The 113,205-nt window shown below is 60.8% G+C and carries 109 protein-coding genes (2 of these 109 cut by a window edge); 72 read left to right on the top strand and 37 right to left on the bottom strand.

Going from position 1 to position 113,205, the window contains the following annotated elements; genetic code table 11:
* From J2W17_RS11810 to J2W17_RS11795, 4 genes are all read right to left on the bottom strand, one after another.
* On the bottom strand, positions 1-150 hold the 5' end (the start) of the coding sequence (locus J2W17_RS11810) for a TonB-dependent receptor plug domain-containing protein (RefSeq protein ID WP_307333770.1). The gene continues 2,325 nt to the left of window position 1, outside the view; 150 of the gene's 2,475 nt are visible here — the first part of the coding sequence; its start codon is at positions 148-150; the stop codon falls past the left edge of the window.
* Between the two features lie 194 nt (positions 151-344).
* Entirely contained in the window at positions 345-1,214 is an 870-nt protein-coding gene (locus J2W17_RS11805) for a TauD/TfdA dioxygenase family protein (protein WP_307333767.1), read from the bottom strand.
* A 101-nt stretch (positions 1,215-1,315) separates the two neighbouring features.
* Positions 1,316-2,899 carry a rhodanese-related sulfurtransferase gene (locus J2W17_RS11800; RefSeq protein WP_307333765.1) on the bottom strand — a complete coding sequence of 528 codons (1,584 nt, stop codon included), beginning with the start codon at positions 2,897-2,899 and terminating at the stop codon, positions 1,316-1,318.
* The gene (locus J2W17_RS11795; protein ID WP_307333763.1) at positions 2,896-3,504 is read right to left on the bottom strand and encodes a cysteine dioxygenase family protein; all 609 of its coding nucleotides are present in this window, start codon (positions 3,502-3,504) and stop codon (positions 2,896-2,898) included. The genes J2W17_RS11800 and J2W17_RS11795 overlap by 4 nt, the downstream gene beginning before the upstream one ends.
* A gap of 231 nt (positions 3,505-3,735) precedes the next feature.
* Between J2W17_RS11795 and J2W17_RS11790 the strand changes: the two genes are divergently transcribed.
* Together J2W17_RS11790 and J2W17_RS11785 are read left to right on the top strand one after the other, a co-directional pair.
* Complete coding sequence (locus tag J2W17_RS11790) at positions 3,736-4,641, top strand: LysR family transcriptional regulator (protein ID WP_307333761.1); 906 nt, start codon at positions 3,736-3,738, stop codon at positions 4,639-4,641.
* A gap of 122 nt (positions 4,642-4,763) precedes the next feature.
* The gene (locus tag J2W17_RS11785; protein ID WP_307333759.1) at positions 4,764-5,558 is read left to right on the top strand and encodes a class II aldolase/adducin family protein; all 795 of its coding nucleotides are present in this window, start codon (positions 4,764-4,766) and stop codon (positions 5,556-5,558) included.
* 285 nt (positions 5,559-5,843) lie between these two features.
* Here J2W17_RS11785 and J2W17_RS11780 read toward each other — a convergent pair whose 3' ends face one another.
* Positions 5,844-6,932: an LLM class flavin-dependent oxidoreductase gene (locus J2W17_RS11780; protein ID WP_307333758.1), complete on the bottom strand. Its 1,089-nt coding sequence runs from the start codon at positions 6,930-6,932 to the stop codon at positions 5,844-5,846.
* 381 nt (positions 6,933-7,313) lie between these two features.
* Here J2W17_RS11780 and J2W17_RS11775 point away from each other — a divergent pair, with 381 nt between their 5' ends.
* The 4 genes from J2W17_RS11775 to J2W17_RS11760 all read left to right on the top strand — a co-directional run bounded on the left by J2W17_RS11775 (position 7,314) and on the right by J2W17_RS11760 (position 10,853).
* A complete protein-coding gene (locus J2W17_RS11775) occupies positions 7,314-8,195 on the top strand; it encodes an ABC transporter permease (protein WP_307333756.1) in 882 nt (293 codons plus the stop codon).
* Between the two features lies 1 nt (position 8,196).
* A complete protein-coding gene (locus J2W17_RS11770; RefSeq protein WP_307333754.1) occupies positions 8,197-8,997 on the top strand; it encodes an ABC transporter ATP-binding protein in 801 nt (266 codons plus the stop codon).
* A 37-nt stretch (positions 8,998-9,034) separates the two neighbouring features.
* Entirely contained in the window at positions 9,035-10,045 is a 1,011-nt protein-coding gene (locus J2W17_RS11765; protein ID WP_307333752.1) for an ABC transporter substrate-binding protein, read from the top strand.
* 304 nt (positions 10,046-10,349) lie between these two features.
* Positions 10,350-10,853, top strand: coding sequence for a hypothetical protein (locus J2W17_RS11760; RefSeq protein ID WP_307333750.1), 504 nt, complete (start codon positions 10,350-10,352; stop codon positions 10,851-10,853).
* Between the two features lie 174 nt (positions 10,854-11,027).
* On the opposite strand, the gene J2W17_RS11755 is transcribed toward J2W17_RS11760, so the two are convergent.
* Together J2W17_RS11755 and J2W17_RS11750 are read right to left on the bottom strand one after the other, a co-directional pair.
* Positions 11,028-11,624, bottom strand: coding sequence for a helix-turn-helix domain-containing protein (locus J2W17_RS11755; protein ID WP_373459976.1), 597 nt, complete (start codon positions 11,622-11,624; stop codon positions 11,028-11,030).
* Positions 11,625-11,671: 47 nt separating this feature from the next.
* Positions 11,672-11,830, bottom strand: coding sequence for a hypothetical protein (locus J2W17_RS11750; RefSeq protein ID WP_307333748.1), 159 nt, complete (start codon positions 11,828-11,830; stop codon positions 11,672-11,674).
* 379 nt (positions 11,831-12,209) lie between these two features.
* On the opposite strand from J2W17_RS11750, the gene J2W17_RS11745 reads away from it, so the two are divergent.
* From J2W17_RS11745 to J2W17_RS11735, 3 genes are all read left to right on the top strand, one after another.
* Complete coding sequence (locus J2W17_RS11745) at positions 12,210-14,273, top strand: ATP-binding cassette domain-containing protein (protein ID WP_373459979.1); 2,064 nt, start codon at positions 12,210-12,212, stop codon at positions 14,271-14,273.
* Between the two features lie 69 nt (positions 14,274-14,342).
* Positions 14,343-15,338 carry an ABC transporter substrate-binding protein gene (locus tag J2W17_RS11740; RefSeq protein WP_307334081.1) on the top strand — a complete coding sequence of 332 codons (996 nt, stop codon included), beginning with the start codon at positions 14,343-14,345 and terminating at the stop codon, positions 15,336-15,338.
* On the top strand, positions 15,335-16,255 hold the full coding sequence (locus J2W17_RS11735; protein ID WP_307333746.1) for a homocysteine S-methyltransferase family protein: 921 nt from the start codon (positions 15,335-15,337) through the stop codon (positions 16,253-16,255). The genes J2W17_RS11740 and J2W17_RS11735 overlap by 4 nt, the downstream gene beginning before the upstream one ends.
* Positions 16,256-16,341: 86 nt before the next feature.
* Here J2W17_RS11735 and J2W17_RS11730 read toward each other — a convergent pair whose 3' ends face one another.
* Positions 16,342-17,202, bottom strand: a complete 861-nt coding sequence (locus tag J2W17_RS11730) for a LysR substrate-binding domain-containing protein (protein WP_307333744.1) — start codon at positions 17,200-17,202, stop codon at positions 16,342-16,344.
* A 252-nt stretch (positions 17,203-17,454) separates the two neighbouring features.
* On the opposite strand from J2W17_RS11730, the gene J2W17_RS11725 reads away from it, so the two are divergent.
* The 35 genes from J2W17_RS11725 (at position 17,455) to J2W17_RS11555 (ending at position 59,516) form a co-directional block, all read left to right on the top strand.
* Entirely contained in the window at positions 17,455-18,297 is an 843-nt protein-coding gene (locus J2W17_RS11725; protein ID WP_307333742.1) for a transporter substrate-binding domain-containing protein, read from the top strand.
* 11 nt (positions 18,298-18,308) lie between these two features.
* Positions 18,309-19,043, top strand: a complete 735-nt coding sequence (locus tag J2W17_RS11720) for an amino acid ABC transporter permease (RefSeq protein WP_307333740.1) — start codon at positions 18,309-18,311, stop codon at positions 19,041-19,043.
* Complete coding sequence (locus tag J2W17_RS11715) at positions 19,033-19,821, top strand: amino acid ABC transporter permease (protein WP_307333738.1); 789 nt, start codon at positions 19,033-19,035, stop codon at positions 19,819-19,821. Before J2W17_RS11720 ends, J2W17_RS11715 begins: the two co-directional genes overlap by 11 nt.
* Complete coding sequence (locus tag J2W17_RS11710) at positions 19,808-20,644, top strand: amino acid ABC transporter ATP-binding protein (protein ID WP_307333736.1); 837 nt, start codon at positions 19,808-19,810, stop codon at positions 20,642-20,644. The genes J2W17_RS11715 and J2W17_RS11710 overlap by 14 nt, the downstream gene beginning before the upstream one ends.
* Positions 20,645-20,661: 17 nt before the next feature.
* The gene (locus tag J2W17_RS11705; protein ID WP_307333734.1) at positions 20,662-21,258 is read left to right on the top strand and encodes a cysteine dioxygenase family protein; all 597 of its coding nucleotides are present in this window, start codon (positions 20,662-20,664) and stop codon (positions 21,256-21,258) included.
* Positions 21,259-21,503: 245 nt separating this feature from the next.
* Entirely contained in the window at positions 21,504-24,278 is a 2,775-nt protein-coding gene (metC, locus tag J2W17_RS11700) for a cystathionine beta-lyase (RefSeq protein ID WP_307333732.1), read from the top strand.
* 115 nt (positions 24,279-24,393) lie between these two features.
* Positions 24,394-25,218 (top strand): energy transducer TonB, encoded by an 825-nt coding sequence (locus J2W17_RS11695; protein WP_307333730.1) that lies wholly within the window; start codon positions 24,394-24,396, stop codon positions 25,216-25,218.
* Between the two features lie 86 nt (positions 25,219-25,304).
* Positions 25,305-26,027, top strand: coding sequence for a MotA/TolQ/ExbB proton channel family protein (locus J2W17_RS11690; protein WP_307333728.1), 723 nt, complete (start codon positions 25,305-25,307; stop codon positions 26,025-26,027).
* Between the two features lies 1 nt (position 26,028).
* Positions 26,029-26,430 (top strand): ExbD/TolR family protein, encoded by a 402-nt coding sequence (locus J2W17_RS11685; protein WP_150762773.1) that lies wholly within the window; start codon positions 26,029-26,031, stop codon positions 26,428-26,430.
* A 331-nt stretch (positions 26,431-26,761) separates the two neighbouring features.
* Complete coding sequence (tssB, locus tag J2W17_RS11680; protein ID WP_307333725.1) at positions 26,762-27,265, top strand: type VI secretion system contractile sheath small subunit; 504 nt, start codon at positions 26,762-26,764, stop codon at positions 27,263-27,265.
* A gap of 34 nt (positions 27,266-27,299) precedes the next feature.
* Positions 27,300-28,850 (top strand): type VI secretion system contractile sheath large subunit, encoded by a 1,551-nt coding sequence (gene tssC, locus J2W17_RS11675; protein ID WP_307333722.1) that lies wholly within the window; start codon positions 27,300-27,302, stop codon positions 28,848-28,850.
* A 12-nt stretch (positions 28,851-28,862) separates the two neighbouring features.
* Positions 28,863-30,218: a type VI secretion system baseplate subunit TssK gene (gene tssK, locus J2W17_RS11670; protein WP_307333720.1), complete on the top strand. Its 1,356-nt coding sequence runs from the start codon at positions 28,863-28,865 to the stop codon at positions 30,216-30,218.
* Entirely contained in the window at positions 30,215-30,898 is a 684-nt protein-coding gene (tssL, locus tag J2W17_RS11665) for a type VI secretion system protein TssL, short form (protein WP_307333718.1), read from the top strand. Before tssK ends, tssL begins: the two co-directional genes overlap by 4 nt.
* 1 nt (position 30,899) lies before the next feature.
* Entirely contained in the window at positions 30,900-32,699 is a 1,800-nt protein-coding gene (locus J2W17_RS11660; protein WP_307333716.1) for an OmpA family protein, read from the top strand.
* Entirely contained in the window at positions 32,665-33,147 is a 483-nt protein-coding gene (locus J2W17_RS11655; protein WP_307333714.1) for an Hcp family type VI secretion system effector, read from the top strand. The genes J2W17_RS11660 and J2W17_RS11655 overlap by 35 nt, the downstream gene beginning before the upstream one ends.
* A 158-nt stretch (positions 33,148-33,305) precedes the next feature.
* A complete protein-coding gene (tssH, locus tag J2W17_RS11650) occupies positions 33,306-35,972 on the top strand; it encodes a type VI secretion system ATPase TssH (RefSeq protein ID WP_307333712.1) in 2,667 nt (888 codons plus the stop codon).
* Between the two features lie 2 nt (positions 35,973-35,974).
* Positions 35,975-38,710: a type VI secretion system Vgr family protein gene (locus tag J2W17_RS11645; RefSeq protein ID WP_307333710.1), complete on the top strand. Its 2,736-nt coding sequence runs from the start codon at positions 35,975-35,977 to the stop codon at positions 38,708-38,710.
* Positions 38,711-38,715: 5 nt separating this feature from the next.
* The gene (locus J2W17_RS11640) at positions 38,716-39,489 is read left to right on the top strand and encodes a hypothetical protein (protein WP_307333708.1); all 774 of its coding nucleotides are present in this window, start codon (positions 38,716-38,718) and stop codon (positions 39,487-39,489) included.
* Positions 39,474-39,875: a DUF7079 family protein gene (locus tag J2W17_RS11635; protein WP_307333706.1), complete on the top strand. Its 402-nt coding sequence runs from the start codon at positions 39,474-39,476 to the stop codon at positions 39,873-39,875. The genes J2W17_RS11640 and J2W17_RS11635 overlap by 16 nt, the downstream gene beginning before the upstream one ends.
* Positions 39,872-40,294 (top strand): hypothetical protein, encoded by a 423-nt coding sequence (locus J2W17_RS11630; protein ID WP_307333704.1) that lies wholly within the window; start codon positions 39,872-39,874, stop codon positions 40,292-40,294. Before J2W17_RS11635 ends, J2W17_RS11630 begins: the two co-directional genes overlap by 4 nt.
* A 44-nt stretch (positions 40,295-40,338) precedes the next feature.
* A complete protein-coding gene (locus tag J2W17_RS11625) occupies positions 40,339-42,384 on the top strand; it encodes a lipase family protein (RefSeq protein ID WP_307333703.1) in 2,046 nt (681 codons plus the stop codon).
* Positions 42,385-42,412: 28 nt separating this feature from the next.
* Positions 42,413-43,186, top strand: a complete 774-nt coding sequence (locus J2W17_RS11620) for a hypothetical protein (protein ID WP_307333700.1) — start codon at positions 42,413-42,415, stop codon at positions 43,184-43,186.
* A complete protein-coding gene (locus J2W17_RS11615; protein ID WP_307333698.1) occupies positions 43,183-43,956 on the top strand; it encodes a hypothetical protein in 774 nt (257 codons plus the stop codon). The genes J2W17_RS11620 and J2W17_RS11615 overlap by 4 nt, the downstream gene beginning before the upstream one ends.
* Positions 43,957-44,121: 165 nt before the next feature.
* Positions 44,122-44,388: a PAAR domain-containing protein gene (locus tag J2W17_RS11610; protein ID WP_307333696.1), complete on the top strand. Its 267-nt coding sequence runs from the start codon at positions 44,122-44,124 to the stop codon at positions 44,386-44,388.
* Positions 44,389-44,391: 3 nt separating this feature from the next.
* Positions 44,392-45,555 (top strand): hypothetical protein, encoded by a 1,164-nt coding sequence (locus J2W17_RS11605; RefSeq protein WP_307333694.1) that lies wholly within the window; start codon positions 44,392-44,394, stop codon positions 45,553-45,555.
* Positions 45,552-48,911 (top strand): ImcF-related family protein, encoded by a 3,360-nt coding sequence (locus J2W17_RS11600; protein ID WP_307333692.1) that lies wholly within the window; start codon positions 45,552-45,554, stop codon positions 48,909-48,911. Before J2W17_RS11605 ends, J2W17_RS11600 begins: the two co-directional genes overlap by 4 nt.
* The gene (gene tssA / locus J2W17_RS11595; protein WP_307333690.1) at positions 48,908-50,494 is read left to right on the top strand and encodes a type VI secretion system protein TssA; all 1,587 of its coding nucleotides are present in this window, start codon (positions 48,908-48,910) and stop codon (positions 50,492-50,494) included. Before J2W17_RS11600 ends, tssA begins: the two co-directional genes overlap by 4 nt.
* A gap of 23 nt (positions 50,495-50,517) precedes the next feature.
* Complete coding sequence (tssF, locus tag J2W17_RS11590) at positions 50,518-52,287, top strand: type VI secretion system baseplate subunit TssF (protein ID WP_307333688.1); 1,770 nt, start codon at positions 50,518-50,520, stop codon at positions 52,285-52,287.
* Positions 52,251-53,348 carry a type VI secretion system baseplate subunit TssG gene (gene tssG / locus J2W17_RS11585; RefSeq protein ID WP_307333685.1) on the top strand — a complete coding sequence of 366 codons (1,098 nt, stop codon included), beginning with the start codon at positions 52,251-52,253 and terminating at the stop codon, positions 53,346-53,348. Before tssF ends, tssG begins: the two co-directional genes overlap by 37 nt.
* Positions 53,329-53,865, top strand: coding sequence for a type VI secretion system lipoprotein TssJ (gene tssJ / locus J2W17_RS11580; RefSeq protein WP_307333683.1), 537 nt, complete (start codon positions 53,329-53,331; stop codon positions 53,863-53,865). Before tssG ends, tssJ begins: the two co-directional genes overlap by 20 nt.
* Before the next feature lie 4 nt (positions 53,866-53,869).
* Complete coding sequence (tssE, locus tag J2W17_RS11575) at positions 53,870-54,316, top strand: type VI secretion system baseplate subunit TssE (RefSeq protein ID WP_307333681.1); 447 nt, start codon at positions 53,870-53,872, stop codon at positions 54,314-54,316.
* Between the two features lie 15 nt (positions 54,317-54,331).
* The gene (locus tag J2W17_RS11570) at positions 54,332-55,450 is read left to right on the top strand and encodes an OmpA family protein (protein ID WP_307333679.1); all 1,119 of its coding nucleotides are present in this window, start codon (positions 54,332-54,334) and stop codon (positions 55,448-55,450) included.
* 113 nt (positions 55,451-55,563) lie between these two features.
* Positions 55,564-56,238 carry a phosphoribosyltransferase gene (locus J2W17_RS11565; RefSeq protein WP_307333677.1) on the top strand — a complete coding sequence of 225 codons (675 nt, stop codon included), beginning with the start codon at positions 55,564-55,566 and terminating at the stop codon, positions 56,236-56,238.
* A gap of 445 nt (positions 56,239-56,683) precedes the next feature.
* Positions 56,684-58,087: an MFS transporter gene (locus J2W17_RS11560; protein WP_307333675.1), complete on the top strand. Its 1,404-nt coding sequence runs from the start codon at positions 56,684-56,686 to the stop codon at positions 58,085-58,087.
* A 400-nt stretch (positions 58,088-58,487) separates the two neighbouring features.
* Positions 58,488-59,516, top strand: coding sequence for an AraC family transcriptional regulator (locus J2W17_RS11555; protein WP_307333673.1), 1,029 nt, complete (start codon positions 58,488-58,490; stop codon positions 59,514-59,516).
* Positions 59,517-59,603: 87 nt separating this feature from the next.
* Here J2W17_RS11555 and J2W17_RS11550 read toward each other — a convergent pair whose 3' ends face one another.
* From J2W17_RS11550 to J2W17_RS11540, 3 genes are all read right to left on the bottom strand, one after another.
* Entirely contained in the window at positions 59,604-60,527 is a 924-nt protein-coding gene (locus tag J2W17_RS11550; RefSeq protein WP_307333671.1) for a transporter, read from the bottom strand.
* 106 nt (positions 60,528-60,633) lie between these two features.
* Entirely contained in the window at positions 60,634-61,818 is a 1,185-nt protein-coding gene (locus tag J2W17_RS11545) for a serine hydrolase domain-containing protein (RefSeq protein ID WP_307333669.1), read from the bottom strand.
* A gap of 214 nt (positions 61,819-62,032) precedes the next feature.
* Entirely contained in the window at positions 62,033-63,379 is a 1,347-nt protein-coding gene (locus J2W17_RS11540; protein ID WP_307333667.1) for a 2-hydroxycarboxylate transporter family protein, read from the bottom strand.
* Between the two features lie 132 nt (positions 63,380-63,511).
* Here J2W17_RS11540 and J2W17_RS11535 point away from each other — a divergent pair, with 132 nt between their 5' ends.
* The gene (locus J2W17_RS11535) at positions 63,512-64,429 is read left to right on the top strand and encodes a LysR substrate-binding domain-containing protein (protein WP_307333665.1); all 918 of its coding nucleotides are present in this window, start codon (positions 63,512-63,514) and stop codon (positions 64,427-64,429) included.
* A 153-nt stretch (positions 64,430-64,582) separates the two neighbouring features.
* On the opposite strand, the gene leuD is transcribed toward J2W17_RS11535, so the two are convergent.
* The 3 genes from leuD to J2W17_RS11515 form a co-directional block, all read right to left on the bottom strand.
* Positions 64,583-65,191 (bottom strand): 3-isopropylmalate dehydratase small subunit, encoded by a 609-nt coding sequence (gene leuD / locus J2W17_RS11525; protein WP_307333663.1) that lies wholly within the window; start codon positions 65,189-65,191, stop codon positions 64,583-64,585.
* Between the two features lie 3 nt (positions 65,192-65,194).
* Positions 65,195-66,616: a 3-isopropylmalate dehydratase large subunit gene (leuC, locus tag J2W17_RS11520; RefSeq protein WP_307333661.1), complete on the bottom strand. Its 1,422-nt coding sequence runs from the start codon at positions 66,614-66,616 to the stop codon at positions 65,195-65,197.
* 291 nt (positions 66,617-66,907) lie between these two features.
* Positions 66,908-67,663 carry an SDR family oxidoreductase gene (locus J2W17_RS11515; RefSeq protein ID WP_307333659.1) on the bottom strand — a complete coding sequence of 252 codons (756 nt, stop codon included), beginning with the start codon at positions 67,661-67,663 and terminating at the stop codon, positions 66,908-66,910.
* A 204-nt stretch (positions 67,664-67,867) separates the two neighbouring features.
* On the opposite strand from J2W17_RS11515, the gene J2W17_RS11510 reads away from it, so the two are divergent.
* From J2W17_RS11510 to J2W17_RS11490, 5 genes are all read left to right on the top strand, one after another.
* A complete protein-coding gene (locus J2W17_RS11510; RefSeq protein WP_307333657.1) occupies positions 67,868-68,437 on the top strand; it encodes a YceI family protein in 570 nt (189 codons plus the stop codon).
* A gap of 107 nt (positions 68,438-68,544) precedes the next feature.
* Positions 68,545-69,054 (top strand): sigma-70 family RNA polymerase sigma factor, encoded by a 510-nt coding sequence (locus tag J2W17_RS11505; protein ID WP_307333655.1) that lies wholly within the window; start codon positions 68,545-68,547, stop codon positions 69,052-69,054.
* A 3-nt stretch (positions 69,055-69,057) separates the two neighbouring features.
* The gene (locus tag J2W17_RS11500; protein ID WP_307333653.1) at positions 69,058-70,011 is read left to right on the top strand and encodes a FecR domain-containing protein; all 954 of its coding nucleotides are present in this window, start codon (positions 69,058-69,060) and stop codon (positions 70,009-70,011) included.
* 119 nt (positions 70,012-70,130) lie between these two features.
* The gene (locus tag J2W17_RS11495; RefSeq protein ID WP_373459975.1) at positions 70,131-72,620 is read left to right on the top strand and encodes a TonB-dependent siderophore receptor; all 2,490 of its coding nucleotides are present in this window, start codon (positions 70,131-70,133) and stop codon (positions 72,618-72,620) included.
* A gap of 550 nt (positions 72,621-73,170) precedes the next feature.
* Entirely contained in the window at positions 73,171-73,851 is a 681-nt protein-coding gene (locus J2W17_RS11490; RefSeq protein WP_307333651.1) for a GNAT family N-acetyltransferase, read from the top strand.
* A gap of 321 nt (positions 73,852-74,172) precedes the next feature.
* On the opposite strand, the gene J2W17_RS11485 is transcribed toward J2W17_RS11490, so the two are convergent.
* Complete coding sequence (locus tag J2W17_RS11485; protein WP_307333649.1) at positions 74,173-75,291, bottom strand: DmpA family aminopeptidase; 1,119 nt, start codon at positions 75,289-75,291, stop codon at positions 74,173-74,175.
* A 158-nt stretch (positions 75,292-75,449) separates the two neighbouring features.
* Positions 75,450-76,553, bottom strand: a complete 1,104-nt coding sequence (locus J2W17_RS11480) for an extracellular solute-binding protein (RefSeq protein WP_307333647.1) — start codon at positions 76,551-76,553, stop codon at positions 75,450-75,452.
* 111 nt (positions 76,554-76,664) lie between these two features.
* Here J2W17_RS11480 and J2W17_RS11475 point away from each other — a divergent pair, with 111 nt between their 5' ends.
* The gene (locus J2W17_RS11475; protein ID WP_307333645.1) at positions 76,665-77,438 is read left to right on the top strand and encodes a helix-turn-helix transcriptional regulator; all 774 of its coding nucleotides are present in this window, start codon (positions 76,665-76,667) and stop codon (positions 77,436-77,438) included.
* A gap of 141 nt (positions 77,439-77,579) precedes the next feature.
* Here the strand turns inward: J2W17_RS11475 and J2W17_RS11470 are convergent, their stop codons facing one another.
* Positions 77,580-78,521 carry a class I SAM-dependent methyltransferase gene (locus tag J2W17_RS11470; protein ID WP_307333642.1) on the bottom strand — a complete coding sequence of 314 codons (942 nt, stop codon included), beginning with the start codon at positions 78,519-78,521 and terminating at the stop codon, positions 77,580-77,582.
* A 255-nt stretch (positions 78,522-78,776) separates the two neighbouring features.
* On the opposite strand from J2W17_RS11470, the gene J2W17_RS11465 reads away from it, so the two are divergent.
* The 5 genes from J2W17_RS11465 to J2W17_RS11445 all read left to right on the top strand — a co-directional run bounded on the left by J2W17_RS11465 (position 78,777) and on the right by J2W17_RS11445 (position 81,894).
* Positions 78,777-79,385 carry a cytochrome b/b6 domain-containing protein gene (locus tag J2W17_RS11465; protein ID WP_307333640.1) on the top strand — a complete coding sequence of 203 codons (609 nt, stop codon included), beginning with the start codon at positions 78,777-78,779 and terminating at the stop codon, positions 79,383-79,385.
* On the top strand, positions 79,382-80,167 hold the full coding sequence (locus J2W17_RS11460; protein WP_307333638.1) for a molybdopterin-dependent oxidoreductase: 786 nt from the start codon (positions 79,382-79,384) through the stop codon (positions 80,165-80,167). Before J2W17_RS11465 ends, J2W17_RS11460 begins: the two co-directional genes overlap by 4 nt.
* 73 nt (positions 80,168-80,240) lie before the next feature.
* A complete protein-coding gene (locus J2W17_RS11455) occupies positions 80,241-80,522 on the top strand; it encodes a pentapeptide MXKDX repeat protein (protein WP_307333637.1) in 282 nt (93 codons plus the stop codon).
* Positions 80,523-80,680: 158 nt separating this feature from the next.
* Entirely contained in the window at positions 80,681-81,088 is a 408-nt protein-coding gene (locus tag J2W17_RS11450; RefSeq protein WP_307333634.1) for a response regulator, read from the top strand.
* A 137-nt stretch (positions 81,089-81,225) separates the two neighbouring features.
* Positions 81,226-81,894, top strand: coding sequence for an HAD-IA family hydrolase (locus J2W17_RS11445; RefSeq protein WP_307333632.1), 669 nt, complete (start codon positions 81,226-81,228; stop codon positions 81,892-81,894).
* A 41-nt stretch (positions 81,895-81,935) separates the two neighbouring features.
* Here J2W17_RS11445 and J2W17_RS11440 read toward each other — a convergent pair whose 3' ends face one another.
* Together J2W17_RS11440 and J2W17_RS11435 are read right to left on the bottom strand one after the other, a co-directional pair.
* Positions 81,936-82,595 (bottom strand): methyltransferase family protein, encoded by a 660-nt coding sequence (locus J2W17_RS11440; protein WP_307333630.1) that lies wholly within the window; start codon positions 82,593-82,595, stop codon positions 81,936-81,938.
* Between the two features lie 63 nt (positions 82,596-82,658).
* Positions 82,659-83,606, bottom strand: coding sequence for a GlxA family transcriptional regulator (locus J2W17_RS11435; RefSeq protein ID WP_307333628.1), 948 nt, complete (start codon positions 83,604-83,606; stop codon positions 82,659-82,661).
* A gap of 125 nt (positions 83,607-83,731) precedes the next feature.
* On the opposite strand from J2W17_RS11435, the gene J2W17_RS11430 reads away from it, so the two are divergent.
* Both J2W17_RS11430 and J2W17_RS11425 read left to right on the top strand, forming a co-directional pair.
* Positions 83,732-84,523 carry an SDR family NAD(P)-dependent oxidoreductase gene (locus tag J2W17_RS11430; protein WP_307333626.1) on the top strand — a complete coding sequence of 264 codons (792 nt, stop codon included), beginning with the start codon at positions 83,732-83,734 and terminating at the stop codon, positions 84,521-84,523.
* Positions 84,524-84,626: 103 nt separating this feature from the next.
* Positions 84,627-85,556, top strand: a complete 930-nt coding sequence (locus J2W17_RS11425) for a pyridoxal-phosphate dependent enzyme (protein WP_307333624.1) — start codon at positions 84,627-84,629, stop codon at positions 85,554-85,556.
* A gap of 82 nt (positions 85,557-85,638) precedes the next feature.
* Here the strand turns inward: J2W17_RS11425 and J2W17_RS11420 are convergent, their stop codons facing one another.
* Together J2W17_RS11420 and J2W17_RS11415 are read right to left on the bottom strand one after the other, a co-directional pair.
* A complete protein-coding gene (locus J2W17_RS11420) occupies positions 85,639-85,956 on the bottom strand; it encodes a DUF2388 domain-containing protein (RefSeq protein ID WP_307333622.1) in 318 nt (105 codons plus the stop codon).
* Positions 85,957-86,112: 156 nt separating this feature from the next.
* Positions 86,113-87,117: a GlxA family transcriptional regulator gene (locus J2W17_RS11415; RefSeq protein ID WP_307333620.1), complete on the bottom strand. Its 1,005-nt coding sequence runs from the start codon at positions 87,115-87,117 to the stop codon at positions 86,113-86,115.
* 314 nt (positions 87,118-87,431) lie between these two features.
* Between J2W17_RS11415 and J2W17_RS11410 the strand changes: the two genes are divergently transcribed.
* The 3 genes from J2W17_RS11410 to J2W17_RS11400 all read left to right on the top strand — a co-directional run bounded on the left by J2W17_RS11410 (position 87,432) and on the right by J2W17_RS11400 (position 90,007).
* The gene (locus tag J2W17_RS11410) at positions 87,432-88,370 is read left to right on the top strand and encodes a cyclase family protein (RefSeq protein WP_307333618.1); all 939 of its coding nucleotides are present in this window, start codon (positions 87,432-87,434) and stop codon (positions 88,368-88,370) included.
* 148 nt (positions 88,371-88,518) lie between these two features.
* Entirely contained in the window at positions 88,519-89,307 is a 789-nt protein-coding gene (locus J2W17_RS11405) for an SDR family oxidoreductase (protein ID WP_307333616.1), read from the top strand.
* A 103-nt stretch (positions 89,308-89,410) separates the two neighbouring features.
* Positions 89,411-90,007, top strand: a complete 597-nt coding sequence (locus J2W17_RS11400; RefSeq protein ID WP_307333614.1) for a DinB family protein — start codon at positions 89,411-89,413, stop codon at positions 90,005-90,007.
* Here the strand turns inward: J2W17_RS11400 and J2W17_RS11395 are convergent.
* The 4 genes from J2W17_RS11395 to J2W17_RS11380 form a co-directional block, all read right to left on the bottom strand.
* Positions 89,928-90,848 carry a LysR substrate-binding domain-containing protein gene (locus J2W17_RS11395; RefSeq protein WP_307333610.1) on the bottom strand — a complete coding sequence of 307 codons (921 nt, stop codon included), beginning with the start codon at positions 90,846-90,848 and terminating at the stop codon, positions 89,928-89,930. The genes J2W17_RS11400 and J2W17_RS11395 overlap by 80 nt on opposite strands.
* Before the next feature lie 186 nt (positions 90,849-91,034).
* Positions 91,035-91,760 carry a retron system putative HNH endonuclease gene (locus J2W17_RS11390; protein ID WP_307333608.1) on the bottom strand — a complete coding sequence of 242 codons (726 nt, stop codon included), beginning with the start codon at positions 91,758-91,760 and terminating at the stop codon, positions 91,035-91,037.
* The gene (locus J2W17_RS11385; RefSeq protein ID WP_307333606.1) at positions 91,757-93,133 is read right to left on the bottom strand and encodes an AAA family ATPase; all 1,377 of its coding nucleotides are present in this window, start codon (positions 93,131-93,133) and stop codon (positions 91,757-91,759) included. Before J2W17_RS11385 ends, J2W17_RS11390 begins: the two co-directional genes overlap by 4 nt.
* Positions 93,134-93,512: 379 nt before the next feature.
* On the bottom strand, positions 93,513-94,412 hold the full coding sequence (locus J2W17_RS11380) for a LysR substrate-binding domain-containing protein (RefSeq protein ID WP_307333604.1): 900 nt from the start codon (positions 94,410-94,412) through the stop codon (positions 93,513-93,515).
* 208 nt (positions 94,413-94,620) lie between these two features.
* Here J2W17_RS11380 and J2W17_RS11375 point away from each other — a divergent pair, with 208 nt between their 5' ends.
* The 3 genes from J2W17_RS11375 to J2W17_RS11365 are packed head-to-tail and all read left to right on the top strand — an operon-like array spanning position 94,621 to position 96,972.
* A complete protein-coding gene (locus J2W17_RS11375; RefSeq protein ID WP_307333602.1) occupies positions 94,621-95,688 on the top strand; it encodes an aldo/keto reductase in 1,068 nt (355 codons plus the stop codon).
* Between the two features lie 48 nt (positions 95,689-95,736).
* A complete protein-coding gene (locus J2W17_RS11370; protein WP_307333601.1) occupies positions 95,737-96,534 on the top strand; it encodes an SDR family NAD(P)-dependent oxidoreductase in 798 nt (265 codons plus the stop codon).
* Positions 96,535-96,561: 27 nt separating this feature from the next.
* Positions 96,562-96,972: an SRPBCC family protein gene (locus J2W17_RS11365; protein ID WP_307333599.1), complete on the top strand. Its 411-nt coding sequence runs from the start codon at positions 96,562-96,564 to the stop codon at positions 96,970-96,972.
* 135 nt (positions 96,973-97,107) lie between these two features.
* Here J2W17_RS11365 and J2W17_RS11360 read toward each other — a convergent pair whose 3' ends face one another.
* Together J2W17_RS11360 and J2W17_RS11355 are read right to left on the bottom strand one after the other, a co-directional pair.
* A complete protein-coding gene (locus J2W17_RS11360; RefSeq protein WP_307333596.1) occupies positions 97,108-98,502 on the bottom strand; it encodes a sensor histidine kinase in 1,395 nt (464 codons plus the stop codon).
* Entirely contained in the window at positions 98,480-99,163 is a 684-nt protein-coding gene (locus tag J2W17_RS11355) for a response regulator transcription factor (RefSeq protein ID WP_307333594.1), read from the bottom strand. Before J2W17_RS11355 ends, J2W17_RS11360 begins: the two co-directional genes overlap by 23 nt.
* Before the next feature lie 176 nt (positions 99,164-99,339).
* Here J2W17_RS11355 and J2W17_RS11350 point away from each other — a divergent pair, with 176 nt between their 5' ends.
* Both J2W17_RS11350 and J2W17_RS11345 read left to right on the top strand, forming a co-directional pair.
* Positions 99,340-99,648 carry a YdcA family protein gene (locus J2W17_RS11350; protein ID WP_307334077.1) on the top strand — a complete coding sequence of 103 codons (309 nt, stop codon included), beginning with the start codon at positions 99,340-99,342 and terminating at the stop codon, positions 99,646-99,648.
* Positions 99,649-99,827: 179 nt separating this feature from the next.
* Positions 99,828-100,763, top strand: a complete 936-nt coding sequence (locus tag J2W17_RS11345) for a hypothetical protein (protein ID WP_307333592.1) — start codon at positions 99,828-99,830, stop codon at positions 100,761-100,763.
* Positions 100,764-101,065: 302 nt separating this feature from the next.
* Here the strand turns inward: J2W17_RS11345 and J2W17_RS11340 are convergent, their stop codons facing one another.
* The gene (locus tag J2W17_RS11340) at positions 101,066-101,677 is read right to left on the bottom strand and encodes a glutathione S-transferase (protein WP_307333590.1); all 612 of its coding nucleotides are present in this window, start codon (positions 101,675-101,677) and stop codon (positions 101,066-101,068) included.
* 434 nt (positions 101,678-102,111) lie between these two features.
* Here J2W17_RS11340 and J2W17_RS11335 point away from each other — a divergent pair, with 434 nt between their 5' ends.
* The 3 genes from J2W17_RS11335 to J2W17_RS11325 all read left to right on the top strand — a co-directional run bounded on the left by J2W17_RS11335 (position 102,112) and on the right by J2W17_RS11325 (position 104,806).
* Complete coding sequence (locus J2W17_RS11335) at positions 102,112-102,516, top strand: TraR/DksA family transcriptional regulator (RefSeq protein ID WP_007907888.1); 405 nt, start codon at positions 102,112-102,114, stop codon at positions 102,514-102,516.
* A 248-nt stretch (positions 102,517-102,764) separates the two neighbouring features.
* A complete protein-coding gene (locus J2W17_RS11330; RefSeq protein ID WP_307333589.1) occupies positions 102,765-104,366 on the top strand; it encodes a methyl-accepting chemotaxis protein in 1,602 nt (533 codons plus the stop codon).
* A gap of 236 nt (positions 104,367-104,602) precedes the next feature.
* A complete protein-coding gene (locus J2W17_RS11325; RefSeq protein WP_307333587.1) occupies positions 104,603-104,806 on the top strand; it encodes a hypothetical protein in 204 nt (67 codons plus the stop codon).
* Between the two features lie 8 nt (positions 104,807-104,814).
* Here J2W17_RS11325 and J2W17_RS11320 read toward each other — a convergent pair whose 3' ends face one another.
* The 3 genes from J2W17_RS11320 to J2W17_RS11310 all read right to left on the bottom strand — a co-directional run bounded on the left by J2W17_RS11320 (position 104,815) and on the right by J2W17_RS11310 (position 105,823).
* Entirely contained in the window at positions 104,815-105,054 is a 240-nt protein-coding gene (locus tag J2W17_RS11320) for a DUF2789 domain-containing protein (RefSeq protein WP_307333585.1), read from the bottom strand.
* A gap of 130 nt (positions 105,055-105,184) precedes the next feature.
* Complete coding sequence (locus tag J2W17_RS11315; RefSeq protein WP_033057642.1) at positions 105,185-105,415, bottom strand: hypothetical protein; 231 nt, start codon at positions 105,413-105,415, stop codon at positions 105,185-105,187.
* Positions 105,416-105,574: 159 nt separating this feature from the next.
* Complete coding sequence (locus tag J2W17_RS11310; RefSeq protein WP_307334075.1) at positions 105,575-105,823, bottom strand: hypothetical protein; 249 nt, start codon at positions 105,821-105,823, stop codon at positions 105,575-105,577.
* 432 nt (positions 105,824-106,255) lie between these two features.
* Between J2W17_RS11310 and J2W17_RS11305 the strand changes: the two genes are divergently transcribed.
* The 3 genes from J2W17_RS11305 (at position 106,256) to J2W17_RS11295 (ending at position 108,379) form a co-directional block, all read left to right on the top strand.
* The gene (locus J2W17_RS11305) at positions 106,256-106,705 is read left to right on the top strand and encodes a hypothetical protein (protein WP_191626326.1); all 450 of its coding nucleotides are present in this window, start codon (positions 106,256-106,258) and stop codon (positions 106,703-106,705) included.
* A gap of 113 nt (positions 106,706-106,818) precedes the next feature.
* Entirely contained in the window at positions 106,819-107,835 is a 1,017-nt protein-coding gene (locus J2W17_RS11300) for an ABC transporter substrate-binding protein (RefSeq protein WP_307333583.1), read from the top strand.
* Positions 107,836-107,941: 106 nt separating this feature from the next.
* On the top strand, positions 107,942-108,379 hold the full coding sequence (locus J2W17_RS11295; protein ID WP_307333581.1) for a DUF3995 domain-containing protein: 438 nt from the start codon (positions 107,942-107,944) through the stop codon (positions 108,377-108,379).
* Positions 108,380-108,499: 120 nt separating this feature from the next.
* Here J2W17_RS11295 and J2W17_RS11290 read toward each other — a convergent pair whose 3' ends face one another.
* The 6 genes in view from J2W17_RS11290 to J2W17_RS11265 are tightly spaced (each overlapping or abutting the next) and all read right to left on the bottom strand, a layout consistent with a single transcriptional unit that may run on beyond the window.
* Entirely contained in the window at positions 108,500-108,868 is a 369-nt protein-coding gene (locus J2W17_RS11290) for a Na+/H+ antiporter subunit G (RefSeq protein WP_307333579.1), read from the bottom strand.
* Entirely contained in the window at positions 108,865-109,143 is a 279-nt protein-coding gene (locus J2W17_RS11285; protein WP_045060409.1) for a K+/H+ antiporter subunit F, read from the bottom strand. Before J2W17_RS11285 ends, J2W17_RS11290 begins: the two co-directional genes overlap by 4 nt.
* Complete coding sequence (locus J2W17_RS11280; RefSeq protein WP_307333576.1) at positions 109,140-109,628, bottom strand: Na+/H+ antiporter subunit E; 489 nt, start codon at positions 109,626-109,628, stop codon at positions 109,140-109,142. Before J2W17_RS11280 ends, J2W17_RS11285 begins: the two co-directional genes overlap by 4 nt.
* Entirely contained in the window at positions 109,625-111,310 is a 1,686-nt protein-coding gene (locus tag J2W17_RS11275) for a monovalent cation/H+ antiporter subunit D (protein WP_307333574.1), read from the bottom strand. Before J2W17_RS11275 ends, J2W17_RS11280 begins: the two co-directional genes overlap by 4 nt.
* Positions 111,307-111,651, bottom strand: coding sequence for a Na+/H+ antiporter subunit C (locus tag J2W17_RS11270; RefSeq protein ID WP_007986256.1), 345 nt, complete (start codon positions 111,649-111,651; stop codon positions 111,307-111,309). Before J2W17_RS11270 ends, J2W17_RS11275 begins: the two co-directional genes overlap by 4 nt.
* A protein-coding gene (locus J2W17_RS11265; protein ID WP_307333571.1) for a monovalent cation/H+ antiporter subunit A crosses the window boundary here: on the bottom strand, positions 111,651-113,205 show its 3' portion. Its footprint extends 1,364 nt past the window's final position; the window shows 1,555 of its 2,919 coding nt (coding positions 1,365-2,919); the start codon falls outside the window, past its right edge; its stop codon occupies positions 111,651-111,653. Before J2W17_RS11265 ends, J2W17_RS11270 begins: the two co-directional genes overlap by 1 nt.

Below are 113,205 nucleotides of genomic sequence, written 5' to 3'. Positions count from 1 at the left end.
CTGGCTACCGCGGTTGCCGGTCACCACCACCGTGCTCAATGTTTTGTCCGGTTGCGCGTTCTCTGCATGAGCCTGGAGGCTGGCGGCCAGCAGGCTGAAGGCGGCGGCCGCGTAATAATCGTATTTCACTCGGGGGCTGGATGAGCTCATGACGCGAATTCCTGAAAGATTGCACGCACAGGCGAACCCCTTCGCGAACGTTCGCGAACAGCAGGGGTTGGCGGGTAATGCTGTAGGAGCCGGCTTGCTGGCGAAAGCGGTGTGTCAGTAGATACATGTATTGACTGCCACGCCGTCTTCGCCAGCAAGCCGGCTCCTACAGGTTTGTGTGTTTGTTGAGCGGATCAGGCCGCGTTCGCGCGCCTTACCCGATGAGGAATGTCGTCATAGGCGATCAGCACCCGTTCCATGCGGCGCGGGTAACCGCCGTAGTTGTAGACCGGGTAGTGCAGGGTCGAACGGTTGTCCCAGAACGCCACCGAGTTTTCCTGCCACTTGAAGCGCACCTGATGTTCGGGCTTGTTGAATTCCAGCAGCAGTCGATCGATCAATTGCTTGCTCTTTTCCGGCGTCCAGCCGATCACCGAAGGGTTTTGCGAGAAGTTGATGAACAGGCCGTCCTCGCCGGTTTCCGGATGGGTGCGCACCAGCGGGTGGGCCAGGATCGGGTAGTCGTAGCCGACTTTGTCCAGCGACGACTTGAAGTCGTGGACCACGTGCAGGTCATCGATTTCTTCGCGCAACTCGTCTGGCAAGGCACGATAGACCGCGGCGGTATCGGCCCACAGGGTGTCGCCACCCACCGGGGGCAAGTCGACCGCGCGTAATATGGCGCCGAGGGTCGGCTGCAACAGCCAGCTGGTATCGGTGTGCCAACGGCCGCTGGTCCTCGGGCCGTACAGTTTGCGTTCGTCCTGGGCCTGGATCAGATGCGCTTGCGGTTGCGTCGGGTCGTTCTGTTGGGTAGTGGGATGAACATAGAGCTCACCGAATTCCCGAGCGAAGGCAATCTGCTGTTCGGTGCTGATGGCCTGGTCGCGGAAGAAAATCACTTTATGCTCGAGCAGCAATCCGCGCAGTTCGTCGCGCAGCGCCGGGGTCAGCGGCTGGCGCAGATCGATGCCGGCGATTTCCGCGCCGATGGTGGGTTCCAGGCGGGTGACCCGCAGTGTTTCGGTGGGGTGTGAAGGGGCGTGATGCAAGACAGCGGACATGTTGTAGATCCTCTCGGTTGTAGATTCAGCCTCCGCCTGGAGAGGGGTCGGATGTCGGGTGGGTTGCCCCCTGTGCCTGCACAGGCACAAGGGCGGGGTGGTTAAATCACGAAGAAGCCATGGGTACCATCGCGAGCAAGCTGGTCCACCAGCCCGTACTCCCAGTCCAGGTAGGCCTGCATGGCTTCGCGAGGGTTATCGGTCCCTTCATAAGGGCGGCGATAACGGTCGATGCGCGGCGACGCCAGGTGAGTCTCGCCTTCCTCCAGTGGCCGTTGTGCGGCGATCCAGCTGGCGGTGCCGCCCCGCAGGACAAACACCGCCTTGCCGGTCAGTGCCTCGACCTCGGCAACCGCCAGCCGTGCCAGCTGGCTGCTGCCGCAGGTCAGCACGTAGCGCTGCGCCGTCGGCACCTTGGCCAAGGCGTCGCGCAGTTGTCCACGCAATACCCACCAGGCGCCGGGGATATGGCGTTTGACGTAGTTGGCGCTGCTGGTGAAATCCAGCACCGCGGTGTCGCCGTGGATCAGCCAGTCGGCCAGGGTCTCGGGGCTGATTTGCTCAGCCTGTCGCGGCGTCGGGACCGGCGCCTGCCAGGCACCTTTTTCGCTGAAGTGTGCCGGCTGCAGGTCATCCAGTACATGGACCTCCCAGCCCAGTTGCGCGAGCCAGGACGCCGACATGTTGGCGCGCACGCCATCGTCGTCGACCAGTACCAGGCGCGCGCCACGTACGCTGGCGAAGTGGTCGGTTTCCTGCACCAGCTGGCCACCCGGTGTCGAGCGGGCCGAGGGCAGGTGCCCGGCTTCGAACTCTTCCGGGGTGCGCACATCGAACAGGTAGGTACTGCGCGTCGGCTCCTGTTGCCAGCGTTGCAGGTCAGCCAGGGTCGAGCGGCCCACCAGGGCCTTGTCGGCGACGCGGCGGGCATCGCCTGCAGCGATTTGTCGATGTTCCTCGCTGGTCGGGGCGAAGCGGCGCGACTGGCCGTGCTGCAGGGTCTGACCCGCCAGGGTCCAGCCGATGGTGCCGTTACGCAAGGCCGACACCGGGTTGGCGATGCCCGCATTGATCAGTGACTGGGTGCCGATGATGCTGCGGGTGCGCCCGGCACAGTTGACGATGATTCGTGTTGCCGGATCCGGTGCCAATTCCCTGGCACGCAGCACCAGTTCAGCCCCTGGTACGCTGATGCCGGTGGGAATGCTCATGGTCTGGTATTCGTCGAAACGCCGGGCGTCGAGCACGACCACGTCGGCCTCGCTGTCGAGCAGCGCCTGAACTTCTTCCGCCGCCAGGGACGGTGTGTGGCGTTGGCTTTCGACCAGTTCGCCAAAGGCCTTGCTCGGCACATTGACGTCGATGAACAGCTCGCCACCGGCGCGGCGCCAACCGTCGAGGCCACCTTCCAGCAGGCTGACATTGACGTAGCCAAGCGCCTGCAACCGCTGTGCGGCGATGCTCGCCAGGCCTTCACCATTGTCGTAGACGGTCACCTGGGTATCGCGCCGGGGAATCCGCGCGTACACCTCAAGTTCAAGCTTGGACAGTGGAATATTGGCGGCGAACAGCGGATGCGCTTCAGCGAAGGGCGCTTCTTCGCGCACATCCACCAATGCCAGTTCTTCACGGTTCAGCAGTGCCTGGCGAATCTCGGAGAAGGAGCGGGTCGGTGCAATGCTCATAGGGCTTGGCTCTCTTTGGACACATCCCAGATATTGGGGAGAAAGGCGTTGGAATAACCGGAGATAAACAATTTCTCTCCGCCGTCGGGCTGATACACCGCCCGGCGCACCGCCCCGATGTTGGCGCCGTAGACATGGATGCTGATCGAGACCTGATCGTCGAAGGCATTGCTGACTTGATGGATGTCGCCGATCTTGGGCGATACGGCCTCGACCTGGCCGGGCTGCAGCTGTATCTGCGGTCCTTCGGGCACCAGGCTGCCGTCAGGGTTGCGGGCGAACCCTTGCGAGTACTCCGAACCGCGCAACATGCCGATCAGGCCCCAGACCCGATGATCATGGATGGGCGTGCGTTGCCCCGGGCCCCAGACAAAACTGACGATGCTGAAGCGCTGGCGTGAATCGGCATGCAGCAAGAATTGTTGATAGCGCTCCGGGTCTGGCAGGGCAAAATCCTCGGGCAGCCAGTCGTCATGGCGGACCAGTTGCGCGAGCAGCTTGCCGCCGCGATGCAGCAGATCGCCCTCGCGGGGATTGCCGTCGATCAATTCCGCCAGGGCACCTATGAATGCTCTGAGTCTCTCCGGGTGTCGGGCCTTGGTCATGGCGATTTCCATTGTTCGTGCTGAAAGATGACACTTTGATTTAAGCATAATGTTTTAGAACAATATGCGATTGTTTAATGATTAGGTTATAGCTGAATGGAATTAAAAGTCCGATAACATGGCTTAAGGTACTGGGCCACAGTGAGGCGCAGTACGGTGGGCTATCCAGATCCCGACAATAGAACTATGCTTTTCAGACATCTTATTGACTGTTCTCTATGTGCGGGCCAAATGAAAATTGATGATATCGATGCCTTCGTCGAAGTGATTCGTTGCCAATCCATCAGCCATGCCGCCGAGTCGTTGCAACTGACCCAGCCGGCCATCACCCGGCGCGTGCAGAACTTTGAGCAGGCGTTGGGCGTGGAGTTGTTCGACCGCAATACCAAACCGCTCAAGCCCACGCTGATCGGTACCCGGGTGTATGAGCAGTGCCGTTTGATCCTGCGGGAAATGGATGCGCTGCGCGAACTGGTGGCCACCGACGCGCCGCCAACCGGGCTGTTGCGCCTGGGTGTTCCGCAAACCATCGGTGATGTGGTGCTGCTCGACGCGCTCAAGCATTTGCGCATCGAGTACCCCGATATGCGGGCCCAGGTGGCCACCGGTTGGGGCAGTCAACTGGTCGGCAAGATCGAGCGCGGAGAACTGGACGCGGCCGCGGCGTTGTTCCCGGCGGGCAAGATTTTCCCGGACAATATCGTCGGTGAGTCGATCGGCAAGATGGAGCTGGTGGTGGTCTGTGCCAAGGCGCAATTGCCCAAGCGTCCTTGCAAACTCGCCGAGGTTTACCAGAGTGGCTGGATTCTCAATCCTGATGGCTGCGGTTTCCGTGCCGGCTTGCAACGCAACCTGTCGGACCAGGGCCTGGCCCTGCGGGTCAACCTGGAAACCTTCGGGACTGAATTGCAGCTGGGTCTGGTGGCTGATGGCCTGGGACTTGGCTTGGTGCCGCGCCCGTTGCTGGAACGCAGCGCGCATTTCGATCAGCTGGCGGTGATGCCGCTCAAGGATTTCAAACCGGTGATGGATCTGTGGCTGATCTATCCGCATTTCCTCGGCAACCTGCAAGGGCCGGTCGATGCCTTTGGCAAACTGGTTGCCGGATCGCTGCAGAAGATCAAGCGTGCGGCGTGATGACGTGAGCTGATTATCATAAATAAAAATAATAATTAGCTTATATTAAAATGTGCTTTTTAATATTTTTTGCCGTGCCATAGGCTTGCTGGAGACCTTAAGGCCATCCAGGAAGTTTTGCCATGAGCAGCGTCAGTCCGTTATCCAGTGTCTCGAAAAATGTTCGCCAGCGCGTCAGCCCTGAAGAATGGGAAGTGCGTGTCAAACTGGCCGCCGCCTATCGGCTGGCGGCCTTGTTCAAGTGGACCGACCACATCTATACCCATTTCTCTGCACGGGTGCCGGGGCCGGACGAGCATTTCCTGATCAATGCCTTCGGGTTGTTGTTCGATGAAATCACCGCCTCCAACCTGGTCAAGGTGGACATCAACGGCACTATCGTGGACGACCCGACGGGGTTGGGCATCAACTACGCCGGCTACGTGATTCACAGCGCCATCCATGGAGCGCGTCCGGACCTGCAAGCGGTGTTGCATACCCATACCCGCGATGGCATCGCAGTGTCCGCCCAGCGTGACGGCCTGTTGCCGATCTCCCAGCACTCCATCGGTTTTTCCGGGCGGGTGGCCTACCACGGTTATGAAGGCGTGGCGCTGGACCTGGACGAGCGCGAACGCCTGGTGGCCGACCTGGGGGATAAAAGCGTGTTGATCCTGCGCAATCACGGGCTGTTGACCGCCGGCATCAGTGTCGAACACGCGTTCCAGCAGTTGCACGTGCTGGAGCGGGCTTGCACTATCCAGATCGCGGCGCAAGCCGGCGGCAATGCTGAATTGATCTTCCCGCCGGCCGAGGTGGTGGCCAAGGTCGAGAAGCAGGCCGAGGTATTCAAGAGCGGGGACGGGCCGGGGGTGGCGCGGCACTGGAATGCGCTGATCCGACAGTTGGAGCGCACCGATATCGAGTACAAGAACTGAGTCCAATGTAGGAGCTGGCTTGCCAGCGAAAGCGGTCTTTCAGTCAGCATCTATGTTGAATGTGCCGCCGCCTTCGCCGGCAAGCCGGCTCCTGCACGGGATCGCTGTCGTTCACCGATTGCGTGTTCACCGAAGATCCCCTGTAGGAGCTGGCTTGCCAGCGAAAGCGGTCTTTCAGTCAGCATCTATGTTGAAGGTGCCGCCGCCTTCGCGAGCAAGCTCGCTCCCACAGGGTCAGTGGTGGCCACAATCCTTGTGAACCCCCTCATCAAGTAGTCAGAGCTTTCAAGCCACTTTTTCCGTCGCCTGCCGTTCCCGCTCCGCCACCAACTGGCGGGTCAGCGGGATCAGGCGTTTGCCGTAGTCGATGGCATCGTCCAGCGGGTCGAAGCCGCGGATCAGGAAAGTGGTGATGCCCAGGTCGTAATAGTCGAGCAGGGCTTCGGCCACTTGTTCCGGGGTGCCCACCAGTGAGGTCGAGTTGCCTTGCGCGCCGAGCAAACCGGCGATCCCGGTCCACAGGCGCTTGTCCAGGCGCGAACCCTGGGCCGCTGCCGCCAGCAGGCGCCGGGAGCCTTCGTTCGGCGGTTCGCGGCGTACAAAACCATTCTGCCCGGCCAGGGCGGTAGCTTGTTGCAGGATGCTCTCTGCACGTTCCCAGGCCAGTTCTTCGGTGTCCGCCAGGATCGGGCGCAACGACAGGCTGAAGCGAATCTCGCGGCCATGCCTGGCCGCCTCGGCACGCACCTGCCTCACCACTTCGCGAACTTGCTCATAGGTTTCACCCCACAGCGCATAGACATCCGCATGCTTGCCCGCCACCTCGATGGCCGCTGTCGACGAGCCGCCGAAATACAACGGGATGTGTGGCTGTTGCGGCGACTTCACCGCCGAGTGCGCGCCTTCGACCTGGTAATAGGTGCCCGTATAGTCAAAAGGTTTGTCGCTGGTCCATTCCTGGCGCACCACGTCGAGGTATTCATCGGTGCGTGCATAGCGCTCGTCCTTGCCGATATGACTACCGTCAGCCCGCAATTCGCCATCATCGCCGCCGGTGATGATATGCACGGCAGTGCGTCCGCCATTGAATACGTCGAGCGTGGCGAACTGTCGCGCAGCCAGGGTCGGTGCGGCAAACCCGGGGCGGTGGGCAATGAGGAATTTCAGGTTCTTCGTCACGCTGGCCGCATGCGAGGCAATCAGCGTGCTGTCCGGACTGTTGGAATGGAAGGCCACCAGGGCGCGATCGAAACCGGCCTCGTCATGGGCGCGAGCGACTTTTTCCACGTACTCGGGTTGCAGGACGGGGCCGCTACGGGGGTGGATTTCCGAAGAGTGATGGCCGCCGATGTAACCGATGAATTCAATACTCATGCTGAGTTCCTTGTCGTTGACTGGACGAAATTCAAGCCTCCACCTGGCAGGGGTCGGTCTGGTGTGTCGAAAGTAGGCGCAGCAGGGCGGGCCTGTGAAATGCCGTTTTGTTCTAAGTTAATTATTAAATTAATGAATCTTGATAAATGTTAGATATCAGCAATGCGCATTTTAATCCGCGTCCCCGCCATAGTCCCGAAAGGAGGGGGCCTGCGCGTATTTATTATGCAAATAATTCATCTGGATAATTCATTATCTGATTTTTAATCATATTAGCTTATTCCTAAAAAGAATTTCACTGCGGTTTTTTATGCGAATAGCATGAATCCGCAGCTGACGCATGGCGCCTCCAGCCATGTTCTTGATAAGGAAGGAAGCCTGATGACTGAAAAGACCTTCGATACCCAGAGCGCCAGCTCGTTTTCCGTCGACAAGGCCGCGCGCCGTACAGATGATCTGTTGGGCGCGTCGAGATGGATCCCCAGCCGGATCCTTAACTGGCGCACCCCCGAAGTCCTGCTGCGTTTGCTCAGCCCTATCGCGCTGCTGCTGTTGTGGGAACTGGCCTCCCAGGCCGGGCTGATCCCGCAACGGGTCATCGCGGCGCCGTCGCAGATCGGCGGCACACTTTGGGCAATGATCGTTTCCGGGGAGCTGGGCACGCATTTGCTGGTGTCCCTGCAGCGCGCGTTGCTGGGCCTGAGTATTGGCGTCAGCGTCGGTGTCGTCGCCGCGCTGATCACCGGCCTGTCCAAGCGCGGCGAGGTGATCCTCGATTCGCCGATGCAAATGCTGCGCACCATTCCTTCCCTGGCACTGGTGCCATTGTTCATCCTCTGGTTCGGCATCGGCGAATTCACCAAGATCGCGCTGATCGTCACCGGTACCACCTTCCCGGTGTACCTGAACCTGTTCGCCGGGATTCGCAACATCGACCCGAAACTGATCGAGGCCGCCAACACCCTGGGCCTGAATCGTCGCGAGCTGATCTGGCATGTGATCCTTCCGGGCTCCTTGCCTTCGTTCTTTGTCGGCTTGCGTTACTCCCTGGGCATTTCCTGGCTGGCCCTGGTGTTCGTCGAACAAATCAACACCACCGCCGGCATCGGTTTCCTGGCCAGTGACGCCCGGGACTTCATGCGCACCGATGTAATCGTGATCTGCCTGCTGATCTATAGCGTCCTCGGTCTGTTGATCGACGGACTGATCCGCACGCTGGAGCGTTACGCCCTGGCCTGGCGCCCATCTTTTGTGAGGAACTGATATGTCGAGCATCGATCATCTGGACGCGGCAAAAGCCAGTCATTCAACGCCACCGGTCCAACTACGGAACGTGGTGCGCCAGTTCGGTCAACAGCGGGTCATCGACGGCCTGGACCTGGACATTGCACCGGGCGAATTCGTCGCGTTGCTCGGCGCCAGCGGTTCGGGCAAGACCACTCTGCTGCGCAGCCTGGCCGGCCTGGACAGCATCGACAGCGGTCAGCTGCGGGTGCCCAAGGCCCGGGCTGCGGTATTTCAGGAGCCCCGGTTGATGCCCTGGAAACGCGCCTGGAAGAACGTGATTCTCGGCTTGCACACCCCGGACGCCAAGGCTCGCGCGGTGCAGGCCCTGACCGAAGTGGGACTGGCCCATCGGCTGGAGGCCTACCCGGCCACGCTGTCCGGCGGCGAAGCACAACGGGTGGCATTGGCCCGTGGCCTGGTACGGGAGCCCAAGTTGCTGCTGCTCGATGAACCGTTCGCCGCGCTGGATGCGTTGACGCGAATTCGCATGCACCGGTTGATTATCGAGTTGTGGCGCAAACACACCCCGGCCGTGCTGCTGGTGACCCATGACGTCGACGAAGCGATCCTGCTGGCCGACCGGGTCATCGTGCTGGCCAACGGCAAGATCGCCGAACAGTTGACCATCGATCTGCCCCGAGCGAGGGACACCGGGCAGGAGGGTTTCCAGGCCATCCGTGCACGGCTGCTAAGCCTGTTGGGGGTTGAAGTGGAAGCCGTCGCGGTGACCCCGCGTCAGGCCACCAACAATTCAATCCGGCGGTTTGCCCATGGCTGATGCCGCTGCCAATCCATTGATACAGGGATGTTCTGTCATGCCGATCCGCGTCTGGAAATCCGCGATGCTGTTGCTGTCTGTCGTCGCGCTGTTGCTCGGCGGGTGCAGTGACGCCGTCGAGTCAGAATCCTCGTCCGTCGCCCAATCAGACCTGTCCGGCGTGACGCTGGTGCTCGGCGATCAAGCCAAGGGCCTGCGCACCGTGGTCGAGGCGGCGAATGCCCTGGAGGGCATCGACTACAAGGTCGAGTGGGCCAACTTCCAGGGCGCCGCGCCGTTGTTCGAAGCCTTGCGCGCTGGCGCCGTCGATCTGGCGCCGGCCGGTGACACCCCGGTGCTCGCTGCCGCTACCGGGGGCACGCCATTGCGTATCGTCGCCGTTCGGCGCAGTCAATCGAGGGGGATTGCGATCCTGGTCCCGGCCGATTCGGACATCCGCACCGTCGCCGACTTGAAAGGCCGCAATGTCGTGGTGTCCTCGGCTCGAGGCAGCATTTCCCAGTACCTGTTGATTCGTGCACTGGCCAATGCCGGGGTCGATGAGAAGGACGTCAAGGTCGGGTTCGTCCTGCCAACCGACGCCTTGTCCGCGTTCAATGCCGGCAAGATCGAAGCCTGGGCCACCTTCGGTATCTACCAGGCGTTCGCCGAGCAGCAGGGCGCGCGGGTGTTGATCAGCGGCGAGGGCATCAATACCGGGCTGACCTTTATCACCGCCTCGGACGAAATCCTGAACGATCCGCTAAAACGCAAGGCGCTCGGTGATGTGTTGCAGCGTTTCGCCAAGGCGTTCGAGTGGGCGCAGCAGAATCCGGACGAGTACGCCCGCGTATTCGCCAAGGTCAACGACATTCCCCTGGACGTCTCCCGGCGACTGCGCAGCTGGGGTGACGAGTCTTTGTTGCCTGTCGAGCAGCGGGATGTTCAGGCCTTGCAGCAGGTCGATGATCTGTTCGTGGAGAAGAAGATTTTTCCCCATCGCGTCGATGTGCAAACACTGACGGATGCCGAAGCGTTCTCGGTCGAGTCTTTGGTCTTTAACAGGTAAAACCTGCGCAGTAGAGGGTCGGGATGAAAATACCCGGCCCTGTTTAGATCAATTATTTCTTTCGGTTATTTATATAGACGTCGATTGCATATCCATAGCCGGGGAATGCCTGCTGCAGTTGGAAACGCGTCTGTCATCGAAGCCGAATGTTCGCGTCAGCGGACATGTTCGTTCCATTCACTCCGCTTAGGTCGCTCCAGCATTCAATCCAGCTGTTCGATCATCATCTTGTTGCGCCTGGATCATTGCTTAGAATCGGCCCCATCAGCTTTGTCCAACTCTCCACCCTTCAGGGAACAACACCATGATGAACGCAGCGCAGATGCAAATGCCGATGAACGCCAACATGCCAATGATGCCGATGATGGGCATGCCGATGATGATGGCGACCATGTCCTGCGAAATGATGGACGACGGCATGATGTGCAAGATGATGCCGGCCGCTGGCATGGACATGGCCATGTTCAAGAACAGCGCTGAAATGATGCAAATGATGATGAGCTGCGGCATGCCGATGATGATGCACTGCGGCAACATGAGCATGATGTGCATGTCCCAGGCGAGCATGACCATGCCGATGGCGAACATGATGATGCCGATGATCGGCATGCCGATGCCATCGATGAAGTGCGTGATGGAATGCACGCTGATGGCCGATTGCATGATGTGCAAGATCATGCCGATGGCTGGCATGAACATGGACATGATGAAAAATTGCTGCAGCCTGATGATGAAAATGATGAACGACTGCAGCATGCCGATGATGATGAGCTGCAACGGCATGCCGCTGATGTGCTGCACCTGCTGATCGTTATCGGCGGGAAAAAAACCGGCCGGGATTATCCCGGCCGGCTTGTTGCGTACTGCAGGAGCGAGCTTGCTCGCGATGGTCTCAAGGGTAATGCGTTCATACAGAACGGACGCGTTATCGTTAACGTCCATCGCGAGCAAGCTCGCTCCTACAGTCCAGTCCAGTCCAGTTTCAGTCCAGACGTTCCGGGTAAGTCACCACCAGGTACGCTACCGCTTCACTGTCGGCGGGGTTGCGGTAACGATGGGGCTGGTCGGCGTAGAACAGGATCGAGTCCCCCGTGGAGAGCAGATAGCGCTCGTCGTTGACGCTGATCTCCAGCACACCCTGAGCCACCACCAGGTTTTCCTGAACCCCCGGTCCGTGCCCTTCGGATCGGTCCTCGCCCAGAGGACTCAGGCGCAATTCGTAGAATTCCGACTGGCGCGCCACATCGAAAGGGAACAGGGCGCGGCTGACAAAAGCGCCGTTGGCACTGACCAGGCGTTTGCTCTGGCCGGCCGACAGCACCGCCACACCTTCGAATGCCCGGTGCTCTAGAAACGCCGCCACCGATACCTTCAAGCCCTTGGCAATTTTGCACAGCACCTTTATCGACGGCACGCTGCGCCCGGATTCGATCTGCGCCAGCATCGCCCGACTCACACCGCACTGGCGGGCGAGGGCATCGAGGGATAAATGCCGTTTGCCCCGCAGCCGTTGCAGGTTCTGCGCGACCCGCTCGCAGATCGGGTCTTCTTCCTGTGGCTCCAGGTTATTCAAATCCATTACCGGCTCATCGGTGCTCGCCAGAAAGCGCGAGGGTTGCTGCGCGTTCACGCGTGACGCGTCTCGGTCGTTTTGCTCGCTTGCACCCACTCAAAGGCCAGGCCTGCGTTGCGTGCATACATTTCCCACATGACCCGTGCCCGTTGCTGAGCCTGTTTGCGTTTGCGGTAGCTGGTGAAGTCAATGAGGTTGTCAGTCGGATTCATGGGCACTTCACTGTGTGAGGTATGACGGAATGAACTGAAGGGTACGTGGATATTTTTATAACGATAAATACTGTTTTTGTATTTATTAATTCTTTTTAGTTCTTTGTATCGTTGAGAAAAATACGCCGAGGCGCAGCAATCGGATCAGCTAAGCTAATTCCAAAAAAGTATTTATAGATGTTTTTTAAGATCGATTAGCTTTATGCCCGTAGCAGTGTCACGCCCTTGGCGTGGCGCTCGTTTTGCGTCAGGCATCCGGTGTGCGGTGATTGCCTGGCGCCCATTCGATTCTCTGACCTTGGGTGCGAGCGATGTGCCCGAGAGACGCTTGCCGGGAGCTTCCGTGACAATCATTCAAACCTCTTCGGTCACGCCATGGATCGAGTCTGCTCGGCCGCTGGTGGCCCCTGGTGCCGGCGCGGAAACCGAGGACGATGTCGTGCTTGAGTTGCTTGACATCACCAAGTCTTACGGGCGAAAAAAAGGCTCGACTGTGTTGCCGGCAGTGAGCAATGTCAGCCTGAAGGTGCGTCGGGGCGAGGTCCTGTGCCTGATGGGGACTTCCGGAAGCGGCAAGTCAACGTTGTTGCGCCATATCAACCGCCTGATCGAGCCCACCCGTGGCGAAGTCCTGATCGAAGGCCACGGGATCAGCGGGTTGAGCCGCAAAGCGTTGCGTGACTTGAGGTCGCGGCGCATCGGCATGGTGTTTCAGCATTTCGGCTTGCTGCCCCATCGCACGGTGCTGGACAACGTCGCGCTGCCGCTGGAGTTGCGCGGCGAACCGGAATCGACTCGTCATGCGGCGGCAGCCGTGCAGTTGCAGGCGGTAGGGTTGGAGGGCTGGGGCGAGCACTATCCCCATGAGCTGTCCGGTGGCATGCGCCAGCGTGTCGGTCTGGCGCGGGCTCTGGTCACCGAGCCGGACATCCTGCTGATGGATGAGCCTTTCAGTGCCCTGGATCCGACGATCCGGCGCGATCTGCAGAGTCATTTCCTGGCCTTGGCCCGTAAACGCGGGATCACGACCCTGCTGGTCACTCACGACCCGGCTGAAGCCCTGCGCCTGGCCGATCGCATCGCCGTCATGCGCCATGGGCGGCTGGTGCAGTTGGGCACCCCGGAGCAGTTGCTCGAGCATCCTGCCGATACAGAGGTGGCGGATTTTTTCCGAGACTACGGCGTGACGCCCTCTGCACCGCGCAGCGCAGGCGAGGTCCGCCTCCAGGCAGCACACACCGAACCGCGCGAGGTGCCGCACACGCCAGGCTTGCCCTGGTGGCAAGCGCTGTTGCTGGGGCCCGCGGCGCTGGCGGCCCGGGGCAAGGGCGCAGCGTTCTGGACCGCCTTCGCCGGTGAGCTCGCCGCCCTGGCGGTTTTCAGTCAGGGCATCGTCGACTCGTCGTGGCGGGTGGTGCTGGCCGCACTGGCCGTGTTCGCGGTCAGCCGCTTCGCTGTGCTCTCGCTGAGCAGCCAGCCCGTGCGGCGCGACACGTCGGGTTGGGCGCTGCCTTTGGCGGTGCTGCTGATCAGCCAGGCCTTGGTGATCTGGCGAGTCATTACACCTGACACCACGAACGCGTTGCTGCAGTTTCCGGCCAACCGCCAGGCGCTGCTAGTGGCGGCAGAGAGCATCGACCAGTTCATCGGCTGGTCGCAAGTGACGTTCGAGGGCGCATTTGTCGGGGTGATTGTCGCGGTGCGCACAGTCATCGAAGGCATCGAAAACCTGTTGGGCTGGTTGCCTTGGCCGGTGTCGGCGTTGGCGCTGGTGTTTCTGGCCTGGCGTTCGGCAGGCCTGGCGCTGACCCTGACCAGCAGCGCGGCACTTCTGTACATCGGCCTGTTCGGTTTCTGGGAACGCACCATAGCCACCTTGGCCCTGGTTGGGTCTTCGGTGCTGATCGCACTGGTGATCGGCGTGCCGACCGGTATTTTGCTGGCGAAGCGACCGCTGCTACGGCGCTTGATCACGCCTTTGCTGGATGTCATGCAGACCCTGCCCACCTTCGTATACCTGATCCCCGCCGTGGCGTTCTTCTCCGTCGGCAAGACGCCTGCCGTGATCGCGACAGTTATTTTCGCCCTCGCGCCGATGATCCGCCTGACGTCCCTGGGCATCCAGGAAGTGCCCAAGGATGCCATCGAGGCGGCGGTCGCGCACGGTGCCAGTCCCTGGCAGACCCTGATCAAGGTGCAATTGCCACTGGCTCGCCGCTCCCTGCTGCTGGGGATCAACCAGACCATCGTCATGAGCCTGTCGATGGTGGTCGTGGCCGCCCTGATCGGTGCCGGCGGCCTGGGCTATGACGTCATGACCGCGCTGCGCAACATCAAGGGCGGCGAGGGCATGCTGGCCGGCGCGGCGATCGTCCTGTGCGCGCTGATTCCGGATCGAATCATTCAATCGAGCTTGCGCAAGCAAGATCATCAACCTGGCTGAACAGAGAACCTTATCGTGAAGACCCATTTTTCGTGCACCTTGAGCGCAGCCGCGCTGCTGGCCTCCCTGATGCTTCCCGCCGCGGTAATGGCCAAGGACAAAATCGTCATTGGCGAGCAGAACTGGACAGGCGCTATCGCCATCCAGCACATCCTTGGCGAAGTGATCAAAACCCGTCTGGATGGTGATGTGTCGTATCTGGCAGGGGATGTCCCGGTGCTGCTCAGTGCCGCGGCGAAAGGCGATGGCTCAGTCGATGTGCTGACGGATATCTGGTTGCCGAATCAGTCGGCCGCCTGGGCCAGGTACGTGACGGGTGGCACCCGGTCATTGGTGGCGAACACCCACCCCTATGCCGGTGAGCAAGGCTTTTACATCCCGGGGTATCTGCAGGACAAATACGGCGTCAAATCCATCTACGACCTTAACAAGCCGGAAGTGGCCAAGCTCTTCGAGCCGCTGGGGGGTGGCAAGGCTCAGTTGCTGGTCGGGCCGGCGGGCTGGGAGTCGACCTACATCGGCCAGATCAAGGCCAAGGATTACGGATTCGCAGATAAATTCGAGGCGGTGTCGACCGAAGCCTCCGTCACTTACGCCAAATTGGCCGCGGCTTACAAGGCGCAGCGCGGTGTAGTGTTTTATGCCTATACCCCGGACTGGATCTTCTCGGCGTTTGACCTGCGTCGCCTGCAAGAGCCTGCGTTCGACGGTTATGCCCAGGACAACAAAAAAGATGACCCGCTGTACAAGGCCGATGGTTGCTGGAAATTCATCAGCCCAACGGTTGACCCCGACTGGTTGAACAAGAGCCGGATTACCTGCGCCTTCCCGGACGCCAAGGTCCATGTCCTGGCCTCGGCTGCCTTGCAGCAACGCGCGCCGAAAATTGCCGGGTTCCTGCGCAATGTCGCGATCGAACCGGCGCAGCTCAATGATCTGATTCTGAAGATCGAAAGGGAAAAACTGCCGGCTGACGTAGCCGCCAAGGCGTGGGTCAAGGCAAATGGCGCCACAGTCGATCAATGGCTCGCGGCCTCGGCACCGACAGTGAGTTCCAGCCAATGAGCCATCCTACCTTGCGTTTGCTCGATGGCGGCATGGGGCGTGAGTTGCAACGCATCGGCGCGCCTTTTCGCCAACCGGAATGGTCCGCGCTGGCGCTGATCGAGGCGCCGCAGTTCGTGCTTCAGGCTCATCGGGCGTTTATCGATGCCGGTGCCCGGATCATCTCTACCAACAGCTATGCGGTGGTGCCGTTTCATATAGGCGATGAGCGCTTTGCCGGGCAGGGGCACACGCTGGCCGAACGGGCGGGGCGCCTGGCTCGACAGGCTGCGGACGACAGTAACGAACCGGTCACGGTGGCCGGCTCGTTACCGCCAGCGCTCGGGTCCTATCGTCCGGACCTGTTCGATCATCAACGCTCTGTCGCTATCCATCGCACATTGATCGGCGGATTACACGAACACGTCGATGTCTGGTTGGCAGAAACCCAGAGCTCCACCGCTGAAGTTCGAGCAGTGGTCGAGGCGCTGGGCACGCAAGTCAAGCCACTGTGGGTGTCCTTCACGCTGCTCGATGAAGTCGGCGAACCACCGCGACTGCGTTCATCCGAGCCGGTCACCGATGCGGTACGCGTGGCGGTCGAGCTGGGGGCGAGGGCGGTACTGTTCAATTGCAGCCAGCCGGAAGTGATGGCAGCGGCGTTGACCGAGGCCCGAAGTGTCATCCAAAGTCTTGCTCAAACCATTGAGCTGGGGGTGTACGCCAATGCGTTTCCCGCTGTCAGTACCGAAGCCAAGGCGAATAGCACGCTGTTGGAGATTCGTCGCGATCTGGGGCCAGAGGCGTATTTGCACTGGTCGCGATCCTGGGTCGCGGCAGGGGCGAGTATTGTTGGCGGATGCTGCGGCATAGGGCCAGAACATATCGCGCAACTACACCGGCAGCTGGTGGCCGGGAGCACCCCGGTTTTTGCTTGAAAAACACACGCGCCACAGTGGGTACGCGCGAATCCATGCCCGCCTTGAGCACTGGTGCCGCGAACGCCTGTCGTTGTCGGACACCCTCAATGCCCGTGACTGCTCCTGATCAACTCATAGGCCCGGCGCACCACCGGATTGACGGTGTTGGGCCTGATCCACAGGTGATAGGTCACGTCCGGTAGACGTGGCAAGCCATCGTTTTCACCGAGCACGCGCATGTCCGGGCCGAGCATCTCCATGCTTCGCGGTGTGACACCGAGGCCTGCACGGGTGGCGGCCTTGATGCCGATCAGGTTCGACGCCAGGTACGCCTGGCGCCAGGGAATGTTGGCGCGCTCCAGGGCCTCGAGGGCATAGCGGCGATAGATGCTGGGCTCATCCACCAGAATCAGCGGCAAGGGTTCGCCGGGGGTGTGCAGGTACTGCGCCGAACAGATCCACCACACCGGAGAGGTGCGCAAGGCAAAGCCTTCCAGGCTGGGATCCTCGCGGGTGGAGATCACCATATCGACCTTGCCCCGGTGCAGGTCGTCCATCAGGAACGGGCTGCGGCCGACGTCGATCTCCAGGCGCAGGCGCGGTGCCGAGCGGGCGATGTGGCTGAGGATCGGCGGAAGGATAGTGTCGGCGATGTCATGGGGCGAGCCGATGCGCAACACGCCGCTCAAACTGCTTTCGCGCAGGGAGTTCAAGGCGTCGTCGTTGAGCGAGAGCATCTGCCGCGCATGACGCAGCAACTGCATGCCCGCTTCGGTGAGTTGTTTGTGCCGTCCGCGTTTTTCGAACAGGCTGACCCCGACCAGCTGTTCCAGGCGTTGCATGTGCTGGGTGACCGACGATTGCGTGCGATCCAGTTGCGCGCCGGCCTCGGCAAAACTGTGGTGATCTACCACAGCAATGAAAGTGCGCAGTAATTCGAGGTCAAGGGTTGGTGAGGTCGACATGGCCATTCCCGTCGTTGTTTTACATCAAGGCTACAAACATAAATATCACATTTCGTAATGTGTATTTAGAAATTATTTTCGCGGCTGATGAGCTGGCGCCAATAAATACGGGGTGTTATGAGCGAATCTGTCAATTTTGACACTGCAAGTTATAACGATATTAGATATTTGAATTTCCGTTACTTCGCCGCTGTACCTAGGATGCCCACACATCAGGTCGGGGTACGCCGACCATTCCATGAGGGGAAAACCATGTTGCTCGAGCGCTCGCCTGTTAAAAGATTGTTGCCTGTGATGCTGGGCGCCTTGATCTCGATGGTCGGCATGACCAGCGCCCAGGCTGATGCCACCCTGGACAAGATCCAGCAGCGCCATGTGCTGGTGGTCGGTGTGTTGTTGTCCGGAGGCCCGTTCGGCGGGATCGATCCGACCACCCGGAAACCCCGGGGCCTGAACGTCGACCTCGCCCAGGAGCTGGGACGGCAACTGGGTGCCGAGGTGCAACTGGTGCCGGTGTTGCCTGCCAACCGCGTGCAATTCCTGCAGCAGGGCAAAGTCGATTTGCTGATCGCCAACATGGAGTGGACCGCCGAACGCGGCGAGATCCTCGGCTTTGTGCCGACACCGTTTTACCGTGTCGGCGGTACCGCTGCGGTGTTGAAAGACAGCAAGCTCACCCGTTGGGAAGACCTCAAAGGCCAACCGGTCTGCACCTCCCAGGGCAGCAGCTACGTCAAGCCGCTCACTGAGCTGGGCGTCGAGATCAAGGCCTTCAAGAGCTCGTCGGAATCCTTGCTGGCGTTGCGTGGCAACAACTGCGTCGCGGCGGTGCATGACGCCACGCTGATCAACCCGTTGCTCGCCGACACCGCCGAATGGCAGGGTTATCGCGCGCTCAGCCCGGAACTCAACCCGGCTCCGTCGGTGATCTGGACCCGCCGTGGCGAAGGCGATACCCAGGCCAGGCTCGATCCCATCGTCAAGGAACTGCATCGCAGCGGCTGGCTGATCGAAGCCCAGACCCGCAACCGCATCACCCCCGCGTCGTCAGCCTTGGTGGAGCTGCAGAAACAGTTCCAGGCCAATGGCGCCTGACGGAGCGAGCCATGAGTCACTGGCTGGAGTTTTTTGTCCACTGGACGGCCGGGGTTGGCCTGAACTACGACTTTCTGCTCGACGCCTATCAACGCGGCAGCCTGGAGCAGGGCGCACTGACCACGGTGCTGCTGTGCCTGTTCACCATCGTCGGCAGTCTGCTGGCCGGTGTCGGCCTGGCGGCGATGTTGACCTCGGGCAATCCCTGGCTGGCGAAACCTGCACGGGTATTCATCGAAGTCACCCGCAATACGCCGACCCTGGTGCAGTTGTATTGCGCGTTCCTGGTGCTGAACATGCTGCTGACCCAGGCCGTCGGCGCGGCGAACCCGTTGACGCCGTTCGCCTGGGTGGTGATCGTGATCTCGCTGCACAAGGGCGCATTTCACGCAGAAGCCTTGCGTGCCGGGATCGAGGCGGTGCCGAGCGTGACGATGGAAGCCGCCAGTTCCCTGGCGTTCAGCAGCCGCCAGTTGTTATGGAATGTGCAACTGCCGCTGGCCGTGCGCTTCGCCCTGCCGTCGCTGATCAACAACCTGATCGACCTGGTGAAGATGACCGCCGTGGCCTCGGCCATTGCCGTGGGCGATATCACCTACGCGGCAATCATGATCTGGACCCAGAGCGACAACGTGCTGGAGCTGATGATTCTGATTCTGAGTTTTTTCGGTCTGCTGAGTTTTATTGTCAACTGTGTGGGGCGCTACCTTGAAGCGCGCCTGAGGATGCCCGGCTATGGCCATTGAATCGTCAGTCGGCGCACCGCTGGCCTGGCCCCGGCGGCATGTCGGCACGTTGTTGCTGTTGCTCTGCACCGTGCTCTGGCTGCTCTGGTTCGCCCCGCAAAGCCCGGTGTTGAAGGCCTTGCTGCAATGGTCGCCAGCGCTGGCCGCAGGCTTTGGCCAGAACATTCTGATCAGCCTGGTGGCCATCGCACTGGGTTCGTTCCTGGGGCTGTTGGTCGGCGCCCTGGCGCTGTCACCCCCGCGACTGCTGCGCCTTCCCGCGCGGATATGGGTGCAGGTGTTCCGTAACGCGCCGTGGCTGGTGCTGATCTATTTCACCACCTACGTGTTCCCGTTCGAGATCCAGGTCGGCAGCACCTATGTCCCGTTCCCTGACTGGCTCAAGGTCACCATCGGCCTGGCCCTGCCGGCCAGTGCCAACGTCGCGGAGATCTTCCGTGGCGCCATCGCCTCGATCCCCAGTACTCAATGGGAAGCGGCGCGTTCCCTGGCATTCTCCCGCGGGCAGATTTTCCGTTCGATCATCCTGCCGCAGTGCTTCAAGCGCATGTTGCCGCCGTGGATGAACCTCTATGCGGTGATCACCATGGGCACTGCGCTGGCGTCCCTGGTGGGTGTGCACGACGTGATCGACACCGCGCAGATCGCCAGCAACACCGTGAACCTGACCGGCTTCACCGTGGTGATTTACCTGAGTCTGCTGGTGCTGTTCTTTGCTTACTGCTACCCGATTTCCCGACTCACTCAACGCTTGGAGCGACGTTATGCCTTCTATTGAAACCGTCGCCGAGCCCCTGGTCAGCCTGCGCGACCTGCACCTGTCGTTCGGCACCAACCCGGTGCTCAAGGGCATCGACCTCGATGTGCACCGCGGCCAGGCCGTGTCGATCATCGGCCCGTCCGGCTCCGGCAAGTCGACCCTCCTGCGCTGCATCACCGGCCTTTTGCAGCCTCAACGCGGCAGCATTCGCGTCGGCGATACCGAGGTCCACACCCTGGCCCGGGAAGCCCAGCGCATCGAGTTGCGCAAGCGCGTGGGGTTTGTGTTCCAGCAGTACAACCTGTTCCCGCATCTGTCGGTGCTGGAGAACCTGGTGATTGCTCCGCGCAAGGTGCTGGGGCGCAACCGCATCGACGCCGAGAAAGACGCCCGGGCCTTGTTGGCCAAGGTGCGCATGGAGCACAAGGCCGATGCCTGGCCGGGGCAACTCTCCGGCGGTCAGCAACAACGGGTGGCGATTGCCCGGGCCCTGGCCATGCGTCCGGAATTGATTCTGTTTGACGAGGTGACTTCGGCCCTCGATCCGGAAACCGTCGGCGAGGTGTTGACGGTGATTCGCGAGTTGACCGAGGAGGGCATGACCTGCGTGCTGGTCACCCACGAAATGCGGTTCGCCGAAGAGGTCAGCGACATCGTCTACTTCACCGAGAACGGCGTGATAGTCGAGTACGGCAGCGCCGCGCAGATCTTCCAGCACCCGACCAGCGAGCGGACCCGCGAGTTTCTGCGCCACGCCCTGGGCGATCCGGGGCGCCGCCCGCCTCTCGCCAATGATCCGTATCTGTTGACCAACCTGAGCCGCTACAGCCTGTCCGTCTGATACCAAGGAGCCTGTTCATGAGTACTGTTAACCGTGCCGCTGTCATCGAGGATTTCCTGAAGAAAATCCGCGTTATCCATCATCGGGGCGTCGACCGCGCCGCGCTGGCAGAGATCGTTGTCTTGCTCGAAGCCCTGGCCGAGCGCCGCGATCTGTTCAATTTCGATCAGTTCCCGGCGCCGGTGCCGGGGCAGGGCAGCACCGCGTTCCGCTACCGTCTCAACGACGACGGCGACACCCCGACGCTGTACCTGAACTCGCTGTTGCCGGGCAAAAGCACCATCCCCCACAACCACGAAACCTGGGCGATCATCAGTGCCGTCGAAGGTCAGGAAATCAATTACGTCTACCGTCGTGAGGATGAAGGTCGCGAACCTGGCTTCACCACCTTGCACCTGGAACGCGAAGTGATCGTGCAGCCCGGCACCTCCATCTCGTTCCTCGGCGAAGACCTGCATGGCATTCGGGTCGACGGCGAGCAACCGACCCTGCATTTCCACCTCTACGGCTTGCCGCTGGAATCCCTCAACGGCCGCTACGGCGTCGAAGCCGACGGGCGCATTCTCAATTACAACGCCTCGCAAATGGCGCCATCAATCAAGGCCTATGCATGATTGATCTTTACTACGCCCAGCACGAAACCTGTGGCTAGGACAGCTCTCCTGTGGCGAGGGGGCTTGCCCCCGTTCGGCTGCGCAGCAGTCGTACATCCGGACAACTCGATTGGTCTGGATGGACGCTAGGGGCCGCTTCGCGACCCAACGGGGGCAAGCCCCCTCGCCACAGGTTTCAGTTCGCCGTGGCATTGGTCGCTGGCCCTCTAGTGATTTCATTTTTCCTCTTTCAACGCGGGACTCCCATGAGCCAGACCGTAACTCCCGGGCAATTGCAGCAGTGGTTGTTCGACGGGCAGGAAATTGCCCTGTTTGACGTGCGCGAGCACGGCCAGTATGGCGAAGCGCACCTGTTTTTCGGGGTGAACCTGCCCTATAGCCGTCTGGAGCTGGAGGTCGGGCGCCTGGCGCCGAATCCTCAGGTGCGGCTGGTGATTTATGACCAGGATGGTGGGGACGTCGCGGCGCGTTCCGCCCGGCGTCTGCAGGCGCTGGGTTACCGCCAGGTGCATATTCTCCAGGGTGGTGCCCAGGGTTGGCAGGCCGCCGGTTTTCAGCTGTTTGCCGGTGTGCACGTCCCCTCCAAAGCCTTCGGCGAATTGGTCGAAGAGGCCAGGCACACCCCCCATGTCACCGCGCAGCAGTTGGCCGAATGGCAGGCCCGGGGCGAGCCGCTGGTGTTGCTCGACGGGCGTCCGTTCGATGAATACCGCAAGATGACCATTCCCGGTTCGGTCTGCTGCCCGAACGGCGAGCTGGGCTATCGCGTGCAGGATCTGGTGCCGGACGAGCACACGCCGATCGTGGTCAATTGCGCCGGCCGCACCCGCAGCATTATCGGCGCTCAGACGCTGATTGATCTGGGGCTGAAGAACCCGGTCTATGCCCTGGAAAACGGCACCCAGGGTTGGTACCTGGAAAATTTTCAACTGGAGCATGGCAGCAACCGCCGCTATGCCGAGGAGGTCTCGACGGCGACATTGCCGGCGCAACGTCTGGCTGCCGCGCAACTGGCCGAACGCGCCGGCGTGAAAGCCGTCGAGGCCGGGCAGGTCGAGCAGTGGGCCAGGGACACCGGGCGCAGCCTGTTTGTGTGTGATGTGCGCACTGCCGAGGAGTTTGCCGCAGGCAGTCTGCCGGGTGCACGGCACACGCCGGGTGGACAATTGATTCAAGCCACCGACCTGTACGTCGGCGTGCGCCAGGCGCGCCTGGTGTTGATCGATAGCGATGGCGTGCGTGCACCGATCGTTGCCAGTTGGCTGCGGCAGTTGGGGCATGAGGCTCATGTGCTGGCGGGAGGCGTGAGCAGTGGTCTGGCGTTGCCCGTGCCTGAGATTGCAGTACCGCAAACGCTATCATTGATCACCGTGCAAGCCTTGGCCGACGCGTTGAAGGACGACGCGGTGGCACTGATCGATCTGCGGCCGAGCATGGCCTATCGCAAGGGTCATATTGCCGGGGCACGTTGGTCGATCCGTTCCTTGCTGGCGAGCGAAGTGGCAGGCGAACAGCGGCCGCTGGTGCTGCTGGCCGATGATCCGTTGCTGGCTGCTGTTGCGGCACTGGAGTTGCCCGACACCCAGCGCGCGCAGGCCCGCCTGCTGGACGGTGGTCTGGGGGCCTGGCGCGCGGCAGGCCTGGCGCTGCAGGAGGAGGGCAACGCATTAGCCGATTCGCAGTGCATCGATTTTCTGTTCTTCACCCACGATCGTCATTCCGGCAACAAGGACGCGGCGCGTCAGTACCTGGCCTGGGAAATCGGCTTGCTGGCGCAGATGAACGCGGCAGAAATCGGCATTCTCAAGCCGCTGCGCACGCAACCTCAAACCACCGGAAATTCTCGAGTACGCACCCGTCTGATCCATTCGGCGCGCAGCGCAAAGGGCAGCGGTGCGCGGTCGGTCAACGTGCCGGTCAGCCGCTTGAGTACGGTGCTGTTCGACAGCCTGGCGCAGATGCGCGACGCCCGTGCCCGTCGCGACAGCGAACGGGTCTTGAGCTATGGCGCCCGGGGCAACCCGACGGGCTTTGCCCTGGAAGACCTGGTGACGGAACTGGAAGGCGGTTATCGCACCCGCCTGTTCGGCACCGGGCTGGCCGCGGTGGCGCAGACCTTTTTGGCTTACCTGCGTCCCGGCGACCATGTGGTGATCACCGATGCGGTGTACGCACCTGTGCGGCGTCTGGCCCGGGAATTGCTTGAGCCCTTCGGCATTCAGGTCAGCTACTTCGCGCCGGACGGCAACGACCTACACGCGCAACTGCAAGCCAATACGAAAATGGTCTACACCGAAGTGCCGGGTTCCTTGCTGTATGAGCTCTGCGACTTGCCGGCCATCGCGGCGTTGTGCAAACCACGGGGTATTCTGCTGGCGGTGGACAACACCTGGGGCTCGGGCTACCTGTATCGACCGCTGACCTTGGGCGCGGACATTTCGATCATGGCATTGACCAAATACCTGTGTGGCCACAGCGACGTGGTCATGGGCAGTGTCTGCACCCGGCAAGAGATCTGGCCGGCACTGGCGGCCATGAGCGATACCTGCGGCAGTGCCGTCAGTCCCGACGACGCCTACCTGGTGCTGCGCGGTGCCCGGACCCTGGCGCCACGCCTGGAAGTGCACGAACGCCAGGCGCTGCAAGTCGCCCATTGGCTGGAAGCGCAGCCCCAGGTCAAACGGGTTTTCCATCCAGCCTTGCCCGATCATCCCGGTCACCTCCTGTGGCAACGGGACTTCAACGGCAGCAACGGCTTGCTCTCGTTCGAACTGTGTGAGGCGGACGCAACGTATGTCGAGCGCTTCATCGATGCATTGCAGTTGTTCGGCCTGGGCGCCTCCTGGGGTGGCTACGAGAGTCTGATTACCGTCGCCGATATGCACGATCGCAACAGCGCCGTGGATCGGGCATTGAACCCGGTGCTGCGACTGCACGTCGGGCTCGAGGATGTCGAAGCGTTGATTGAAGATTTGCAGAGGGGATTCGCGGCTGCAACCCGCGCTCAAGCCTTTGTGTGATATTGGTTATGCACTTAATGCATATCTGGATAATTAAATATTCTTTTAGGATATAATATCTTTCGGTGATGATGCCTGTAGCCAGATCAATCCAAAGGCTTACAGGAGTAAATGAATGGGCAATGTCCAGAGCGCCACCCATGCCTTCGAGGTGTTTCGACACCCTGCATCCGGTGGCGACCTGCTCGATCTTGGCCGGGTCTTCCGTGAACCCCTGGCGCAGTCGCGGCTGCACAGCACACCCAAAAAGGTGTTGAGTCGCCGCGAAGGCATCCTGCTCGGGGTGTTCGCGTTGATGCTGCATGGCGCGGTGATTGTCTGGGTCAACCAGACACCGCCGCCGGCACTGCCGGTGGTGCCGCCGGAGGTCCCGCCGATGACCATCGAGTTCTCGCAACCGGCGCCTCCCGTGGTGGTGCCGCCACCGCCCGAGCCGATTCCGCAACCCGTGGTCGAGCCGCCACCGCCGGTTGAGGATGAGCTGGCGGTGAAACCACCACCACCCAAGCCAATCCCCAAACCCAAGCCCGTGGTCAAACCGGTGCCCAAACCGGTGCCCAAACCGGTGGCCAAACCGGTGGAACAGCCGTCAGCACCGCCCGCGCCACCCCAACCGGTCGCCGCCCCGGCTTCCCCCGCACCCCCCGCCCCGAAACCGGTAACCCCGGCATCGGCCAGCGCCGGTTACCTGAAGAATCCGGCACCGGAGTACCCTTCGTTGGCCATGCGTCGCGGCTGGGAAGGCACGGTGTTGTTGCGGGTGCATGTCCTGGCCAGCGGTAAGCCCGGCGAGATCCAGGTCCAGAAAAGCAGTGGCCGCGATCAACTCGACGACGCCGCCCTGGCGGCAGTCAAACGCTGGAGTTTCGTTCCGGCCAAGCAGGGCGACGTCGCCGAGGATGGCTGGGTCAGCGTGCCCATCGACTTCAAGATCAAGTAACTCAACCCTGACGAAACAGACCGCGGGCCACCTGACAAAAGGCGCATCGCTACAACCGATTCAATGCCTTGTTGGAGAGCCTGACCATGAACCTGATCGCATCCCCCTTCGAATCCATCGAACACGCCGTCATCTGGCTGTTGATTATCTTCTCTGTTGCAACCTGGGGCCTGGCCCTGCTCAAGGGCGTGCAGTTCACCCGCCTGAAGACCCAGGACCGCAAATTCCATAAACACTTCTGGGCCGCCTCCAGTCTCGACTCCGCCGCTGAACTGGCCCACAGTCAACCCGGCGCCGCGGCGCGCGTGGCACTGGCCGGTTATGCCGCGATCCAGGTCAGCGATCAGCCGGGCACTGACCTCAGTCAGTCGATCAACCATCAGGACCGTCTCGAGCGCGCCCTGCGCCAGCAGATCGTGCGTGAACGGCGCTCGCTGGAAACGGGCCTGGCGATCCTCGCCAGCATTGGCAGCACCTCGCCCTTCATCGGCCTGTTCGGTACCGTCTGGGGCATCATGTCGGCCTTGAAAGGCATCAGCGCGGCGGGCTCGGCGAGCCTGGAAACCGTGGCCGGGCCGATCGGCGCGGCGCTGGTCGCCACGGGTGTCGGCATCGCCGTCGCGGTACCGGCGGTGCTGGTCTACAACTACTTTTTGCGACGGCTGAAACTGACCGCCGCGGACCTCGACGACTTCGCCCACGACTTCTATAGCCTGGCGCAGAAAAACGCCTTCCGCGTGCTGCTGCACCCGGTGCTGAGCAAGTCCGGCGCCACCGTCGCCGGGCAGAAAGTCAAGGAGGCGTCCTGATATGGCCTTCTCCACACAAGACAGCGATGAAGTGCTCAGCGAGATCAACGTCACGCCCCTGGTGGACGTGATGCTGGTGCTGCTGGTGGTGTTTATCGTCACCGCGCCACTGCTGACCAACGCGATCCCGATCAACCTGCCCAAGACCGAGTCGGTGGCTCCGGTGGAGCAGAAAGACCCGCTGGTGGTGAGCATCGATGACAAGGGCAAGGTGTTCATCAACAAGGACGAAATCCAGGCGGATCTGCTCGAGTTCAACCTGCAGGCGGCCAAGGCGAAAAACCCTGATGTGCGGGTGCAGTTGCAGGCGGACAACGGGGTGAATTATGGCGAAGTGGCCCGGGCGATGGCATCGATTGAGCGGGCGGGGATTAGTAAGTTGTCGGTGATTACGGCGAAGTAGGAAATATTACGGAAAGATCATGCTTGTTTCTTTTGGCCGCCCCCGAGCGGCCTTTTTTATTGCTGGTTATTTCAGTTTGTAGGCAGTTTCTGTAAATGCGTCGGAAACGTCCTAATGATGCTCCGAGATATGGAATGGAGACCTGAGATCAATCATTATGTTTGTAGGTTGCTGAACTACAGCTGTACCGCAAGCGCTTTAATCGTTGTATCAAAAAAGGAATTTACAGTCGGTTGGCGGAAACTTTTCCAGGTTTGGCTGATGGCGTGGGTTCCAGTCGTTCTTGTTTTCGTAACGGCGCAGGCTGTTACTTAAAGTGTCTGGAGGGGATATGGCTTCAAGCAGTTTTCAAAACGAAGTACCCAAGACCCGGGTCAATATCAAGCTCGATTTGCACACCGGTGGCGCACAGAAAAAAGTCGAACTGCCGCTGAAGTTGATGGTGATGGGCGATTACAGCAACGGCAGGGAACAGCGTTCGCTTTCCGAAAGAAGCAAGATCGATGTAAACAAAAACAACTTCGACAGCGTTCTGGCCGAGTTCGCGCCACGCCTGACGCTGGCCGTGGAAAACACCTTGGTCAATGATGGCTCCGACGCTGCCATCGAGCTGCAATTCCAGGGCATGAAGGATTTTGAACCGGAGCAGGTGGCGCGTCAGATACCGCAACTACGCGCGCTGCTGGCGATGCGTAACCTGTTGCGCGACCTCAAGTCCAACCTGTTGGACAACGTCACCTTTCGCCACGAACTGGAGCGCATCCTCAAGGATGACGCGCTGAGTGACGAGTTGAGAAAAGAATTGGCCGCTCTGGCGCCAGAACAAGATTGTTAATTCACCTCGGTTGGTTTAAAGGGAAGTTCTCACCATGTCCGTAGAAACCTCATCCGCGCAAACGCGTGGCGCTGCAGTGTTGTCTGAAGAAAATCATACTGTATACAGTGGCTTGTTTAGCAAGATCAATCTCAGTCCGGTAGCAGAACTGGGTGCAATAGATCTTTATCAAAACAGTGAAGCATTGTCCGAGGCTTCCACCGATGAGCGCGTGACCGCGGCGGTCAGTGTATTCCTGAAGTTGCTCAAGCAATCGTCGAAGAAAGTCGAGCGCCTGGATAAGATACTGCTGGATGAACACATTGCGTCGCTGGATGCGCAGATCAGTCGTCAACTCGATGCGGTCATGCACCATCCGGACTTTCAGCGAGTCGAGTCGACCTGGCGCGGCGTCAAATCGTTGATCGATCAGACCGACTTCCGCCAGAACGTGCGCATTGAACTGCTGGATCTGAGCAAGGATCACTTGATCCAGGACTTCGAAGACGCGCCGGAGATCGCCCAGAGCGGATTGTATGTGCATACCTACACCCAGGAGTACGACACCCCTGGCGGTGAGCCGATCGCGGCGGCCGTGTCCAACTATGAGTTCGATCGCAGCCCGCAGGACATCACCCTGCTGCGCAATATTTCCAAAGTTGCAGCCGCCGCGCACATGCCTTTCATCGGTGCTGTCGGCCCGGCGTTTTTCGGCAAGGAATCGATGGAGGAGGTCGCCGCGATCAAGGACATCGGTAACTACTTCGACCGCGCCGAATACATCAAGTGGAAGTCATTCCGCGACAGCGACGATGCCCGTTACATCGGCCTGACCATGCCGCGGGTGCTGGGGCGTTTGCCCTACGGCCCGGATACGATTGCGGTGCGCAGCTTCAACTATATCGAAAGCGTCAAGGGGCCTGATCACCACAAGTACCTGTGGACCAACGCCTCGTTCGCGTTCGCGGCCAACATGGTCAAGAGCTTCATTGCCAACGGCTGGTGCGTGCAGATTCGCGGGCCGCAGTCGGGTGGCGCAGTCACCGGACTGCCGATCCATTGGTATGATCTGGGCACGGGCAGCCAGGTGAAGATTCCTTCGGAAGTTATGATTCCGGAGACCCGTGAATTCGAATTCGCCAACCTCGGATTCATTCCCTTGTCGTACTACAAGAACCGCGACTACGCCTGTTTCTTCTCCGCCAACTCGGCTCAGAAGCCGGCGTTGTATGACACGGCCGTTGCCACCGCCAACAGCCGGATCAATTCACGGTTGCCCTACATCTTCCTGCTTTCGCGCATTGCGCATCATCTGAAAATGATCCAGCGCGAGAACATCGGAACGACCAAGGACCGTCGTTTGCTGGAGCTGGAGTTGAACAAGTGGGTCGGTGGGCTGGTCACCGAAATGACCGATCCGGGCGACGATCTGCAGGCTTCGCACCCCTTGCGCGATGCGAAGGTGACGGTGGAAGACATCGAGGACAATCCGGGCTTCTTCCGCGTCAAGCTGTATGCCGTGCCGCACTTCCAGGTGGAAGGCATGGACGTCAACCTGTCGCTGGTGTCGCAGATGCCCAAAGCGAAAGCCTTAATCACCGCATAGAGAAACGACGTCATGAAAATCGACCGCCCCCTGTGGGCCGCGGGGGCCTTGTTGTGCCCGCAGCAATTCCAACAGCAGGCGCGCTGGGAGGCCTGGGCCAACGACAGTCTGGCTCGTCTGTCCATGGTGCATCCCTGGGGTGTCCAGGGGGTGGGGTTTGACTCGCAAGCCCTACGGCTGGGCAAGCTCAAGGCCACCCAGCTGCGCCTGCGCATGCCCGACGGTACCTTGATCGATACCGATCAGGTGGATCGACTGCCCTCAGCCCTGGAGTTGGCCCGCCTGCTGGCCGATGACATCCAGGGTGCCACCTTGCTCCTGGCTTTGCCGCTGGAACAGGCCAATGGCAACAACTGCCTGTTCGACGCCGCCAAGGCTGAACGGCTGACCCGCTATCGCCAGGATTGGCGTGATGTCCAGGACGTCTACGCCGACGAGGTGCAATCGATCGGCGTGCTCGAGCACATGCTGAGTCTGCGTTTAGATCATGATGAAAACGGCGATTACCTGACCTGCCCGATTGCGCGCCTGATGCGCGACGGGCAGGGCGGCTGGAGCCTCGATCCGGATTACGTACCGCCGCTGCTCGACTTCGCGGCTCATCCCGGCTTGCTGGCACAGCTTGATAACCTGTTGACCCAGCTGTCCGCCAAACGGCAACGGCTGATGGGCATGCGCCGCGAGAGCAACCAGCGCATGGCCGACTTCGCCGTGGCCGATGTCTCGCTGTTCTGGCTGCTCAATGCCTTGAACACATACCAACCGGTGTTGGCTGATCTCAAGGCCTATCCTGCGCGGCATCCCGAGCAGGTCTACTTGGAACTGGCCAAGTTGGCCGGCAGCCTGCTGACTTTTTCGCTGGAACACGATATCGATCAGATCCCGGCGTATCGACACGAACAGCTGGAAACCGTGTTCCCGCCGTTGATGCGCATGATCTCCACCTTGCTCGAGGCCAGCCTGCCGTCGCGGGTCATTGCCCTGGAACTGCAGGAGATCAGTACCAACCGCTGGCAGGTCACGATTAATGATGCGCGCCTGCGCGAGGATGACGGTGCCGACTTCTACCTGTCGGTGCGTTGCCGGATGCCGGCCGCGCAGTTGCAAAGCCAGTTCCCGCGCCTGTGCAAGGTCGGTACACCGGATGATGTCGATCACCTGGTCAACGCCGCACTGGACGGTGTTCCGTTGCAGTCGCTCAGCCACGTGCCGGCAGCCATTCCCCTACGTCTGGAAAACCAGTATTTCGCCCTCGACCTCAGGCATGCCAAGGGCCAGGCCGTGTTGGCCCAAGGGGTCTGCGCCTTCTACGTTCCGAGCACGCTGGCCGATGTGAAGCTGGAACTGTTCGCGGTGCTGCGCACATGAGCCGGGTAATCTCCAACAGACAGACCGCGACTGCAACGGATGTCGACGCGCTGTTGCAGGACAGCTACCTGCTGGTGGTAGAGCTGCGCCATGGGGCTTGCGCGCAGAATGCCGACGAGCTGTGGGCGCGTTGCGCCGGGCAGATCGAATTCGTTCGCCAAGCGCTGGAGCGGGCCGGCCTGAGCCAGCGCAGCATCGACCACATCAGCCACGCCCAATGTGCCTTGCTCGACGAGACCGTGCTCAGCCGTGCCAAAGACCATGCCCATGCCCAATGGGCCCGCGAACCGCTGCAGGCGAAGTTTTTCAATCGTCATCAGGCCGGTGAGTTTTTGTATGAAGACATGCGCGACGTGCTGCGCGAGCCGGCGCCCGATCCGCAGGTGCTGATGGTCTTCCACCGGGTGCTGATGCTGGGCTTTCAAGGCCGATATCGCGAACTGAATGATCCTGAGCGCGAGCAACTGCTGACAGCCCTGAATGAGCACGTCGCGCCAATGGAATCGGGCCTTGGCCTATCGACACAAGTAAGTGGCGCTAACCGCATTGACAACCTGCGCTGGCTGCGATCACCACTCCCTCATGTGCTGGCCGCGGGCCTGTTGCTTTTCGCTGTCTGGTGGGGGCTGGACCGTCTATTGAGCGGTCTGATCGCTACGCTCTTGCCCGGTGCCGCCTGATATGAGGCCGATGGCGCCCAAGCTGACACGGGGTCTTTGGCTGTGGGCGGGTTCGCTCGCCCTCGCGCTGCTGGCGGTTGTTCCATTGACGGCCGCGACCCGTGCAATCGCGGTCCTGGCCCTCCTGTGCTTCGTCGTCCTTGCCTGGTGTCGGGCGGGACGACGTGCGGCAGCGCTGGGCGAGTCACTGACGCTGGCCGGCCATACTTCCTTGCCGCCTGCGGCCTACCCTAAGCCGGTGGTCCTGGTGTGTGGTGATGGTCTGGCGAGTCTGTTTGGCGCAACGGCCGTCGAACAACTGGCCCTGCACCTCACTAAAGACGGTTGCTATGTGCGGGTACCCAAGCTGGAGCACCTCCCGTCGGTGACCGCGGGCTTGATGGCCTTGCGTCCGGAATGGGGCGCGCAGCTCAGCGTCATGTTCATCGTCAACCCCGCCGAGCATACCGACACCGCCGTGTTGGCTGGACAGATACGTGCCTTCAGTTATCAGGTCGGGCTGGTTCGCAAGCGCGGCGTTGTATTGCCGCTACTGCTGGCGAGCTACCAGCAAGCCTCCCGGGGCGAGGGTCCCTGGTTCAGCTGGCAGGCAGGCGAGGGCAGCCCCAGTGTGCACGCGGCGGGAGCGTGCGTCAGCCTGGCGGATTGGCAGCGACAGTCCTCGGACAGCGCAACGCATGCTGGCCGGTTGCACACCAGCGTCCGGCTGAACAGCGTTGTTGCCTGGCTGGATGAAGCGGTGCTGCACCATTTCGCTCGCGGTGAAACCCGTCATTGCGCCAGCCTGCCGAGGGTTTGCGCCATTACGCTGGTACCGGTACTGCCTCAGTCAGTGGCGGGCAACCTGTGGCAGCAATGGCGGCGTAACAAATTGGCGCTGGTGAATAGCAGGCAGGCGGAACCTGGGGAGGGCACACGCTTGCCGTTCCCTGATCCCTTGCTGCATTTGCTGCCAGTCCAGGAACAGCATTCCCCGCTCCGCCGTGCCTGTGTCATCGCGTCGTGGTTGTTCGCAATGGCCGGTGTCGGCGCCCTGGCCAGTTCGGCCTGGCAGAACACCTTGCTGGTGCGCCAGATCACCGATGACCTGCGGCGCTACACGTCGATTCCACCTACAGGGCAACGCGACCGGCCCGATTTCGCCCTGCGCGAGGAAGCGTTTGCGCAGTTGCGCCTGGATGCCACGCGACTGGATCACTACTACCGACAAGGTGCACCGCTGGCGCTGGGCCTGGGCCTGTATCGCGGCGAGCCGTTGCGCATGCAGGTGCTGGCGACCATTGCCGGTCACCGTCACCCGGCGACGGCACCGATGCCCGCCGGGAGCCCCAGGCCGGTGCGCCTGGACAGCCTGTCGCTATTCGGTACCGGGAGCGCCCGGCTCAAGCCTGGCTCGACCAAGGTGCTGGTCAATGCCCTGGTCGGCATCAAGGCTCAGCCCGGCTGGCTGATCGTCATTGCCGGGCACACCGATGCCACGGGCAACGCCGGGCACAACCTGCAGTTGTCCCGAGCCCGGGCAGCCGCGGTGCATGACTGGATCAAGCACATGGGCGACATCCCTGACAGCTGTTTTGCGGTCCAGGGTTTTGGCGCCAGCCAACCGATCGCCAGCAATGACACCGAGGCCGGACGTTCGGCCAACCGTCGAGTCGATATTCGTCTGGTGCCGGAAGAGGGGGCCTGTGTGCTTCCCGCGCCGGGGCCGGATGTACAACCCCCTGTCGCAATGCGCGACATTCATGTTCTGAGAGAAGGAGCTTCACATGGCAATTCCGGTTTATCTGTGGCTGAAAGATGACGGCGGTGCAGACATCAGAGGGTCGGTGGACGTAGCAGAACGCCAGGGCAGCATTGAGGTATTGGCGCAGGACCACAGTCTGTACATCCCCACGGACAACAACACCGGCAAGTTGACTGGCTCACGGGTGCATACCCCGTTCCAGTTCACCAAGGTAATCGATGCTTCCAGCCCCTACCTGTTCAAGGCGGTATCCAAGGGGCAGACCCTCAAGAGCGCCGAGTTCAAGTGGTACCGCATCGACGAGGCTGGCCAGGAAGTCGAGTACTTCAATACCTTGCTGGAAAACGTCAAGGTGGTGAAAGTCGCGCCGAAAATGCACGACATCAAGGACCCGACCAAGGAGAAGCACAACCATCTGGAGTTGGTTGAGTTGCGCTACGAGAAAATCACCTGGACCTACAAGGACGGAAACATCAGCCATTCCGACTCCTGGGTCGATCGTTAAGGCACAGACGTAAAAAACCGGCAGGCACGCTTGTGTCTGCCGGTTTCCGGTGTGTCGGGCCGAGCGTCCATTAACGGGCGCTCCACCCGCCACTTCGAGTTATCGCCGCCACTTGCACCACCGGCTACGCGCCGAGAACCGAACAAGGACGCGCCCCCATGGCCCCCAGTTCCACCCGTTTGCTCCGCCGCCTCAACCCTTATTGCGCCCAGGCGTTGAGCGTGGCGGCTTCGCTGTGCCAAAGCCGCGGCCATGGTCAGATCAGCATCGAGCACTGGCTGCTCAAGCTGCTGGAGCAAGGAGAGGGCGACCTGACCCTCATCGCCCGTCGCTACGAATGGGACATGGATGTGCTCTGGCGTGGGCTGCTCGACCATCTCGACGGCCTGCCTCGCAGTTTGCAGGGCAAGCCGCAACTGTGTGTCAACTTGCAGCAACTGATCAAGAACGCCTGGCTGCGCGCATCCCTGGACGACAACCACGAGCGCCTGCGCTCCGCACACCTGCTCGGTGCGTTGATGGACACCCCCGGCCTGCTCGCGTGCGACGCCGCGTGGCCGCTGCTCAGCCTCAGTGATGTTCAATTGCAGCGTTTGTTTGTGCTGCTCGATCAACACTCCGAAGAGCGTCCGCAAGTACAGCAAGAAGCTGCCTTGGGCCAGATGGCAGTGTCTGCTGACCAACCGATTACCCCTCCATCCAGTACCGTGATGCACGATGCCCTGCAGGCTGTGCTGGACAAATTCACCCAGGACATCACCGCCAAGGCCCGGGCAGGGCAGATCGACCCGGTGTTCGGCCGTGACGATGAGATCCGGCAGGTCATCGACATCCTCAGTCGCCGGCGCAAGAACAATCCGATGCTGGTCGGCGAACCCGGGGTGGGCAAGACCGCCCTGGTCGAAGGCCTGGCCTTGCGCATTGCCCGGGGCAACGTCCCTGACAGCCTCAAGCTCGTCAGCGTGCGCGCCCTGGACCTGGGGCTGTTGCAAGCGGGCGCCGGGGTCAAGGGCGAGTTCGAACAACGCCTGAAGAACATCATCGATGCCGTGCAGCAATCAGCCAATCCGGTGCTGCTGTTTATCGACGAAGCACACACCCTGATCGGGGCCGGCAACCAGGCGGGCGGTGCCGACGCGGCCAATCTGCTCAAGCCGGCCCTGGCCCGTGGGGAACTGCGCACCATCGCTGCCACCACCTGGAGCGAGTACAAACAATACTTCGAGCGCGATGCCGCCCTGGAGCGGCGCTTCCAGACCGTCAAGGTGGACGAGCCGGACGACGCCAGCGCCTGCCTCATGTTGCGAGGTCTCAAGGCGCGCTACGCCAGTCACCATGGCGTGCACATCCAGGATGCGGCGGTACAGGCCGCGGTCAGCTTGTCGCGGCGCTACCTTACCGGCCGGCAACTGCCGGACAAAGCCGTCGACCTGCTCGACACCGCCAGCGCGCGAGTGCGCATGAGCCTTGACTGTGAACCCCAGGAACTGGTCCGACTCAAGGCTCGGCAGGCCGCCCTGGAATTGGAGCGCCAGGCCCTCGAAGAGGATCGGCAACTCATCGGCGGCATCGCCAGCGAGCGCCTGGCGATGATCGCTGCGCAATACGCGGATTTACAAAGTGAACACATCGAGCTCGAGCAGCAATATCGGCACGAACTCGACCTGACTCGACAATTGCTCGATGCACGCCAGACCGAACCACCACAGTCGGATGTCTGCGAACAGCTGCAAGGTCAACTGACCGCTGCCCAAGGCAACCAACCGTTGCTTTCCCTCGATGTCAGCGCACGTAGCGTGGCCGAGGTGATCGCCGACTGGACCGGGGTGCCGCTGGGCAGTCTGCTCAAGGACGAACACGCCAACCTGCTGGCCCTGGAGCAGCAATTGAGCGAACGCGTCATCGGCCAGGAGCCTGCGTTGAATGCCCTTGCCCAGCGTCTGCGGGCGGCCAGGACCGGCCTGACCGAAGAACAGGCGCCGCTGGGGGTTTTCCTGCTGGTGGGCACCAGCGGCGTCGGCAAGACCGAGACCGCCCTGGCCCTGGCCGACTGCCTGTTCGGTGGCGAGAAATCGCTGATCACCCTCAACCTCTCCGAATACCAGGAAGCCCACACCGTCAGCCAACTCAAAGGCTCGCCTCCGGGCTACGTCGGTTACGGCCAGGGCGGCGTGCTCACCGAAGCGGTGCGCCAACGGCCCTACAGCGTGGTGCTGCTCGATGAAGTGGAGAAGGCCCATCGCGATGTCATCAACCTGTTTTACCAGGTATTCGACCGAGGCTTCATGCGCGATGGCGAAGGGCGTGAAATCGACTTCCGCAACACCGTCATTCTGATGACCTCAAACCTGGGCAGCGATCCATTGCAAGCCTGTCTGCAGCAACAGCCTGACGTGCCGGACAGCACCCTGCAGGAACTGCTGCGGCCGATCCTGCTCGAGCACTTCCAGGCGGCCCTGCTGGCGCGTTTCCAGACCCTGATCTACCGCCCGCTGCAAGCCGATGCCCTCAAGGGCATCGTCGGCCTCAAGCTGGCCCGGGTGGCCCGGCGTCTGCAGCGTCACTACGGCCTGGCCTGCCAGATCGATGAGGCCCTCAACGGCGCCCTGGTTGCCGCCTGCCTGCTGCCCGACTCCGGTGCGCGCAACATCGACAGCCTGCTCAACCAGCAGATCCTGCCAGTGCTCAGCCAACAGCTGCTGCAACGCCAGGCGGCCGGTCAGACCACCCACGGCGTGACCCTGGGCTACAGCGACGATTACGGCGTGACCCTGCATTTCACCGACGCCCACGACACGGCGCACCTTGCTGCGCTGGAGGGGTGAAGATGGCCAGCCCAATACGTACCTTCTTCGACCACAGCCGGCACAAACTATACGTCCATGGCTTCGACCCGGCCCTCGACGTCCTGGCCTTCCACGGCGAAGAGCAACTGAGCCAGCCGTTCCACTACGTCATCGAATTCACCTGCACCGAGCAGGACATCGCCGCCGACCAGCTGCTCAACCGCGAGGCCCGCTTCAGCCTGCACGCCCCACCGCGCCCGCTCACCTTCCTGACCCGGGACCTGCCGATCAAACCGCTGCGCACCCTGCACGGCGTGGTCACCGGCTTCAAACGCCTGTCCGGCTCCGTCGACGAAGCCCGCTACGAAATCACCCTGCAACCGCGACTGGCCTTGCTCGCCCGCGGCCAGCAATTCCGCCTCTACCAACTCCAGTCGGTACCGGAAATCGTCGAACACATCCTGCGCAGCCGCCACGATTTTCGCGGCGAGGATTTTTTCTTCAAGCTCACCCGCAAGTACCCGAAACGCCTGCAAGTCATGCAGTACGGCGAAAGCGACCTGGCCTTTATCGCCCGGCTGCTGGCCGAGGTCGGCATCTGGTACCGCTTCACCAGCGATGAACGCCTGCACCTCGACGTCGTCGAATTCCATGACGACCAGCTGCATTACCAGTCCGGCATCGAGCTGCCTTACCACTCACCGGCCGGCCTGAGCAGCAGCGAGCAGGACGGCGTCTGGGCCTTGCAAACCCAACACCAGGTGGTGGAACGCCAGGTCAACATCCGCACCTACCAGCACCGCGACGCCTACGCCCACCTGGACGGCGAGATCGACCACACCCGCGGCGCGACCACCACCTACGGCGAGGCCTATCACTACGCTGACCCCTACACCGCCCTCGGCGACCGCTACCAGTTCTACGAAGACCTGCCACCGGAAACCGGCTACTTCTACGCCCGCCTGCAGCACGAGCGCTACCTCAACGATCAGACCCACCTCAGCGGCACCAGCAGCAGCGCCATCCTGGCCCCCGGTCAGAAGCTGATGATCTCCGGCGGCGCGCCCCAGGCCTTCGCCCCCGGCGCGGTGATCACCCACCTCAGCACCCGCGCCGCCCGCGATGCCAGCTTCGAAGCCCGGTTCCAGGCCATTCCCTATTCGGAAAGCGTGTGCTTTCGCCCGCCATTGCAGCCCAAGCCGCAGATCGCCGGCACCGTCCCGGCCCGGGTCAGCAACCCGCAAAAACACGACCCCTACGCCGAAATCGACGTCGAAGGGCGCTACCGCGTGCACTTCCTGTTCGACCGCGACACCTGGCAACCGGGCCAGGAAAGCATGTGGCTGCGCCTGGCCCGGCCCTACGCCGGCGACACCCACGGCCTGCACCTGCCGCTGATCGCCGGCACCGAAGTGGCGGTGGCCTTCGAACAAGGCGACCCGGATCGGCCGTACATCGCCCATGCCCTGCACGACAGCGAGCACCGCGACCACGTGACCCTGCGCGCACGCAATTACAAACGCAACGTGCTGCGCACGCCGGCCAACAACAAGCTGCGGATGGAGGACACGCGGGGCAAAGAGCACGTCAAGCTGAGTACCGAGCACAGTGGCAAGAGCCAGTTGAATCTTGGGCATCTGGTCGATGCCGAGCAGCAGAGGCGGGGTGAAGGGTTTGAATTGCGCACCGATGGCTGGGGGGCGATTCGGGCGGGGAAGGGGGTGTTCATCAGTGCCGATGAACAAGCCAAGGCCCACGGTCAGCAGATCGACATGACGGCGGCCATTGAGCAGCTGGAAAGCGCGCTGTCGTTGGCCCGCTCCCTGGCCAATGCGGCCCGCAGCGGGCAGGCGACACCCGGCGATATCGACAGCCAGACCCGCCTGAACCACGCCCTCAAGGGGTTGGCGCAACCGGGTCTATTGCTGCAGGCCCCGGCAGGCATCGGCCTGGTCAGTCCCGAAGCCCTGTGCCTGTCCTCCGGAAGCGCAAGCGTGGGCATCATGGCCGCGCACAACGCCGACATCAGCGCCGGACACGACATCACCACAACGGCGGAGGGTGGCATCAGCCTGTTCGCAAAACGCGCCGACCTGAAACTCAAGGCTGGCAAAGGCAAGGTCGAGCTGCACGCTCAGGGCAGCCATCTGCACGCCCTGGCCAAGACCGACATCAAGATCGAAAGCGTGGAAGGGCGCGTGGAAATCAGCGCGCCGGACGAACTGCTGTTCCACTGCGGCGGTGCCTACATCCGCCTCAAAGGTGGCGAGATCGAGCTGGGCGCGCCCGGCAATATCTACCTCAAGGCGGCCCATGTGCAGCAGCTCGGCGGCGCCAGCCTGAACACCCCGACCACACCACTGCCAGCAGGTTATGCCGCCAGCTACACCGTGAAAGACGACGCCCAGGCGCCGGTGCCGTTCAGCCGCTACCGGATCACCACCCAGCAAGGCGAAGTATTCAACGGGGTGACCGACAAGGATGGCCGGACCATGAGTGTGCATACGCTGGTGCCGGGGGAGCTGAAAATCGAGTTTCCGGATTCAGAGCAATGGATCAGCTTTGCAGCTCCACATGACCTGAATTATCAAGGCATCAAGTGCACCGCCACCATGGATGATGGATCGGTCCTAAAAGGTGAGTTCGACAGTGAAAACAAGGCGAATTTTTATTCTTTCGCAGGGAAATCGTGCGTGAAATTCGAGGTTGAGAACCTGGATAGCCAGGAAAGTGTACTCAGTGGTGCACAGAGATTGTTAAAGGAGCTTGCGGAGTAAATATCATGGATTCTTTTTATCGGTACTACCTGGCTCAAGAAGTTCATCCTGTAGATGATGAGGTTTTGAAGCCGGCCCTTGAAAGCTTTGAGGGCGCAGCGCTTAAATTTTCGGCAGATTTTATAAGCGATGCGAAACAGCGAGAAAACTATAATCGTAATGTCAAGAGGGTCAAGGCAGAGGTTTTGTCGCAAGTGAAGGCTGGCAATGTGTCGGTGAAAGAGGCCGCAGAGTTCTGTTACGAAGCGCGCAACAAGATTATGGCAGAAGTCAGAGACAAGACATCTACGCACGGTTTGGCTTTTGCGCAAAAGAAGAAAATTATTTCGCCGGCTCTAGAGCAGTTGCTGGATGAAAAGGCCGTTCAGCGCTTTGGTAAGAGGTTTCTCGAGCTTGGCGTTGAGCAGAGAGACTCCATGTATTATGAAATCGTAGAGTCGTCTGCGAGACCAAACGCTAAATTCAACACGCTTAATAAGGTTTTAAGTGTTTCAGGCAAGGTTTTAATTGTCGTAACTATCGCCTATGCGACCTATGAAATTGTTAACGCTGATAACAAACCCAAAGAAGCGATTAAACAGGGTATTACAATAGGTGGTGGGGCGGCTGGAACAGCTTTGGCAAGCTCGGCCGTATCGGTCGTGTGCGGGCCAGGTGCTCCGTTTTGTGCAATTGGATTGATGCTGGCTGCTGGGGTGGCATCTGGCTGGGCTGCCTCTAAATGGGCAGATTCGATTGACGATGAAATCGAAGAGTTTACGAAGTGGAAAATCAATTAGACAAACACAAGCTCTGGGCGGCTTTGTCTTATGTATTCGTCGATACCGAAATTGATTACAGGTATATCGCCGGTGTGGCAAAAAATTACTCAATTGAAGAAGTTGAATTCGCTTTTTTCGAAAGAGTCGCTCCCGTATGCATTAGCAATATGCTAACGCCTGCGCCTCCAGTTTGGTGGTTCTTCGATGAAGTACAGCTTGTCGCTGATATCGAAAAATTAATCCAGAAGAGATCAAGGCAAAGGGTCGCGGGGAAATGTATGTCTGCCGTGGTTAGGTGGGTGATTCGGCTAATGTGTAAGAGTGTATGGGCTGAAATTAAGGCTGAAATCGAAAATTCAAAGGCCGTCGATGACATTTGTGAAAAAAAGGGGGAGGGGGAATGAAAACAAAAGGGCTCTATTGGTTCTGGAGCGGAATGGATTTGTTTTATGTCGTTCGGTTCTGCTACCTCAATTTTCTCCAGGGAAAGGTTCCGATGTACAGCGATGTACAGTCCTTTTTATTGTTGAGTTCGGAGCATGGTGCTGTTTCGGCTATGTTTTTCTGGTTGTCTGTTTTTTTAAATGTTTCGATAGTTGTTTCAATGTTCATGTTTTTTCTAGGTGCGCGCCAGGTGGATTCTTTGATCTACCTACAGACCCCGCTCAGGATATTGCTCGCAGTGCCTTCGTTTTCGTTGTTTCTGTGGCTTTCGAGAGTTGGGGGCATGACGTCCGCTGCATGGTTGTTTGGCCTGCTGCTGTTTTCGGAAGTCATCAAACTAATTTCAATTCTATTTAAAGAAAAATTGCGCCTGGTTTAATCGTGCTGCTGTTTCAACAGCCCGCGCAAGTTTAAAGGACTGACATGAACGACACTCTGCACCGTACAGACACCCTCAACCCGCGCCAGGATGTGGCTCGGGGGAAAGCGAAACAACACTGGATCGAATTTCAACTGCTGGACGAGCAGGGCGAACCTCTGGCGAATCTGCCCTATCGGGCGGTGAACGAGGCCACTCGCACAGCTTACGTGCCTGTGTATACCGGCCAGAGCGATGCCCAGGGCGTGATCCGCCTCGATGGCCTGCACCCGCTGCCCATCACCCTGCTGATGGAAGCCGGCCCGATGGCCGAGCAGTTGCAAACCCGTCGCTTGCGTGCCGAGCGGCCCGAGCCGCCCCGCCCAGGCGTGGGAGATTGCACCCCATTGCATGGTCCGCAGCGCTCAGGCTTCTCGCCCATCGAACGACAGGCCCTCGCGGCAGGTCATGGCTATCACTACCTGCGCATTGGCCAGCTGTGTGATAAACAGCCGGACTTCGACCCACCCTTGGCCGACCCGAGTCAGCTTCCGGCCTTCCATTTTCCTGATCGCACATATAGCGGTTTTACCCTGGGCGACGATCAGTTGGGTCGCCGCCATGTGCTGGAAGTCTGCCCGTTTCGCGCCTGGTCGCTGGTGTTGCACCACCAGGCCGAGTACAGCCTGGTCAATGCCTACAACCTGGGGTTGATGAGTATTCTGGCGTACAGCAGATTGCCCAGGAAGGAGCGTGGATCCGTCGAGGAGCTTTTCGAACAGCAATGCCTGGACCTGTCACGTACGCCTCGGGTTTTGGACGACGGCCAGAATTGGCTCTGCGTGGTCAGCGATGTGCCCTTCAATGATCGCTATGTAAGTGTGGAGACACTCGACACCACCAAGGCGAAACCGCCGGAAGGAAACACCCAACTGTTCTATGCCATCAGTGCATCTCAGTTACTGGTGGGCTGGCGCGGCACCGAGATGACATTCCCTTTCTCCGACCTGGCGACAGATCTGACGTTCCGCCCAATCAAGCCTGAAGTGCAGGCCAACTGCGAACCCAAAGTGCCCTGCGCTGACCTGACTCCTGAGGGAAGTGTGCATCTGGGGTTTCGCGATGCCTTTGAAGTCGCCAGAAGGATTTATGCCAAGGATCTGGGCAAGACGATCCCTGATAAAGCGTTTGATAAAGAGCTGTTCATCTGCGGCCACAGCTTGGGAGGTGCCCTTGGCCTGGTTCATGCGGCTTCGTTGAAAGAGTTAAATCCATTGCTGTACACCTACGGCATGCCGCGCACCTTCAGCCTCAAGGCAGTGCAGTGCCTGACCGAGTTTCAGCATTTTCGCCATGTCAACGACATCGACCTCATCCCCAGCGTTCCGCCCGAGGCAGCGCTGGATAACTACCTATACGACCTGTATGGCCCTTTGGGCACCACCTTGGGTTTTACCTGGTCGATCGCCCAGTTGACGGCCAGCGCGTTGGTCAAACATGGCGACCCTTACGGCCATCACGGTGAAATCGCCATGTTCTTCAAGGCCGAGCAGCACAAGCAACAGCGCGGCTCACACTACCCTGCCTATCGCAACAAGGATGGGCTCGGCGCGCCCTATCACACCACCATTGCTCTCCGCTTGCCGGAGAAAGCCAAACTGTATCTGGTGCCCAGTTTGAGCCAGGCCGACGATCAACAGGCCGAGCAAGCCCAGGATCGCCTCATCACCTCGTTGGACGCTGAAAGCCGGGCCAGATATTTCCCGCCCTACGGCAATCCCAAAGCGGGTCAGGTGCATGGTCTCGGTGAACACTTTATGTCCAAGTATCAACCCTACATGTACAACCAGCTGCTCGAATCGATCAACCCGGCGCGTGAACCCTTGCTGGCGCGGCAGGAGGATCGGGAAAAATTCGAACTACAGATGAAGACCCATTACGGAAGCATCCCCGAGGATGAGTACGCTCGCAATCGCGTGTTCCTCGACCTGCAAAATCTGGTGGGCCGGGCCTTGCACGTCACGCAACAAGCCGAGGGCGGCGTGCAGGCGCTGCAACGCTTCGATGCCGTGGCCGACCCGCGGGCCTATTACGAGAAGACCTACAGTTGAGCCCGTTAACGACGCCAAGGACAAAACCATGATCAAGATGATGGCTGTCGCTCTACCCACCCTGTTCATCAGCCTGAGTGGTTGCGCCAAGGATTACAGCCTCGCGCCCCCTGCGGACAGCGAACTGATCACCGTGACTGTGAAAGTGCCCGACGAACTCGTAACGGAACCCCTGCAGGTGATGTATCGCTCGGCTATCTGTAAGCGCATCACCCACGGGGCCAGCGGACAACGTATAGAACTGGAGGGCTATCACGACATTGATGTGCAACTTCAACGTCAGGGCCAGAGCGACCTATACCAGGCCAAGCTGCCAATGGATGGAGGCGGCGCCTGCCAATGGCATTTGAGCAATGTGATCTTTGGCGTCGCCTACGGTAACCCCACGCGCTTTGGTGAGAATGTGACCTACGGTGCTGGAGGTGGTGTTGTGGTGATCTTCGATCACAACAACTCACCCAGGGGGGGCGCTGATATTGAAGTTGATGGGGATCTGACGATCAAGAAGGACTATTACCCTTGGTTGAGTGAAGCCTTTCTTGGCGGTTATAGAAAACAGATCAGCCTGGCAGGCGAGGGCAGTATCTATCTGAGTTATCAGGCACTGCAGGCACGCCAAGTGTATTTCGAGCCTATCTTGCATTCTAAATTCACAGTTTACTCGGTGCAGCCGAAGGAAAAGAAAAAGGGCAATCACACTGCGTTTACCTATCCCGACGGCAGCGTTGTGGCCAATGGCCGCTCGGATCCGGATTTCCGCAAACTGCAGGCACTGCGCCTGGCTGCGGAGAGCAAACCATGAGACGGACTCTTCCCGCCGCATTTGTCGCTTTGTTCATCAGTCTGAATGGTTGCGCCAAGGATTACAGTCTCGCGCCCCCTGCGGATAGCGAACTGATCACCGTGACTGTGAAAGTGCCCGAGGAACTCGAAGCGGAGACCATGCAGGTCATGTATCGCTCGACCCTTTGCACTTTTACCGATCATACCGCCAGTGGCCAACCCTATAAGCGCGACGGATATCAGCGTACCGATATACAACCAGTGCGGCAGGGGCAGAGCGACCTTTATAAGGCCAGGTTGTCAATCGATGGCGGCGGCGCGTGTCAGTGGCGTTTGAGCAATGTGATTTTTGGCGTTGCCTACGGTAATCCCACACGCTTTGGCGAGAGTGTGAAATACGGTGCTGGAGGCGGTGTTGTGGTGATCTTCGATCACAACAACTCACCCAGGGGGGGCGCTGATATTGAAGTTGATGGGGACCTGACGATCAAGAAGGACTATTACCCTTGGTTGAGTGAAGCCTTTCTGGGCGGTTATAGAAAACAGATCAGCCTGGCAGGCGAGGGCAATATTTATCTCAGTTATCAGGCGTCACAAGCTCGGCAGGTGTATTTCGAACCTGTCCTGCACTCTGAGTTTCTGGTTAGTTCGATAGGGCCTAAGGTTAAAAAGAAGGGCAGTTATGCAACTTTTAATTACCCCGATGGCAGCGTTGAGGATGTTGCCCGTGCAACTCCGGATTTTCGCAGATTACAGGCCGTTCGTTTGGCGGTGGAGAGCAAGAAATGAGGCTGGGTTTCTTAACGTCATATGGTTTTCATCAGCGTTTAAGAAGTTCTTGATTTTGTGTTGGTTGGCGATCGCTAATTATTTTAAGTCTGCTGGCTTTTAATGCTCTGACAGTCATCCCTTTTAAATCAAACATGTTCAGCGAATGATAGAGAGTTAATTAATATGTCTCAGGCATTTGTTCTATTGGGTGATGCAACTACCCACGGTGGAGAAGTGATATCGGCCTCGTCGACGACGATCATTCAGGGCAAGCCGGTGGCCTTGGTGGGCGATCTGGTCATTTGTCCGATTCCGGGACACGGAGTCAATGCGATTGTGGAAGGCTGCGAGGAGTGGTCCGAAGATGGCCGGGCGATGGTCGTCAACGGCTGCCTGTGCGAATGCGGCTGCCAGGTCATTGCCAGCGTTCCCGATTGCGTGGTGGGTTGAGCCATGGGTTGGGATCGTCAAACGCCCGAGGTGGTGGAAGCTCCGGCGCCTCCTGTCCTGGGCCGATGGGTGATGGCGGCAGGCATTGCGATGTTGGGCTGCGTGCTGCTGTTCCTGCTGTATGCCTCCGAGCGGGTACCACAACTGCGAGTGCTGAGTGTCTGGGTAGTGTCCGGCACGCCGTTGCTGGTCTGGGTGCTGGCTTTCGGTGCTCGCGCTTATGTCTATGGTGGGGCCTTGAGTCATCACCAGTTCCTCGAAGAGGAGGCGCAAGGTGCGCAGCGGGCGTGGCGGGACTGGGCGCAGCGTTACCTGGCAGTGCACGCCAGTTGTGTGCTGCTGCCGGACCAGGTGTCCGCCGGTTTGCTGACTCAAGGCCCTCTCGATTTGCCACCCCGTACCGGGCAGGCGCGGCGCATTGCGGCCTTGCCAGCGCAGAAGCAAGAGCGCGAGCAGGCCGGGCTGCAGTTGCTGTTGCCGGCGCTGAGCCCTGTCTTGAAGGCATTGCCTGCGGAACAGGAACTGCGGGTCACCTTGTTGAGCGATGTTGACCCCGGCCAATACGAAGCATTGCGCAATGCCTGGCAGCAGAGCTGGGCCTTCGCGATGCCCCAAGCACACCCCGCGACGGTCACTTTGGCTGCGCAATTGTCGTACCAGTGGCTCGACGAAAAGCTGAAGACGGCCAGCTCAGCCTTTGAATTGATCGTCGTGTTACAGGTGCACGGCGAGGCGGCTTATTCCGACGGGCTCGCGGCAATGCTGCTGTGTCCCGACAGCCTGGCGCTCGCGTGCGAGCTGCCGATCAAAGGGGCTTTGTTGCGCCCTATGCCGTTGGACATCAACACGCTGCAGAGCGAATTGCCGCTGTTCCTGCAAACCCAGACAAGTGTTCGCCAGGCCACGGCGCTGTTGGCCGATAGCGTTGACTGGCAGCCATTGGCCGGCAAGATCATTACGGCCGGCGTTGCTCACGGTGCTTCGCTGGACGTGAAGCAGCAGTGGATTCAAGAAACGCTGTGCGGATTGCCGGGACCTTTCAGCCACTGGCTGGTGGCAGCGCTCGGGGTGGAAATCGCACGTCACCAGCAGGGGCCGCTGTTGGTGCTTGCCCAGGAAGAATCGCAGCATTGGATCAGTACCGTCAGCACAGGAGAGGGCGCATGAAGACCGGGAGTAATACATGGCGGCATGTCGGCGTTGGGGTTTGGTTCATCGCGCTGGTCGCGGCCTTGGGGTGGGCGATGTGGGGTTATGGCGAACGGGTCGGGTTGGTGGAAGACCATCACAAGCTATTGGCCTTTTTACTGATCGTCGCCATCGGTCTGGTGGGGGTTCAGGCCCCCCGCCTGTTGATACATTTCAAGCGGCAAAGTCACCGCGAGCAAGGGTTGACGGATAAGGTCTATCCGCAGAAGGACGTGCGTCTGGTAGTGCCTCGTCGCCCGGTTTTCGATCCTGCAGAACTGCACGCCCACCTTCACCAGGACTACGGCTTTTTCTGGCGCCGTAAAGTCCGCCTGCTGCTGGTCGTCGGCGAACCCGAGCAAATCCAGGCCATCGCCCCGGGCTTGACCCGAGAAAATTGGCAGGAAGGCCAGGGCACGGTACTGCTGTGGGGCGGCAGCCTGCAAGGGAAACCCGATCAGGCAATCCTCGACCAATGGCGCCAGCTCAGCCGTTGGCGCGGCCTGGATGGCGTGGTCTGGGCATTGAACAATAGCCAGAGCGCCGAAACGGTCCTGATAGGCACCGGTGTGCGTCGCCTGCGGGAACTGGCCCGAACGTTGGGCTGGCAATTGCCATTGCACCTATGGCAGGTCTGCGACAGTGAGTGGACACAGGCCAAACGCGCGACCCAAGCGGTGGGTTGCAGCCTGCCCTCACGCTTTACCGCCTTGGCCCTGGAAACCGGCCTGGACCACCTGATCCTGCCCTTACGCCAATCAGGCTGGGCGCAAATATTCGGCGACATGAAGCATGACTTCCTGCTGCGCCTGTCGCGCGATCTGCAGGCCGAGGGCATTGCCCGCTGGCGCCAGGCGCTCGCGCCCTGGTTCGGTGAGTTCAATCGTAGTGTGCCGTTGCGCGGGCTCTGGTTCAGCCTGCCGCTGACGCGAGCACCGTCACTGTTGAAACATGATTGGTTGGCAGATCCGGTTTGGCAGGGCGTGCTCGGCGACCCTGCTGCCAGTGGTCACCGTCTGGGCTGGAGCCCTCCGCGTATTACTTATGTCCTGCTGCTGAGCCTGGCCACGGTGTGGGGCGCCGGCCTGCTGCTGTCCTTTGCCACCCAGCGCGTGCAGATTGCCCAGGTGCAAAGCGCGCTGGTATCGCTCGAACAAGCCGGGCAGGGCGATGCCCAACTGCTGGCCCTGAACGACCTGATGCGCGAACTGGCGCGCCTGGACTACCGCGCCGAACACGGCGCGCCCTGGTACCAGCGCTTCGGCCTGAACCAGAACCAGAACCTGCTGGAAAAAATCCAACCGATCTATGTCGAAGCCAACCACCGCCTGCTGCGCGACCCGGCCGCCGCCAACCTGCAGGCGAAACTCAACGCCCTGATCAAACTGCCCCCGGGCAGCGCCGAACGCGTCCAACGGGCCCGGGAGGCCTACGACCAGCTCAAGGCCTACCTGATGCTGGCGCACCCGGAAAAAACCGACGCGGCGTTCCTGGCCAAGGTCCTGCAAGAAGCCGAACCGACCCGCGCCGGAATATCCCCGGGTGTGTGGCAAGGCCTGTCACCAAGCCTGTGGCAGTTCTATGCCGAACACCTCGCCGCGCACCCCGAATGGCGCATCGAGGCCGACCCCAAACTGGTGGCCCAGGCCCGGCAAGTGCTGCTCGGCCAGCTGGGCCAGCGCAACGCCGAAACCAGCCTCTATCAACAGGTGTTAGAGGGGGCGGCCAACCACACCCCGGACTTGAGCCTGGCGCAGATGGTCGGCGACACCGAGGCCGGTGCGCTGTTCAGCAGCAAGGCCAGTGTCCCTGGCGTGTTCACCCGCCAGGCCTGGGAAGGCCAGGTGCGCCAGGCCATCGAGGCCGTCGCCGAGGCGCGGCGTGAGGAAATCGATTGGGTGCTCAGCGACCACCCCGCCGAGCTCGATGCCGACCTGACCCCCGACGTGCTGCGGGCGCGCCTCACGCAACGCTACTTCGAGGACTACGCCAGTGCCTGGCTGGATTTTCTCAACCGCCTGCGCTGGCAGCCGGCCGCTAGCCTGGGCGAGGTGATCGACCAATTGACGCTGATGAGCGACGTGCGCCAGTCGCCGCTGATCGCGCTGATGAACACCCTGGCCTACCAGGGCCAGGCCGGCGTGCGCGGCCAGGCGTTGGCCGAGTCGCTGATGCAGTCTGCGCAGAAGCTGGTCGGCCAGGCCCCGGTGCCGGCGATCGACCAGCAGCTGCAGGGACCGAGCGGTCCGCTGGACGCCACCTTCGGCCCGTTGCTGGCGCTGCTGGGCAAGGACGCTGAGGGCGGCGACAGTGACCGCTTGAGCCTGCAAGCCTTCCTCAACCGCGTCACCCGGGTGCGCCTGAAACTGCAGCAAGTGCACAACGCGCCCGACCCGCAGGCGATGACCCAGGCCCTGGCGCAGAGCGTGTTCCAAGGCAGGAGCGTCGAGCTCACCGACACCCAGTCCTACGGCAGCCTGCTCGCCGCCAGCCTCGGCGCCGAGTGGGGGCAGGTGGGCGAGACCCTGTTCGTGCAGCCGCTGGACCAGGCCTGGCAACGGGTCTTGCAACCCTCGGCGGCGGGCCTCAACCGGCAGTGGCAACGCGCGATCGTCAGCGACTGGCACAGCGCTTTTGCCGGACGTTTCCCCTTCGCCGCGACCAGCAGCGACGCGTCCTTGCCGATGCTGGGGCAGATGATCCGTGCCGACTCCGGGCGCATCGACCAGTTCCTGCAGCAGCAACTGGGTGGCGTTTTGCGTCGGGAAGGCAGCCGCTGGGTGGCCGATCCACGGCACAGTCAGGGCTTGCGTTTCAACCCGCAGTTTCTCACCGCGATCAACCAGCTCAGTCACTTGGCCGACGTGCTCTACACCGACGGCGGCATGGGCCTGAGTTTCGAACTGCGCGGTAAAGCGGTGCGCGACGTGGTGCAAACCACCTTCGTGCTCAACGGCGAGAAACACGAATACTTCAACCAGAAGGAAAGCTGGCAGCGCTTCAGCTGGCCCGGCTTCAGCAGTCACCCGGGCACCAGCCTGACCTGGACCAGCGTGCAGGCCAGTGAACGGCTGTTCGGCGACTACGAAGGCACCTGGGGTCTGATCCGTCTGCTGGAAAAAGCCCGGGTCACTCCGCTGAACGACAGCGACAGCCTGCACCGCCTGCAGCTCAAGGCCCCGGACGACCTGGAGCTGACCTGGAACCTGCGCACGGAACTGGGGGCGGGGCCGCTGGCGCTGCTGAAGTTGCGTGATTTCAAATTGCCGTCGCAGATCTTTCTCAGTGAAAGCGATGAGGCGCTCCTCAAGGCGCAAAAGAGGAGGAGCAAATGAGCCTGCGTACATTGATCGCCCGATGCCTGGGCGAACGCGATGCCCTTTCCCTGGCCCGGTTGCAAGCCGAGCGTTGGCAACCCTGGTTGCAACCGGTCAGCACGGACCTGCCCGTGGGTGAGGATCCGGGCTACGACGATGACTTCCAGCGCATGCGTGAAGAGGTCAACAAGTTGTCTGGCGCCGATATCGATCAGGTGCTGCAACTGGCGGAGAAACTCATCACCCAACGTTGCAAGGACTTGCGCGTTGCCACCTACTACTTGTGGGCGCGCTTGCACAAAGACGGTGAAGCCGGGTTGGCTGAAGGTCTCGGCCTGTTGGCGGCCCTGGTGGAACGCTTCGCCGGCGAGGTGCTGCCCGCGCGTCCCAATAGCCGCAAGATGGCATTGGAGTGGCTGACCAGCGGCAAAGTGCTGGACAGCCTTTCGCTGTTTCCGGAAGTGGTCAAGGACGAGGCTGAACGCACGGTGGCGGCGCTGGCCTGGTTGGAACGCGGGCTCGAGGCGTGGCCGACGGAGCAACGGCCCGCCTTGGGCGCACTGTATGGCGCCTTGTCGGCGCGCCTGGCGCAGTCCGGCGGGGTGGACGCCCTGGTGCCGCAGAACAGCGCCAGTCAGGAGTCCAGTGCGCAAACGACCACGGCCAACACGGCAGCGATCAAATCCGGCCGCGACCTATTGGACAGTGGCAGAGCCCTGGCCGTTTATCTGCGCGAGCAACCCCTGGGCTGGCTGGCAGCGCACCGCCTGATGAAGAGCCTGCGTTGGGACACCGTGCATCAGGCTCCACCCCAGGACGCCAATGGCATCACGCGACTGAATGCACCTCGTGGCGAATATCGGGCACAACTCAAGCGACTGTACTTGCAACAGAGCTGGACTGAGTTGCTCGATCAGGTCGAGCGCATGTACGCCGAGGGCGTGAACCATTTCTGGCTGGACCTGCAGTGGTATGCCTGTCAGGCGCTGAGCAAACTGCCCGCACCCCAGGACAGCTGGGCCGATGTGGCCAAGCGCGATCTGGGCATGTTCCTCGAACGACTGCCGGGCGTCGAAGCTTTGTGCTGGAGCGACGGCTCGCCCTTCGCCGATGAGACCACCCGGGAGTGGATTGCCCGGCACGTCAGCGGCAATCGCCCCCAGCAGTGGCTGCCTGCACCGACCGCCGCAGTGCCCGGCGCGGATACCGAGATCCTGTCACTGGAGGCGGAGGCCCTGGTTCAGGCCGACAGCGACGGCATCGAGCAGGCGTTGGCCTGGCTGGCCGCGCGCCCCGGCATACAGACCGGACGGCAGCGCTGGTTGCTGCGCCTGCTGATGGCGCGGGTGGCCGAGCAGTATGGCAAGAGCGACCTGGCCATCCACCTGCTGGGTGAACTGGACGCCACCGCTCAGCGCCAGGTGTTGGCTGAATGGGAGCCCGAGTTGAATTTCGAGGTCAAGGCACGCCTGCTCAAATTGTTGCGCCTGAAAGCACAGCGCAACGATGCCGACAAACCCACCCTTGCCCGGCGCATGGAGGCGCTGCTGGCGGCGCTGGTGGCCATCGATCCGGTACGTGCCGCAGTGCTCTGCGGCTAACCGCATTCATCAGGAATTTTTCTTTGAGCATGGACAATCTGACACTGCGGTATTTCGACGCCGAGATGCGTTATCTGCGCGAGGCTGGCAAAGAGTTCGCGCAAGCGTTTCCGGACCGGGCGGCGCAACTGAACCTGGACAAGGCGGGCGCACACGACCCCTACGTCGAGCGCCTGTTCGAAGGCTTTGCCTTTCTCATGGGCCGGTTGCGCGAAAAGCTCGACGATGACTTGCCGGAACTCACCGAGGGCCTGGTCAGTCTGCTGTGGCCGCATTACCTGCGCACCATTCCATCGCTGTCGATCGTTGAGCTGGCGCCCGATCTCAAGGAGATGAAGCGCAGCGAACGGATCGCCGCGGGCTTCGAAGTCTTGTCGCAGCCCATCGGCCCGCAGCGTACCCAATGTCGCTACACCACGACCCAGGACCTGATGCTGCAACCACTGGCCGTGGAGTCTGTGCGCCTGGCACATGAGCCCGACGGACGCTCATTGCTGCGGCTGCGCTTTGCCTGCGGCGCGATGGCCGATTGGGGCGAGATCGACCTGAGTCGCCTGCCGCTGTACTTGAATGCCGATGCGCCCTTGGCGAGCGCGCTGCACCAGGCACTGACACTCAACACCCAGGCGATGTACGTACGAATGCCGGGACAAACGGACCGTCATTTACTGGCAGGCCATTTTGTGCCCAAGGGGTTCGCCGATGAGGATCGTCTGTGGCCAAAAGGTGACAGCGCCTTCAGCGGGTATCAGTTGCTGCTGGAGTATTTCACCTTTCGCGAGAAGTTCATGTTCGTCACCCTCTGCGGCCTGGAGCAGTTGAACATCAGCCAGGGCACACCCTGGTTCGAACTGGAAGTGGTGCTGGGCCAGCCATGGCCTCAAGCGTTCAATCTGAGCGCCGCGCACATTCGCCCGCATGCGGTGCCGGTGATCAATCTGTTCATCCTGGAGTCCGACCCGCTTGGCCTGGCACCGTTGCAAAGCGACTACCTGCTTCGCCCCATGCGTTTGCAGGACGGTCATACCGAAATCTATTCGGTGGACCAGGTCACCTCTTCCAGGAGTGCCGAGCGCCAGGACTATGTGCCGTTCACCAGCTTTCGCCACAAAGGCGGCATGTTGCGCGATGAGGCGCCCGAGCGTTACTTCCATACGCGTTTGAAGCGTGGCGCCAATGGTCTGCATGACACCTGGCTGATCCTGGGAGGGGGGGGTTTTGACAAAGATCTGCTATTCAAGGATGCCAGCCTGTCATTGCGCCTGACCGGCACCCACGGCCAACTCCCGCGCAAGGCCCTGCAAGGCACCTTGCTCGATACCCTGGTGCAATCCACCCGGACCGGCTTACGGGTGCGCAACCTGTGTGCGCCGACCTTGCCGTGTTACCCGCCGAACCGCGATCGCTTTCACTGGCGGGTGCTCAGCCACCTGGGCTCGAACTTCCTGCCCATGCTCGACAACGCCGAAGTATTGCGCGGCACCCTGGCGCTGTACGACTGGACGGGCAGCGAGCTGAACCGACGTCGGCTGGCGGCGATCGTCGAGGTGCGTCACCACCTGATCCAGCGTTTCGAAAAAGGCTTTCTGCTGCGCGGCGTGGATATCGAAGTCACCCTGGACGCCAATGGTTTTTCCGGCGAGGGCGACATCAGCCTGTTCGGCGAGATGCTCCATCGCTTCTTCAGCCTGTACGCCGACATTCATTTGTTCAACCAGCTCACGCTGATCCTGCAACCTACCGGAAAGTGCCTGCGATGGAACGAGAACCACAGTCAACGTATTCCCGGCTGAAGGCCAGTGGATTACTGGAAATACTGCAGGGGCGGGTGGCCAAGACCAACCTGTATCGCTTCTGCCAGTTGCTGGAACAGGCTTTGCCAGATCTTCCGCTACTGGGTAGCACGGCGCATCCGGCGGATGACCCGGTACGCTTTCGGCCCGACCCTGGCATGGGATTTCCTGCCGGGGAATTGAAGGCAATCGAAACCAGTAACCATCATCCGCAACGCCCGGCAACGGTGCGCATACGCCTGCTTGGGTTGTACGGGGTCGACTCGCCGATGCCCACGGCGTTTCTCGACGATATCGCCCAGCGTCGCGAAGGGCATGAGGCAGTGGAAGCCTTCCTCGATATCTTCAATCACCGGATCTTCACCCAGTTCTACCGCATCTGGCGCAAGTACTCCTATCCGGCCACGTTCGAGGCGGGCGGCACCGATGCCACTTCGCAATGCCTGCTGGGGTTGATCGGCCTGGGCATTCCCGGCACCGCCCGGCAGATCGCCACGCCGGTGTCGCGCTTCCTCGCGCTGCTGAGCGTGATGCGCCTGCCCACCCGCAACGCCGAAGGCATCATCGCGCTGGTCAAGCTGCTGGCTCCCGAAACCCGGGTACGGGTGACACCCCATTGGCCGCAGAAAATTCCCTTGGCGCAGCCGGCGAGTCTGTGCAGCCGTCGCCCGGTGAGTCTGTCCCAGGGCACGCCCCTGGGCAGTGTAGGGCATGACGCCAACAGTCAACTGCACCTGGCGCTGTTCACCGAGGATGAAGACGAGGCCCGTGGCTGGCTGCCGGGGGGCCAGTTGCACAGCGACTTGCTGGTGCTGCTGCGTGTGTACCTGGGCTGGCGTTGTACCGCGAAGCTGCAATTGTCGCTACCGCTGCGCAACCTGCCGACGCCAGTGCTGGGGCGAGCCTCGGTACGGCTGGGCATGACCGCTGTGCTGGGCCTGGGCAGTGACGCCTTGCAAGTCGGGGCGCACGACACCATCACCCTCAATCCAGGTCGATACCAGGGTCTTTCGAAAAATTCCCAGGACAGAGAGATACACCATGTCGCGTACGGTTTTTAAATCATCGATGGTCGTTGCGCTGGGTGCATGGCTCGCCGGCTGTGGGGTGACCCAGTCAGTGACGGACAGCACCACCTCCGCCGCGAGCTCGATTTTCTACAAGCAGGTGAAAACCCTGCACCTGGATTTCAGTGGCCGGGCATCACTGAACATTGATGGCGCAGACATGAATGCATTGTCGGTTACCACGCTGGTCCGGGTGTACCAACTCAGCGACAGCAAGGTGCTGGAGAAGGCCACCTACGACAGTTTGCTGAGCCAGGACGACCGGCTGCTGAGCGCGGATCTGCTGGACAAGCGGACCGTGGTGGTCAAGCCGGGGGAGGGGGCGCAACTGAGCGTGCCCCTGGACAGTAACGCGCGCTCGGTCGCGGTGGTCGCGTTGTTCCGCCAACCCGACAACCAACTGAAGACGTGGCGGCTGACGTTGACCCGTGATGACCTGGACCCGGACCGGGCCCGGGTCATCGAGCTGGCGGACAACTTGCTGAATTTGCGCCCGCTGGCCCAGGACTAAACCGATGACCGAATTCAACCCTTCGCTCTACGAAATGCTGCTGCAGAATTTCGACGGCGAGCTGGACCTGCATCGCGTCGCCGAAGCGGACCAGCACACCCTGTCGGTACTGGACAACCTGCAACGCATCCTCAACAGCCGGGCGGGCACGCTCAGTCATCTGCCGGATTTCGGCCTGCCGGACATGGGCCTGATCCTGCAGGGGTTGCCGGGCGCGGCACATGACCTGATGAGAAGCATGGGCGAAACCTTGCTCAAGTACGAACCGCGCCTGGCAGCGGTGAATATCGAAGTGTTGCCGCAGGTGCAACCGGGCCATCTGGAATACGCCCTGGACGTGCAGCTCAAAGCGGGGCAGCGGGTAACGTTCGGTACCACCCTGGTGCCCGGGGGGCGGGTGCTGGTGCGTCATCTGAAGCGGCAGAACTACCTGTCGGCCATGAACCTGTAACGGAATGGAAGCGCGATGACGGCGTTATTTGAGATGCGTATACGCGCGGGCGGCGATCCGCGCGGCTTCGGCGAGTTCATGGCGTTGCGTGATGAACTGGCCAAATTGAGCCACCCGGCGTGTCCGGACGTGAACTGGGCCAAGGTCGAGCAGTTGTGCCTGAGCTTGTTCCAGAGCAACGGGGCGGATTTGCAAACCGCGGTCTCCTACGCGCTGGCGCGCAGCCAGCGCCATGGTCTGCCAGGCATGGTGCAAGGGCTGGCCTTGATCGAGGCGCTGAGCTGCGAATGTCCGCACCTGTGGCCGCCAGTGGAGTCGATGCGCCTGGATAGCCTGAGCTGGCTGTTCGCCCAATTGCAGCCCTTGCTGCGCAGCCTGGCGCTGGATACCCGGAGCTTGTCGGCACTGGTTCATCTGGACACGGAGCTGAGCCGTTTGAGCCAGCGATTGGACGCTCAGGCTCAAGCGCCGATGGTCACGCTGCAGGCTCTGCGCCAGCAGGTCGATAACCTGATGCGACGTTTGCAGCAAAGCTCGGCTTCGGACCCAACCTTGCACTTGTCGACGAGAGATCCTGAACCGGCATTCGTGATGCCGATTGTGATACTGCCGCCCCCTCCCATGCCCTATGCGAGGATTGCAGATACGATGACAAAGAGACATCGAATGGCCCTTTGGCTGTTCGCCTTGGCGACTGCCATCGCCTTGGCCAGCTGGCTGGGGTGGCAGCGATGGCTGGCAGGCCAGGACAGCGATCGCTCGCCTGCCGAGCCCGTGCAGCTGGACAGTCTGATGCTGTTCGATGCCGGCAGCGCCGAGCTCAACTCTGGCTCGACCAAAATGCTGATCAATGGCCTGGCCGGCATCAAGGCCCGGCCAGGCTGGTTGATCGTCATCGCCGGGCATTCCGACGCCACGGGCGATGCCGGGCAGAACCTTGCGCTGTCACGCGCCCGCGCCTCTGCCGTGCGTGACTGGATGCAACGCATGGGCGACCTCCCGGACAGTTGTTTTGCTGTCCAGGGGCTCGCGGCGAGCCAGCCGGTCACCGGCAATGACACCGAGTCCGGACGCGCGGCCAACCGACGTGTCGATATCCACCTGGTGCCGCAAGAAGGAGCCTGTGGCAGCTGAAAAAGGGACGAGGATTTCAAGACCGAGCTTGATGCCCACCACCATCAGACCGACAATCGATGAGACGACCTTGATGTGAACCAACAGGCGTGATCGCCTGAGGAGGCATTCAAATGAGTCCCTCATCGCCACTCATCTTGCAGGACCGCGCGGCCGCCGGTCGACGTCTGGTGGAGCCGCTGCTCCAATACGCGCATAGACCCGATGTCATCGTCCTCGCCTTGCCCCGGGGCGGGGTGCCGGTAGCCTATGAAGTGGCCACGGCCCTGGAGGTTCGGCTGGACCTGATGCTGGTGCGCAAGCTGGGCGCTCCCTCCAACGAGGAGTTTGCCCTGGGCGCCATTGCCAGCGGCGGCATCCAGATCCTCAATGACTATGCGCTGCGGGCTCACCCGATTGATCAGGCCACGTTCGATGGCGTGGTCGCACGGGAAACCCGGGAGTTGTTGCGGCGTGAGCAGGCTTATCGGGGAGCCCGCGCGCCAGTGCGGCTCAAGGACCAGGTGGTGATCCTGATCGACGATGGCCTGGCGACAGGCGCCTCGATGATGGCGGCGATCCAGGCGGTGCGTTTGCAGGCACCGTCGCGCATCGTGGTCGCCGTGCCGGTCGCTCCGATCGAGACGGTGGAGGCATTGCGCCGTGAAGTGGATGAGCTGATCTGTCCGGTCGTCCCGGATTGGTTCATGTCGCTCGGCCATTGGTACATGGATTTTTCCCAGACGTCCGATGCAGAAGTGATCAAGCTGTTGCAACAGGCCTGGCAGCGAGAGACGGGCATCGAGTAACCACGGACCCGTTCTGGTCGAGGCAGTGTCGTCGTACAACGCTGTATGGATCTTCCTTGGCATCCCCTTTACAAAATACAGGGTTATCCGCCCATACAGCCCACCGCGCTCTGCACGAAATTGCCCTTTAAACGGGAAATCTTTGAGACGAGCGGCGTTTTATTCAGATTGACAGCCGGGGCCTGATCTCGATATAAAAAGCACAGTTGTACGACGACAGACGATCATTCGACTGTTCATCTTCTAAAAATAAAAAAGTGTCGACCCGCCCATGAATCCAGCCCGCTTACCCATCCTCCTGCATTTCACCTTCAATGGTTCGAACCCTGGCTGCTTCCCTCGCCATGCAGCCGGCCTGTTGCATCGTTCTGGCACTGCTCCGCGACCCGATTGATCTCGCCTGAAACGAGAAATCATCAGCATAATCCAACAATAAAGTGATGCTATGAATCTGAACGAGCCCCTCATCCCGCAACGAGTCGGCCAGGCCGTCGGCAAATACCGCTGGACCATTTGCGCGCTGCTGTTCTTCGCCACCACGGTCAACTACCTGGACCGCCAGGTACTGAGTCTGTTGGCGCCGGATCTGTCGACGCAATTTGGCTGGAGCAATACCGACTACGCCAACATCGCCTCCGTCTTTCAGTTTGTGTACGCGATTTCCATGCTGTTCGCCGGCCGGGTGGTCGACAAGATCGGCACCAAGACCGCCTATATCGTAGCGATCGGCATCTGGTCGACCGGTGCGATCATGCACGCCTTTGCGGTGCCGATGGGTGAGGGGATCGGCGCCCTGAGCAGCGCGTTGGGCCTTGCCGTCATCCCGGTCTCGATTGCCGGCTTCATGCTGTCGCGCGCAGTGCTGGCGATCGGCGAGGCGGGCAACTTCCCGATCGCGATCAAGGCCACCGCCGAATACTTCCCGAAGAAGGAGCGCTCCTTCGCCACCGGTATCTTCAATTCCGGGGCCAATGTGGGCGCGATCCTGGCACCGATCTGCGTGCCGCTGATTGCCGCCCTGTGGGGCTGGGAAGCGGCGTTCATCGTGATCGGCGCGCTGGGCTTCGTCTGGGTGGCGGTGTGGATTGCGCTGTACCAGAAACCGGATCAGCAAAAACGCCTGTCGGCGCAGGAACTGGCTTATATCCGCAGCGACCAGGGCGCACAGGCCGTAGAGAGTACGCACTCGGGCGCCACCGCAAAAAAAGTATCCTGGTTCAAGCTGCTGACCTACCGCCAGACCTGGGCCTTTGCCTTTGGCAAATTCATGACCGACGGCGTGTGGTGGTTCTTCCTGTTCTGGCTGCCGACCTACCTGTCGGCGCAATACGGCATGAAGGGCCAGGCCATCGTGCTGCCGCTGGCGGTGTTGTACACCATGACCATGGTGGGCAGCATCGGTGGTGGCTGGTTCCCGAGCTATTTCATGGCCCGCGGCGACGCGCCCTATGACGGTCGCATGAAAGCCATGCTGGTGATCGCACTCTTCCCGCTGCTGGTGTTGCTGGCGCAGCCATTGGGTTACATCAGTTTCTGGGTGCCGGTGCTGCTGATCGGCGTGGGCGCCTCCGCGCACCAGGCGTGGTCGTGCAATATCTTCACGACCGTGTCCGACATGTTCCCGCAAAAATCCATCGCGTCGGTGGTTGGCATTGGTGGTATGGCGGGCGGCCTGGGCGGCGTCGCGATGACCAAGTTAGGCGGCTGGGTGTTCGACTATTACAAAACGGTCAACGATATCCATACCGGCTACATGATCATGTTTGCCATCTGTGCGTTGGCCTACCTGGTGGCGTGGAGCGTGATGAAAGTGCTGGTGCCGCGGCATAAGGAAATCACCGATCTGTAGAGGGTCGATTGGCTTGGCACTGATGGGGCGCAGTGAAAACGGCGCCTCATTTTTTAATGCCTGTCGACTAAGCTACGAACTTGATTTGCGCGACCAAATGATCGACAACCGCCAGCAAGCGAGCGTCGGATGGGCGGCCGTCGTCCACAGTTGCGCCATGGCGTGCCCCGGTATTGAGGCAAAGGATGTTCATCTGGAACATGGTCGGCGCGCTGATCCTGGTTCCGGCACTGGCACATTTTCTGCTCACGCCGAAGGTGAACCCATAATCGCTCGATGGGGCTCGCCACCGAGCCTGGATGAATAACCAAAAAAGCCCTTTACGAGTAAGCACAGGCACCGGATGATCTTGCACCAGCGCACGCATCAGCCCGACAAAAAAACAAGATCAGGTGCCTCTATGCTTCTTGAGCAGGCGTTGTTAACCGATGTCAGCGGCAAGCCGATACAGCAGCATCACAAGAATTTTTCCACTGAGTGGGATGAAATCAGCCACTGGTCGGATCGCGTCTATATGCCCTATCGGGTATGTCCGGTAGGGCAGGCCATCAAGCCGCACGCCAGCATGCACTCATCGAGGATCGGCGAACTGACGCTGACGCGGTTTGCCTATGGCGTGGCGGTCAGCATCGACGATTTTTCCCCCGATGCCGGGAACGCGCTGCTGCTCACGACCGTTCGCGGCAATGCCCGGCACTGGGCGCAGCGTTCGGTCACTGAAGATACCGCGGTGGGCGAATCCTTTATTGCCAATTGCAGCCGGGTCGATTACCGGATCGACCTGGACCCGGATCACCTGCAGCTGAATCTGACCATTCCCCATGCCGTGCTGGAGCGGATGGCGCAGCAGTGGTTCGGGTTCGTCCCCGATGACCGGTTCTGGCAACACAAGTGCGTCATCGGCGGGGTCGGTTCGAGTTGGTTGAGTCTGCTCGAGTACAGCGTTCGCTGTGTGGCCGAGGCTCCCGGGCACATGGCCGAAGGGCGCATGGGCGCGCACCTGGAGCATAATCTTTGCGTGCACTTGCTGCAGGAATGGGCTAGCCGCGCCGCACGGGCGGGGCTTGATCTGAGCAGTCCGATGAACCGTATCGCTCCGCGTTATGTCAGGGCTGCCGAAGAGTTCATGAGTGCCAATGCCGCGAACCTGCCGACGCTCGCAGAGGTGGCCGGCGCGGTCGGGACCAGTGTGCGGTCATTGAGTGGTGCCTTTTCGCGGTTTCGCGGCATGACCCCCGGTGCATTCTTGCGCGAGCAGCGGTTGCAGGGGGCTCGTCGGGATTTGTTGGCGACCGATCCGCATTCGGGCACGACGGTGGCGGTCATCGCCTCTCGATGGGGGTATCTGAACCTGGGGGAATTTGCCGGGATCTATCGCAGGCGGTTCGGTGAACTGCCTTCGCACACCTTGCATCGCCGTCTGCGCTAGCCTGTGACGCAAAAAAAAAGGGCACCGCAAGTGGCGTCCATCCCACCCGCTCGGTGCCCCAAAAAAAAGCCGGTTATTCGTCTCGGGTCAGAACAACCACAACAATCGCAGGTTGACCCGCTGCTGTTCCTTGAAACCGTTGTCGACCGATACGTCCTGGCCGTAATTGAGCAGGGCCTGGAAGGTGGGGGTTATCCAGTAGGACGAGCCAACCCGGTACTTGCCGGTGTCGGGTTCATCGTTCTGGTCCTGGCCGTCGATGCGGGTCTCTCCACCCCAGAGTCGTGAGGCTCCCACGTGCACCGACAGCTTTGGCGTTACCGCGTATCTGAGGTAGGTCTGGGCTTGCCATAGTGGCTTCTGGCGCAACGTCAGGCCTTGGCTGGTTAGGTCGTCATTCTTGTCGAACAGCGTCACATCCGCGGTGAGGTCCAGGGACAACCTTTCAGTGAGGCCGGTGACATAGCCCGTTTGCAACGTCAGCTTCCAGCGGTTTTCCCCCAGGTTCAGCGCATCGTTGCGGTCATAGTGGCCGGTCGGCACGTACAGGTAGGGGGCAATGCCCCAGTAACGGTTTTTCGCCGGGTCATTCACCAGCCACAGGGTGCTCGCCAGGATCAGATCGCCGACGCCATCGGCTTGTCCCAGGGCGTCGTTGTCGCGTTTGCCTTCCAGGCGGCCGAAGGGCAACAGGAACTGGGTGTTGATCGTATAGTCACCCAAGGTCTGGTAATGCGCGACGCGCAAGATGCCGATCTCGGAGTCGAGAGCGGCCTTGATCGGCACCTTGTGCCCGTCACTGTATAGCGAGCGCCGCTGCGTATCCTGCAGGTAAAGCAGGCCGATAGTGCTGCCGGCTGGAAGCGCCGCGGTGTATTCGCCGGCGTCCACATCGATGGCGTGGGCGTTGCCCGCCAGGGCCGCCAGCGCCAGGCCGGCGCCGAAAATTGAAGTGCCAGGCACGCGTGTCAAGGGCCGAACGCGCGCAGGGGTATCTGTGGAGATCTCCATGAGTCACCTGTTTTGTTTTTGTTGTTTTTGTGGAGGGAGAGTGTTCGTGCGCCATCGCCTGGAGCCCCAGGGCTCACATGGGAACTGAACGGCGTCAGTGAATGGCTCAGCGGGTCAGATAGCGGTAGGCAGCCGTTTCGAAACCCAGATAGCCAGAGACCGAGATGGGATCGGCGAACGGCAGTATCTGGGTGGCCCAGAAACCACCGATGCCGTTCTTGCGATCGATCCAATAGAACAGATTGGCCAGGCCAGCCCAGGCCAGAGAGCCCGCCGGGCGACCGGTGTGCGCATCCTCGTCATTGATCATGAAACTCAGCCCCCAGGACTTGGGCATGCCCGGGAAGAATTCCACGGTGTTGGTGAGGCTCGGGATAACGCCGGGCAGGGCTTTGATCTTCAGGTTGTCGAGGCCGTTTGTTTCCGCCAGGCGAATCGTCTCCGGTCGCAGGATCCGCCCATGATCGCCTTGTCCATCGTTCAGCCAGGCACGGATAAACCGACAATAATCCTGCACGGTCGAATACAGGCCATGGCCTCCCATATGCACTTCGGGATCCTGCGGCAGGATGAAATCCTCGAGTACGCTCAGCGATCCATCCACTTCACGCTGGTGCAGGCAAGCTCGCCGCTGGAGCATCGACGGGGTCATGGTAAAGGCGGTATCGGTCATGCCCAGCGGCTCGAAGATACGCTGCTGCATGACTTCGCCCAGGCGCTGTCCGGTAATGGCCTCCACTACCAAGCCGGCCCAATCCAGGCTGGAGCCGTATTCCCACTGTTCTCCGGGCTCGAACAGCAGGGGTGTTTGCAGCGACGCCAAAGACGCGCTGATGATGCCGGGCAGTCCCTGTTCCCGGGCCAGTCGGTTGTAGTCTTCGTTGAAGAACTCATAACCAAAGCCTGCGGTATGAAGCAGCAGCATGCGGGTGGTGATGGGGTTTTTCGGCGGGCGCAGGCGAGGGCTGCCGTCGCTGTCGAAGCCCTCGAGTACCTGCCGTTCGCCGATCATCGGCAGGTAGTCCCTGGCGGGCGCATCGAGATCCAGTCGACCTTCCTCGACCAACTGCAGCACCGCCGTGGCGGTTATCGCTTTCGTCGTGGAAAACATCGCGAAGACGCTGTCGGTGGTCATTTCCCCGACTTGACCGAGTGTGCGTTGGCCCGAAGCGCCTTCATAGACCAGGCCGTCACGCCCGGTGATGGCGGCGACCACGCCAGGCACGCGCAGCGGTCCAGCGGTGACGGTATCGAGCACGTGGTTGAGTGACGAAGTAAGACCTGTATTCATTATTCTTATTCTCCCTACACCCCTCCATGGACCGGCTGGCGCTCATGGCGAGGTGTGCAGTGGTAGGACTGGCTGGCCCGACGTGAAGCGCTGTCGTCGTGGCCAGTGGAGAGTAAGAACATGCAATCAGGGCGTCTGTCGGTTGCCAGCAGAGGGTGTCGGAATCAGGCACTTATTTAAATAGCGGGCGGGTGAGGCGAAGCGAAAAAACGGCTCAGGCAAAGATCCCGAGCAAAATCGTTGCCAGAATCACCGTCGAAGCACCACCGATGCGCGTGGAGATCTGCGCGAACGGCATCAGCGACATGCGGTTGGACGCCGACAGGATCGCCACATCTCCGGTGCCGCCCAGGCCGCTGTGGCAGCAAGTGACGATGGCCGATTCGATGGGGTACATCTTCATCAGGTTGCCGATAAAGAAGCCGGCAACCGTCATCGAAACCACCACTGATACACAGACCAGCACATAGCCGAGCGAGAACACTTTGACCACGCTGTCGAGCGGGACATAGAGCATGCCCAGGCCGATCATGACCGGCCAGATGAAGGCCGCGGACACCAGCTTGTAGAAGGTGTTGGCGCCTTTCTCCAGCTTTTCCGGCAGCACCCGCATGTACTTGAACAGCACGGCCGCGAGAATCATCATCACCGGGCCGGGAATGCCCACGACTTTTTCCAGCAGACCGCCGAGGATGAAGAACGCGCAGATCACCAGCACCCCGGCACCCATGATCCGGAAGTCGACCACCGAGCCGGTGTCTTCCTTGACCTGGAATTTATCGTTCTCGGCCTTGACCCGGATCAGCGAACCTTCGCCATTGAGGTGTGGACGCTTGAGCGCCAGCCGGGCCAGATAACCGGCGCAAATGATTGCGGCGATGTTGCCGACCACCGCAGCCGGCGCCAATTGCGCAACGTAGATATCCGGCGTCCCGCCGAGGATGGCCGAGTAGGCCAGCGACAGCGGCAGGATCCCTTCACCAATGCCGCCGCCAATGATTGGCACAATGATGAAAAAGAAGGTGTGGTAGAAGCTGTAGCCCACCAGTTTGCCCACGATCAGCCCGCTGCCCACGGCGGCCAGGGTGCCGACGAGCAAAGGGATGAACATCCGGATCATGCCCTGGACCAGAATGAAACGGCTCATCCCGAGAATGCTGCCCACCACCAGGCTCGCAATCACAAAGTATAAAAAGTTCGCCTCCTTCATCAGCATCTTGGTCGCATCGATCGTGGCGGGGCCGAAGAAGCCGAAGAACACCAGCACCGAAGGCAGCATCAGGCACAGGATGGCGCCACCGCCGATTTCCTTGAGGATGGGCAGGCGTTGCCCCATCTGGCCGAAAAACACGCCCATGGTCATGATCACGGCAAGGCCGCCGATCATGTTTTTCGGCAGGAAACCGAGGTGGGCCGAGAGAAAAACAATCAGGGCGATGCCAAGAAATATCGGTAGCGGGACCACGCCTATTTCATAGGCACACAGGTTGCGCAGGCGCTGACGAAACCCGCCATCACGGACTTCATCGAGGTTCAGGGGCTGCTCATAAGACTTATTCATGGGGCTCATTCCTCATGCTTGTTTTTATCGAGGATTCAAGGAAACGCACGGCTGACCGGTGACGGATCACTCGTCGGTAGAACGATGGTATCCTTCGCGAATTATGAGATAAACCGCGTAAGTATGAGGCGTATGAACACGAATCGTGATCAATTTCCCCTGCCCGAAGACCTGAAGGTGTTCCTGACGGTGGTCCGCAAAAATGGCTTCGCCAGCGCCGCGGAGGAGCTGGGTTTCTCACCGGCCTACATCAGCAAACGCATCTCGGTGCTGGAAACCACGCTCGCGACGCGCTTGCTGCACCGCACCACCCGGCGCATCGCGTTGACCGACGATGGTGAACGGGTGCGGGTGTGGGCCGAGAAGCTGCTGGGCGATCTTGACGATTTCCTCGGGGAAATCGCCGAGGCGCGGCACCAGCCAAGCGGCTCGCTGCACATCTGCAGCAGCTTCGGTTTCGGCCGCAATCATGTCGCGCCGGCCATCTGCAAGCTGTCGCAAACCTACCCGAAACTGGAAATGCGCCTGGACGTGTTTGATCGCGTGGTCGATATCGTCAGCGAAGGATTCGATCTGGAAATCCGCGTTGGCGATGACCTGCCGGGCCAGCACCTGGGCCGCAAACTGGTGAGCAATCGGCGGGTGCTCTGTGCCACGCCCGAATACCTGGCGCGGCGCGGCGTGCCGCAGTCGCTGGATGAATTGAAAGACCATGATTGCCTGGTGCTCAAGGAGCGCAATAACGCCTTCGGGGTCTGGGAGCTGACGAAAGACGGGCAGCAGGAATCGGTGCGGGTCAGCGGGCCCTTGTCCTCCAACAATGGCGAGATCGTGCTGGAGTGGGCATTGAGCGGTGGCGGGGTGTTGCTGCGCTCGATGTGGGACGTCAAGCCGATGCTGGAGCAGGGGCGCCTGGTGCAAGTGCTGCACCAATACACCCAGAGCGCCAATGTATGGGCGGTGTATCCGACGCGGCTCAGCCAGTCTGCCAAGTTGCGGGTGTGTGTTGAGTTTCTGGAGGAGTATTTTCGCGAGCTGTCCGTCGAGTGAAGCCCTGGCGATGCAGAACTTGCCTCGGGATTTGAGTACGCACCGATTACCTGTAGGAGCTGGCTTGCCTGCGATGAACCGGAGAGCGCCGCGGAGTGTCAGGTTTCCAGCGCTATCGTTGACGACCATCGCGAGCAAGCTTGCTCCTACAAGTTATCGTAACCAGGGATTTTCAGTCAGGTGCCGGGATTCGAAACCGCGGATCTGCTCGGCACGCTGCAGCGTGGTGCCGATGGCATCCAGACCGAGCAGCAGCGATTGCTTGCGCAGTTCATCGATCTCGAACGGGATCACCGTACCATCGGCCAGGCGGATGTTTTGCTCGGGCAGGTCGATGCTGATCGCCGCGGTCCGCGGATCGCTGATCACCTCCGCGATTTGTTGCAACCGAGTCTCGGACAGCTGAATCGCCAACACCCCGTTACGCTGGCAATTGTCATAGAAGATGCCGGCAAAGCTGGTGCCGATCAGTGCCCTGATCCCCACTTGCTTCAAGCCCCAGACCGCGTGCTCACGGCTTGAACCGCAGCCAAAGTTGGGCCCCACCACCAGGAACGCGGCGTCGCGCCAGGCCGGTTGATTGAGGATGAATTCAGGGTTGGGCTCGCCGGATTCCAGGAGCCGCAGGTCGAAGAACAGGCCCCGGTCCAGCCCCTTGCGGTCGATCCCCTTGAGGAACTGCTTGGGCATGATGACGTCGGTGTCGATGTTGGACGCCAGAAACGGCGCTGCACTGCCGGTGACCGTAGTGAAAGGTTGCATGCTTCAAGCCTCCAGGGCGAATGATCGAACGTCAGTCAGGTGACCGGTAATCGCCGCCGCGGCGACCATCGCCGGGCTCATCAGATGGGTACGCGCACCGGCGCCCTGGCGGCCTTCAAAGTTGCGATTGGTACTCGACGCACAGCGATCGCCCGGGGCAAGCACGTCGTCATTCATGGCCAGGCACATCGAGCAACCCGATTGCCGCCATTCGAAACCGGCATCGAGGAAAATCTTTGCCAGCCCCTCGTCTTCGGCCTGGTCACGCACCAGGGTCGAGCCGGGAACGATCATCGCCCGCACATGGGCCGCCACACGCTTGCCGCGCACCACCCGCGCCACGTCACGCAAGTCTTCGATCCGGGCATTGGTGCAAGAGCCGATGAACGCATGGCTGATCACCACATCGTTGAGCGGCATGCCGGGCTCCAGGCCCATGTAATGCAGGGCGCGCTGCATGCCCTGGCGCAGAATGAGGTCGGGTTCGGTGGCCGGATCGGGCACATGCCCGCCTATCGGCGCCGCCTGATCGGGGCTGGTGCCCCAGGTCACCATCGGTTCCAGGGCGTCGACATCGAGGGTGACTTCGCGATCGAAAAGGGCGCCTGCGTCACTGTGCAACGCGCGCCATTTGCCGACGGCCTGTTCCCACATTTCACCTTGGGGCACGCGGGGTTTGGATTGCAGGTAGGCAAAAACCTTCTCGTCCGGCGCCATGAACGCGCCGCGGGCGCCGGCCTCCACGGCCATGTTGCAGATGGTCATCCTGGCCTCGACACTGAGGGCATCGATTGCCGGCCCGGCGAATTCAATCGCGTAACCCGTGGCACCCGACGCACCGATCTTTTCGATCAGCGCCATGATGATGTCCTTGGAGGTCACACCGTTGGCGAGCACGCCGTTCACCGTGACGCGCAGGGATTTCAGGCGCTTGTAGACCAGGGTTTGCGAGGCCAGCAAGTGTTCGATTTCAGAGGTGCCGATACCGAAACCGAAGGCGCCCAACGCCCCGTAAGTCGTGGTGTGACTGTCGCCTGCGGCAACCACCATGCCCGGCAAGATAAATCCTTGCTCCGGGGCCACGACGTGTTCGATGCCCTGTCGCTTGTCGAGCACGTCGAACAGCTCGATGCCGAAGTCACGGCAGTTTTCTTCGAAATACGAAACCTGTCGGGCGCCACCGGCATCCGGCATCGTGGCAATGCGCGTCGGGGAGGTGGGGTTCACATGATCGATCACTGCCAGAGTGGCGGCCGGGCGCCAGACCTTGCGCTCGGCTTCGCGCATGCCGCTGAACGCTTGCGGGCTGGTGTATTCGTTGGCGACCTGACGGTCGATGTACAGCAGCACATGGCCCTGGTCGTCGAGGGAACAAACGGTGTGGCTATCGATGTGTTTCTGATAGAGCGTTCTGGGGCTGTTCATGGGGTGGGCTCATTATTCGTATTGTGCGAGATCACGGGATGCAACTTAACGACAGCATATTCATCGCGAAATCTGCATCAAGAGCTATAAAGTGATGGCGTTGCGCACGAATTGTGAATAATGAGTGGCGCGAAGAAGGGGAGGCGAGCGATCACCTGTGGCGAGGGCGCTTGCTGTGAGCGGGCTTGCCGCGATGACGGTGTGTCATTTGCCGCAGATGCTGAATGTGCCGGCCTCTTCGCGAGCAAGTCGAATCGTCGCACCGCCGCTCCCACAGCGGGATGCTCAGAATCAGGCATGCGCGGTGTTCTTGAGCCAGCTTTCAAACCGAGTCGCACCCAGGATCGGGTTATTCCCTGGCGTCAGCGACTGGTCGTTGACCGGCGCACCGAAGTACGGAACCGTGTCGTCCGAAACCGCCTGGCGTGGATCCTTGATGTGCTGCAGGTAGTCCCGCACGAACTCCACCAGCGGCCGGCGCTCGGGGCCGGCCACCTCTACAGTCTGGTTGCTTGGCATTTTCAAGGCGATGTCGGTCAGTGCGGCCGCCACATCGATCGACGCCACCGGTTGCAACGCGGAGGAAGTCAGGTGAATGGTGTCGCCGTCCTCGCGCCCCGAGAAGGCTATGGCACTGATGAACTCGAAGAACTGCGTGGCCCGCAGAATGGTGTAGGGAATACCCGATGCCTTGATGAGTTTTTCCTGGGCCATTTTTGCCCGGAAGTAGCCGCTGTCGAGCATTCGTTCGGTGCCGATGACGCCCAACGCAACATGGTGTTTGACGCCGTTGACTTTCTCCGCCGCCAACAAATTCTTCCCGGCCGTTTCGAAAAAGTGCAGCGCCGCGTGGTCTTCGAATGAGGGTGAGTTGGCCACATCGACCACCACGTCGGCTTCGTTCAGTGCGTCGAGCAGGCCTTCGCCATTGATGATGTTGACACCGGTACTGGGTGACGCCGCCAGGGTTTCATGCCCCAGCGCCTGCAGGTTTTTGCACAGCTGGCTGCCGATCAGGCCGGTGCCGCCGATGACGACGATTTTCATGGTCGGTTGTCCGTTGCGTTGGGTGCTGCATTCATTAAACACCCGCTCGGCGGGAACGTCGGGCGCACCCATGCGCGGACCGACAGGTGGTCGGAAGTCCGTGCTCCAGGTGGAATAAACCGCGGTTCTTTGCTTTAGTCCACCTGTGGCTGGCCCCTGTGCGCAGCGCCCCAACGCAGCAGCGAGCCCTGACGGGAGAATCCCATGAACCCTCGATTTTCACCTCCCTCAGCCTTGGTTGCCGCGCTCGCGTTCGCTGGCTTGTCCTGCGTCGAGGCTGCCGAATACACCCAGGTGAATGCAACCGCCAGCACCATTTCCTTCACCTATAAGCAGTTCACCTCGCGGGCTTATGGCACCTTTGGCAGGTTCCAGGCCACCCTCTATTTCGACACGCAAAACCTGGCTGCCGCCCACGCTGCATTGAGCATCGATCTCGACAGCATCGACGCCGGCAGCAGCGATGCCAATGAAGAGTTGCAGAAACCCGCATGGTTCGACACGGCGAGTTTTCCCGTGGCGACGTTTGAATCCAGCAGCGTGCAAGCCTTGGGTGACGACCGCTACCTGATCACCGGCCAACTCACGCTCAGGGGACTGACGCGTGTGGTGCAGGTGCCGGTACAGCTCAAGGCCGATGACGCCATCGGCATCTTCGATGGCCAGCTGACGGTCAAGCGCAGCGACTTCAATATCGGCGAAGGCGAATGGGCCGATGGGGTGGTGTCCAACGATATCAACATCCGGTTTCGCATGGTGGCGCCACAGCAGTAGGATCAGCGTGTTCATCCTCACCGGGTGACCCGCCCGGTCTTGCCAAAATACCCTGGCTTGGAAGAAAATGAGAGTCATTATCAAATAACTCCACTGGGCCGTCTTCCATGTCCTCCGTCGACCTCTCGCTGCAACACGCCGTGCGTACGCTTTACGAGGACCATCACAACTGGCTCTGCGGCTGGCTGCGCAAGCGACTCGGCTGTGTCGACCATGCGGCGGACCTGGCACAGGACACCTTCATCCGGGTGCTGACGCAACGCCGGCCGCCCGAATTGCGCGAACCGCGCGCCTACCTGAGCACGGTGGCGCGCAGCCTGATGATCGACCTGTTCCGGCGTCGGGCCGTAGAGCAGGCCTACCTGGAAACCCTCGCGCTGATCCCCGAGCCGGTCGCGTTCTCGCCTGAAACCCGCAGCCTGATCATCGAAACCCTGATGGAAATCGACAGGCTGCTCGATGGCCTGGGTGGTCGCACCCGTGAGATTTTCCTCATGGCGCAGCTCGACGGCTTGAGTTACGTGGAAATCGGTCGGCGGCTGGGCGTTTCCGTGACCACGGTAAAGAAGCATGCAGTGCGCGCCCTGACGCACTGCTTGCTGTTGGTCGAGGACTGAGCGGTGGCCCGTGCCCAATCCCTGGATCACGCGACCCTCGAGGCCGCTGCCCGCTGGTATGTCGATCTGCGTGGCGCGGTACCGGACGAGGCGCTGCGCGAGGCGCACCGGCGCTGGCTGGAGCGCGATCCCCGGCATCTGCAGGCCTGGGAGCGACTGGCTCGTCTGCAGGACACCTTTGAACAGGTCGCTCCGGGCATCGCTCGACCGGCATTGAGCAGCGCCCGGGCCAAACGTCGCGACGTGCTCAAGGTCTTGTCGATCCTGCTGGCGGCGGGCGGGGCAGGGCCCCTGGTCTGGACCACCACGCCACTACCGACTTTGATGGCCGACCAGCGTACCGGCACCGGCGAGCGGCGCCGCGTGCGTCTAAGCGACGGCAGCCAGCTGCACCTCAACACGGCCACTGCGGTGGACATTCGTTACGGCGAAAACCTGCGCGAAGTGCGCTTGCTCAGTGGCGAGATTTCCATTGAAACGGCGCACGACTCGCTGGCGCGGCCGTTCGTGGTGCACACTCGAGACGGCAGCATCCGGGCGTTGGGAACGCGCTTCGTCGTGCGTCGCGAATCGGATCGAACCCAGGTCGGTGTGCAGGAACATGCGGTCGAGGTGCGTTGTGCCAACCTGCCTGACCCAGCCGTGCGCGTGGACGCCGGACAGCAGTTGAGTTTTCGCCAGGACGAGGTCGGTCCCTTGCAGCAGGCCAACCCGCAGGCGGACGCCTGGACTCGCGACATGCTGGTGGTCAACGACTGGCGGATGAGCGATTTCATCAGTGAGTTGCAACGTTACCGTACCGGCCATCTGGGGTGTGATCCGGCGATCGCTGCACTGCGCATCTCGGGTGCCTTCCACCTTGGCGATACCGACACCATTCTCGACAATCTGACCTCGACCTTGCCGGTGCGCATCCGACGCTTCAGCCGTTATTGGGCGAGTGTGGAGCCGGCGTGAAGGCTTATCCGAATAAAATTTCACCCCGGGGGGTTATTGATTCGGATTCTCATTCGACTTGGTAGGTAGAGGCGTACATAGACGCCGCCATTGACTGCCACCGGGCGAAAGGAAACTGCATGACCCCTCGCAACCCCACTCCGCAAAACGCTTCAATCAAGGCTTCAGCCCGACCCTTGAGCCGTGCCGTGCAGGCCGCAGTGCTCGGCATGGCACTGGCGGTCCCGTTGGGGATGGCGGTAGTGGCGCAGCCGGCCTGGGCGCAGACGGACCTCGAAGTGCCATTCGACATTCCGGCCGGTTCGCTGGCGACGGCGCTGACCCGGTTCGCCTCGACTGCCGCCGTGACGGTTTCCTTCGACCCGGCCCATGCCGCTGGCCAGGCATCGGCAGGATTGCGCGGTCGCTATACCGTCGACGCAGGTCTGAGACAATTGCTTGCTGGCAGCAAACTGCAGGCGGTGCGTCAGGCCAATGGCAGCTACTCGCTGCTGCCGATCATCGGCGATGGCGCCACCCTGCAACTGGGCGTGACCAGTATCTCGGGCCTGGCCATCGAGTCGGCCTATGGCCCGGTCGACGGTTACGTTGCCACCCGCAGCGCCACCGGCACCAAGACCGATACGCCGATCCTGGAAATCCCCCAGGCCATCAACGTGGTGACCGCCGATCAGGTCACCGCCCAGGGCGCTCGCAACCTGACCCAGGCCCTGCGCTACACGCCCGGGCTGAACACCGGCGGCTTCACCGACCGCAATGGGATTGCCGACGAAATCACCAGCCGTGGCTTCGCACCGACCCCGCTGTATTTCGATGGCGCCTACATCCCTTACGCCGGCAGCCTGGGCGGCGCCCCGCAAATCGACCCCTACACCCTGGAACGCATCGAAGTGCTAAAGGGCCCGTCCTCGGTCCTGTACGGGCAGAACCAGCCGGGTGGGCTGATCAACCTGGTCTCCAAGCGTCCGACAACTGAACAGCGCAGCCAGGTCAAGCTGGGCGCGGGCAGCTACAACCGGGTCAACGGCGCCATCGACAGCAGTGGCCCGCTCGATGATCAAAAGGCGTTCAGCTATCGCATTATCGGCGTCGCCAACAAAGGCAATCAGCAGGTCGCCCATACCCACAGCGAACGCATGTTGCTGGCGCCAAGCCTGACCTGGGCTCCCAACGATGACACTTCCCTTACGCTGTTGGCGCAGATCCAGCGCGATGACGGCCTGGAGGATTATCAGTCGCTGCCACGCATCGGTTCGCTTGATCGCGGCCCCACCGGCGAGAGAATCAACCGCGACTTTTTCTCCGGCGATTCGCACTACAACGACTACAAGCGTGATCAGTACATCTTCGGCTACGACTTCAGCCACAGCTTCAGCGAAGACTTGAAGTACCGCTCCACTGCGCGCTACACCGACGTCCGTGACCGTTACAAGGGTTTCTACCTGCGCAGCTTCGTCACCGACGATGCAGGCGTGACAGATTTCACCCAGGCCAACCGGGTCAAACTCGACTGGCGCCAGCACAATATTGCCTACACCCTCGATAACAACCTGGAATACAGATTCAACACCGGCGCCCTGGAGCACACGACGCTGATGGGCGTGGATTATCGCCACTTCAACCGCAAGTACGATGGCCTCAATGCCTATAACGTATTGCCGGTGGATCTCTACGGCAAGAACAACTACGACAGCAGCAGCGTGACCCCGGTGCTGGACACCCAGTGGGACAACACCTTGCGTCAGACGGGGGTGTACCTGCAGGACCAGATCAAGCTGGATCAGTGGATCCTGACCATCGGCGGTCGCCAGGACTGGGCCGAGATCGATAACAAGGACATCCTTGCCGGCACTGTCAGCTCCCAGCGCGACAACAAATTCACCGGCCGTGTGGGCCTGACCTATGTTACCGAATTCGGCCTGGCACCTTATATCAGCTACTCCGAGTCCTTTCTGCCGACCCTGGGCACCGCCGCCCCCGAACGCGGCGGCAATGCCTTCGAACCCACCGAGGGCGAGCAATACGAGGTGGGAGTGAAGTACCAACCGCTGGAGAAGACGCTCATTACCGCGTCGGTGTACCAGGTCAAACAAAAAAACGCGCTGACCGGTGACACCGAATATCCGCAGTACCAGGCGCAGAACGGCGAGGTGCGCTCCCGTGGCGTCGAACTGGAAGTCAAATCCAGTATCGACAACCTTGACGTCCTGGCCGCGGCGACCTACATCGACTCGTTCTACACCAAGAGCACCTACGGCGATCAGGGCAATCGCAACGAAGCCCAGGCACCGGTATCGGCTGCGCTGTGGGTGGACTATCACTTCACCCAGGCCGCACTCAGTGGCCTGACCTTCGGCGCCGGTGCCCGCTACACCGGGCGCAAACCGGGTGATTCGGCCAACTCCTTCGACGTGCCGTCCTACGTGGTCTACGACACCACCATCAGCTATGACATGGGCAAACTGGACGCCAGCCTGCGAGGGTTGCAGACGCGTCTGAATGTGCAGAACATCTTCGATCGCGAGTATGTGTCGGACTGCAACTACTCGTTTGGTTGCTACTACGGACAGGAGCGTGTGGCGTCGGTGGAAATGTCTTACGACTGGTAAAACGGTCCTGCGGGGGGAGGGCGGCAGGCTTCGGATTGGCGGTGCTGCTCAGAGCCCCATCGCGAGCAAGCTCGCTCCCACAGGGTTTCGTGCTGTTCACTCTATGTGTGCATCAGCCTTGATCACTGTGGGAGCGAGCTTGCTCGCGATGGGGCCGGCACAGTCAATATTTGATCACCTGACCCACCGTCCTCAGCCCCCAATACCGCAACGCCTCCAGCAACACGCCAAACGCAGGTCATAGTAGAAGCTCTATTAAGGCAAAATGTGAGAGTGATTCGCGCGACGCCTAGCGCAATTAGAGCACCGAGAACCCCCAACCGCGGCCCGCAGAACGGTCAACCTTCCTGATCGTTCTCACGCCTTCGTCCTTGGTATCGATCATAACTGCAGCCTGGAGCTGTGAAACATGACGGGACACTGTTGATGCGGCGCGTGGGAACGACAATTGCGTCGCGCTAGGTACTTTAGCGAACAAGCCGCCTCGGCACGTTATGATAGGCAGCCGCGCGATCAACGCTTCGCATCCTCCCCCGGAGTCAGCACCGCAATGCCCCAGATCACCCATTACCAATCCCCATGCCCAGAACCGGTCAACAGCCAGATCCTGCAAATGGTCGTCGACTACCTGAGCGACATCAGCATGGTCGCGATCCCGCCGAGCAACCTGCTGTACAACATCTACCAGTACGCGATCGGCTATGAGGTTCATCTCTATCTGGAGGCCTTGAACGGAACGAAAGGGATTGCCGTGGAGTTGCTGGTCGCGACCGATGATGACGACCCGGAAAAGGTAGTCGGCTTTTTGCTGTACCTGCCGGTCAAGGATGATCCCGACGCGTGCGGCGTGGCGTACATGGCGGTGCATGCAAGTCATCGGCGCCAGGGCATCGCCCGGCGGATGCTGCGAGAAATGGTCGGCCGCTATCCCCATGCCGAGTTGACCTGCGCCGTGGCCAAGGTGCCGTATTTCGAGTCGATGGGCTTTCAAGTGATGGGCGTGCGCGGCACTCAGGTACTGATGAACACTCGCGATCATGGCAGTGAAGGTTTGATGGGGCTGCTGGATGTCGCCTCGATCTACAGCTCGCTGGAGGTGCGGCAGATTCATACCTACCTGCTGCAAAAACACGGCAAGCGGGCGATGCTTGATGCGGAAAAGCAGCGGGACCGGCATCTGGATCAGATGACGCGCAAGGCGCAAGCGTTTGTGCGCGAGCGATTGGGATAACCCGGTTTACTGTGGGATCGAGCTTGCTCGCGAAGACGGCCGGACGGCCGACCTGATCTTGCGGATGCACCCGGTCAAAGTGTAGGAGCTGGCTTGCCAGCGAAAGCGGCCTGACGGCCAACCAGCAGGGGATTGGAATACGGTCAAAATAGAGTGGTCTGGTGTCGGCCCTCTTCGCTGGCAAGCCAGCTCCACACTTTGATCGGTGTGCATAGGCGATGCTTTCAAACGCTTGCGCGGCACCCCGGGGCCGGCGATTCATCTGGATGCCGTGCATCCCGGGGCTCGAGCTGTTTGCGGCATCCAGAAGTCTTGATCCGGTTACCGCTGTTCACCTGGCCAGCCAGCTCGACGCAACGCGTTGAGCAGCGTTTCGGCATCCAGACCCGGCACGGCATGGCCGTTGCCTTCTGCGGTGTCGGAGGCCAGCAAGGCATTGATGATCGCTTCCTCCACGGCTTCGGTGGCGGCCAGGAACAACTCGCTGATGTGGTCGTTGTTGACCATGCTCAGGTTGTCGCAGGTCGGCGCGCGCTTGCTTTCATAGGCGGCCGGCGGCATGTGATTGCCGGTGGCGAAGGCGATGAAGATGTCACCGCTGTGGTCTTCGTTGCCGCCACCGGTGCGGGCCAGGCCGAGGCTGGCGCGCTGGGCCAGGCGTGTGCATTGATGCGGCAGCAACGGCGCATCGGTGGCCAGGCAGACAACGATCGAGCCGATGCCTGGGTGGGGCAGGGACGCCTTGAGGAACGGCGAGTCGGCCTGTTCCATGTAGCGCCCGACCGGGTAGCCGTCGACGCGCAATTCGTTGCGGATACCGTGGTTGGCCTGGACGATGGCGCCGACGGTCCAGCCGCCCTGGGCACTGCCAAGGCGTCGCGATGCGGTGCCGATCCCGCCCTTGAATTCGTGACAGATCATGCCGCTGCCACCCCCGACCGCACCCTCGATCACCGGCCCGCCCGCCGCCGAACCCAGGGCTTGAGCGACGTGTTCAGGTTTCACATGGAAGCCATTGATGTCGTTGAGCAGGCCGTCGAAGGTTTCCAGCACCACCGGCATATTCCAGTAAAGCCGCCCGTCGTCCGGCTGCTGCTCACGGTCCAGCACAATCAGCGCATCGCGCACCACGCCCAGGCTGTGGGTGTTGGTGAAGGCGATCGGGCTGGTCAGCAGGCCGGCCTCGCGAATCCACTCCAGTCCGGTGGCGTCGCCGTTGCCGTTGAGCACATGGACCCCGGCGAAACACGGTTGCAGGCTGGTTGAACCAGGGCGCGGTTCGATCACGGTGACACCGGTCAGGATGTCGCGGCCGTTCGCGGTGCGTCCTCGGACGTTGCTGTGGCCGACCCGTACGCCGGGCACATCGGTGATGGCGTTGAGCGGGCCGGGCTGCAGTTGGCCGAACTGGATGTTCAGGTCGCGGGCACGTGGTTTCATGGGTTTTCTCGTCTCGTGGCAGGAAAAGTTGGCTAGGTGGAGCGCGGTACCTGTGGGAGCGGGCTTGCCCGCGATGAGGCCACCAAATCCAGCCTTGATGTCGTCTGACACACCGCCATCGCGGGCAAGCCCGCTCCCACAGGTTTTTTGCGGTGGAGCTACTGACCGTTTTTGACCTTGCTCCAGATCCGCGTCCGCACGCGCTCGGTGGCGGGCGGCAAGGGCTGAAGGGTGAACAGCGTGGCCATGGCCTCGGCCGACGGATACACCGCCGGGTTGTTGCGGGTCGCTTCGGCCACCAGGGGCGTCGCGCTGCGGTTGCCGTTGGGGTAGGACAGGTGATCGCTGACCGGGGCGATGACTTCGGCGCGCATCAGGTAGTCGATGAAAGCCAGCCCCTGCTCCGGATGCGGCGCGTCCTTGAGCAGCACCAGGGTGTCGAACCACACTGGCGCACCTTCCTTGGGCAAGCTGTAGGCGATCTTCACGCCGTTCTTGGCCTGCTCGGCATTGGTCTTGGCTTCCAGCATCGCCCCGGACCAGCCCACCGCCACGCAGACGTTGCCGTTGGCCAGGTCGCTGATGAATTTGGACGAGTTGAAGTAGGCGATGTGCGGACGCAGCTTGAGCAGCAGCGCTTCGGCCTTTTTGTAGTCCTCGGGGTTGGTGCTGTTGGGTGGCAGCCCCAGGTAGTGCAGGGCGACCGGCAGCATCTCGGACGGCGAGTCGAGCATGGCCACACCGCACTGGCCGAGTTTTGCCAGGTTGTCTTCGTTGAACACCAGGTCCCAGGAATCCACCGGTGCCTTGTCACCCAGAGCGGCGCGGACCTTGTCGATGTTGTAGCCGATGCCGTTGGTGCCCCACAGGTAAGGCACGGCGTACTGGTTGCCCGGATCGTTGTGGGCCAGTTTCGCCAATAGCCCGGTGTCCATGTTCTTGAAGTCCGGCAGCTGATTGCGCGGCAGCGGCGCCAGGGCGCCGGCCTTGATCAGGGTCGGCAGGCTGAAGTTGCTGGCCACCACCACGTCATAACCGCTGCGGCTGGTGAGCAGTTTTCCTTCCAGCACTTCGGCGCTGTCGAAGGTGTCGTAGATCGGCTGGATACCGGTGTCACGCTTGAAATCCTGCAGGGTCGTGGGCCCGATGTAGTCATACCAGTTGTACACGTGAACCGTGGGACCATCGGCGGCCATGGCCGACAGCGAGACGCCCAGGCAGGCGCCCAGGCCAAGGTTGATATACGGGCGGTGACGACTCATGATGCGGCACTCCTGGCCTGCTGCAGGCCGGTGATGAACAAGTGCTTGCAGCGTATCGGCAGGCGGGTTGCTCACCCATTCCCATCATGGGTTACTCGAAAGGGGTAGTGCGTGGACGCGTTGCTGAAAGAGTTGGCGGTGCACCAGGGGCTGGCGCGGGTCTTTGGCGTGTTGGGCCAGGACGGGTTCTGGCGTGCGCTGGTCGACACCTTGCGCCTGTTGGTGCCGCTGGACAACGCGTTGGTGGCGGTGATGCGGCCGGGGCGAGTGCCGCGCCTGTTGATTGACTTCGACGCCAAGGGCCGCGGCGACGAGCATGAGGAACTGAAGGACTACAGCGCCGGCATGTACCTGCTCGATCCGTTTTACCAGGCTGCTTGCGCAGGCATCGCCGACGGCTTGCACAGCCTCGAATCACTGGCCCCCGACCAGTTCCAGCACAGCGAGTACTACCTGAGCTACTTTCGCTCGGTGGTGGGGGCTGACGAGTTGCAGTTCATGGTCAACATCGACGGCGCCGTGCTCGGTTTGTCCCTGGGTCGCTCGACACGCTTCAGTCTCGAGGAGCAGGGCCGTCTGATCTGCGTGCGTGATTGGGTGCTGGCGGCGATGCGCCGTCACCTGCAACTGCTGCCACCGCAAGGATCGGCTGCCGAGGCCGTGGCCGGGGATCTGGCCAGTCTGCTGGATCGCTTCGATGCGCGGTTGACGGTGCGCGAGATCGAAACGGCGCGGCTGATTCTCCAAGGGTTTTCCAGCAAGGCGATTGCCCAACAGCTGAGCATCTCTCCGGAAACGGTGAAGGTGCATCGGCGCAATCTCTATCACAAGCTCAACGTGAACGGGCATGGGGAGTTGTTTGCGTTGGTGTTGCAGCCGCGTTGAACCTGGAAAGCACACAACGTCAAGGTCTATTCCCTACCCCTGTGGGAGCGGTCTTGGCCGCGATGGCGGTGTGACAGCCGACATGAATGTTGGATCTGACGGCCTCATCGCGGGCAAGCCCGCTCCCACAGTGTTTGTGGATTAATCCCCGAGCCTGAACACCAGCGCCTTCAACCCGCATTCAACATCCGCATCCGGAAACTCCGGCGGGTTCTCCAGTCGCTGCTCGAAGCGCAAACTCGGCGCTTCACGCATTACGCCCTCGATCAGAAAATCCGCGCCAAACGCTGGATCGTTCATGCAAGCCAGCACAGTGCCCTGCGGGCTGAGTAATTCCGGCAGACGACGCAACACCCGCTGGTAGTCCTTGGTCAGTAGAAAACTGCCTTTCTGGAAGGACGGCGGATCGATGATCACCAGGTCGTAAGGCCCCTTGCCGATCACCTTGCCCCAGGACTTGAACAGGTCGTGGCCCAGAAACGTCACCTTTCCCAGGTCATGTCCGTTCAGGCGGTGATTGTCACGGCCACGGCTCAGTGCCGGGCTGGACATGTCCAGGTTGACCACATGGGTCGCACCGCCTTCGATGGCGGCCACCGAGAAGCCGCAGGTGTAGGCAAACAGATTCAACACGCGCTTGCCCCGGGCATTGGCCCGCACCCAGTCGCGGCCGTAGCGCATGTCGAGGAACAGGCCGGTGTTCTGTTTGCGCCCCAGGTCGACGCGATAACGCAGGCCGCCTTCGATGATGGCCATGTCCTCGATCGCCTCCCCAAGTAGCCACTCGGTGGTGCTTTGCAGCAGATAACGATGTTGCAGCGCCAAGGTGTGTGCACCGGATGTCGCCCACTGGGGCGACCGGGTGAGTTGCAGCAGCCGCTGTTTCAACGCCTCCAGTTGCGCCGCTTCGGGTTCCTTGAACAGCGACACCAGCACCACGCCCTGCAACCAGTCCACCGTCAACTGCTCCAGCCCCGGCCAGCAGCGACCGCGGCCGTGGAACAGCCGGCGGGTTTCTTCCGGGGCGGCTGCCAGGGCTTCAAGCAAATGATCGTGGAGGGTGGAGAGCGCGTCAGAGTTCATCGGGCAGGGTCGGCAACAGGTCGGGGCGGCATTTTAAACATAAATGCTCGCTAACGAACCAACAGCGCGCGGGTTTAACCGTGCACCAAATAGCTGGCCGTCAATCGACGTCTTAGTCAGATGATGGCGATGTCAGGGCGAAACCAGGCGATACCTGCGTCGGGAGTTATCACGTTTAATTTAACTTTACGTGAGGATTTGGCGATCTGTCGGCTCCCATACTCGGCTCCAACGATCAACCGCCGGGAACGCATCATGTCGTCGCTACCTGCCTCATCCCATCCTCGCTGGCTACGCCTGACCCATTGGCTCAATGCGCTGACGGTGCTGGTCATGGTCACCAGCGGTTGGCGGATCTATAACGCTTCGCCACTCTACGATTTCAGTTTTCCAGCCTCGATCACTTTGGGCGGCTGGCTCGGCGGTGCGTTGCAATGGCACTTCGCAGCGATGTGGTTGCTCGCCATCAACGGTCTCGTCTACCTGATCATCAACCTCGCCAGCGGTCGTTTGAAACGGCGCTTTTTTCCGGTCTCGCCCCAAGGTGTTCTACATGATCTGTGGGCTGCGTTGCGCGGACGGTTGGGGCATGCCGACCTGAGTCATTACAACCAGGTGCAGCGGGTGGCGTACCTGTTCGTGATGGTGGACATCGCGCTGCTGGTGATCTCCGGGCTGGTGCTGTGGAAGTCCGTGCAATTCCCGCTCCTGCGTGAATTGCTGGGCGGTTACGAAGCCGCGCGGCATGTGCATTTCATCGCGATGGGGTTGTTGGTGGCATTCGTCGCGGTGCATCTGCTGATGGTCGCACTGGTGCCCAAAACATTGTGGGCCATGATTGTCGGTCGCAAGGAGCCCGTATGAAAAAGCGCATTGAAAGCTCGGGACTGGACGAGTCGTCCATCCTGACCGACGCCCGAAAAATAATTGCACCGCAGATCGAGGATCGTTCCCGTCGCAACTTCCTGATGCGCGGCCTGACCCTTGGCGGCGTGGCCATGCTGTCCGGCTGCAACCTGACCGACAACGACAGCGTCGAAACGGCCTTGTCCTCCATGTCCCGGTTCAACGATCGGGTGCAGGGCTGGTTGTTCAACCCCAACGCGATGGCGCCCACCTATCCTGTGTCGATGATCACCCGGCCGTTTCCCTTCAATGCCTTCTACGGCATCGATGAGGCGCCGACGGTGGAGGAGGAGGGTTATCGCCTGGAAGTAACCGGGCTGGTCGCCGACAAGCGCAACTGGCGCCTTGAAGAGCTGCGCGCGATGGCCCAGACCGAGCAGATCACCCGCCACATTTGCGTCGAAGGCTGGAGCGCGATCGGGCGCTGGGGCGGCGTGCGGTTCAGCGATTTCCTGAAGCGGATCGGTGCCGACACCGATGCCAGATATGTCGGCTTCAAATGCGCGGACGACTATTACACCAGCATCGATATGGCCACCGCGCTGCATGCGCAAACCCTGTTGGCGCTGACCTACGACGGCGCGGTACTGCCTAGAGAGTACGGCTTCCCGATGAAGCTGCGCATGCCCACCAAGCTGGGCTACAAGAACCCCAAACACATCCAGGCGATTTTCGTCAGCAACACCTACAGCGGCGGCTACTGGGAAGACCAGGGCTACAACTGGTTCGGTGGCAGTTGACGGCGCCTGTCAGTTTTTATTTCGCAGCTCACGCTGCGTTCATTCGCAACCTGTGATTCAAAGGAGTTTCATCATGAAAGTGTTAATCACCGCAGTACTGTCGATGTGCCTGGCAATGGGCGCCGCTTCCGTGTTCGCTACCGATGCCATGAGCAACGACAGCATGAGCAAGGATTCGATGTCCAAGGACGCCATGCGCAAAGACGCGATGAAAAAGGATGGCATGTCCAAGGATTCCATGGCTAAGGACTCGATGAAGAAAGATGAGATGTCCAAGGATTCCATGAGCAAGGACGCTATGAAAAAAGACGCGATGTCCAAAGACGCCATGAAGAAGGACGAGATGGCAAAGTAGTTCGAATGCTGTTACTCACAGGCTACCCTGTGTAGGACTCTCGATTTTTTGCCGTTGCCGGTATCAAAAATGAATTTCCTCGGAGTCCGCTGCTCATACCTGTAAGCAGCGGATTTCGGACCGCGAAGTCATTTACGAAATCAGGGAGTGGCACAATCATGAGTCCAGTATCGACGGCGGGCCAGTCTCATTCTGGCGGGTTGATTCTAGTGGTTGAAGACGACCCGTTGATCCTGGAGTTTCTCTGCGAAATACTTCAAGAAGAAGGGTTTGTGGTTGAGCCGCAAGCCAGTGCAGACGCCGCATCAGTCTATCTGGAGCGGCACTCCAATGAAGTCCGTCTATTGCTGACGGACATCACCATGCCAGGCAAACTCAATGGCGCGGACCTGGCCAACCAATTCGGCGATCGCTGGCCGGACAAGCCGATCATGATCATGTCCGGCTTCGAAACCCCGGAATCCTCTGGGGTGCGGCATCAGGTTTCGTTCATCAAGAAACCCTGGGCGCTCGGGCAACTGCTCGATTGTGTGCAAAATGCCCTGGATTCACGCAAGACCCTGTAGGAGCTGGCTTGCCAGCGAAGGCGGTTTATCATAAACATATCTGTCGTCTGACCCACCACCTTCGCTGGCAAGCCAGCTCCTACAGGGGGGGACATTGAATGAAATAGCCGCCTGCCCCTTGCAAAAGGAAGTTGCCTTTGCCTGCTCACCACTCCGTCTTCAATACCTCATACCGCGCCTTTCTATTCGACATGGATGGCACCGTCCTCAATTCCATCGCCGCCGCCGAGCGAATCTGGACTGCCTGGGCCTTGCGCCATGGGGTCGATGTCGAGTCTTTCCTGCCGACTATCCATGGTGCCCGTGCCATCGACACCATCAATCGTTTGGCGCTGCCCGGGGTGGATGCCAGGGCTGAAGCGGCGTTTATCACCGAGGCCGAGATCGAAGATGTCGAAGGAATAGTCGAGGTGGCCAACGCCGCTCGCTTCCTCGAATCATTGCCAGCCAATCAATGGGCCATCGTCACCTCCGCGCCCAAAGCGCTGGCACGGAGGCGGATGGCCGCGGCGGGGATTCCGGAACCCGAGGTGATGGTCACTGCCGAAGACGTCAGCGCGGGCAAACCCGATCCTGCAGGTTATCGACTGGCTGCCAGCCGGCTGGGTGTGGAGCTGACCGAGTGCCTGATTTTCGAGGACGCTGCGGTGGGAATTCTCGCGGCTGAGGCAGCGGGGGCGGACCTCGTGGTGATGACATCGACCCATGTTCATCCGATAGAAACTGTGCATCCGACACTGGTCAGCTATGACAGGGTGACCACCGCAGTGGATCCCGACGGCAATCTCCGCCTGCACGCGATCTAACTGTGGGAGCAAGCCCGCTACCACATCTGGATCTGTAGTGCCTAATAAATCCCCGGGATCAACCGCCAGCTCCGGGCGCAATAAGCCTCGTATTCGCTACCGAACTGCGCACGCAACAGCGCTTCTTCAGCATGGATACGCGCAATCAACGGAATCATTGTCAGCGCCGCCAGAAACAGGCCGACGCCCGAGCGAAACGCCAGTGCCCAACCCACGGCGGTGATCAACATTCCGAGGTAGCTGGGGTTGCGCAATGTGCGATAGATCCCGTCGGTGACCAGGCGATGCCCGGGTTGAATCGCCACCAGCCCACTGAAGCGTTTGCCCAGCACAAACACCGGCCACAGCCGCAATGCACCGCCGATGATGAACAGCAGGGCGCCGAGCCAGCGAACGCCTTCGCCACCGAAGGTCCAGACATCGATCCGGTCTGTATAGGCCGGCAAAAAACCGCTCAATAGTCCAATCACCCCGAACGCTGGAAGCACCCAACGATTGGCCCGGTCCTCACGTTCGCCGGAGCTCAGGTTGACCTCGGTGAACAGCGAGGCGATTGCCATCACCAGGGTTGCCAGCACCACGACCACCAGCGGCGCATGGGAAAAAAACGCCGCAAACCCGCCCATCCCCCACACCGCGAGCCCCAGGTAGGCGACGGTGACGACGATGGCGAAAAACGCCAGCCTGGCCGAGATTTTCATGATCGAACTCCCAAGGGGCGTACCACACAGTGTAGAAGCTGCCGCAGGCTGCCCACGCAGCGCCTACGCCGCGTAGTCAGTCCGGGCATTGCGCCGGATCACCTGGGGCGGCTGGCCGAATGCCCGAAGGAACGCTTCGCGCATGCGTCGACGGTCGCTGAAGCCGGTCTCGACGGCGATCTGATCGAGGTTCAGCCGTCCGCGTTCCAGCAATTGGCGAGCGGCTTCCAGGCGCAGGTTCTCGATGGCCTTGGCCGGCGACTGGCCCGTCTCGGCGCGAAAGGCCCGACTGAATTGCCGAGGGCTGAGGCGCGCCACCTCCGCCAGGCGTTCCACCGACAAGGCCTCGGCGAGGTGTTCCCGGGCATAGCCCAGCACGGTCTGGATGCGGTCGGATTTCGGTTCCAGGTCCAGCAGTGCCGAGTGCTGCGACTGACCGCCTGCACGGCGGTGGTACATCACCAGCTTCTGTGCCACGGAACGGGCCAGTTCGGCGCCGTGATCCTTTTCCACCATGGCCAGCGCCAGGTCGATGCCGGCGGTCATTCCGGCGGACGTCCAGATCGAACCGTCGATGACATAGATGCGGTCTTCTTCGACCTTGATCGACGGGAACCGCGCTTGCAGGTCCCGAGCGTACGCCCAATGGGTGGTGGCCCGTCGACCGTCCAGCAAACCGGCCTGGGCCAGGACAAAGGCGCCGGAGCAGATCGATGCCGTGCGGCGAGCAGTCTTGACGCTGGCGCGCAGGTAATTCAGCACCCCCTCGGGCGCCTGCTGGAGGATGGCATCGCCGCCGACCACGATCACCGTATCGAACACCCGCTCATCGAACGCCTCGGTGCCGACACTCAGGCCCCCGGAGGCGCGTAGCGGGCGGCCGTGCTCGGACAACACGCTGACGTCATACAGCGCTTCGCCGGCGCTGAAGTTGGCGTATTCGAACACCGGCATGGCCGCCAGCGCCATGGACTGGAAACCTTCAAAAACGACAAACGCCACGCAAGTCATCGCCAGTTCCTCAAAGGGTCATGTCCGGAAAACGTACTTTAAACGTCATTTGCGACGCGCGTCAGCCCATTTATAACGGATCACACCCCGGCGAATCTATCGTCTCACTGTGAAGGAAAATCGACATGGCCCTCTCATCCAAAGGCACCGCACTGATCACTGGCGCTTCTTCGGGCATCGGCGCGGTCTACGCCGAGCGTCTCGCCCGGCAAGGTTTCGACTTGATTCTGGTCGCCCGCAGCCGGAGCAAATTGAACGCCCTGGCCAATCAGCTCAGCAACCAGACCGGCCGCGCAGTGGAAGTGGTGGCCGCCGACCTGAAGGACAAAGCCGACCTGCTGCGGGTCGAAGAGATACTGCGCCACGACGCGAGCATCACCTTGCTGGTCAACAATGCCGGGGTCGGCGGCGTCATGCCATTGCTGGGCAGCCCGGTGGACGACATGGAAGACATGATCACCCTCAACGTCACGGCGTTGATGCGCCTGGCTTACGCGGTGGTACCCGGCTTCGTCGCCCGCGGCAGCGGGACCGTGATCAACATCGCCTCGATCGTGGCCATCGCTCCGGAAATTCTCAATGGCGTGTACGGCGGGACCAAGGCCTTCGTCCTGAGCCTGAGCCAGTCGATGCATCACGAGCTGGCCGACAAAGGTGTGCGCATCCAGGCGGTATTGCCCGGCGCCACTGCCACGGACTTCTGGAGCGAAGCCGGCAACCCGGTGGAAAACCTGCCGCAGGAAATCGTGATGTCCGCCGCGGACATGGTCGACGCCGCCCTGACGGGCCTGGCCCAAGGGGAGGTGGTGACCATTCCCGGCCTGCACGACGGTGAGCAGTGGGACCATTATGAAAGCCAGCGCAAAACGCTGTCCGGGTTGTTCGGCAACTCCACGGCGGCATCGCGTTATCGCTGAGGCGGCAATTCCGGGAGCGGGGTGAACTAAGCTGGGGTAATGAGCGTTCACCCTTGGCTCGTTGAAACGATCAAAGAGCCGGTGGCGTGTCAAAGGAGCCGCCATGCTTCACATCAGAACACCCTTGATTCTGCACCCAGGCCTGTCGACCCCGACCCGACGCATCTGGCTCAAACTGGAAAACCTGCAACCCAGCGGTTCGTTCAAGCTGCGCGGCATGGGGCTGTTGTGTACCCAGGCGAAGGCGCAGGGCAAGCGCAAAGTGGTTTGCCCCTCCGCTGGCAACGCCGGGTTCGCCACGGCCGTGGCCGCCGCCAGCCTGGGCCTGAAAGCCTGCATCGTAGTGCCGCATACCACCCCGGAAACCACCCGCGCCAGAATCCGCAACACCGGTGCCGAGGTGATCGTGCATGGCAAGGTCTGGGACGATGCCAATCAAAAGGCCATGGCGCTGGCACAGGGCGCCCGCACCGAGTATGTGCCGGCCTTCGATCATCCGGTGTTGTGGGAGGGGCACAGCAGCATGATCGATGAAATCCTCGAGGACTGCCCTCAGGTCGATACCCTGGTGACGTCGGTCGGCGGCGGTGGCTTGCTGGCGGGAATCCTCACTGGCTTGATCCGCCATGGCCGAATGGACTGCAGGATCGTCGCCTGCGAAACCCAGGGCGCCGCTTCTTTTTCGGCGGCGCTTGCTGCCGGGCATCCAGTGCGATTGACGCGCATCGACTCAGTCGCCACCTCGCTTGGCGCGGCGCAAGTGGCCGCCTGGCCAGTGCAGCACATCCTCGATTTTACCTACGAATGCGTGGTGCTCAGCGATGACGAAGCGATCATGGGGGTAGTGCGTTATGCCAATGACCTGCGGCACCTGGTCGAGCCGGCGTGCGGGGTGTCGCTGGCGATCGGCTACCTGGACCATCCGGCCATTGCCGACGCCCGGGACGTAGTGATCGTGGTCTGTGGCGGGGTGAATATCAGTGTACAGATGGTTGCCGGATGGGCGCGTCTGTCCGGCATGAGCGTAAATTAGCGTAGCGCGAAGGCAGGGCCGGAAACGCTATTGAATCAGCACCAGCCCTACCGCTACTTTTCAGTTTTGATTGACCTACGGTCTATTGGCCGGCAGGCGTGCCTTGCTGAACCAGAATGGCTCTTGCCAGGTCTTCATCGCTAGCCTTCAGGCCAGGATTGTTCTGGCGAACCTGTTGCAATACCGACTCCAGGTAAACCCCGCGAATCGTGCCGCCACTGGCCACGAAACTGGAGGCGTCATCCCGGGCGGGAATCATCATTTTGTCATCCTTGAAGGTCGAATACAGCGACGCGGAAAGACCCGCCGAAGTAGCGACATCACCTGCATCGACATCGGCCAGGGCCGAACCGACGGGCAAGCAAAGCACTAGCGAAGAAATGAGAAGCAGACGGCGCATGACGGAGTCCTCCGAAAGCATGAAGCGTAAAGGAAGTGCTACATACCTTAAGATGCCTGATGGCACTCAGTAGTTCCTTGCCGCACAAACTATCACTTCGACCAATAAACGCGGATCCGCCAGTTTTGCCCCGCCACTCTTGATTTTCACATCAAGTCATCGCGAAAACCGCTTGCGATAATCCCGTGGCGAGATACTGAGATTGCGCTGAAAGGTAAAGCGCATCCGCTCCTCATCCCCAAACCCGCACAACCGGGCGATCTGATCGATATTACGCTCGGAATCCTCCAGCAAGCGCCGGGCAGCCTCCAGGCGCATCACTTCGACCGCTTTGGCCGGGGTGCGGCCGGTCTTGAGTTTGTAGACCCGGGCAAAGTTGCGCGGGCTCATCTGCACCTGTTGGGCCAGCACTTCCACCGTAAGATTTTCATGATTGAGGTTCTGCGCAACCCACAAGTGCAGGTGGTCGAAGGCCGCACTGTCCCCGGTTTGCGCTTGCAGCAATTGGCTGTACTGGGCCTGGCCGCCGGGGCGCTTGAGGAACACCACCAGCTCCCGGGCCACTTCCAGCGCCACTTCACGCCCGCAGTCGGCTTCGACCAGGGCCAGCGCCAGATCGATGCCGGCGCTGACGCCCGCCGACGTCCACACCGAACCTTGCTGGATGAAGATCGCGTCGCTGTCGACTTCAATCGACGGGAAGCCCTGCTTGAGCATGTCGCACAGCAGCCAGTGGGTGGCGGCGCGTCGACCGTCGAGCAAGCCGGCCTGCGCCAGCAGGAAGGCGCCACTGCACACCGAGGCGGTGCGTCGGGCCTTGGCCGATGCGGCTTGCAGCCAGGCGACCAGTTCCAATGATTCATTCATGGCCTGACGAATGTTCGGTGCGCCGGGCACGATCAGCGTGTCGATCGGCTGATCGGTGAAATCGCTCAAGGCCAAGGTGTCGACGGCAAGGCCTTCCGCCGTCTGGATCAAGCCGCCGTCGAGGCTCGCCGTATGGCGCTCGTAACCCGGTAAACCGCGTTTGGACATGGCCTTGGAGGCGGCCCAGAACACGGTTTGAGCCCCGGTCAAATCGAGCAGGCCCATCTCGGGGTAGGCGATGAATATGATTGAACGCGGTTGATCGGGGGAGGGTGTTCGGGTGATTTCGTTCATGGGTTTCTATTTTTGCAACGCCGAATCAAGCGGCCGGATTTCCGGGGTTTATGTCATTCAGGCCGGCAGAGTTCAACCTGCAAACGACAAAATGACCGCCCGGTTACGCGATCCCTTGTAGGAGCTGGCTTGCCAGCGAAGGCGGCGTGTCAGGCGACACATGTATTGGCTGATAGACCAACCTTCGCTGGCAAGCCAGCTCCTACAGGGGGCTACTCGTGCCAATCCAGAACAATTGTATTACCCGTACCCGTCTGTTTCCCCACCGCAGGGCTGCGTACCTTGGGTTCACTGCAATCAGACAAGGACTCCCCATGCTCAATCGATTGGTACTGCCGTTTGCCCTGTTATTCACCCTCAATGCCGCCCACGCCGCGGACGCGGAAAATTGGTTTGCGTCGAAATACGGTGCCAAGGATGAGATCGGCGCGCTGAATCTGTTGAACGCCGAGTCGGTGCTCAACGCCGCGAAACTGATCAAGACCGGCAAAACCTACCCTTTGGCTGTGCCCATCGATAAAAACCTGCCGGCCTTCCGCCATCGCAGTTTTCACCTGACCAACATCCAGCCCGGCGAAGCCGGCGGCACCACCATGGGCCCGAACAAATTCACCTTCAACGATGAACTGGTGGTGGGCTGGACCGGCGTCGGCACTCAACTCAACGGCATCGGCCACATCGGAATCGATAACGTCTATTACAACGGCAACCGCGCCGCGGACTTCGTGACCGTGGAAGGGGTGCAGAAACTCGGCATCGAAAAAGTCCCGCCGATCGTCACCCGCGGCGTGGTTCTGGACATGACAGCGGTGTACGGCAGCGCCATCGTGCCGGAGAAAACCGAGTTCAGCGTCGCCGACCTCCAGAAAGCCCTGGACCTGCAGGGCATCACCATCCAGAAAGGCGATGTGGTGCTGTTCAACACCGGCTGGCTGGAGTTGCTGGGCAAGGACAACGAGAAATTCCTCGCCGTGGAACCGGGCATCGGCATGGCGGCAGCCAAGTGGCTGGCGGACAAACAGATCGTCGCGTTCGGCGGCGATACCTGGGCCTCGGAAATCTACCCGGGCACAGACGGCCAGGAGTTTCCGATCAATCAGTTCATGCTGGCGAAAAACGGCATCTACAACCTTGAGTTGATCGATAGCCGTGCGCTGGTGCGGGACAAGGCCTGGGAGTTCATGTTCGTGCTCGGACAGCCGCTGTACAAAGGATCGACCCAGGTCAATATCAACCCGGTGGCGATTCGCTGAGACCCCTGCAAATGAGTGGTTTTGGCCGGTCTCGCTCCCACAGGGGAGATCACCAGCGGGCATTGATCCATCGTTAGAGCATGCCAGACAGTGGTAACGTAAAAATGCACGAGGATTTTATTCGCTCACAACCAACAGGAGCAGGGTCATGGAATTGGGAATAACGGGACGCTGGGCGATCGTCTGTGCCGCCAGCAAGGGGCTGGGGCTGGCCTGTGCGCGGGCCTTGGCGAAGGAGGGCGTCAACCTGGTGATCAATGCCCGGGGCAACGAAACCTTGCAGGCGGCGGCAGACGAATTGCGCCAACTGGCACCGGGCATCGAAGTGCGCACGGTGGCAGGAGACATCAGCGAGCAAGCGGTGCGCGAGCAGGTATTGACCGCCTGTGCGCAGGTCGACATCCTGGTCAATAACGCAGGCGGACCGCCGCCGGGCGACTTCCGCGACTGGCAGCGTGAAGACTGGCTGAAGGCGCTGGATGCCAACATGCTGACGCCCATCGAGCTGATCAAGGCCTGCGTCGACGGCATGGCCGAGCGCGGTTTCGGGCGCATCGTCAATATCACGTCCGGCGCGGTGAAGGCGCCGATCGATGTGCTGGGCCTGTCCAATGGCGCCCGCAGCGGCCTGACCGGTTTCATCGCCGGGCTCGCGCGCCAGTCCCGGCTGGCGGGCAACAACGTGACCATCAACAACTTGCTGCCGGGGCCGTTCGACACCGAGCGCCTGCACAAGACCCTGAGCGCCGCCGCCGACGCCAATGGCACCAGCGTCGACAGCATCGGCGAACAGCGGCGCAAACAGGTTCCGGCCCAGCGCTTCGGCCAGCCCGATGAGTTCGGCGCCTATTGCGCGTTCATCTGCAGCGCCCACGCCGGTTTCCTCACCGGGCAAAACCTGTTGCTGGATGGCGGCAGTTACCCCGGAACTTTCTGATCTTCCTGGCCCGATCATGGTGTACCGATGATCAGCGACTGCGATGCCGTTCGTCGATGAGGGCTATGCTTGGCAGTGCGCCCATTGAAGTGGGAGACCTCCGATGATCAACGCACGCACTGCCCGCATGCTTGCCGATTACAAACGCTGGGCCGATCAACGCCTCTTCGACAGCCTGGCGTCCCTGCCGCCGGGTGAGGTGAATAAAGATCGGGTCTCGGTATTCAAGAACATGATCGGCACCCTGAACCACATCTACGTCGTGGACTGCATCTGGCAGGCCCACCTCGAAGGCCGAGGGCACGGCTTCAAGACCTCACACGATCTGCTGCATCCCGATCTGGCCGAGCTGCGCGTGGCGCAGAAGGCCATCGATCACTGGTACTGCGACTGGAGCGAACGGCAGACCGATGAATCCCTGGATCAACCCGTCGAGTTCAGTTTTGTCTCGGGCGAAAGCGGCACCATGAGTGCCGGTGCGATGCTGCTGCACGTGGTCAATCACGCCAGTTATCACCGCGGCTGGGTGGTGCAGATGTATTTCGAGATTCCGGCCATGCCACCGGTCACGGACATGCCGGTGTACCTGCGCGAGTACGAACCGGCGCCCATGCGCTCGTTTACTGCGCCGGCGATGGCGCGGCCATGTGCTGTACAATTTTCGAGCGCAACCAGCGTTCTGCCGGATCGTTATCGTTGACCCCGTTCCAGACCATGGACAGTTCGGACAGGGTGATCTCGAACGGCGGGTCGTCGGCCCGCAACTGGCTGCTGCCCTCGATCAACGCGCAGGCGGCGTAGTCCGGCACCGTGGCGAGCATGTCGGTGCCTGCGAGCAATGCACGCAGGCCGGCAAACTGCGGCACCGCCAGCACCACCCGGCGCGACCGACCGATACGGGCCAGGTCGTTGTCGATGGCCCCGGTCAGATCCCCGGAAAACGACACCAGCGCGTGCGGCCGTTCACAATAGTCATCCAGGGTCAGGGTGCCGGGACGGCTGTCGCCGCGCAGGATCTTCACGCTCAGGTCCCGCAGCTTCTTGCGCTTGGCGTTGGCCGGCAGCTCCGTGGTGTAGCTGATCCCGACGGAAATCTCCCCGGTGGCGAGCATCGACGACATCAACAGGAAATTCACCCGGCGCACCACCACCACCACGTTCTGCGCCTCCTCGCGAATCTGCTTGAGCAGCGGCGGAAACAACCCGAACTCGGCGTCGTCGGACAAACCGATGCGAAACACATCGCGGCTGGTGGACGGGTCGAAATCCTTGGCCCGGCTGACCGCGCCGGAAATGGTGTCCATCGCCGGCTGCAACTCCTTGAGAATCTGCAGCGCGCGCTGAGTCGGCTCCAGCACCCGACCGTTGCGCACCAGCAGCGGATCGTCGAACAGATCCCGCAGCTTGGCCAGCGAGGCACTGACGGCGGGCTGGCCGAGGAACAGCTTTTCCCCGGCGCGGGTGAGGTTTTTTTCGAACATCAGGGTTTCGAAAATCACCAGCAGGTTCATGTCCACGCGGCGCAGGTCGTTGCGGTTCATGGTGGGGGGCTCGGTGGGGCTTGGGATCTTTCAGTAAAGCACCAATCCCCTGTGAGGGCTTGCTGTGGCGAGGGGGGGGCTGTGGGAGAGAGACCGGCTTGCCGGCGAAAGCGGTGTGTCAGTCGACAAAGGTGTTGAATGTGCTGGCCTCTTCGCCGGCAAGCCGGCTCCTACAGGTCCTGCATGTCATTGCAGATGGGGAGCGTCGCGCTCAATTACTTCTTCGGCAATATTGCCAAAAAACGCCCGGGTAATGCTGAAGAACTGACTCAGCTTTGCTCCGGTGGGTATAAGGTCGATACCCGCGAGACAATGCAGGTTCATATCTTGGCCGATATGTTCTTCAAAAAGCTGTTCCAGCTCTTCCCACCAGCGTTGGCGCAAATCTTGAAGATAAGGGCTATTGAGGTTGAGCAAATCGATGGTGTAGCGAGCACGATCATCGTCCCGGGTCGAAAGTCCATCAGCAGGCACCACACGGCCATCGGACAAGTAAACGAAGAAGCGCACACAGTCTGGCTGATGGCACGAGATGAAGCGGCCCCTATCGACACCTTTCGACTTACCGAGCGCGTGACCACCAAATAGTTCAGCTCCTTGTGTCTTGAGCGCCGGCAAATCATTTTGACTATCCAGCGCACCGGCCGCCAGGTTGCCATAGTCAAAGGTTCGCTGAGGATGTTGACTCTTGTTCTCGACGTGTTCTATGTGGAAACCCAAGCCAACACGGTCAGGCCGAACTTCGCTATAGCAGCACAACCCGTACTGCTCTTCCAGCAGATAGTCCAGAACCTGGGTCTTATAGCCAAAACTGCTCCAGCGACTGGTGGCGGCATCGCTTGTCATTGGCGGGTTGGCATGTGAGTTATTCAGCTGAAAAGGACCATTACCGCGCTTGCGAACCGACCTCATCCCTTCAATGCCTCTTGCCGCTTTATGCTGCGCTGCAGACGCTGAAGCTGAGGATGCTGTTCGCCGAGGGCCTGGGTAAGCTGCTGCATCAGATCAATCGTGCGTTGTTCGGCGTAGCGGCCCTTGTCCACCCATTCGGTGAGTTGCAGCAAGTCGCGTTTTTCATCGACTGGCGGCTGTGGATCGACCTGCATCACACTGTGGAGCACGCTGTTGCTCGGCTCACCGTAGGTCATCGCAAGGGGCTGGGAAGCAATCAACAGGCCTCGGGCGTCTTGGCCGATTACCCGGATATTTTCGCGTCGGACAGTGCTGAGCACCTGCGGGCTATGAGTCGTGACGATGAACTGCATGGCGGGAAAAGCAGCTCGCAATGATCCTATTATTGACTGCTGCCAATAGGGATGCAGAAACATATCGACTTCATCGATCAACGCGATACCCGGTGTTTCCAGCGGTGCTCGCGCCTCGAGATGAGGGTTGAGTTTACAAGCACGAAAGGCGAGGTCGGCGACCATGGCAATGGTGTTGCGCAGTCCATCGCTGAGCATATCGACAGGCAACACCCCTTGTTCAGGATGGTGCATGACCAACTGCTGTTGATGGCTGGCGCTGTACTCAAGGCTGTGCCAGCCGGTGGGCACTTTAATCAACCGGTCGATGGCATCCTTGATGGCTGCGATAATCTGTTCAAAGCGCAGCCCGGCATCGGAGGTTTTTTCTTTGCGCTCCAGAGCGATCAATTGGGCTTCACGATAGCTGAGATAGATCCAGCTGTACCAGGCAGTGAAGGTTTTGAAACTGGACGAATAGGACAGGCAGTTCAGATACCCGGACGTCCTGGAATATTCGCTCTTGTCGAGTGTAGTTTGAGCGGCGGCCGAGGTGAATCGCCCCTCGTACCAGAGTCGTGAAGTTCCCAGGTAGGTCACCATGGGCAAAATCACGTGCGCATCGTTACGCACCTGCTCCTGAAGCGATTTGCCGAATGAGGTAAGCGCTTTCGAGCCAGCGTCGCCGATGGTATTGGTGGATTTTTTCAAGCTCAGGCGTTGCTGCAACCAATGGTCCCGGCCAGCGCCGTCCGCCCATTTCCCCCAGGCTTCAATGGCACTGGGCGTTTGAGACTCCATGTTGCCACTGCTGAATTGTGCGAGTCGCACATCTTCGTTCTGGATGGTGGCGGATTTCCCTGTCTGGCTGCCCAGGTCAAAGCCTTTGACAAAAGGCCACAGAGCGACACGGGCCGCATCCAGAATGGTGGTTTTACCACCACCGTTGGAGGCAATCAGTATGGTCAGATGCGGATCGAAGTCGATCTCGAACTCTCCAAAGCAGCGATAGTTCTGAATGCGCAGCTTATCGAGCCTCACAGCTTTTTCTCCGATCTGGTTATCTGGCCATACATAGGGCGTACACCTGTGCGTTGCGGTCGCACCAGCATACTAAATGCAAACTGCAAAAACGCTAAAGAAAGCTGATCACACCTTGCTTAGCCCCGGTTTGATTGAGAAAAAATCAAGCAATGGGCGGCGAAGCCACCTCAAGTCGTTGAAGTTGGATGCTAACCCTGTGGAAGGGAGACCGGCTTGCCGACGAAAGCGGTGTGTCAGGCAATGGCAATGTCGACTGATACTCCCTCTTCGCCGGCAAGCCGGTCTCGCTCCCACAGGGAATGTGCTGACCTGACAATTATAAGGTGGTTCATCCATCCGTTTTCCTGACAGGTATCAGGTGGATCATCCCCTGTTTTCACGTTGCCGGACCCGGTTCCGTCAGCACCTTTCTGAACGTCTCAACCAAGGGCCGCAGATTGATCCGGTGCCATGCCGCCCACAGCGGGGTGGTGAAGGCTATCCATGGCACCTCCCGCAGGACCACGCCCGGCGGCGCGTTGCGACTCAGTCCCTTTTGAATCATCGCAATCCCCAGCCCCGACGCCACCAGCCCCAGCGCGGTAAAAGGTTCGGTGGCTTCCATCCGAATGTCCGGGGTAAAGCCGGCGCGGATGCAGGCGCTGACGAAGTCTTCGCGGCTGGCGCAGTTCTGCCGGTGTTGCACGCCGATCCATTCCTGATCGGCCAGGTCCGCCGGGGTCAAGGTGGTCTGCTGTGCCAGGGGATGATGTTCGGGCACCGCCAGCAGCATCGGGTCGTCCAGCACCTGGAAGCCCAGCAGATCGGGGTCATCGTCCGTCGGCGGTTCACTGACCAGGGCAATATCCAGACTACGCTGTCGCAGGCCTTCGAGTTGTTCGGCCGAGCTCAGGTTGTACAGCGCAACGTGCACGTTAGGCCGGTCGACCCGCAGCACCCGCAACGCGTTGGGCAGCACCCCGGCATGCATGGCGTTCTCGATGTAGCCGATGCACAGGCCGCCTTCTTCGCCGCGACCCAGGCGCTTGCCGAGGGATTCCAGGCGGTTGGCGTGGGTCAGCAGGGCGCGGGTTTCGGCGAGAAAAGTCTGGCCGTCGCGGGTCAGGCGAATGCGCTGCTGGCTGCGTTCGAACAGGGTCAGCCCCAGGCGCTCTTCGAGCTGGGCGATCTGCCGGCTCAGGGGCGACTGGGAAATGTGCAGGCGTTCGGCGGCCCGACCGACGTGTTCTTCTTCGGCGACGGCGACGAAGTAGCGCAATTGGCGGATGTCGATCATGTCAGACCTCTGGGGACTCAAGTGCTGCACATTATGTCTTGGACGGTCCGATCATCGCAATCTAGGATTTGCTCATCGGCAACGCGAAACAAACCGTTCTGCAGGCGCCGGTTTGCTGGAGGTAGCGGATCGTCCAGCAATAATTGTTGCGAATGTTCCAGCGTTTTCGCCAGCAAGCCGGCTCCCACATATCCAAGAGGATTCATTCATGAGCTTGAAAGACAAACTGCCCGGCACCCTGGGTTTCGGCACCGCGCCATTGGGCAACATGTTCCGCGCCATTCCCGAAGAAGAGGCGATGGCCACCGTGCATGCGGCCTGGGATGCCGGCGTGCGTTACTTCGATACCGCACCGTTTTACGGTTCGGGCCTGTCGGAGATTCGTCTGGGCGCCGCGCTGGCACGCTACAACCGTGCTGACTATGTGCTGAGCAGCAAGGTTGGCCGGGTGATTCTCGATGAAGTCGAAGACGCCGCGGCCCGGGATCTGGGCGAGAAAAGCGGGGTATTCGAACACGGTCGGCCGAACAAGATCGTCAACGATTACAGCGCCGACGCCACCTTGCGTTCGATCGAGGACAGCCTCAAGCGCCTGCAAACCGATCGCCTGGACATCGTCTGGGTGCACGACATCGCCCAGGACTTCTACGGTGATCAATGGCTGGAATACTTCAACCAGGCCCGCACCGGCGCGTTCAAAGTGCTGACCCGTTTGCGCGAAGAAGGCGTGATCAAGGGCTGGGGACTGGGGGTGAACAAGGTTGAGCCTTGCGAACTGACGCTTGACCTGACCGAAGCGCAGCCGGACGGTTTTCTGCTGGCGGGGCGCTACACGCTGCTCGATCACGACCGGGCCTTGCAGCGTTTGATGGACGCGGCGCTGGCGCAGAACGTCGAGATCGTGGTCGGCGGCCCGTACAGCTCGGGCATTCTCGCGGGCGGCGCGCATTTCGAATACCAGAAGGCCAGCCCGGCGATCGTCAATAAAGTGGAACAGATCAAACGTATTGCGGCGGCCCACGGTGTCGACATCAAGGCGGCCGCGTTGCAGTTCTCCCTGGCGAACCCGGCGGTGGCGGCGGTGATTCCAGGTTCCAGTCGGCCGGACCGGATTGCCGAAGATGTCGCCGCGTTGTCGGCGGTGATTCCTGCAGCGTTCTGGCAGGCGATGCGCGAGGCTAACCTGATTTCTGAGCGAGCGCCGTTGCCAGGTCAGAAAGATCGTCCAGACGCGGCCCGAACCTTCGGCAGTTCCGACGCAGGGTATGCAATATGAAAAGTCAAAAATCGCAGCCTTCGGCTGCTCCTACAAAGGCGGTGCGCTATGAAGATTGATTTGAGCGGAAAACTGGCGATTGTCAGCGGCAGCACCGCCGGCATTGGCCTGGGCATCAGCAAGGCACTGGCCGAGTCCGGTGCCACGGTGGTGGTCATCGGCCGCGACACGGCCAAGGTCGAGCAGGCGCTGGCGAGCATTCGCCAGCAGGTGCCCGGTGCGCAACTGCGCGGGCTGACGGCTGACCTCGGTACGGCGCAAGGCGCGGAAAAACTGTTCGCCGCCGAACCACGGGCTGACATTCTGGTGAACAACCTCGGGATCTACGACGCGGTGGATTTCTTCGACACGCCCGATAGCGAGTGGACGCGCTTCTATGAGGTCAACGTGATCTCCGGTGTACGCCTGTCCCGGCACTACGTGCCGGACATGGTCAAACAGGGCTGGGGGCGGGTGATTTTCCTGTCTTCGGAATCCGGGATCGCGATCCCCGCGGACATGCTCAACTATGGCGTGACCAAAAGCGCCAACCTGGCGGTGTCCCACGGACTGGCCAAACGGCTGGCCGGCACTGGGGTAACGGTCAATGCAATCCTGCCGGGCCCGACATTGACCGACGGCGTGGAGCTGATGCTCAAGGATGCCATTGCCGCGTCCGGGCGCAGTGTCCAGGAAGAAGCCGACGTCTTTGTGCAAAAGTCGCGGCCGACATCGATCATCCAGCGCGTGGCGAATGTCGAGGAAGTGGCGAACCTGGTGGCGTATATCGCTTCGCCGCTATCCTCGGCCACCACCGGCGCGGCGCTTCGAGTCGACGGCGGTGTCGTCGACAGCATGGCGATCTGAACCCTATTGATCAAGAGAGAACAGTACATGGCAACTGCATCAGCGTTTATCGATATCCCGGCTTCGGCCGATCAGGTCTGGCAATTGATCGGCGGCTTCAACTCGCTGCCGGACTGGCTGCCGTTCATTCCCCGGAGCGAACTGAGTGAAGGCGGGCGGGTGCGCAATCTGCAAACGGCGGATGGGGCGGTGGTGGTGGAGCGGCTCCAGGCTTTTGATAACGCGGCGAAGACGTACAGCTACTCGATTTTGCAGGCGCCGTTTCCGGCGACCGACTATCTGGCGACCATCCGTGTTGAAGCGCAAGGGCAGGGCGCGCGGGTGACCTGGTCGGGGCGGTTTGCGCCGGTGGGTGTGAGTGATGAGGAAGTGGTGGCGTTGTTTACCGGGATTTATCAGGGGGGGCTGGAGGCTCTTCGGGCCAACTACCCGGCCTGACAACACTACAAATCCCTTGTAGGAGCTGGCTTGCCAGCGAAGGCGGTGGATCAGTCGACATAGTTGTCACTGAACGGACGCCTTCGCCAGCAAGCCGGCTCCTGCAGGGGGGGCTTTGTCGTCAGGGAGAGTGTGTCAGGTCTGAGGGATCAGGCTCTGTCGGCAATCGAGCACCAACCGCGCGCCGCCCAATTCACTGCTACCCACCTCCAGCGTAAACCCATGCAGGCTGACAATTGCCGCCACGATCGATAGCCCTAGCCCGAACCCGTTTTGCTGATTGCCACCCTCGGCACGATAGAAGCGCTGGAATACGGCTTCCCGTTCACCTTCAGCAATGCCGGGGCCTGAGTCGAGCACTTCGATTCGCGTATGCCCAGCGTCATCGACCCCGCGCAAAATCACTTCGCCGCCGGACGGTGTGAATTTGATCGAGTTGCTCAGCAGGTTCGCCACCGCTTCAAACAGTAACGCCCGATCCCCCTCCAAGGGCGGCAATGAATCAGGCAATTGCAGCTGGAAACCAAGCTCACCTTCTTCCGCCAACGGCAGATAGAACTCATGCAGTTCCTGCAACAACGGCAGCGGATCGAGCTGCACGAAACCGGAACGCCGCTGCCGGTCTTCCAGTTCGGAAATGCGCAGCAATCCGCGAAAGCGCGCCATCAAGGTGTCGGCCTCGGCCAGCACCGAGTCCAGTTGCGCCGCCGCTTGGGAGCCTTCGCCCGCCTGTTGCTGCATGCGGTACAGCTGCGCGCGCAAGCGGGTCAGCGGCGTGCGCAGGTCATGGGCGATGTTGTCGCACACGCCCTTGACCTCGTTCATCAAGCGTTCGATGCGCTCGAGCATGGCGTTGACGATGGCCGCCAGCATGTCCAGTTCATCGCGGCGACTGGACAGCGGCAAGCGTCGGGTCAGGTCGCCGGCGACGATGGCTTCGGCGCTGGCCTGGATCCCGCGAATACGCTGTAAAGGTCGGCGGCGCAACAGGTGCCAACCGACGACGCCCGGGACAATGGTCAGGGTCACGCCCCAGAACAAGGCGTGCAGAATGATCCGGGTCACTGCAAACAGCGAGCCGTTATCCCGCAGCAGCACCAGCCAGCGACCGTCCTGGGTCTGGGTCGCCACGGCGTCGCAACTGTCGTTGGGCAGGGTTGGATCGTCGGAGTCGACGCAGTCGCCGAGCATGTGAATCTTGCCGTCCAGCGGCAATCCCTTGGGGATATGGCGCAGGGCACCACTGAGGTAACGGTGCTGTTCATCAAACAGGCCATAGGCGTCGAGGCCGGGAATGTCGAAGGTCATGCTGACGGCGAGGGCGTCCACCAGTTGTTCACCGGAAAAACGCGCAAACAAATGCTGACGCTGCATCAGCGAGTGTTTGGCCAGGTTGTCCAGGTATGCGGACACCTCGTAGTACATGACACCCATGAGGATCCCGCTCCAGAGCACGAACAGCGAGCTGTAGAGCGCCAGCAACCGGCTGCTGGAAGAGCGCCAGCCTTTAGACGGGTTCGGCAATGACATAACCCGAGCCTCGCACGGTCCGAATCAGGGGGACATTGCCGGGTGGGTCGATTTTCTTGCGCAGACGGCCGATGTGCACGTCGATCAAATTGGTGCCGGGGTCGAAGTGGTAACCCCATACCTCTTCGAAAATCATCATCCGCGACAGGATCTGCCCGGTGTTGCGCATCAGGAATTCCAGCAACTTGTATTCGGTTGGCAGCAAGGTCAGCAGCTGACCGTCGCGGCTGGCTTCGTGGCTGATCAGGTTCAGTTCCAGGTCCGCGACCCGCAGGGTGGTGGCCTGGGCGGTCACGGTGTTCTGCCGGCGCAGGAGGACTTCGACCCGGGCGGCCATCTCATCGGTGGCGAAGGGCTTGGTCAGGTAATCGTCACCCCCGGCGCGCAAACCGCGCACCCGCTCATCGACATCGGAGAGGGCGCTGATCATCAGGATCGGCGTGGCCACGCCCATGGTCCGCAGGGTGGTGACAATCGCCAGGCCGTCGAGCTCGGGCAGCATGCGGTCGAGGGTGATCAGGTCATAGTCGCCGCTGACCGCGCGCGCCAGGCCTTCGCGGCCGTTATCGACCCAGTCCACGTCGAGGCCGTGGCTGCTCAATTCGGCGACGATTTCCCTGGCGGTCACGACGTCGTCTTCGATTGTGAGGATGCGGGTCATGGAATGGGCCTGATAATGGGTTCATGGCAAATGTGTGAGCATTTTGCCAAGAAATGGCGACGACTTTTTAAATTAACTTTCATGTTGCTTTATGGACATGGTTGCAGCATTGATATCATTTGGCCATAACTCTGAAAGGAAGCTGAACCGTGCGCACTGTGATTCGTCGTGGCGGGATGCCGATCCTCTTGTTGCTGCTGTGTATGGCAAGCGTATTTGCCTGGGCGGGTAACACGCCCTGTTCGGGGAAAAAGGGCGGAATCGATCGCTGTGATGGCGAGTTGTTTTTGTGTAATGACGGATCGATCAGCGCATCGAAAAAAAATTGTTCGGCTTTATATGGCGGCGGCAGCCAGGCTCGGCCCCAGACGCTGCTGCCGAGCGACGATGGTTGCACATGTGGCACCGGCTCGTTTTGTACGGGACCTCGAGGCGGGATTTACTGCCTGACGCCCAGCGGTAACAAGAGTTACAAACGCAAGTAGGCAATGCATAAAACCCGCTGTTATTGCCGGTTCCTTGCAAAATGCATGGATATCGGAAGTTCAATCTTTATAACGTATTGAAATCAAAAGATTTTTGTAAACTTCGCGACTGGCACGCTGGCTGCACTTCTTCGTACGAAGAGTTGTAACACTATCTTTCTGCCTGGAGCGATAAAACAATGAATAGATCCCCTGATGGTTTCTATCCTGCCGAATACGAATCGAGCTCGCGCTCGGGCGTGTCCTGGGGTGCCATTTTCGCCGGTGCCGCGGCGGCGGCTGCATTGTCGCTGATTCTGGTGCTGCTCGGCTTCGGCCTGGGTTTTTCCGCGGTGTCGCCCTGGGCCAATGAAGGCATGAGCGCCAAGGGCCTGGGTATCTCCACGATCGTCTGGCTCGCCGTCACACAAATTATTGCCTCGGGACTTGGCGGTTACATTGCCGGTCGCCTGCGGGTGAAGTGGGCGAACATGCACGGTGACGAGGTTTACTTCCGTGACACGGCCCATGGCTTCCTGGCCTGGTGCGTGGCAACCCTGGTGACCGCGACACTGCTGGTCGGCTCGGTCAGCGGTATCGTCAGTGGCGGGGTGCAGGCCGGCGCGAGTGTCGCCGGTGGTGCCGTCAATGCCGCCACCCAAGCGGCCGGTGCGGCTGCCGGCAATACCGACAGTGATCAGTACGGTTACTTCATCGACAGTCTGTTTCGTGCCGATACTCCGGCCGCCACCAGCGATGAGGCCGCCCGTGGCACCGTGACCCGCATCTTCGTGCGCAGCCTGAGCGATGGTCAACTGTCTGCTGAGGACCGCACCTATCTGGCACAACTGGTCGCCCAGCGGACCAACCTCACTCAAGCGGATGCCGAGCGTCGTGTCGATGAGGTGTATGCCCGCACTCAGAAAGCTGTAGCCGACGCCAAAGTGGCCGCCCAGCAAGCTGCTGATACGGCTGCAAAGGTCGCCGCAATGACCTCGCTATGGATGTTCATTGCACTGTTGATCGGCGCGTTTTTCGCCAGCTTTTGTGCAACGTTCGGTGGTCGTCGTCGGGATGCGGTCGAGTATCTTGAAACCGACGCTTATGTAACCACCACTTCAGTCCCGGTTCGTTAACCCAGGAGAACTTCCATGCGCTCATTACTGCTGTTCTTTCTCGGCATTCCTATTCCGATCATCATCCTGATCGCGCTGTTTACCTGATACTACTGGGGCTTGTGCCTCTGCCGCTTCTGCCTCTGGTGGAAGCGGCGTTTTTATTTGAGTAGGGTGATAGTTACCTTTGATGGAGACTGGCAATCCGTCATCGTCGGAACGCCGCCCGGAGCAAGCTCGCCCACAGTGGATTTGTGAACGCCACATTAATTGTGGGAGCGAGCTTGCCCGCGAAGGGGCCAGACCAGTCACAACAACTCTGTCTATTCGATCGGCGTATCGACAAACACCCCAAGCCCCTCCGCATACTCCGTAAATTCACTGATCCGTGGAAACCGCCCAGCCTCCACCTGTTCCGGCACCACCAGGTTGGTGAAGCTCCAGGCCACCGCCAAGGTAATCCCATCCTGCGCAATCGAACCGTCAGTCTTCAGCGGCTGCTTTTCCAGCTCCCGCTCCAGTGCCGAATACGCCGCCGCCAGTTGTTCTTCGACCCGTTCCACCCAGGGTTCAAACTGGATATGGGCCGGCCGCAGGTTGCGTTCGTAGTAAATCTGTACGGATTTCTCGCAGGCCACCAGCCCCAGACCAATCACGCGCAATGCGCGCAGTCGTTGATCGAGGTCGCCGGGCATCAAACTCTTCCCGGGAGCGGCCAGCGCTTGGAGGTAATCGATGATCAGCGTCGAATCCATCAACACTTCACCGTCATCCAGCACCAGTGTTGGCGCCTTGACCACCGGGTTGATCTGGCGGAATTGCTCGAAGTGCCGAAACACCGATACCGACTGATGTTCAAGCACTATCCCCAGGCATTTGGCAGAAATGGCGACGCGCCGCACGTAGGGCGAATCCAGCATGCCGATCAGTTTCATTGACACTCTCCTTCGATGACCATTGCGCGATGGACAACCTTAGCTTAGGTTCAACGGGCTGCAGTCGTAGGGCGTGAAGGCAACAAAGTGTAAACTCAAGCGCTGAAAACGAAACAAATCAGCAAAATGCGCCACGCCTGAGCCGCGTGGCGCAGCCGTTTGTCTTCTCTGTACAGCCGCTCGATGGAATTTCTTGCTATAAACGCACTCCGATAACCACCCCATAGCCTGCCAGATAGCACTTTAGGGGCTTTGTCGGACGAATTCGCTGTCTTTTCAGTTGCTGAGGTCTCAAGTCGGCCTTAGACTGCCGCCCCTCGTAAATTGAGTGCCGGGTGGCGCTTGGAACAATTGGCGCCTTTCCGAGGACCGACCCAGGTCCGCCGGAACGCTCCCTAATTCGCCTTAATGCACGTTTTTTTATAGAGATATCAATGACAAAGGACAAGTTGCTGGCCATGCCGGCGGATGACTACATGAATGCCGAGCAACATGCTTTTTTCTCCGAGCTGTTGCAGAACATGAAAGTCGAAACCCATGAGCGCATCGAACAGAACCGCATCGCCATCGAGAGCCTGGACACCCCGGCCGACCCGGCTGACGCTGCTTCTGTCGAAGAAGAGCGCACCTGGCTGGTGAACGCGATCGATCGCGACCAGCGCATGCTGCCTCAGTTGGAACAGGCACTGGAACGCATTAAAGAAGACAGCTTCGGCTGGTGCGACGACAGTGGCGAGGCCATTGGCCTCAAGCGCCTGCTGATCAGCCCGACTACCAAGTACTGCATCGAAGCGCAAGAGCGTCACGAGCAGATCGACAAGCACCAGCGTCAGGCCTGATTCAGTAGCGCCCTCATCGCGGGCAAGTCGGATCGCCGCAACGCTGCTCCCAGAAGGTTTGCATTGAACCTGTGGGAGCGGCGGTACGGCGATCCGACTTGCCCGCGATGCTTTTCGACGTCTGTGAAAAACCAGTGTGTACTTCCATTGATCTGCTGCAACGCCCACTACTAATGGACCATGGATAATGGCCTTGTGCTGGCGTTTAATGCGGACACAACAATTAGAAGACACCTGGGGTGACAACGATGACGCGAGACGGGTCTTTGGCCGCGGCAGTGCCTGCAGCCGTACTTCTGCCGAAAAACCAGTGGCTGACGCCGACCCTGCAAAGCATCGCCCTGATGCTCCTGTTGTCAGGCATGGCGCTGGGCGGCGGGTCGCTTTACTTCGGCCTGCCGTTGGCCGTGCTGATCATCTGGCTGCCGCGCCTGCGCTCGCGCCCGATCCCCCACATCCCTGCCGATAACGGCGACGCCATCGCCGAGTTGACTCGCGACCTGTCCCATATCACCAGTCATAACGCACTGTCCGCCGCCGGCGTGGCCTATTCGGTCAAGCAACTGGCCGACAAACTGCAATCGCAACTCGGTGCCGCAGCGCAGATTGTCAGCAACGCCGAAGTGATGATCGCCACTGAACAAGCCACCTCGACGCTTAGCCGGCAGGCCCTCGGCGCCGCCAGCGAAGCTCACCGAAGCAGTGCGGCAGGGCGCACGGAGCTGATCGAGTCCATCGCCCGCATGCATCAACTCAGTCAGCGCGCCAACAACAGCCGGGAGCTGATCGAAGCCCTGAGCCTGCGCAGCGACGATATCCAGCGGGTGACCCTGGTGATCCAGTCCATCGCCAGCCAGACCAATCTGCTCGCCTTGAATGCCGCCATCGAAGCGGCGCGGGCCGGGGAACACGGTCGTGGTTTCGCGGTGGTGGCCGATGAGGTTCGCGGTCTGGCCGCGCGCACGGCAACGGCGACCGGCGAAGTAGGGGAAATGGTTTCCGATATCCAGCAACGCACCGCGCAAGTGGTGGAGCAGATTCGCCAGCTGTCCAGCGATCTCGACAGTGGCGTCGAACAGGTCGAACGCACCGGGCAGCATCTGCAAAATATCGCGCGCCTTGCGGCCGGGGTCGAAAGCCAGGTCGGGGATATCGCCAAGGGCACGGACACCAACCGCGAGCAACTGGACAGCCTGTTTCACGCCATCGAGCAGATGCGCAGCGACCTGGCGATCAGCGACGAGCAGACTCAACGCCTGGCCCAGGCAGCCGTGCAAATGGAAGGTCAAGCCGAAACCATCAGCGAGCGCCTCGCTGAAGTCGGACTGGACGATTACCACCAGCGGGTTTATGACCTGGCCCGAGAAGGCGCGAAACAAATTGCGGCGCGTTTCGAAGCGGATATCGACGAGGGTCGTATCAGCCTCGATGACCTGTTCGATCGCCACTACCAGACGATTCCCGGCACCCGCCCGGCCAAGTACCAGACCCGCTTCGATCGCTACACCGATCAGGTGTTGCCGGCCATCCAGGAGCCGTTGTTGAGGGGGCACGAGGGGCTGGTATTCGCCATAGCCTGCACGCAGCAGGGCTACGTGCCGACCCATAACAACGTGTTCAGCCAGGCACTCACGGGGGATGCTCAGGTCGACAGCCTGCAAAACCGTACCAAGCGCAAGTTCGCCGACCGTACCGGGATTCGCTGCGGCAGCCATCAACAGGCCGTGCTGCTGCAAACCTATACCCGCGACACCGGTGAGCTGATGCATGATCTTTCGGTGCCGATCATGCTCAAGGGCCGGCATTGGGGTGGTCTGCGGCTGGGCTACAAGCCCCAGAGCCCTCGCTGAGAGCACGTATGCTGCCTTGTAGGAGCGAGCCTGCTCGCGATGGATTCCAGAGCGCCGCGTTTTATCCAGCAAACACGCGTTATCGTTGACGACCATCGCGAGCAGGCTCGCTCCTACAGGTATTATTGTTACAGTTTTAGCAATGAAGCTGTACGGCAGCGTTGCTGTTTCCCCGGAAATGAACTCGTTAACATGCCTACATAGTTAGGTTGCTAATGAAGTTCGAGGGGTCAGCGATGCAGTGCAGAGTCGATGTGGCTGTCATGATTGGCAGCGGCGTGCCCGCCAGCTTGCGTGCGAGGGGGCAAAGTGTCTGCTGGGTGGTTCTGCTCGATGGCGAACGCCGGGGTACGGCATTCTCCAGTCGCGAAGAGGCGCAGGCGTGCAGGGCTGCCTGGTTGGCGCAATTGAACGCCGGAACACCCGACAGCCTGCATTGAATCAGCGGTTAGTGAACCTGGTGCATGCGCAGGTTGAGGTCGTCGACCACCCGTGCCCAATCTGCGTCTTCGCGCAATTGCTCTTTCAGGAAGCCGGCTTGCTGCGGCGTCCAGAACTCGGCATCGATGAGTTTTTTATCTTCGGGCAGCGGCGAATGGCTGGCGATGAAATCGTCGATGGCTGTCTCGCTGGAGTCCAGGCCGAGTTGATCGAACAAGCCTTTCAAGTCATGTGTAGGTGAATCCATCTTCATCTCCTTGCTGGTCACGCGGATGCGAGATCTGAGGTGCGGCGTCATTGCATCTGAGGGAGCCGCGCTTCAGGAGTTCGATAGCGATGTTCGAAAGCAGGAAAGAGCATAGACTGCAAACCGCAGATCAGGCTTTCAAGGCGCCCTCATCGACGGCAAGCTTCAAGGCTTTGGCGGCCTCCTGGGCGGCGATAGCGGCGACGTCGGAGGTCTTGAACCAGCGATCCTTCTCGACCTGGTGATAGGTCACGGTAGTCAGCGGTGGTTTGGCGCGCATGATGATGACGGCCTGGAATTCGCCTTCAACCTCTCTGGCTTCGCCCCGGATAAAAAATTCACCGATATCAAATTCCGTCACGTAGCCGCCTTCCCTTGGAAATATTATGGTGTGTCGAACGCCGCCCGCCCTGGGGATGCGATTCGGTTGGTCGGCCAGTATGGCAGTAGTTGTCTGCCGACGGCTGAGTTAAGTCGCCGGCATGACGAAACGTCCATCAGGATGGAGGTCGCAGGCCTGTCAAATACGCGACTCCAGGGAGCGGGCGAGGGCGCAGGCTTCATTATGATCACCGCGGAAACCTCTTACATGGCCCGTGGAGATTTCCTTGATATGGAAGAATGCGTTGCCCGCCAGAACCACCTGGAACCGCGGTGCGGCGAGGCCTGGGGCGGGAACGTCATGGGGCTGGAACACCGTCTGGTGTCGGATCGTGCGAATGCTGGTATAGATTGGCTGAGGTTGAGCGAAGTGAGTCAGTGTGCACATGGGAAGTCCTTTTCGTTGTTTTGCCGACGTGTGTACTTCGTTTTGAGTGGTCTGGATGAGCATCGCTGCTCTAGAATCACCACCATTGGTGGGCGATTGATGGTTATCTAAAGCAATTTTTTGCTGGCGATATGTAAGAAAAGTGCTTTTTTTTTGGCGTTTTTTCCCTAAAGTTAGTAATCCGGTTTTTCTGGCCGTCAGCAGGGCGTTTTCCTTCAACCTCTGACGAACAACAGGCAGGGCGGCGCGAGTGACATTCCAGTAGTCTTTTCTCGCCTCGCCGAGGATGAGCGCTGCGCTCGTCCTCAGGATTTCAACCGGGCCATTTGGCTAAACCCTCGGCATTGCCGCTTTTTTCTGCTGTGCGCTTTTTCCGTGTGCGGCATCATTTTCAGATGTGGGGATGTTTCCTTGGCAGTAAGTAATCTCGATATGCATGCCTTGTTCGTGTTGGGTGATTTGCGCGCAAAGCTGGTTAAACAGTTTCAGTCACGTTTCGTTTACATCACCGAACAGAACGCCGAAGGCATTTACATTGCCGAAATCGATACCGAGTCTGCGTTGGTGGTAGACGACAAACCAGGACTGAAGCTCAAGGTGGGCGATCATTTCAGCGCTGCCGTACTGCCCAGTCGCGAAGGCGGCAAGCTGGACATCAAGTTCCGCGAAATCAAACTGACGGTGTACGGGCTGGGCGATTACGCCTACGTGACCAGCGCCGATGGCCACGGGATCCTGTTCAAGGAAGGTCATAGCGTGGTGATGGTGTTCGCGGCTCACCAACAGCTGCAGGAAGGCCTGACCAAAACCCTCAAGGCCGTTACCCGCAAGGCTGCCACGTGGCGCAAGGGTGAACTGGTGACTTTCAAGGCCAGCGAGTAAGGCCCTCGAAAGCAGGAACCTCTACTACAGTCAGTTGACTGAGTATTCAGAGGCTTTGCGGTCTTCTGCCAGGCCATCCTGCCATTGCTGTGAACAGCACGAGGTGCAAAACCATGAACGGATTTCGACGGCTGCTGGCCGCCACCCTGGCCACGTTCGGTTTGTTGGCTTCACCCGTTCCAGTGATCGCTGCCCAGGCGCCGATCCACTTTGCCGACCTGAACTGGGAAAGCGGCAGCCTGATCACCGACATCCTGCGGATCATCGTCGAGAAGGGCTACGGTTTACCGACCGATACCTTGCCGGGGACGACCATCACCCTGGAAACCGCCCTGGCCAACAATGATATCCAGGTCATTGGCGAGGAGTGGGCCGGTCGCAGTCCGGTGTGGGTCAAGGCCGAGGCCGAAGGCAAAGTGGTGAGTCTGGGCGACACGGTCAAGGGTGCCACCGAAGGCTGGTGGGTGCCGGAGTATGTGATCAAGGGCGACCCGGCCAGGGGCATCAAGCCATTGGCGCCGGACCTGCGCAGTGTCAGCGACCTGCCCAAGTACAAGGACGTGTTCAGCGATCCGGAAACCCCGGGCAAGGGGCGCTTCCTCAACAGCCCGATCGGCTGGACCTCGGAGGTGGTCAACAAGCAGAAGCTCAAGGCGTACGGCCTGGACGACAGCTATGTGAATTTTCGCAGCGGCTCGGGGGCGGCACTGGATGCGGAGATCAGCTCATCGATTCGCCGCGGCAAGCCGGTCCTGTTCTATTACTGGTCACCGACGCCATTGCTTGGGCGTTTCAAGCTGATTCAACTGCAAGAGCCACCCTTCGATGCCGAAGCCTGGAAAACCCTGACCAACGCCGATCATCCGAATCCGAAGCCGACGCGTTCGCTGGTCTCGAAGCTGTCCATCGGCGTGTCCACGCCATTCCAGAAACAATACCCGCAGATTGCCGAGTTTTTCAGCAAGGTCGATTTTCCTATCGATCCGCTGAACAAGGCCCTGGCCGAGATGAGCGAAAAGCACACCCCGCCACGGCAGGCGGCGCAGGCGTTCATGAAGGCGCACCCGCAGGTGTGGCGGGCGTGGGTGCCCAAGGATGTGGCGGATAAAGTGGCTTCAGAGTTGAAATGATGGGGTGAGGCTGAGAGCGGCTTTACCACCGTCGATCACGAATACCCTTACAAAATCGTTCAATGAAGTTCATCCTGCTGCGACATTTTATGCTGGACGTCTGAACATGAGCCTGATTATTGCGCAATGGATAGCTGCCATCTTCCTGTTGATCAGCCTGATTCACCTGTACTGGGCGGCGGGTGGCAAGTTGGGCAGCGAGGCTGTGGTGCCGCAGGTACCCGCACAGGCCGGCGGGGAGTCCAGGCCGGCGTTCAAGCCTTCGGGATTTGCCACGCTGCTGGTGGCGGTTGGCTTGCTGTTGATCGCGATGCTGGTGTGCCTGCGGGTCGGGCTGTATCTGCCCCGGGTGCACCATTGGTCGCTGCAATGGGTAATCAGCGCCATTGCGATGCTGATGTTCGCCCGGGCCATCGGCGATTCGAATCTGCTGGGGTTCTTCAAGCAGGTGAAGGATTCGCGGTTTGCCCGGCTCGATACCTGGGCTTATTCGCCGTTGTGTGTGGTGTTGGGGGCTGGGCTTTTGGCAGTGGCCTGGATCTGAAAAGCTTCGCCGGCAAGCCGGCTCCTACAAGGGATCCGTGTTCAACCCCAATCCCTGTAGGAGCTGGCTTGTCGGATCGCCGCATCGCAGCGAAGAGGCCCTGTCAATCGATACACCTCTTTAAACCTGACTCTCGCTTTTAATACGCCGACTACTCACCTCCGCCGGCACATCATCCCCGGCCATGCGCTTGCGGAACAACGCCGCCCGCGCCAGCAGCAAGGTGGTCACCGGCACGGTGATCGCCAGCAGAACCGGAATCAGCCAGGCATGCAGCACCGGCGCGGACTTGAGCGCGGAAAAGTAAATGATCGAGGCCAATGCCGCGCACCACGCGCCGAGTGTCGAGGCCAGGGCCGGCGGGTGCATGCGCTGGAAGTAATCCCTCATCCGCAGCAGGCCGACGGCGCCGATCAGCGCGAACAGGCTGCCGAGCACCAGCAGGATCGCCACCGGAATCTCCACCCAAAGCGATAGCTCCATATTCATTCGATCACCTCGCCACGCAGCAGGAATTTGGCCAAGGCAAACGAGCCGACGAAGCCGAACAGGGCGATCAGCAACGCCGCCTCGAAGTAGGTGTCACTGGCATAACGAATGCCCAGGGTCAGCATCATCAGCATGGCGACGATGTACAGGTAATCCAGGGCCAGGACCCGGTCCTGGGCCGACGGGCCCTTGAACAGGCGGATCAGGGTCAGCACCATCGCCAGGGAAAAGATGAACAGGCTCAGCAGGATCGCGTTCGACAGCAGCGGGCTCATTCGAAGATCTCCATCAAGGGGCGCTCGTAGGTTGCCTTGAAGTGCTGGATGAACAGCGCTTCGTCATCCAGATCGAACACGTGCAGCAACAGGATGCTGCGATCCAGCGCCAGTTCCGACCAGACGGTGCCGGGGACCACGGTGCAGATCATCGACAGCGCCGCCAGGCCGTTGGCATCGCGCAGGTCCAGGGGCACCTTGATGAAATGCGAGCGTGGTGGGCGACGCCCGGCGTTGAGCACGCCCCAGGCCACGGCGAGGTTGGACACCACCACGTCGCGCCCGACCAGCAGGAACAAGCTCAGGATTGCCCCGGGGCGACGGATGCGGATCGGCAGCGGACGCAGCTTGCGCATCATCAAAGGCGCACAGAACCCCAGCATCGCGCCCAACAGCAGATTGCCGGGGTTTATCGACAGGTTCAGCACCAGCCACAACAACCACAATGCCAGGGACAACCACGGCGCGGGAAACAGACGCTTCATGGTTGCACCTCGGCGAGCGCGGCTTTGGCTTCGGGGCTTGGAATCGCGCGAGTGTCGAGCACCGCCATCACGTATTGTTCCGGGTTGTTCAGGGCGTCTGCGGCGGCCTGGGTGTAGCGCAGCAGTGGCTCGGCCTTGAACGTGAGCGCAATGCTCAGGCCCAGCAGCGCGATGATCGGCACGCATTCGAAGCGACGCAGCAAGGGCGATGGCCGTTCTTCAGGGGTCCAGAACCGCTGGATGCCCAGGCGCGAAAAGGCAATCAAGGAAGCCAGCCCGGAGATAATCAGCAGCGCCAGCAATCCCCACGCCGCGTTCGACACCGGTACGTCGCCGGAATGTCCCAGGCCCAGCGGGTTGAGCAGGGCGCTGAGCAGGCCGAGTTTGCCGATGAAACCGGAGAGCGGCGGCATGCCGATGATCAAGAGCGAGCAGGCGATGAAACTCAAGCCCAGGAACGCCATGGTCCAGGGGATCACCTGGCCGACCACGGCTTTCTGTTCGTCGTCGAGGTTGATGCCTTTGGGTGGCTGCAGGGATTCCAGCGGTCGCGGCAGCAGGTCGCCGTCATCGAACAGCGGCATCTCATTGGCCGAACGCGAACGCTCGATCAACTCGGCCAACAGGAACAACGTGCTCAAGGCCAGGGTCGAGCTGACCAGGTAGAACAGTGCCGCACCGATCAGGTTGGGCTGGGCGAAGCCTATGGCCGCCAGCAGGATCCCCGCCGACACCAGGATGCTCAGGCTGGCCAGGCGTTCCAGGCGTTGGGCGGCGAGGATTGCCACCGCCGCACAGACGATGGTCGCCATGCCGCCATAGATCAGCCAGTCGCCGGCAAAGTAGGCCGATGCGCCGGCCTGGCCGGAGAACAGCAGGGTCCACAGGCGCAACAGGGTGTAGACGCCGACCTTGGTCATGATCGCGAACATCGCCGCAACCGGTGCGCTGGCCGCGGAGTAAGCTGGCACCAGCCAGAAGTTCAGCGGCCACATCCCGGCCTTGGCCAGGAACGCCACGGCGAGAATCGCCGCGCCGGCGTGCAGCAGGCCGCGATCGGCTTCGGGCACCAAGGGGATTTTCAGCGCCAGGTCGGCCATGTTCAGGGTGCCGGTGACGCCGTAGATCAGCGCCGCGCCGATCAGGAACAGCGACGAGGCCAGCAGGTTGATCGAGATGTAATGCAGCCCCGCCGACACCCGCGACCGGCCAGAACCGTGGAGCATCAGGCCGTAGGAGGCGGCCAGCAGCACTTCGAAGAACACGAACAGGTTGAACAGGTCCGCCGTCAGGAACGCGCCATACAGGCCCATCATCTGGATCTGGAACAGCGCGTGAAAACTCGAACCGGCGCCATCCCAGCGGGCCATGGCGAACAGCAAGGCGCTGACGCCGATGATCCCGGTCAGCACCAGCATCAGCGCCGACAGGCGATCGACCACCAGTACGATGCCAAATGGCGCTTGCCAGTTGCCCGGCAGGTAGACGCCAATGGAGCCGGGCACGCCGGTGTCCTGGGTCCATTGCAGCAACAGCACGGCGATGCCCAGGCCCACTAGGCTGGACAGCAGGTTGATCCTGGCTTTCAGCGGCCGGTGTTTCTCGCCCAGCATCAGCATCGCGGCGGCGGTCAGCAGCGGCAGCAGAATCGGTGCGGCGATCAGGTGCGGCATCAGGTTCATTCTTTAGGCTCCCGGCCATCCACATGGTCGGTACCGGTCAGGCCCCGGGATGCGAGCAGCACGACGAGGAACAGCGCGGTCATGGCGAAACTGATCACGATCGCCGTCAGCACCAGCGCTTGCGGCAGGGGGTCGGTGTAGTGCAGCAGGTCCTGCGGCACGCCGTCCTTGATGATCGGCTCCTTGCCGATGAACAGGCTGCCCATGCTGAAGATGAACAGGTTGACGCCGTAGGACAGCAGGCACAGGCCCATGACCACCTGGAACGTCCGTGGGCGCAGGATCAGCCAGACGCCGGACGCGGCCAGTACGCCGATGGCGATTGCGATGACTTCTTCCATCAGACGGCTCCTTCGGTGGCGACGGCTCTGGGCAGGGCAGCGGTCTTGTGACCCCGTACCGATTGGTGGGCGAGGGCGGTGAGGATCAGCAGGGTCGAACCGACCACCACGGCGTACACGCCGATATCGAAGAACAGCGCGCTGGCGATGTGAATGTCACCGAACACAGGCAAATCGAAATGCCAGGTGTGGGTGGTCAGGAACGGATACCCGACCGCCATCGCCCCGAGCCCGGTCACGGTGGCAAACAGCAGCCCGGTGCCCATCCAGCGCAGGGGCCGCAGGCTCATTTGCGCCTCGACCCACTGGGTGCCGGCGACCATGTATTGCAGGATGAACGCCACCGACATCACCAGGCCCGCAACGAAGCCGCCGCCCGGTTGATTGTGCCCGCGCATGAACAGGTAGACCGACACCACGAAGGCAATCGGCAGCAGCAGGCGCACGAGCACCGCCGGCACCATCATGAAGCCGAGCGCGGTGTCGCTGGCGTGACGCGGGTTGACCAGGTCGGTGACCACATCGGGCGCCAGCAGGCGCTGCTGGGCCGGCAACTGCAGGCTTTCTTTTGGCGGGCGGAAGCGTCGCAACAGGGCGAACACGGTCAGCGCCACGGCCGCCAGCACGGTGATTTCGCCAAGGGTGTCGAAACCACGGAAGTCCACCAGCATCACGTTGACCACGTTGCTGCCGCCACCTTCGGGCAGGGCGCGGCTGAGGTAGAACGAAGAAATGTCGTTGGGGGTCTGGCGCGTCAGCATGGCGTAGGACAGCAGCGCCATGCCGCCACCGACCGCGATCGACAGCAGCAAGTCGCGCAAACGACGAATGCGTGCCTTGCGCAGCGTGCTCGGCAGCGGTGACACCTCTTCGATCCGCCGCGGCAGCCAGCGCAGGCCCAGCAGAATCAGGACCGTGGTCACCACTTCGACCACCAGTTGCGTCAGTGCCAGGTCCGGCGCCGAGAACCAGACGAACGTGATGCACGTCATCAGGCCGCAGACGCTGACCATGGTCAGGGCTGCGAGCCGGTGGTACTTGGCCTGCCACGCCGCGCCGAGGGCGCAGGCGATTGCCAGCAGCCACAAGGTCACGAACACGATCGAACCGGCAATCTTCGGGCGGTCGCCCCAGCTCAGGCTGCTGTGGAGCATCGGGATCAGCCCGGCCAGCACGGCGGCGAGCACCACCAGGAACAGTTGGGTCTGCAGGCGCTTGGTACTGATCCGCCGCTCCAGGCGCCGGGCCAGGCGCATCATGACCACCAGGCTGCGCTCGAACAGGCGCTTGCCGTTGAACCGGCCAATCAGCGGCGGGTACTTGAAGCGCCCGCGCTTGAGCTGATTGCGCAGCAACAGGTAGAGCACGATGCCGCCGGACATGGCGACCAGGCTCATGATCATCGGCGCGTTCCAGCCGTGCCAGATCGCCAGGCTGTATTGCGGCAAGACGCCGCCCACAACGGGCTGCGCAGCGGCGGCCAACAACGGGCCGACCACCTGCGCAGGGAAAATCCCCACGATCAGGCAGGCGAACACCAGCAATTCCACCGGC

This window comes from Pseudomonas lini (assembly GCF_030812475.1).
In the GTDB taxonomy this organism is placed as follows: Bacteria; Pseudomonadota; Gammaproteobacteria; order Pseudomonadales; family Pseudomonadaceae; genus Aquipseudomonas; species Aquipseudomonas lini_A.
Note: the sequence above shows the minus strand (reverse complement) of the source record. Positions and strands in the feature narration are given on the sequence as shown.

What these genes read in the sequence shown, in the direction of transcription:
- J2W17_RS11805 (WP_307333767.1), bottom strand. Translation starts at nt 1,214, where the DNA reads ATGTCCGCTGTCTTGCATCACGCCCCTTCACACCCCACCGAAACACTG.
- J2W17_RS11800 (WP_307333765.1), bottom strand. Translation starts at nt 2,899, where the DNA reads ATGAGCATTGCACCGACCCGCTCCTTCTCCGAGATTCGCCAGGCACTG.
- J2W17_RS11795 (WP_307333763.1), bottom strand. Translation starts at nt 3,504, where the DNA reads ATGACCAAGGCCCGACACCCGGAGAGACTCAGAGCATTCATAGGTGCC.
- J2W17_RS11790 (WP_307333761.1), top strand. Translation starts at nt 3,736, where the DNA reads ATGAAAATTGATGATATCGATGCCTTCGTCGAAGTGATTCGTTGCCAA.
- J2W17_RS11785 (WP_307333759.1), top strand. Translation starts at nt 4,764, where the DNA reads ATGAGCAGCGTCAGTCCGTTATCCAGTGTCTCGAAAAATGTTCGCCAG.
- J2W17_RS11780 (WP_307333758.1), bottom strand. Translation starts at nt 6,932, where the DNA reads ATGAGTATTGAATTCATCGGTTACATCGGCGGCCATCACTCTTCGGAA.
- J2W17_RS11775 (WP_307333756.1), top strand. Translation starts at nt 7,314, where the DNA reads ATGACTGAAAAGACCTTCGATACCCAGAGCGCCAGCTCGTTTTCCGTC.
- J2W17_RS11770 (WP_307333754.1), top strand. Translation starts at nt 8,197, where the DNA reads ATGTCGAGCATCGATCATCTGGACGCGGCAAAAGCCAGTCATTCAACG.
- J2W17_RS11765 (WP_307333752.1), top strand. Translation starts at nt 9,035, where the DNA reads ATGCCGATCCGCGTCTGGAAATCCGCGATGCTGTTGCTGTCTGTCGTC.
- J2W17_RS11760 (WP_307333750.1), top strand. Translation starts at nt 10,350, where the DNA reads ATGATGAACGCAGCGCAGATGCAAATGCCGATGAACGCCAACATGCCA.
- J2W17_RS11755 (WP_373459976.1), bottom strand. Translation starts at nt 11,624, where the DNA reads ATGGATTTGAATAACCTGGAGCCACAGGAAGAAGACCCGATCTGCGAG.
- J2W17_RS11750 (WP_307333748.1), bottom strand. Translation starts at nt 11,830, where the DNA reads ATGAATCCGACTGACAACCTCATTGACTTCACCAGCTACCGCAAACGC.
- J2W17_RS11740 (WP_307334081.1), top strand. Translation starts at nt 14,343, where the DNA reads ATGCTTCCCGCCGCGGTAATGGCCAAGGACAAAATCGTCATTGGCGAG.
- J2W17_RS11735 (WP_307333746.1), top strand. Translation starts at nt 15,335, where the DNA reads ATGAGCCATCCTACCTTGCGTTTGCTCGATGGCGGCATGGGGCGTGAG.
- J2W17_RS11730 (WP_307333744.1), bottom strand. Translation starts at nt 17,202, where the DNA reads ATGTCGACCTCACCAACCCTTGACCTCGAATTACTGCGCACTTTCATT.
- J2W17_RS11725 (WP_307333742.1), top strand. Translation starts at nt 17,455, where the DNA reads ATGTTGCTCGAGCGCTCGCCTGTTAAAAGATTGTTGCCTGTGATGCTG.
- J2W17_RS11720 (WP_307333740.1), top strand. Translation starts at nt 18,309, where the DNA reads ATGAGTCACTGGCTGGAGTTTTTTGTCCACTGGACGGCCGGGGTTGGC.
- J2W17_RS11715 (WP_307333738.1), top strand. Translation starts at nt 19,033, where the DNA reads ATGGCCATTGAATCGTCAGTCGGCGCACCGCTGGCCTGGCCCCGGCGG.
- J2W17_RS11710 (WP_307333736.1), top strand. Translation starts at nt 19,808, where the DNA reads ATGCCTTCTATTGAAACCGTCGCCGAGCCCCTGGTCAGCCTGCGCGAC.
- J2W17_RS11705 (WP_307333734.1), top strand. Translation starts at nt 20,662, where the DNA reads ATGAGTACTGTTAACCGTGCCGCTGTCATCGAGGATTTCCTGAAGAAA.
- metC (WP_307333732.1), top strand. Translation starts at nt 21,504, where the DNA reads ATGAGCCAGACCGTAACTCCCGGGCAATTGCAGCAGTGGTTGTTCGAC.
- J2W17_RS11695 (WP_307333730.1), top strand. Translation starts at nt 24,394, where the DNA reads ATGGGCAATGTCCAGAGCGCCACCCATGCCTTCGAGGTGTTTCGACAC.
- J2W17_RS11690 (WP_307333728.1), top strand. Translation starts at nt 25,305, where the DNA reads ATGAACCTGATCGCATCCCCCTTCGAATCCATCGAACACGCCGTCATC.
- J2W17_RS11685 (WP_150762773.1), top strand. Translation starts at nt 26,029, where the DNA reads ATGGCCTTCTCCACACAAGACAGCGATGAAGTGCTCAGCGAGATCAAC.
- tssB (WP_307333725.1), top strand. Translation starts at nt 26,762, where the DNA reads ATGGCTTCAAGCAGTTTTCAAAACGAAGTACCCAAGACCCGGGTCAAT.
- tssC (WP_307333722.1), top strand. Translation starts at nt 27,300, where the DNA reads ATGTCCGTAGAAACCTCATCCGCGCAAACGCGTGGCGCTGCAGTGTTG.
- tssK (WP_307333720.1), top strand. Translation starts at nt 28,863, where the DNA reads ATGAAAATCGACCGCCCCCTGTGGGCCGCGGGGGCCTTGTTGTGCCCG.
- tssL (WP_307333718.1), top strand. Translation starts at nt 30,215, where the DNA reads ATGAGCCGGGTAATCTCCAACAGACAGACCGCGACTGCAACGGATGTC.
- J2W17_RS11660 (WP_307333716.1), top strand. Translation starts at nt 30,900, where the DNA reads ATGAGGCCGATGGCGCCCAAGCTGACACGGGGTCTTTGGCTGTGGGCG.
- J2W17_RS11655 (WP_307333714.1), top strand. Translation starts at nt 32,665, where the DNA reads ATGGCAATTCCGGTTTATCTGTGGCTGAAAGATGACGGCGGTGCAGAC.
- tssH (WP_307333712.1), top strand. Translation starts at nt 33,306, where the DNA reads ATGGCCCCCAGTTCCACCCGTTTGCTCCGCCGCCTCAACCCTTATTGC.
- J2W17_RS11645 (WP_307333710.1), top strand. Translation starts at nt 35,975, where the DNA reads ATGGCCAGCCCAATACGTACCTTCTTCGACCACAGCCGGCACAAACTA.
- J2W17_RS11640 (WP_307333708.1), top strand. Translation starts at nt 38,716, where the DNA reads ATGGATTCTTTTTATCGGTACTACCTGGCTCAAGAAGTTCATCCTGTA.
- J2W17_RS11630 (WP_307333704.1), top strand. Translation starts at nt 39,872, where the DNA reads ATGAAAACAAAAGGGCTCTATTGGTTCTGGAGCGGAATGGATTTGTTT.
- J2W17_RS11625 (WP_307333703.1), top strand. Translation starts at nt 40,339, where the DNA reads ATGAACGACACTCTGCACCGTACAGACACCCTCAACCCGCGCCAGGAT.
- J2W17_RS11620 (WP_307333700.1), top strand. Translation starts at nt 42,413, where the DNA reads ATGATCAAGATGATGGCTGTCGCTCTACCCACCCTGTTCATCAGCCTG.
- J2W17_RS11615 (WP_307333698.1), top strand. Translation starts at nt 43,183, where the DNA reads ATGAGACGGACTCTTCCCGCCGCATTTGTCGCTTTGTTCATCAGTCTG.
- J2W17_RS11610 (WP_307333696.1), top strand. Translation starts at nt 44,122, where the DNA reads ATGTCTCAGGCATTTGTTCTATTGGGTGATGCAACTACCCACGGTGGA.
- J2W17_RS11605 (WP_307333694.1), top strand. Translation starts at nt 44,392, where the DNA reads ATGGGTTGGGATCGTCAAACGCCCGAGGTGGTGGAAGCTCCGGCGCCT.
- J2W17_RS11600 (WP_307333692.1), top strand. Translation starts at nt 45,552, where the DNA reads ATGAAGACCGGGAGTAATACATGGCGGCATGTCGGCGTTGGGGTTTGG.
- tssA (WP_307333690.1), top strand. Translation starts at nt 48,908, where the DNA reads ATGAGCCTGCGTACATTGATCGCCCGATGCCTGGGCGAACGCGATGCC.
- tssG (WP_307333685.1), top strand. Translation starts at nt 52,251, where the DNA reads ATGGAACGAGAACCACAGTCAACGTATTCCCGGCTGAAGGCCAGTGGA.
- tssJ (WP_307333683.1), top strand. Translation starts at nt 53,329, where the DNA reads ATGTCGCGTACGGTTTTTAAATCATCGATGGTCGTTGCGCTGGGTGCA.
- tssE (WP_307333681.1), top strand. Translation starts at nt 53,870, where the DNA reads ATGACCGAATTCAACCCTTCGCTCTACGAAATGCTGCTGCAGAATTTC.
- J2W17_RS11570 (WP_307333679.1), top strand. Translation starts at nt 54,332, where the DNA reads ATGACGGCGTTATTTGAGATGCGTATACGCGCGGGCGGCGATCCGCGC.
- J2W17_RS11565 (WP_307333677.1), top strand. Translation starts at nt 55,564, where the DNA reads ATGAGTCCCTCATCGCCACTCATCTTGCAGGACCGCGCGGCCGCCGGT.
- J2W17_RS11560 (WP_307333675.1), top strand. Translation starts at nt 56,684, where the DNA reads ATGAATCTGAACGAGCCCCTCATCCCGCAACGAGTCGGCCAGGCCGTC.
- J2W17_RS11555 (WP_307333673.1), top strand. Translation starts at nt 58,488, where the DNA reads ATGCTTCTTGAGCAGGCGTTGTTAACCGATGTCAGCGGCAAGCCGATA.
- J2W17_RS11550 (WP_307333671.1), bottom strand. Translation starts at nt 60,527, where the DNA reads ATGGAGATCTCCACAGATACCCCTGCGCGCGTTCGGCCCTTGACACGC.
- J2W17_RS11545 (WP_307333669.1), bottom strand. Translation starts at nt 61,818, where the DNA reads ATGAATACAGGTCTTACTTCGTCACTCAACCACGTGCTCGATACCGTC.
- J2W17_RS11540 (WP_307333667.1), bottom strand. Translation starts at nt 63,379, where the DNA reads ATGAATAAGTCTTATGAGCAGCCCCTGAACCTCGATGAAGTCCGTGAT.
- J2W17_RS11535 (WP_307333665.1), top strand. Translation starts at nt 63,512, where the DNA reads ATGAACACGAATCGTGATCAATTTCCCCTGCCCGAAGACCTGAAGGTG.
- leuD (WP_307333663.1), bottom strand. Translation starts at nt 65,191, where the DNA reads ATGCAACCTTTCACTACGGTCACCGGCAGTGCAGCGCCGTTTCTGGCG.
- leuC (WP_307333661.1), bottom strand. Translation starts at nt 66,616, where the DNA reads ATGAACAGCCCCAGAACGCTCTATCAGAAACACATCGATAGCCACACC.
- J2W17_RS11515 (WP_307333659.1), bottom strand. Translation starts at nt 67,663, where the DNA reads ATGAAAATCGTCGTCATCGGCGGCACCGGCCTGATCGGCAGCCAGCTG.
- J2W17_RS11510 (WP_307333657.1), top strand. Translation starts at nt 67,868, where the DNA reads ATGAACCCTCGATTTTCACCTCCCTCAGCCTTGGTTGCCGCGCTCGCG.
- J2W17_RS11505 (WP_307333655.1), top strand. Translation starts at nt 68,545, where the DNA reads ATGTCCTCCGTCGACCTCTCGCTGCAACACGCCGTGCGTACGCTTTAC.
- J2W17_RS11495 (WP_373459975.1), top strand. Translation starts at nt 70,131, where the DNA reads ATGACCCCTCGCAACCCCACTCCGCAAAACGCTTCAATCAAGGCTTCA.
- J2W17_RS11490 (WP_307333651.1), top strand. Translation starts at nt 73,171, where the DNA reads ATGCCCCAGATCACCCATTACCAATCCCCATGCCCAGAACCGGTCAAC.
- J2W17_RS11485 (WP_307333649.1), bottom strand. Translation starts at nt 75,291, where the DNA reads ATGAAACCACGTGCCCGCGACCTGAACATCCAGTTCGGCCAACTGCAG.
- J2W17_RS11480 (WP_307333647.1), bottom strand. Translation starts at nt 76,553, where the DNA reads ATGAGTCGTCACCGCCCGTATATCAACCTTGGCCTGGGCGCCTGCCTG.
- J2W17_RS11470 (WP_307333642.1), bottom strand. Translation starts at nt 78,521, where the DNA reads ATGAACTCTGACGCGCTCTCCACCCTCCACGATCATTTGCTTGAAGCC.
- J2W17_RS11465 (WP_307333640.1), top strand. Translation starts at nt 78,777, where the DNA reads ATGTCGTCGCTACCTGCCTCATCCCATCCTCGCTGGCTACGCCTGACC.
- J2W17_RS11460 (WP_307333638.1), top strand. Translation starts at nt 79,382, where the DNA reads ATGAAAAAGCGCATTGAAAGCTCGGGACTGGACGAGTCGTCCATCCTG.
- J2W17_RS11455 (WP_307333637.1), top strand. Translation starts at nt 80,241, where the DNA reads ATGAAAGTGTTAATCACCGCAGTACTGTCGATGTGCCTGGCAATGGGC.
- J2W17_RS11450 (WP_307333634.1), top strand. Translation starts at nt 80,681, where the DNA reads ATGAGTCCAGTATCGACGGCGGGCCAGTCTCATTCTGGCGGGTTGATT.
- J2W17_RS11440 (WP_307333630.1), bottom strand. Translation starts at nt 82,595, where the DNA reads ATGAAAATCTCGGCCAGGCTGGCGTTTTTCGCCATCGTCGTCACCGTC.
- J2W17_RS11435 (WP_307333628.1), bottom strand. Translation starts at nt 83,606, where the DNA reads ATGACTTGCGTGGCGTTTGTCGTTTTTGAAGGTTTCCAGTCCATGGCG.
- J2W17_RS11430 (WP_307333626.1), top strand. Translation starts at nt 83,732, where the DNA reads ATGGCCCTCTCATCCAAAGGCACCGCACTGATCACTGGCGCTTCTTCG.
- J2W17_RS11425 (WP_307333624.1), top strand. Translation starts at nt 84,627, where the DNA reads ATGCTTCACATCAGAACACCCTTGATTCTGCACCCAGGCCTGTCGACC.
- J2W17_RS11420 (WP_307333622.1), bottom strand. Translation starts at nt 85,956, where the DNA reads ATGCGCCGTCTGCTTCTCATTTCTTCGCTAGTGCTTTGCTTGCCCGTC.
- J2W17_RS11415 (WP_307333620.1), bottom strand. Translation starts at nt 87,117, where the DNA reads ATGAACGAAATCACCCGAACACCCTCCCCCGATCAACCGCGTTCAATC.
- J2W17_RS11410 (WP_307333618.1), top strand. Translation starts at nt 87,432, where the DNA reads ATGCTCAATCGATTGGTACTGCCGTTTGCCCTGTTATTCACCCTCAAT.
- J2W17_RS11405 (WP_307333616.1), top strand. Translation starts at nt 88,519, where the DNA reads ATGGAATTGGGAATAACGGGACGCTGGGCGATCGTCTGTGCCGCCAGC.
- J2W17_RS11400 (WP_307333614.1), top strand. Translation starts at nt 89,411, where the DNA reads ATGATCAACGCACGCACTGCCCGCATGCTTGCCGATTACAAACGCTGG.
- J2W17_RS11395 (WP_307333610.1), bottom strand. Translation starts at nt 90,848, where the DNA reads ATGAACCGCAACGACCTGCGCCGCGTGGACATGAACCTGCTGGTGATT.
- J2W17_RS11390 (WP_307333608.1), bottom strand. Translation starts at nt 91,760, where the DNA reads ATGAGGTCGGTTCGCAAGCGCGGTAATGGTCCTTTTCAGCTGAATAAC.
- J2W17_RS11380 (WP_307333604.1), bottom strand. Translation starts at nt 94,412, where the DNA reads ATGATCGACATCCGCCAATTGCGCTACTTCGTCGCCGTCGCCGAAGAA.
- J2W17_RS11375 (WP_307333602.1), top strand. Translation starts at nt 94,621, where the DNA reads ATGAGCTTGAAAGACAAACTGCCCGGCACCCTGGGTTTCGGCACCGCG.
- J2W17_RS11370 (WP_307333601.1), top strand. Translation starts at nt 95,737, where the DNA reads ATGAAGATTGATTTGAGCGGAAAACTGGCGATTGTCAGCGGCAGCACC.
- J2W17_RS11365 (WP_307333599.1), top strand. Translation starts at nt 96,562, where the DNA reads ATGGCAACTGCATCAGCGTTTATCGATATCCCGGCTTCGGCCGATCAG.
- J2W17_RS11360 (WP_307333596.1), bottom strand. Translation starts at nt 98,502, where the DNA reads ATGTCATTGCCGAACCCGTCTAAAGGCTGGCGCTCTTCCAGCAGCCGG.
- J2W17_RS11355 (WP_307333594.1), bottom strand. Translation starts at nt 99,163, where the DNA reads ATGACCCGCATCCTCACAATCGAAGACGACGTCGTGACCGCCAGGGAA.
- J2W17_RS11350 (WP_307334077.1), top strand. Translation starts at nt 99,340, where the DNA reads ATGCCGATCCTCTTGTTGCTGCTGTGTATGGCAAGCGTATTTGCCTGG.
- J2W17_RS11345 (WP_307333592.1), top strand. Translation starts at nt 99,828, where the DNA reads ATGAATAGATCCCCTGATGGTTTCTATCCTGCCGAATACGAATCGAGC.
- J2W17_RS11340 (WP_307333590.1), bottom strand. Translation starts at nt 101,677, where the DNA reads ATGAAACTGATCGGCATGCTGGATTCGCCCTACGTGCGGCGCGTCGCC.
- J2W17_RS11335 (WP_007907888.1), top strand. Translation starts at nt 102,112, where the DNA reads ATGACAAAGGACAAGTTGCTGGCCATGCCGGCGGATGACTACATGAAT.
- J2W17_RS11330 (WP_307333589.1), top strand. Translation starts at nt 102,765, where the DNA reads ATGACGCGAGACGGGTCTTTGGCCGCGGCAGTGCCTGCAGCCGTACTT.
- J2W17_RS11325 (WP_307333587.1), top strand. Translation starts at nt 104,603, where the DNA reads ATGCAGTGCAGAGTCGATGTGGCTGTCATGATTGGCAGCGGCGTGCCC.
- J2W17_RS11320 (WP_307333585.1), bottom strand. Translation starts at nt 105,054, where the DNA reads ATGGATTCACCTACACATGACTTGAAAGGCTTGTTCGATCAACTCGGC.
- J2W17_RS11310 (WP_307334075.1), bottom strand. Translation starts at nt 105,823, where the DNA reads ATGTGCACACTGACTCACTTCGCTCAACCTCAGCCAATCTATACCAGC.
- J2W17_RS11305 (WP_191626326.1), top strand. Translation starts at nt 106,256, where the DNA reads ATGCATGCCTTGTTCGTGTTGGGTGATTTGCGCGCAAAGCTGGTTAAA.
- J2W17_RS11300 (WP_307333583.1), top strand. Translation starts at nt 106,819, where the DNA reads ATGAACGGATTTCGACGGCTGCTGGCCGCCACCCTGGCCACGTTCGGT.
- J2W17_RS11295 (WP_307333581.1), top strand. Translation starts at nt 107,942, where the DNA reads ATGAGCCTGATTATTGCGCAATGGATAGCTGCCATCTTCCTGTTGATC.
- J2W17_RS11290 (WP_307333579.1), bottom strand. Translation starts at nt 108,868, where the DNA reads ATGAATATGGAGCTATCGCTTTGGGTGGAGATTCCGGTGGCGATCCTG.
- J2W17_RS11285 (WP_045060409.1), bottom strand. Translation starts at nt 109,143, where the DNA reads ATGAGCCCGCTGCTGTCGAACGCGATCCTGCTGAGCCTGTTCATCTTT.
- J2W17_RS11280 (WP_307333576.1), bottom strand. Translation starts at nt 109,628, where the DNA reads ATGAAGCGTCTGTTTCCCGCGCCGTGGTTGTCCCTGGCATTGTGGTTG.
- J2W17_RS11275 (WP_307333574.1), bottom strand. Translation starts at nt 111,310, where the DNA reads ATGAACCTGATGCCGCACCTGATCGCCGCACCGATTCTGCTGCCGCTG.
- J2W17_RS11270 (WP_007986256.1), bottom strand. Translation starts at nt 111,651, where the DNA reads ATGGAAGAAGTCATCGCAATCGCCATCGGCGTACTGGCCGCGTCCGGC.